Below are 115,343 nucleotides of genomic sequence, written 5' to 3' on the forward strand. Positions count from 1 at the left end.
TACCTCGCGCTTGGCAGATTCAATGGCTTCCCTCAGGAATGCATCGTGCTCTTCGGCATCGTGCAGCACCTGGATATCCGCGCCCATGTCAGCGATGTCCACACGTTGAACCGGTGGGAAGATCAATTCATTACCCATGCTGCGGAAAAGATACGTGGCCAGCAAACCCCGAGGTTGTGACTTCAAGCGGGGATTGAACATGTCCATGTCCCCAAAGACCAGGAAACTGTCCTTGGCCCGAGAAACCGCCACATTCAACATGCTCGTATTACGGTCGATGAAGCCGCCATCCGCGTGCTTCGAGTACGTCGGGGAGAACACAATGACCCGTCGCTCCGCACCTTGGAGTGCATGAACAGTGCCGATGGTCATCGATGACTCGCCGGAACCGACTGCGATACCCCTCTTCTTGCATTCGTCCGAGATGAGCCCAGCTTGGCCGGCAAAGGGGGTGACCACGCCGATGATTTTGTGTAGCGGTTCGCCATAGGCCCGCTCCAGCATCTCACGATGATCTGAGATCCATGCAGCAATCGTTTCGGCCTCTACCTTGTTTTGCCTGCTTCCCGAGTTTCCCTGCGTGCACATGCCGTCGATATGCAGATACCCCATGGCAGGGAGATCAACCTGCGATGGATATTCGTTCTCGTCGCGGCTCGGAATCAGCTTCCCGTGGTAACAAAGCTGGTTGCAGTACTCGATGATTTCGCTGAGGCAACGGCGGTGTTCATACAGAAAAAGGCCGCGTGCCAGATCGCGGTCATAGTGGTAGCGGGATGCGTTTTGGGCGATCTTCATCACACTGCCTGACGATGCCGTAATGCCAAGCTCGCGCAGACGCTCAAATTCTGTACGAGGCGATGCTGGCGACATGATTTCTGCGGAAATGAGGTTGCCGACATCAACGGGGCCTGGCATTCCCCAGATGGGTTCGATTTGCAGCGTGTCGCCAATGACCAATGCCCGTTTCGCCAAAGCGAACGAGGCTCCCGCCACTTCGGGCAAAACTTGTCCGGCCTCATCGACGATGAGCAGATCGGCGAAGTCGTAAAGGTATTCATCAATGAATCCTTCTCCGTCATGGCGTGTGCACCTTAAGTGGGTCGGGAGCATGAAGAACGTGCTGACGACGCAGGGGGTCAGCATCATGCGTCGTCGCCACCGGTCCATGACGACTTGCCGGCCTTTCTTGCGTTTCAACTCTTCAAGCTGGGTGCCCAACTTCTCAATCTCCAGCAGCCAACGTCCCTCCCAATAGTGCGTTGCCAGCAGAAACATCCGGAAACGGATGGTCGTATCGACTTTTCGGTCAGCATCCGTCAATGTCCTGATGGGGTGCTCCTCGCTTTCAAGTTCTCGGACGGAGCTTTTCCAGTGGCGATAGGCCATTTCAAAGGTGTCAATGATCCGCTGCGCCGACATGGCGCGGGCAGCACTACTACTCGCTGCTGCGGCCAACTCCGCTGCCTGGCCGTTCAGTTGATCACTGATTGAGTCCACAGAACGGATGTCGTCGTCAATGGCGATACCCATCGCTCCAAGTTCTCTCCGGGCCATGGCAACGCGTTTTTTTTCGACGGCGGGAATCCAACTGAACAGCGTCAACAAAAATGACTCGCTGGCGAGGTAATCATTCCAGCGTTTAAGAGCTTTTCGTACATCATTGACCAAGGTTTCGTCATGCGCCGCTTCGTTCTTGAGATGATCTAATGTGGCGTAAGGCTCAGTCCCCAGCGTATTACGAACATTGCACTCTTCCGCCTGATACTTGGTCCAGGTAGACGCCATTTGAGAGAGCTTGGCCGCTTCCGTGCGCAGTTCGGCGTGTAGCGACTCGACGATACTGGACACATCTGTCTTGGCCAGACTCGGAAAAGCTTGTTTGCCGGCGGTGATGAACGCCTCGCTCGCCGACGCAAAATAATCCGGGGTTTCAACGGCGTCGAAAAAACCCGGAGTCTGGTATTTGGCGGCGGCCTCGGCGAGCTTGCTGGATGAAGGGAAATACGCGCCGAAACTCTTGATGCCAGGCAACCATCTCCCGGCAAAGGGGCCTGTGCCAGCCTTAAAATCCTTGCCAAATGCGTCAAGGATGTTGGTCACAGCCTGGTTGTTCGTCGAGGCCGCGACAATGACGGGCGGCTCACCTTGCTGTAAAGCTGCTTGCGCCCACAGGGAAGCCACAGCGGATAGCAGCATCGTCGTTTTCCCAGTACCTGGTGGCCCATTGACCGCAACGATCTCGCCGGGGATGGAAATCATCAGATGGGAAAGCGCGTCACGCTGGGCCTGGGCCAGCGGGTGTTCATCGCCGGAATGGGCCTGTCGCCTGTCAAAGGTAGCCTCGGATGCAAGGCAAGGCTCATCCGGTGTGGCGTGGTCAAGCGCATAGGTGACAAACAGCGGGGCGTCTGGCGTCGTCTGGTAGATGTCGTCGTAGACAGCGATGATGTGCTTGCTGGGCGAACCCGTGATGTCCACCTTCTTCAGATACCAAGTGGCGGCCTTCGTATACTTGTCAGATGCTTGAGGCCAATCCCCGATGACTGCGCTCATGAATTGGTTGCAGTAGTCCAGGTATTCCTTCCATATCACGGCATGCGCACGGTCTTCTTCAGGATTGACCGTATAACCATGCTGGGTCAGGTTTTCATCCATCGCCGACACTTGGCCGATGGCAAATGCCCCTCTATCAACAGGATCAAGAATGTCGCGCGCAAACACAGTCTTGCCGGAGGGCAACATCTCGCCAGAGCGATTGGCTCGAACAGTGCACGATAGCGGGGTAACGATCTCAGGCAACCCGCCACCGAGACCTTTGCCATGCACGATCTGCCGCATGAACGCCCATGGTCTGATGATGAGATCGACAGTTTCGATGTGCTCGGGCTCACCTTTGAACAGGGCTGCCAATATATCCTCATCGAGGATGCCTTTTGTCAGCGACTCCGACGGCTGCGGGGTGCATTCCTTGTCGAGGTCGGCCCTTCTCCAAGCACCTTTTCCAAGTTCAGCGTCGGCTAGCGAGTGACGCCAATAGGCGGCATGTTTTTCCATTGTAGCAGTGGCACGGATTGGATTTTTGGACATCATGCTCATAAGTTTCATCGGTCATCAAGAACTCGAGTTCGATCATCACACCCTTATTGTCAACCTTGTTTGTGTCGGACATACCACTGATGAAGAATCGGCTACCCTCGGTTATGGCCAGCACTATTTATATCCCCAGAAATTTTATGCGCCGAATGGATAACAGTGATCTGTGATCTAAGCTTGCCCCGCTTGACCAAAATGAAATCATATCCTAATTATTAGCAATAACTAATATTAAGGATATCGAACCTCGAGCCATCTACCTGAAATCTGTCGCAACGACAGCATTTGATCGAGGAGTGACGCATCATGAACATCAACAAACTATCCGCACTGATCCTGGCCGCCAGCGTTCTGTCGCCACTGGCTGCACCGGCAGCCCTGGCGGCGGCCGAGCATCCGGCCGGCTTCTGGTCGTACCCGGAAATCGCCGGTTATGGCCCCGTGCATGTCTGGCCGCAGGCCATTGATCGACCGCAACCGGGCACGACCTACAAGGCCCTGTTCGACGTGACGCATACCAAGTCCATGGACAAGCTCAACGGCAGCCTGGACCACGTGGCACGCGCCGTGAACGTGTTCGCCGCGGCGAAAGTACCCGAAGATCACATGAAGTTCATCGTGATCATCCATGGTCCGGCCACGGCGATCGCGCTCGACAACAAGGCCTTCGAGGCCAAATACGGGCATCCCAACCCGAACCTGAAGGTGATCGACGACCTGCACAAGGCGGGCGTACGGCTGATGGTCTGCGGCAATGCCCTGGCGGACAACGGCTTTACCCCATCCGAGGTCAATCCCGAGATCAAGGTGGCCATGTCCGCCCTGTCGACCCTGATCATCGAGCAGGACAAGGGCTATGCACTGATGCGGATGTAAACCCGGGCCGCATCGACCTTGTCCGGACAGGCCGGGCGATCCGGCCCGAATCACGGGAATTAGGAAACGGAACCTCTGCGGTTCCGTTTTTTTCTGGCCGTACGGTTGATGAAGCGGGCCGTTTCCAGCCTGCAACCCCACCCTGCCCCCAGAAACCTGCGCAATGACAAAGGCCCCGCAGAAGCGGGGCCATGGGATCGAATTCGAAGTGGATTTACTTGGGATTGTTCAGGGCTTCGGAAGCGGTTTCCAGCTTGGCGACCTGCATCATGATGGCCTTGCCCGGAGTTTGCGGCAGCCGGGGCATCGTTTCTTTGGGGAACTTACCAGTCAGGTCGCCCAGAAAGGCCACGATGTCGTGAACCTGCTTGTCCGACAGAGATTTGCCCAACTGGCAGGCAGCCATGATCCGGACGGCGGTCGGCAGGCTGGCCACCGAGCCATTATGGAAATAGGGTGCCCGCAGCGCGACGTTGCGCAGGCTGGGCACCTTGAAATCATGTTCGTCGGCCGGATTCTTCGTGACATTGAATCGCCCCGGATCCTTGTCCAAATCATACTTGTGGACGTAGGCCACGCATTCCTGGTTGTGAGCCTGCAAGGGGAATTTCTGGAAGAAGCCGGTCCCCATCTTCGTCCCGGGGTTGTCGAACATCATGCCCGCATGGCAAGCAGCGCAACCCATGGTATGGAGGTCGTGCATGCCGGCCACGGCAGCAGTGTTCATGGCCTTCTTGTCGCCGGCCATGTAGCGGTCATAGGGGCTGTCCGGCGTAATCAGGGTCCGCTCGTAGGTGGCGATGGCCTGCACGACGTGTTCCAGGGAAATCGAGTCCTTCTGGCCGAATACCAGGCCAAATTCCTTCCGGTACCCCGGAATCTGTTCGAGCCGATCCACGATGGCCTTGGCATTGGGCATCCCCATTTCCACCGGGTTCATCAGCGGCCCCTTGGCCTGATCCTCCAGACTCTTGGCGCGGCCGTCCCAGAACTGCACGGTATTGAAGGCCGCGTTGTACACCGTGGGCGTGTGCCGCGGCACATCCACCCGGCCCATCACTCCGAAGGAAAGCGGGAGACCATCGCTGCCGTTGCCCATTACCCGATGACAGGTGTCGCAAGAAAAATCCCCGGACAAGGAGAGCCGGGGATCGAAATAGAGCTGTTTGCCCAAAGCCACCTTCTGGGGCGTCATAGGGTTGTCGGCCGGTACGGGAACCTTGGCGGGAAACGAATTCGCCAGAACGGGAAACGCCCCGCCCAGCCCGCTTGCCAACACCACCTGAAGGGCGGCTCGCGCCAGCCTTGCGCCCACGGAAAACTCGATCGGATTCATCTGCATACTCCTCCAGCCCCTGCGCCGCAGGGTTTTTCGCCATGGCAAAGCCCCGCCTTGCGACGGGCATGAAAAGCATCGATGCATCAAGGAATAGACAGCAGAGACCGGGTTGTCACGGGTATGCACATGAACATCTGCCCATATCCATGTCCCCCCGGTAACAGGCGTTTCCCACCTGTTACAGAACGGGGAAGGCTGACCGGACAAGTCGCATCAGCTCAGGGGTGGCTGACGCAGTTTCGGCCCTTGCCCTTGGCGGCGTAGAGGTAGGAATCGGCAGAGGAAATCAATGCTTCGAGCGTGGGATGCCTCTCGGTGCGCTCGACCACCCCGAAACTTGCGGTAATCGTGAGTGAGACGCCCTGATAGTTCATCGTGTGCCCGGCAATGAGTGCCCGCATGCGTTCGGCCAGCGTCACCGCCTCGCCAAGCCGGGTTTCCGGCAGCAACAGGATGAATTCCTCGCCCCCCCAACGGGCCAGCACGTCATGATCGCGAATGGATTGCTGGAGCAGGCCCGCCACCGAACGCAAAACTTCGTCACCGACGGCATGACCATAACGATCGTTAACGCGCTTGAAATGATCCAGGTCCAGCAGGATCACGCACATCGCGCAGTCGTGCCGTTGCGCAAAGTGCCAGACCGGCATGCTGATATCCGTGAATGCCCGGCGGTTGTTCACACCGGTCAGCGGATCCACCCGCGCCAGCGCCTCGGCCCGGGACTTCTCCACCATGCCCATCCGGAACTGGTAGGTCAGCGCCAGGGCCAGCAGCGTCGCATCGAGCATCAGCCCCACATCCGCTGCCCGGAACGTCCATTCGTTGAACGGGATCATCCCCCAGACAGCCAATGCCGTCAGGGCCGCACCCACCATCGCCGCGAAAGCGGCCAACAGAAAATAGCGCGCCGCCGGCACGGCTGCCCGTACGGAAACCACGCCCACGCCGAGCATGATCACGGTAAACAGGCAGACGAACACGAATGCCAGCAACAGGGCATCGCGCTGATCGTCGAACAGGATCGTGAGCACGAGGAGCGCCACAACACCGCCGATCAATCCCAGAACGGACTTGTGCAACCGGGGGAAATGAACGCGCGTATTCAGGAAACTCAAACCGAACAGCAACCCGCTCGCCGCATACGACACCATCAAGGTCGGTTGCGACCACTGCGCCCAGACCGTGTCATCCGGCCACAACCAACGAAACCCATGACCGGTGTAGGCGATGTTCATCAGAATGAACAGGCCGAGATAGACCGAGTACAGCAGGTAACGAAGCTGCCGCAGTCCGGCATACAACATTGCGTTGTAGATGAGCAGGGCAAGCAGGAAACCATACAGGAAACCGTAACTGTAGCTCTGGAATTCCGTCTGGGCGTCCGCTTCGGCGACGGTTGTCAGGAAAATCGGCACCACCATCGGATCCGGCGTGGCGATCCGCACGAAGATCTCGGTGCGCCCCGGTTCGAAGGCATGATCGAAAGCGAAGAATCGACTGTCGATGGGCCGTTCGGCGAACGGCAGGCGATCGCCCATGTGGTAGGTGCCCGTCGTACGGCCATCCCGCCGGAGATAGACATCGATCCAGTCCAGCCAGGGGATATCGATGGAAAGCCGACGCAGAAGCGCCCCGGACTCCTGATTATCCACAACGAAGTGCAGCCAGACGGCCGGCGCACCGATGCCGAAGTCCAGGACCGGACGGCGACTTTCCGTAAACGCCCCCCGCCGGTAGGCATCGATGGCCTGATCCAGGTCGATGCGCCCACCGGTTTCCTGGTAGTAGGCGATGTGCGTGCCAATGGGCATATCCGGGCGGGCGTTCGCCACATCCACCGGATCGGAACCCACCGCCGAACCCAAGGCCGCATTGCCGGACACCAGGCTGATCAGCAACGACAGGACGGCCCAAAACCTCATGAGCACGTCACGAAATTTTCGTCGCTGTGGGGGCGCGCGTGGGGCGGATACCGGTGGCGGTCCTGACGGGCACGATCGCCATGCCCGTTGATCCACCCTCGGGTGCGGTTCTCTTCATGGGCTGCATCATACCCCACCGCACCGAAATTCCGCGGCTGGCAAGTGCCGAGGGCGGCTGACGGTAGCCCGTCCCGTCGATCGAACGGGAGAAAAATCGACACCTGATAAATAGTCGACCAATGAATTATCACAAGACCCTAGCTTAATTCCCCATTCAAACATTACTATGGGGGGCGAAACCATTGGTTGCGGCCACGCGTACGGTGGCCAGTAGTCCGCGGGCACTTGAATAGCCGTGGCCGGACACGGACGGCCCATTACTTGTTTGGATGCGTTTAGGGGGTTTTATGATTTTGCAGAGGGTCTTGATTGGCGCCGTGATGATGGCTGCCCTCACGATGGGACAAGCGGTGCAGGCCGAAGACGATGCCGCCGTGACCGAAGTGGCCCAGACGCCCCCCAAGGATCTGTATGCCTCGTTCAATCTCAAATACGTGACCACGGATGAACTCGCCAAGAACCCCGGCAAATACACCATCATCGATGTCCGATCCCAGTTCTCCTACGACGTGCTGCATGTCAAGGGCGCCTACTGCGTGCCGTTCGTCCTGCCGAAGAACGAATTCGATGCGAAGGTGAAGAAAATCATCGCCGAGACCAAGAAACCCCCGGCGTTCTACTGCAACGGCCCGATGTGCGCCATGGCCCATCGTTCCTCTATTCGCATGCAGGAAGACGGCGATCCGAATACCTACGTCTTTGCCGACGGCATTCTCTCGATGGCGGAAAAGTACCCCGCCAACACGCTGCTGTACGGCGAACCGCTGAAATCGGCGAGCGAACTCATTTCCGACGAAAATTTCAAGGCCCATCTGCTCAGTGCCGACAAGGTCATTGCGCAGACGGACGCCGACCCCAAGGCGGTGATCATCGACATCCGGGATCCCTGGCAACGTGCCGGCATTTCCCTGTTCCAGATGCGCGACATCAATATTCCGCTGACCGACCCCGCCAAGCTGAAGGAAACGATTCTGCATGCGAAGCAAAGTGGACGGACGTTGTACTTCGTCGACGTGAAGGGCAAGCAGGTCCGCTGGCTGCAGTACCTCCTGCGGGCCAACAACGTGACCAACTACTGGTTCGTGAAGGGTGGCGCGCAATCCCTGATCAACGCCATGCAGCAGTAACCCGGCCATCGCGCCGAGTGAATCCGGGCTCCGGCCCGGATGCGTTTGTTTCATCATCCAGCCCCCGACAACACGCATGACCCTACCCGACGCCAATACGATTCTGGAGCGTGCGCGAACCCAATTCATGGGGCTCGCGCCCTTTCTGCGCATGAGCATCGAGGGGCAGGATCTCAGACCCGTCGCGCAGGCAATGCTCGAAGCGCTGGGGCAGGATTCGAACAACGCCAATCTGTGGATGAACCTGTCCACGGTGATGTTCGGTCTGGAACAACGGGAAATGGGGCTATCCATCCAGGATCAGGCCCTATCGCTCATTCAACGGGTGTTCCATCGGGCAGCGACGCGTCCGCCCACCCGCTTTCGCCTGCTGATGATCATGGTGGCCGGAGACATCGCCGCCAACACGCCGCTGGATTGCCTCCTCGAAACCACCGACATCGAACTGATCTACTACTACGCCGCACCCAATGCGCCGTTCGCGCAGCCCATCCCCGAACATGACGCGGTCATGGTCGCACTGGGTTATGCTCCGGAACACCAGGAGCTGCTGAACCTCCTTCAGGACAAACTGGCCCTTTGGCCGCGCCCGGTGATCAATGCCCCCCGATTCATTCCACATACCGAACGCAGCGTGGCCAGTGCCCTGCTTCAAGGGATTCCGGGCCTGCTGATGCCACCGACCCTGGCAGTGGATCGGGCGGAACTCATTGCCATCGCGCAGTCCGAGCAGGAACTGGGCCGCCGCCATCCCGACTGGGCTTACCCCATCATCGTTCGCCCGCAAGACTCCCACGCGGGACGGGATCTGGAACGCATCGCGACACCGGGCGAATTACACGATTATCTGGCCCGAGTCCCCGCGCAGCGGCTGTTCATCGCCCCATTCATCGACTATCGATGGTCCGATGGCCTGTATCGCAAATTCCGTGTGGCGCTGGTGGATGGCGAACCCTTCATCTGCCATATGGCCATCTCCGACCACTGGATGATCCATTATCTGAATGCCGGCATGTACGACAATCCCGCCAAACGTGCGGAGGAAGCAGCCTTCATGGCCGACTTCGATGCCTTCGTTGCCCGCCACCGAACGGCACTTGCCGAAATCCACGAGTGCAGCGGTCTGGACTATGTCTGCTTTGATGGCGGCGAAACCCCGGACGGCCAGTTGCTGATCTTCGAGATCGATCACGTCATGGTCGTGCATGCCATGGACCCGCTCGACCGCTTCCCGTACAAGCCGGCCCATATCCAGCGGGTGCAGGCGGCGTTCGAACAGATGATCGCCCGGCGCGCCATCGCCCACCAGACGACTGCCGGGAGTTGATGCACATGGCCCAGCCCATCCCCGCCCTCAACCCGAACAACGAACGGAATTTCTCCGGCGGCCCCGGCGCGCTGCCCGCATCGGTGCTGCAGCAGGTGCAGGAAGCGATCGTCTCGGTTCCCGAGGTCGGACTGTCGATTCTCGGTATCAGCCATCGATCGGACTGGTTCGCGGCCGTGGTCCAGGAACTGGAAACCAATATCCGCACCCTGCTCGGCCTCGGTGACGACTATCACGTCCTCTTCCTCCAGGGCGGCGCCACCCAGCAATTCTCGATGGTGCCGATGACCCTGTTGCACGGCAAGACCGTGCCCGCCGAGTATCTCCTCACGGGCTACTGGAGCGGCAAGGTGCTGACCGAGGCCCGAAAAGAAGGCCCGATCCGTACGCTCTGGAGTGGCGAGGCGGACAGCTATCGCCGTCTCCCCAGCGACGCAGAACTCGATTTCTCGCCCGACGCCCCCTATATCCATTACGTATCCAACGAAACGGTCGAAGGCATCCAGTTCCACCGCGTCCTGGGTCGGGACGATGTTCCGCGCGTCTGCGACATGTCCTCGGATTTTCTTTCCAAGCCCTGCGAAGCGGACCGGTTCTCGCTGATCTACGCCCATGCGCAGAAGAACATCGGCCCGGCCGGCGTCACCGTGGTCCTCGTGCGCGATGCCTTGCTGCAGGACGTCCGGGACGACCTGCCCGGCTTCCTGGACTATCGCAGCCACATCAAGGCACATTCCAACTACAACACGCCGCCGGTGTTCGCGATCTACGTCGTCCTGCTGGTCACCCGCTGGCTGCTGAACGATATCGGTGGTCTCGAACGGATGGACGCAATCAACCGGCGCAAGGCGCAGGCGCTGTACGAATTCCTCGATACCAGCGACGGGTTCTACCAAGGCCGCGCGGCCACGGCGGATCGCTCCCTGATGAATGTGGCCTTCAACCTTGCCACGCCCGAACTGGAACGACTGTTCTTCACCGAAGCACAGCAGGCAGGCATTTTCGGCCTCACGGGGCACCGGGCGATCGGCGGCGTGCGCGCTTCTCTCTACAACGGGCTGACGGAACAGGCCGTGGCGGGTCTCGTCGATTTCATGGCCGAATTCCGGAAACGCCACGGCAGATAATCCCGACGGCCCCGCCCCAGCGTTCTGGCCCTGATCCCCACATGCATGGCATGGCCCCACTGCGGCGGCGTATAATTCCCGGATGAATACACCCACGCCCGCTGCCAGTCACCGCCCTTTGTCCGCCGTTACGGTCGCCGGCATGATCTGGCACGAGCAACGCTTCCTGATGGTCGAGGAACGTATCGACGGCCGCGTCCGGCTCAACCAGCCCGCCGGCCATGTCGAACCGGGGGAAACCCTGATCGAGGCGGTCATCCGCGAAGTCCGAGAGGAAACCCGCCATGCCTTCCACCCGGAAGCCCTGCTCGGCATCTATCACAGCAACCCGAGCGAAGGAGCGCGGATCCTGCGTGTCGCCATCTGCGGGCACGTCGACCCCGAACCAGATTCAGGTGCCCTCGACCCCGACATCCTGGCAGCCCGGTTTTTCACGCACGACGAAATTCGTGCGCGGCGCGCCGACCTGCGCAGCCCCTTCGTCGAACGCTGCATCGACGATTTCCTGGCCGGCCAGCGCTTCCCGCTGTCCGTCCTGAACGCCTTCACCGAATGATCCTGTAGACCGAATGACGAACGCCATGCCCCCCGCCCCCGTGAAGCCGCCCCAGGAATGCCGCGTGATCGTCGGCCTGTCCGGCGGCGTCGATTCATCCGTGGCCGCCCTGCGGCTGATCGAGGCCGGCTATCAGGTCGAAGGCCTGTTCATGAAGAACTGGGAGGGCGACGACGACGAGGAATACTGCGCCGCCAAGGCCGACATGCTCGACGCGCTCTCCGTGGCCGACAAGCTCGGGATCGAATTCCATTTCGTCAATTTCGCCCAAGCGTACTGGGATCGGGTGTTTGCCCACTTCCTCTCCGAATACCAGGCCGGGCGCACGCCGAATCCCGACATCCTCTGCAACCGGGAGATCAAGTTCCGGGCCTTCCTCGATCACGCCCGGACCCTGGGGGCCGACTACATCGCCACGGGCCACTATGCCCGGGTCAGTCATGATCCGGTGCGATTGCTCAAGGGTCGCGACGCCAACAAGGATCAGAGCTACTTCCTGCACGCCCTGAATCGCGAGCAATTGGCCGCCACCCTGTTTCCGGTCGGCGAACTCGAAAAGCCGGTCGTTCGGCAACTGGCCGAACAGGCGGGATTCAAGACGGCCAAGAAGAAAGATTCGACGGGTATCTGCTTCATCGGCGAGCGACGCTTCACCGACTTCCTGAAGACCTACCTCCCCGCGCAACCCGGCGACATCGTCACGGTCGACGGCGTCGTGATCGGCGCCCACCAGGGCCTCATGTACCACACCATCGGCCAGCGTCAGGGGCTGGGCATCGGCGGGCTACGCAATCAGGGCGACGAGCCCTGGTACGTGGCCGGGAAAAATCTGACCGACAATACGCTGATCGTTGCCCAGGGACAGGATCATCCGGCCCTGTACGCCTCGGCGCTACGCGCGGAACAGGTGCACTGGATCAACCCTCTTGAGCAATTTCCAGCCAGGTTGACGGCCAAGATCCGCTACCGGCAGCCGGATCAGGCCTGTACGGTGGCGGTGGTCGACGAGGATCGGATCGAGGTGCGTTTCGATCAACCGCAACGGGCCATCACACCCGGCCAGTCCATCGTCTTCTACGACGGGGATATCTGCCTGGGCGGCGCGGTCATCGACACGGCCGTCGCTTGAGCTGTCCGCGTGTCTACTTGCCTTTGGCGGCGAATACAGGGAAAGTACCCTGTTGCCGAACGTACGAGCCACACATGACCCTGTCCCGATCCTGGACCACCATCGTCCCACCGAGCCGAACATGAACGCCATCGAAGACCAGACCATCGCCCTCGGCGGCATCCTCCAGAGTTGCCGTCTCGTCCGCGAACTTGCCTACCATGGGCGCGTGGAAAACGACGCCGCTTTCGAGGCCAGCATCCGTTCCCTGTTCCAATTCGACCCGAAGGATACCGCCGACACCTTTGGGGGCGTCGCCGCGATCGATTACGGGCTGGAGACCTTCCATAAACTGCTTTCCGCGCAGAATCGTCAGCCCGCCGATACGGAGTTGATCCGCTACGCCGTCAGCCTCATCGCCGTCACGAAGGCCTTTCTGGCGGACGAGACCATGGCCTCCCGCGTGCACCAGCGTCTATCTGCCCTCTCGCCATCCATGACCGAACACGGCATCGACGATGCGCTGATGACCGATTTGAACCATCTCTATCGGGAAACCATCAGTACGCTATCGGCCCGCATCGTCGTCAATGGCGAGAAGCGTTTCCTTGAGGAAGCTCGGGTCTCCAGCCGCATCCGTGCCCTGCTGCTGGCCGGCATTCGCGCCACCGTGCTTTGGCGACAGGTGGGCGGGAATCGCTGGTTGTTGCTGCTTCGTCGCGGACAGTATCTCAAGACCGTCCGGGCACTGCGCAACGCGCCCCCCTGAGTGCGATCCCTTGCCCGGCGCAAGCTAAGGCGTCGGTGCTCCTCTGATCCCCCATGAAAAAAGGCCCACGAAGGGCCTTTTTCACGTTCGGGGTGCCCGGAAGACTATCGATGCGGCCACAGTTGACGGCGCAACTGGTACTGCCAGATGAAGCCCGGGGTGGCCAGGGTCGCGAACATGAACAGCGTCACCACCCAGAACTCCCAGGGCTTGTGCTGGATGCCACCGATGCTGTCCTCCAGATAGAGGCCGATGCCGATGGCCACGGCATAAAGCACGAACCATTCGACGAGCTGGATCCAGAACGACTTGCGCTGTCCGGCACCCGCCACGGGAATCACGAGAAACATGCGCTGATTGAGAAACGGCAGGTTGGCCAGGACCAACATCACCAGAATATAACCCTGTACGAGGGTGTTGCTTACCATCCGTTCTTACTCCGATTGACGCGGGGGCGTCGTGGATTGAATCTGTCGCAGCCGTGGTCAGTTGCCGAAGGCGACCGCTGTCCAGCCGGCCAGAACCCGCGGGAACAAGCCGAGCAGCAACACGATCAATCCGCTGACGACGAGCATGCCCTGAACGTTCCAGTCCGGGTTGACCGGCGCGTGATCGACGGGCGCGTCGAAATAGACGTATTTCACGGCGCGCAGATAGTAGAAGGCACCGATCACCGACATGACGACGGCATACACCGCCAGCCACCACAGGCCTATCCCTACGACCGACTGAAGCACGGTAAGTTTCGCCCAGAAGCCCAGGGTGAACGGAATGCCTGCCATGGAGAACATCAGGAGCAGGAACACGAACGCCATCACCGGGCTGCGATCGTTCAGCCCCTTGAGATCATCGAGATCCTCGGCCTCATAGCCCTGGCGCGCCAGGAGCAGGATCATGCCGAACCCGCCGACGGACATCACCACGTAGGCCAGGGTGTAGAACACCGCGGCCGAATAGCCCTCGGCCGTGCCGGCCAGAATCCCCAGCAGCACGAAACCGACGTGACTGATGGTCGAGTAGGTCAGCATGCGCTTGAAGCTGGTCTGCGCGATCGCCACGATGTTACCAATGGCCAGCGAAAGCATGACCGTGATGATCAGGATCGGCTGCCAGTCCACCATGAGCGAACCCATGCCATCGACGAACAGGCGGATGACCATCGCCAGTGCCGCAATCTTCGGCGCAGTCGCCAGATAGAGCGTCACGGCAGTGGGGGCACCTTCGTACACATCCGGCAACCACATGTGGAACGGCGCGATCCCGAGTTTGAAGATGGCACCGACTGCGAGCAGGACGACGGCTGCCTTGAGCGCCAGGGACGGCTCGGTGGTCGTCAGCGCATTGGCGATATCCGTCAGCATGAGATGGCCGCCCGTCATGCCGTACAGCAGCGACATGCCGTAGAGCAGGATGCCGGAAGCCAGCGCGCCCAGGACGAAATACTTCATCGCCGCCTCGGAGGCACGACCGTCGTCGCGCTTGAAGGCCGTCATGGCATACATGGACAGGGACATCAGCTCCAGACCCAGATAGATCAGCAGCAGATGGTTGGCCGAGATCATGATCATCATGCCGAGCAGACCGAACAGCGCGAGCATGTAGTACTCGCCCTTGTCCATGCCCCGGTCGCGCAGGTAACCCCGGGACATCACGAGAACGGCAGCCACGGCCACGTAGGCGGCGAGCTTCATCAGATCCGACATCGGATCGTTGACCGCCATGCCGCCGAAGCTGAAGCGCACGTCGGGCGACATGTTGATCAGGGTGATGAAGAAGAGCGCGACGAGCGTCAGCAGCGACAGCGTGAAGCTGACCGAACTGCCCCGACGGGGCAGGAACGGGTCGATCAGCAGGATCAGGCACGCCATCCCCGCCAGGACGATCTCTGGCAGTACCGGCATCAGATTGAGGTCAGTCACATTCATGTCAGTCATCACAGCTTGGAGGTCAGCGCTTGGTGCGCAAGATGTTCAATGGTGGCGTGCATGATATCCAGAACCGGATTCGGCCAAATCCCAAGCACAATGATGAGGAAGGCCAGGATGCCCAGGATCCAGCCTTCGCGCATGTTCAGATCGCTCAGTCCCGCGACGGCGTCGCTGCGCACGTCACCGAAGATCACCCGCTTCACCATCCACAGGGTATAGGACGCACCGATGATCAGGGTCAGCGCCGCCAGGAAGGCGATCCAGAAGTTGGCCTTGAACGAGGCGAGAATCACCATGAATTCACCGACGAAGCCTGAGGTGCCCGGCAAGCCGACGTTTGCCATCGCAAACACGACGACCAGCGCGCCAAACCAGGGCATGGTATTGACCACACCGCCGTAGGTAGAAATCTCGCGTGAGTGCAGCCGGTCGTACAGCACGCCGATCGACAGGAACATCGCCGCCGAGATCAGGCCGTGAGAAATCATCTGGATCATGGCCCCTTCCAGCGCCAGGTTGACGCCCGTTCCCGCGGTATTGGCCGGGTTCGTGGCGATCATGAAGATGATGAACAGACCCAGGGTGACGAAGCCCATGTGCGAGATCGACGAGTAGGCGACCAGTTTCTTCATGTCGCTCTGGACCAGTGCCACGAAACCGATGTAGACGATGGCCACGAGGGAGATCGCGATGATGAACCAGTCGAGAAAATGTGCGGCATCCGGGGTGATCGGCAGCGAGAACCGCAGGAAGCCGTAACCGCCGATCTTCAGCATGATCGCCGCCAGGATCACGGAACCGCCGGTTGGCGCCTCGACGTGTGCGTCGGGCAGCCAGGTATGCACCGGCCACATCGGGATTTTCACGGCAAAGGCGATCAGGAAAGCCAGGAAGATCAGGATCTGCTCGGTCATGGTTAACGGCAGTTGCTGCAGGTCCAGAATGGCGAAGCTGCCGCCCTTGAAGTACATGTAGATCAGTGCGATCAGCATGAACACCGAGCCGAGGAAGGTGTACAGGAAGAACTTGATGGTCGCATAGACGCGCTTCGGACCGCCCCAGACACCGATGATGATGAACATCGGAATCAGCATGCCTTCGAAGAAGAAGTAGAAGACGATGGCGTCAAGTGCCGCGAACGTGCCGTTCATCATCCCTTCCATGATCAGGAAGGCGGCCAGGTATTGGTGGGCTTTTTCCTGGATCACTTCCCAGGCCGCTACGATTACGAGCACCGTCGTGAACGTCGTCAGCACGATCAGGGGCAGGGAAATGCCGTCAACACCGAGGTGGTAGTTGATGCCGAACTGCGGAATCCAGGGCGCCTGCTCCACGAACTGCATGGCATACGTATCGGTATGGAAGCCGGGGATCAGCAGTGCGCTGATCAGGAAAACCAGCAAGGTGCTTGCGAAGGCGAACCAGCGCGCGAATTGGGTATTTCTGGCCCCGAAGAGCATCACGATCAGACCCGCCGCGATCGGGAACCAGACGATCAGGCTCAGGATCGGCCAGGAGGATAGCCAGGAAGATAACCAGGAAGATAACCAGGAAGAAAACATGAAACCGGTGTCCATCTCGAGTTAGGTCAGCGAAGAAACACGATCCAGGTCAGTAACCCGATCAGGCCCAAAATCATCACAAAGGCATAGTGATACAGATAACCGGTCTGGATCCGGCGCCACTGTCCTGCCGTGAATCCCACGAGGGCGGCTGTACCGTTAACCAGCCAGCCATCGATCACGCGGACGTCACCGACACGCCACAAACCGCGGCCCAACAGGCGGGATCCGCCGGCAAACACGGCGTTGTTGAAATCGTCAAACCCGTAGGCACCGTCCAGAATCCGCTTCGGCAGGGCGAATATCCGGGCGAACAGGGCCGGCAGCGTGTCCGGCATGCCCAGGTACATCAGGGCGGACAAACCGACACCGGCCATGGCCAGCCAGAACACGGGGGTGGCCAAGCCATGCAGCATCATGGATACCGCACCATGGTAGTGGGCATGCAACTCCGCCAGCACGTCATGAGCGGGCTGAACGCTGATCGACGACCCGAAGAAACCGGCATACAGCAAGGGATCGATGGCAAAGAAGCCGACCAGAAGGGCGGGCACTGCCAGCAGAACCAACGGAACGGTTACGACCTTCGGCGATTCCTGAAGATGGCTGCGGGTATGGGCATCCATCCGTCCTTCGCCGAAGAACACCAGGAAGAACATCCGGAAGGTGTAGAACGCCGTCACGAACACCCCGATCAAAACCGCCCAGTAGGCGAAATTCGCGCCCGGCAGCGTGGAAGCATGCACCGCCTCGATGATGGTGTCCTTGGAGAAGAAGCCCGACGTACCCGGGAAACCGATCAGGGCGAGCGAACCGATGAGGAACGTCGCGAAGGTCACCGGCATGTACTTCCACAGCCCGCCCATCTTGCGAATATCCTGTTCGTGGTGCATCGCGATGATGACCGAGCCAGCCGCAAGGAACAGCAGGGCTTTGAAGAATGCATGCGTCATCAGGTGGAAGATGGCCGCGGAATAGGCGGATGCCCCCAGCGCCACGGTCATGTATCCGAGCTGGGACAGCGTCGAATAGGCAATCACGCGCTTGATGTCGTTCTGCACGATGCCAAGCAACCCCATGAACAACGCGGTAATGGCCCCGATCACCATGATGAAGGACAGCGCCGCTTCCGACATTTCAAACAGGGGCGAGAACCGGGCGACCATGAAGATACCCGCCGTCACCATGGTTGCCGCGTGAATCAAGGCGGAAATCGGCGTCGGGCCTTCCATGGAATCGGGCAGCCACACATGCAGCGGCACCTGAGCCGACTTGCCCATCGCACCGATGAACAGCAGCAGCGCGATCACGGTGGGCAGCGACCACTCCATCCCCGGCCAGTACTGAACCGTCACGCCCGTCAGGGTCGGCAGTCGGTCGAAGAACGTCCCGTAATCCACGGTATTGGTATACATCAGGATGGCGGCAATACCGAGCAGGAAGCCGAAATCCCCGACCCGGTTGACGATGAACGCCTTGAGGTTGGCGAAAATCGCCGTTTCCTTCTTGAACCAGAAGCCGATCAGCAGATAGGACACAAGACCCACGGCCTCCCAACCGAAGAACAGCTGCATGAAGTTGTTGGCCATCACCAGCATCAGCATGGAGAAGGTGAACAGGGAGATGTAGCTGAAGAATCGCTGATAGCCCGGATCGTCCTGCATGTAGCCGATGGTATAGATGTGCACCATCAGGCTGACGCCCGTCACCACCACCATCATGAGCACGGTGAGATGATCGATCAGGAAGCCGACGTCGAAATGGAAGCTATCGGTCGCCGCCCAGGTGTAAACGGCCTCGTCGAAGGTGGGCAGGCCGCCCCAGACGTGGGCATAGAAGCTGTACAGCGACAACGCGAAGGCGACGGCAACGCCGAGGATGGTGATGCGGTGGGCGCCGGTGCGACCGAGCTGCCGGCCAAATAGACCCGCGAGGATGGCGCCGAACAAGGGGGCGAGGACTACCCCCAGATAGACTAGCTTCATGAATTGATTACCCCTTCATCGCCGTGAGGTCTTCGACATTGATCGTTCGACGATTACGGAACAGGGTTACCAGAATCGCGAGGCCGATCGCCGCTTCGGCGGCAGCCACCGTCAGTACGAAAAACACGAATACCTGTCCATTGATGTCGCCCAGGTAATGCGCGAACGCGATGAAGTTCACGTTCACAGCCAGCAACATCAGTTCAATGGCCATCAGGAGCACCAGAACGTTCTTGCGGTTCAGGAAAATGCCGGCCACGCTGATCGAGAACAGAATGGCGCCGAAGATAAGGAATTGAGACAGGCTGATCATGCGGATTTACTCGGGTTGTCTGCAGACTCGGCTTGACTTGCCTGGGCGGCTGTCGATGGGGCCATTTTCACCATGCGAACACGATCGTCGCGACGCACGCGCACCTGCGCATCAATGTTCTGGTAGAGCACACCCTCACGCTTGCGATGCGCGAGGGAGATCGCGGCGACGATGGCCACCAGCAGAATGAACGCGGCAAGCTCGAAGGGATACACAAAGGTCGTGTACAGCTCGCTGCCCAGCGCCAGGGTGTTGGACGTTCCGGCAGGCGCGGCCGCCGGTGCCGGGAAGACGGACAGGCCAAAACTCTGCGGACCGACGATGAATCCCAGCTCGATCACCATCACAAGCGCGACGAACACGCCAACCGGCAGATTACGGACGAATCCTTCACGCAGGGGCGCCATGTTGATGTCCAGCATCATCACCACGAACAGGAACAGCACCATGACCGCACCGACATAGACGAGCAGCAGCACGATCCCCAGGAACTCCGCCTCCATGAGGACCCAGACGAGGGCCGTGGAGAAGAAGGTCAGCACCAGAAACAACGCAGCGTGCACGGGGTTCTTGACGGTCACGACACGGATCGCCGACAACACGGCCGACGAAGCGAAAACGTAGAACAGGAATTGATAAAGGGTCATGCTCTGGTCCTTAACGGTAGCGCGCGTCGACGAGCCGATCGGCGGCGATCTGCGGTTCCAGTCGGTCGCCGATTTCCAACAGGCGATCCTTGGTCATGATCTGTTCGCCCTGATGCTCGAAGTGATACTCGAACACTCGCGTCTCCACGATTGAGTCAACCGGGCAGGCCTCTTCGCAGAATCCGCAGTAGATGCACTTGAACAGATCGATATCGTAACGGGTGGTTCGACGAGTGCCGTCTTCCCGCTGTTCCGACTCGATGGTGATCGCCAGAGCCGGACACACGGCCTCGCACAGCTTGCAGGCGATGCAGCGCTCTTCGCCATTGGCGTAACGACGCAGCGCATGCAGCCCGCGGAAACGCGGCGACTGGGGCGTCTTCTCTTCGGGATACTGCACAGTGAACTTGTGGCCGAAGAAATACTTACCGGTAACCGATAACCCGAGGAAAAGCTCCCACAGGAACCAGGTCTTGAAAAAATGTTTGACTGCGGTCATGTCACGTTACCTCCAGGTCCTCCGTCAGGAAAACCAGGGCCCCACTTTGAAGTACACCAGCACACCCTCGACGAAAATCCACAAAATGGTGACCGGAATGAAGACTTTCCAGCCCAGGCGCATGATCTGGTCGTAGCGGTAGCGCGGGAAGGTCGCGCGGAACCACAGGAAGAGAAACAGCAACAGCGCGATTTTCACGAAGAACCAGAGAATGCCCGGCACGAACGACAGGACGGACTCCAGCGGCGTTCCCTGGAACGGCGACAGCCAACCGCCGAGGAACATGACGGCCGTCAGTGCGGAAATCAGGATCATGCTGGCGTATTCGGCCAACATGAACAGGGCGAAGGTGATGCCGGAATATTCCACGTGGAAACCGGCCACCAGTTCGGATTCGCCCTCGGTGATATCGAACGGCGCGCGGTTGGTTTCGGCAACACCGGACACGAAATACACCACGAACATCGGCAGCAGCGGCAACCAGTACCAGTTCAGCACACCACCCGACTGATGCTCGACGATTTCGGACAGGTTGAGCGTCTTGGCCGCCATCAGCACGCCGACCAGCGCGAAGCCCATGGCCAGTTCGTAGGCAACCTTGTGGGCCGCCGAGCGCATGCCGCCGAGGAGCGCGTACTTGGAGTTGGACGCCCAACCCGCCAGGATCACGCCATAGACGCCGGCCGCACCGATCGCCAGCACATACAGCAGGCCAGCATTGATGTTCGCCAGCACCCAGCCCTTGTCGAACGGGATCACTGCCCAGGCCACGAAGGCGGCAACCAGAATCAGAACCGGCGCGAGATAGAAGATGAACGGGTTGGCGACCTGCGGCGTGATGATTTCCTTGAACAGGAGCTTGAACACGTCCGCGAACGGCTGGAGCATGCCCTTGAAGCCGACCCGGTTCGGGCCGATCCGCACCTGCATGTAGCCGATGACCTTACGCTCGAAATACGTGAGATAGGCGACCGCGATCACCAGGGGCAACAGGATGACGAGCACCAGCAGCGTATTGACGATGAAGTACTGCCAGTCTGTGGGCAGCCAGCCCAGGATCGGGGACAGGAATTCCGTCAGCATGTTACGGCCTCCTGAACGATCTGCACTGCACCGCTCACCATCGGCAAGGTTGATTCGATCGTACCGGCATAAACCACGATCGTACCCGGCGCGACACCCTCGTCGATCTGTATCGGCAGGCACACGCTACCACCAGACTGCTGAACCGTTATCACATCCCCGTTTGCCCAACCTTCCCGCGTGGCGTCAGCCGGGTTCACCAGGCAGTGGCGCTGACGATCGGCCTGGACCGTCGCCTGCAGGGACGGAGACCGGCGAACGATACCATCAACGGCATACATGCCGACCGGCGCGATACGGACCCAGCCTTGCGCGTCCGCATTATCGGTCGAGGGTGTCACCGCACCCAGCACATCACTGTGGTTGCTCAGATTGACCTGGGCGCAGGCCGTCTGTACTTCGGCACGAATCTCGTTCGTATCCATGTAATCGAAACCGTTCAGATCCAGCAAATTGCCCAGGACACGCAACACCTTCCAGGCGGGGCGCGACTGACCGAGGCTGCGCACGACCCCGCGCTGGGATTGCCAGCGGCCTTCGCCATTGACCCAGGTACCGGCCGTTTCGACCGCCGTACCGACTGGCAGCAGGACATCGGCATAACGGCGCATGGCATCAGTCACCTGACTGGCGCAGGCGAGGACGAACTCCGAGGCGGCCAGCGCTTCGATGGCAGCCGCGCCGGCGCTGCTGTCGCATTCGGGTTCGACACCGAGCAGCAGCATGGCCGGCTTGGGGGCGGCCAGCATCTGCGCGGCATTCGCCCCGACGCCTACGGCCTGTGCACCTCCGGCGACGCGGTGCGGCACCGCACCGGCCAGCCAGGCACCCGGCGCATTCCCGCCCTGAGGAAGAATGCCCAGGGCAGCACCGGTAGATTTGGCCAACTGGGTGGCGAGATAGCGGATTGCGCCGAAGTTGGCGTCGTTGCCGGCAAGATGGCCGAGGAAAATCGCGCCTTGCTTGCCCGCATTCAGATCGGCAAGAAGTGCCGACACGAGTTTTTCCGACACCGGAGCCGACTCGACCAGATTTTCCGGAAGATTGATGCCAGCACCGCGGCAAAGCGCGATCAGGGTGTCGAGCATCCCGCCTCGGGCCGAACTGGCCCATTGCGTCGCAGCAAAGTTCAGATCCTGCGTGAAGGGATGGACCAGATGCACCTTGACGCCCCGCTTCAGGGCCGCCTGACGAACCCGATGACCGAAGAGCGGAATTTCCTCCCGGATGCTCGAGCCGATGACCACGATGGTCTTCAGCTGATTGATCTGGGCGATGTCCATGCCCAACCAGGGCATCACGGGATCACCGCCATCCGCCGAGAAGTCGATCTGGCGCAGACGGTGATCGATGTTGTTCGAACCCAAGCCTCGAATCAGTTTCTGGAACAGGTAATGCTCCTCGAGGCTGGCATTCGGCGATACGAGACCGCCGAGGGCGGCTGCACCCTGCTGCTGGACGATGGCCTGCAGGCTTTCGGCGGCATACGCCAGCGCCGTATCCCAGTCGACAGTCGCCCAGGCACCGTCCCGCTTGATCATCGGCTCGGTCAGGCGATCCTGCGTAAACAGGCCTTCGTAGGCGAAGCGATCCCGGTCGGACAACCAGGTTTCATTGATCAGATCGTTGTCCCGCGGCACGGTCCGCATGATCCGTCCATCGCGGGTATGCAGATAGAGGTTGCTGCCGAAGGCATCGTGGGTGGAGATGTGCGGCTGCTGGATCAGTTCCCAGGGGCGCGCGGTATACCGTGAGGGCTTGGCCGTCAGGGCGCCCACCGGACACAGGTCGATCATGTTGCCGGACAGCTCGGAACTCACGCTCTTGGCGATATAGGTACCGATCTCCATATGGTCGGAACGACCCACCACACCGAGCTCCTTCAGGCCGGCGATCTCCTCGCCAAACCGGACGCAGCGGGTGCAATGGATGCAACGGGTCATGTCCGTCGCGATCAGAGAACCGATGTCCTTGTCCTTCACCACGCGCTTGGTTTCGGAGTACTGGCCGACCCCTTCGCCATAGCCCATGGCCAGATCCTGCAGCTCGCACTCGCCGCCCTGATCGCAGATCGGACAGTCCAGCGGGTGGTTGATCAGCAGAAATTCCATCGTGGCGCGTTGCGCAGCAAGCGCCTTCGGGCTGCGGGTCTGCACGCGCATGCCTTCGGAAATCGGCGTGGAACAGGCCGGCAGCGGCTTTGGTGCACGCTCGACCTCGACCAGACACATCCGGCAGTTGGCGGCGATGGAAAGCTTGCGGTGATAGCAGAATCGCGGAATGGTGATGCCAGCCTGATCGGTCACTTCGATCAGCATGTCGCCCTGTCGTCCGCGCAGACTGTGGCCGTCAACCTCGATGGTGATCATGTCGTCATGGATACTCAAAGACTTAACCCTGTATCAGTTAAACGGTCGCCAAACCATCAACACTCATGCTGTGGCCATGTTCGATGTAGTACTCGAACTCATGGCGGAAGTGCTTGATGAAACTGCGCACCGGCGTCGCGGCCGCATCGCCGAGGGCGCAGATGGTCCGCCCCTCGATCTTGCTCGCCACGTCGTCCAGCCGGTTCAAGTCGGCAGGGGTTCCTTTGCCTTCGACAATGCGCGTCAGCATGCGGTACAGCCAGCCCGTGCCCTCACGGCAGGGCGTACACTGACCGCAGGATTCGGAATAGTAGAACCGCGCGATCCGACGCAGGGCCTGAACCATGCAGGCCGAATCGTCGATCACGATCAGCCCGCCGGAACCCAGGAAGGTGCCGGACTTGGCGATCGAGTCGTAGTCCATATTGGTCTTCATCATGACGTCACCCGGCACCACCGGCGTTGACGTGCCGCCGGGAATGACGGCCTTGAGACGCCGACCTTCCCGTACCCCGCCGGCCATCGCCAGCAGTTCGCTGAACGGCGTACCCATCGGGATCTCGAATACGCCCGGCTTGGCCACGTGCCCGGAAACGGAAAACAGCTTCACGCCACCGCTGTTCGGCACGCCCAAGTCGGCGAACCACTTGCCGCCATTGCGCATGATCGCCGGCACGGATGACAGCGTTTCGGTATTGTTGACGGTCGTCGGCCGGCCATACAGACCGAAGTTGGCCGGGAACGGCGGTTTGAACCGCGGCTGCCCCTTCTTGCCTTCGAGGGATTCCAGCAGGGCAGTTTCCTCACCGCAGATGTATGCGCCCGCACCGAGGGAACCATACAGATCGAAGTCGATGCCCGAGCCGAGGATGTCCGTGCCAAGGAGGCCCAGCGCATAGGCCTCCTTCAGGGCACCCTCGAAACGACGGAACACCAGGTCGGTGAACTCGCCGCGCATGTAGTTGTAACCGACAGTCGCGCCGATGGTGTACCCGGCGATCGCCATGCCTTCGACGAGGGCATGAGGGTTATTCAGCAGGATCTGGCGGTCCTTGGCGGTACCGGGCTCGGATTCGTCCGAATTGCAGACGATGTACTTCTGGCCCGGCGCATTGCGCGGCATGAATGACCACTTGAGACCGGTCGGGAAGCCCGCACCGCCCCGGCCCCGCAGGTTCGAGGCCTTCAATTCCTCGATGATCAGCGACGGATCGGTTCGCTCTTCAAGAATCTTGCGCCAAGCCGAATACCCGCCGATCTTCAGATAGCTTTCCAAAGTCCAGGGTTCATCGAACTGCATCGTGGCAAAACAGACTTGTTCCGACATCACGTCACTCCAGCTTATCGAGAATGGCGTCGACCGCTTCCGGGGTCAGCCGCTCGTAATAGACATGATCGACCTGCATCATCGGTCCGCCATCACAGGCGGCGAGACACTCCTCCTCCACCTTGAGGAAGATCCGGCCGTCCGGGGTGGACTCGCCCATCTTGATCCCGAGCTTGCGCTCGCAATGGGCCACAATGTCATCCGCCCCCATCAGCGCGCAGGAAATGTTCGTGCAGATCGACACGTGGTGGCGACCGCAGGGCTTGGTTTCCAGCATGGAATAGAACGTGGCCACCTCGTACACGGAGATGGGCGGCAGACCGAGATACTCGGCCACGGCATCCATGAGTTCGGTCGTCAGGTAGCCGTTGTTCTGATGCTGGGTTTCCCGCAGGGCCGCCAGCAAGGCCGACTGCTTCTGCTCCGCCGGGTACTTACGCAGCCAATGATCGATCTCATGGCGCGTGTGCTCCGTCAGCAGTTCGATCTTGCTCGATTTCATCAACGATCCACCTCACCAAATACAATGTCCTGGGTGCCAATGATGGCCACCACGTCCGCGAGCATGTGCCCCCGCGACATCTCGTCAAGCGCAGAGAGATGCGCGAAGCCGGGGGCGCGAATCTTCAGTCGATAGGGCTTGTTGGCCCCGTCGGACACGAGATAGATCCCGAACTCGCCCTTCGGATGCTCGACGGCGGCATAGGTCTCGCCCTCGGGCAGGCAATAACCCTCTGTGAACAGCTTGAAGTGGTGAATCAGCGATTCCATGTCGGCCTTCACTTCTTCACGACGCGGCGGTGCGATCTTGCGATCGTCGACCATCACGGGGCCGGGATTCTGGCGCAACCAGTCGATGCATTGCTTGATGATGCGGTTGGACTGGCGCATCTCCTCGACGCGGACGAGGTAACGGTCGTAGCAGTCACCCGTCACGCCGACCGGAATATCGAAATCGAGTTGATCGTAGACGGCATAGGGCTGCTTCTTGCGCAGATCCCATTCCACACCGGAACCCCGCAGCATCGGGCCAGTAAATCCTAAGGCGATGGCCCGCTCGGGGCTCACGATGCCGATATCGACGGTCCGCTGTTTCCAGATCCGGTTGTCGGTCAGCAGCGTTTCATATTCGTCCACATAGGCGGGAAAGCGCGTGACGAAATCGTCGAGGAAGTCCAGCAACGAACCCTGACGGGCTTCGTTCATGCGTTTCACGTCGCGTTCGCTGTGCCACTGGGAGGGTTCGTACTGCGGCATCGAATCGGGCAGATCGCGGGCGACGCCGCCGGGGCGATAATACGTTGCGTGCAGACGCGCACCGGAGACCGCTTCATAGCAGTCCATCAGGTCTTCGCGCTCGCGGAAGGCATAGAGGAAGACCGTCATCGCACCGATGTCGAGCGCGTGCGCGCCCAGCCAGAGCAGATGATTCAGAATGCGGGTGATCTCGTCGAACATCACGCGGATGTACTGGGCACGCTCTGGAATTTCCAGACCGACCAACTGCTCGATCGCACGCACATAGGCGTGCTCGTTGCACATCATCGACACGTAATCGAGGCGATCCATGTATCCGATCGACTGGTTGTAGGGCTTGCTCTCGGCCAGCTTCTCCGTACCGCGATGCAACAGCCCGATATGCGGATCGGCACGAACGATCGTCTCGCCGTCCATCTCCAGCACCAGGCGTAATACACCGTGTGCCGAGGGGTGCTGCGGACCGAAGTTCAGGGTGTAATTCGCAATTTCCGGCATGACTTATTTACCCTTACGACCAATGTAGCGGCTGTCGTGCCGATGCACCTTGGGCACCAACACACGCGGCTCGATGGAAACCGGCTCGTACACCACGCGATTCTTTTCCGGATCGAAACGCACCTCGACATGGCCGATCAGCGGAAAATCCTTGCGGAAGGGGTGCCCGACGAAGCCATAGTCAGTCAGCAGACGACGCAGATCCGGGTGATCATCGAACAGGATACCGAAGAGATCGAACGCCTCGCGCTCGAACCAGTTCACGGTCGGCCAGACGCGGACGACGGAAGGCACCACCGGCGCCGCATCATCGGCACAGGCAATACGCACCCGCACGCGCCAGTTGTGGGTATAGGAAAGCAGATGGGCCACGACGGCAAAGCGTGGGCGTCCGGAATTGCTGGGCTGCGCATCGTCTCCGAACTTCAATCGCGCGTTGCTCGCCGGCTCCACGCCGCGACTGTAGCCCGTGTAGGACACGCTTTCCTCGCCCGCCCACTCCTTCTGGCCATACTCGAGATAATCGATACCGCACAGATCGATGCACTGATCAAACGCAGTGGATGGCGACTGAGCCAGCGTCGTGGCCACGGCCAGCCAGTTCTGCGCGGAAACGTCGATCGTGATTTCGTCCAACGCCACGGTCAGATGATTGATCATGGCACCGAGCGTGGATTCCAGCGCCGGTTGCAATGCCGGATTGAGCCTTTGCTGCACAGTCATTACGGTCATTTCACCCCAGGTTTACCGCAGTCCGATTAACTGCGCGCGATCGTATTGGTACGGCGGATCTTGTTTTGTAACTGGATGATCCCGTAGAGCAAGGCTTCGGCGGTCGGCGGACAGCCGGGTACATAGATATCGACCGGTACGATCCGGTCGCAGCCACGGACCACGGCGTAGGAATAGTGATAGTAGCCGCCGCCATTGGCGCAGGACCCCATGGAAATCACCCAGCGCGGCTCAGCCATCTGATCGTACACCTTGCGCAAGGCAGGAGCCATCTTGTTGACCAGCGTACCCGCCACGATCATGACGTCCGACTGGCGCGGACTCGGACGAAAGACGACACCGAAGCGGTCCAGGTCGTAACGTGCGGCACCGGCATGCATCATCTCGACCGCGCAACACGCCAGACCGAACGTCATGGGCCAGAGTGATCCGGTTCGTGCCCAGTTGATCAGCTTGTCTGCCGTCGTGGTCACAAAACCTTTTTCAAATACACCTTCTATTCCCATTCCAAGGCCCCCTTCTTCCACTCGTAAATGAAGCCGACGACCAGCACACCCAGAAAGATCGCCATGGCAATCAGACCGAAATGGCCGATGTGATCCAGTGCCACCGCCCAGGGGAATAGAAACGCAATTTCAAGATCAAAGATAATAAATAGAATGGCTACCAGATAATAACGGACATCGAACTTCATCCGGGCATCTTCAAATGCCACGAAACCGCATTCGTACGCCGCGTTCTTGGCAGGATCCGGCCGCATGGGCGCAAGGATCTTACCCCCAAACAGCAACCCCAACGAAAACAGCACGGCCACACCGAAAAAAATCAGTATCGGAAGATAACCTTCAAGCATGGGGCAACCTCACCCGTTACAGAGCCAAACGTTTTGCTTTTTCGCACACAAACTGAAACCCAGCACACAGTTTAGCCTGCGGACTGGCCCAATTCGATTGTACGTACATTTATATATTTGGTGCGGATGGTGGGACTCGAACCCACACAGCTTTCGCCACTACCCCCTCAAGATAGCGTGTCTACCAATTCCACCACATCCGCTAAATTTGCGCCGGCAGGAACCGCATCGTCACGATGCCTGCCTGGCCTCGCCCAAAGTTACTTACCGGGCACATCCGCAGGTTTTGGTTGATCACCTGACTGACTACTGGCCGGCGCGCCCCCGCTGATCGTGGATGGCACGTCAGCCGGTTTGCCTTTGGATACTGGAGCAGGGTTGACCGATACAGGCGCCCCACCCGTTGCTGGTTCCGTCTTTGAAACGGGCACAGAATTTACCACGCTTATGGTGTTGTGTGAAGCGTTAATGACATACGCCAGCAACAAGCTGGTCGCGAAAAAGCCCACGACAATCCACCCGGTCATTTTCTGCAGAAAAGTCGCCGCGCCGCGTGCACCGAATACGGTGCCGGATGACCCGGAACCGAACGCTGCTCCGGCATCCGCGCCCTTTCCATGCTGAATCAGCACGAGTCCGATCAGGGACAGCCCCAACAGTACATGCACGATCAAAATCAATGTTTGCATTACGATGCTCTCAACGAGCCGGCAGCGGCTCGACAAATAACCAAAAAATCTTCCGCGGTCAGCGAGGCGCCACCAATCAACCCACCGTCAATGTCCGGCTGAGCGAAGAGGATGGCCGCGTTGCCCGGCTTGATGGATCCGCCGTACTGGATACGCACAGACTCTGCGATTGCAGGACTGTAGGCCGCAAGCTGCGCCCGAATGGAGGCATGCATCGCCTGGGCCTGCTCCGGCGATGCCGTCTGCCCGGTACCGATTGCCCAAACAGGCTCGTAGGCCACGATGACCCGCTCAAATGCCTGAATACCGACGGCCGCCACGACCGCCTCGATCTGGGCACCCACGACCGCATTCATCTTGCCCGCCTGACGCTCTTCCAGCGTCTCGCCGACGCACACCACCGGGGTCAATCCGGCCGCCAGGGCCTTCTGGGTCTTGCGACCGACCACCTCGTTGGTTTCACCGAACAGGGTACGCCGTTCGGAATGCCCCACCAGCACGTACTGACAGCCGACATCGCGAATCATTTCGGCTGAGACCTCGCCGGTATAGGCACCGGTATCGTACTCGGCACAGGACTGCGCGCCCACGCCCAGACCCGCGCCAGCCACTTGCGCGACCACCTGGGGAATGTATACGAACGGCGGGCAAACCCCGATATCGATATCCTTCAATTCCGGGCGCACCGCCTCGATATCGGCAACCAGGCGATCAGCCATTGCCCGGGTGCCATTCAGTTTCCAGTTCCCAATTACGATCGGTGTCCGCATGCCGTCTCTATTCCCGTTGACCTATGTTCTTTCAACGCTCGTGGTCAAGACCCGTCACCCAAATAGGATCGTTCCTGCCAAAAGGCCGACAAGGTTACTTGTCCGGGCCATTTAAATCAATCCTTGCCACGGGCCGACATCGTTCAGCACCTGCCGGTCAGGGCGCAGCAATCTCGCGCACAACCGCCGCCAGGTCCTCGGCATGCCGCGCCACTTCGTCGGCATGCTCCCCTTCCACCATCACGCGAATCAGCGGCTCGGTACCCGACGCACGCAACAGCACCCGCCCGGAAGCGCCCATGGCCTGCTCCACCTGACGCACCGCCGCACGCATCCGCGGGTCTTCCAAATCGACTTTCTGCTCCGTACGCACATTGACCAGCGTTTGCGGATAGATCCGCACCGCAGACGCCAACTCACGAAGACTCTTCTGTTCGTGCCGCATTGCCGCCAGCACCTGCAGCGCGGCGATAATGCCATCCCCGGTCGTGTGACGATCCAGACAAAGAATATGCCCGGACGACTCCCCGCCCAACAACCAGCCCTGCTGCTTGAGCACCTCGTGCACATATCGATCCCCGACGCGCGCACGAATGAAAGGCAGGGAAAGCCGCTCGATCGCCAACTCAAGGCCGAGATTGCTCATCTGAGTCCCCACCACGCCACCGCGATACCCCAATCGGTTCTTGCGATCCGCAGCGATGATGTACAGCAGGATATCCCCGTCGAGCACCCGCCCATCGGCATCGATCATGATGACCCGATCGCCATCCCCATCGAGCGCAATACCGAGATCGGCCCGATGCACAGCCACCGCACGCTGCAAAGCCCCCGGGTCCGTCGAACCGACCCCGTCGTTGATATTCAGTCCGTCAGGCTCCGTTCCCATGCGGATCACCTGCGCACCCAGCTCCATGAAGACACGCGGCGCAACCTGATAGGCCGCACCGTGGGCACAATCGACCACAATCTTGAGATTTGCCAGCGAGAGGCCGATATCGACCGTACTCTTGCAAAACTCGATGTATCGACCGCCTGCGTCATCAATCCGCTGCGCCTTGCCCAACGCCGCAGGTTCCGCCACCGTCATCGGCTCTCCGAGCAGTCGCTCGATTTCCGCTTCGATCGAATCGGGTAGTTTTTCACCGGTCGCGGAAAAGAACTTGACCCCGTTATCCTGAAACGGATTATGCGACGCGCTGATTACCACACCGGCCGATCCGCGCAAGGTTCTGGTGAGATAGGCGATTGCCGGTGTCGGCATGGGCCCCAGGAGACGAACGTCGACGCCCGCAGCGGAGAAACCGGCCTCCAGCGCCGACTCGAACATGTACCCCGAGATGCGGGTATCCTTACCGATCAGCACGCGGCGGCGTCCGTCCTGACCCAACACCATACCTGCCGCCCATCCCAGTTTCAGGACAAACTCGGGCGTCATCGGCCACTGGCCCACGGCACCGCGAACCCCATCCGTACCAAAAGTCTTCATTCCACCCCTCATCTGTGCTGGTCACGGGCATCCAATGCAGGCCACCCGTTCAAATCGGGGCCTATTGAACACCGCCAGCAAATTTCTGTCGACACATAAAGCCCAATACAGCGTGAATGCGCCCACAAAAAAACCGCCTTTCGGCGGCTTCTCTGGATGCCTGCCCGCCGATCGACGACGGGCCATCGGAATCACTCGGTCTGACGCATGCTGTTGTTCGCGTCCGGATTGTTCATCTGGGACACATAAGCCGCAACATCACGAATTTCGTCCGGAGTCAGGTACTTCGCCTGCGCGTTCATGACATAGGAGTAAGGGCCCAATTGCTGACCCTTCTTGTACATCTCCAGCATGGAGCTGACCGCTGAGGCCGGCATGCCAGCCAGCTTGGGTGCATTCAGCAGCTTGCCGCCTTCACCGTTTGCACCGTGACACACGGCGCAGGAAGAGAACAAGGCATGACCGAAGCCGATGTTCGCATCCGCCATGACCATGGCAGGCGCAGCCTTGGGCGCAGGGGCTGCAGCCGGGGCCGCGGCCGCACTTGAACCACCACCCAACGTGGCGATGTACGCGGCGAGATCGGCGATATCTGTCGGAGACAGACCTGCAGCCTGCGGCGCCATGGTGCTGTAGCGCGCACCGCCCAGGTTATGCTTCTGCAGGTAGGCCTTGTCGCCCTTGTGGAAGGCGGTCAGAATCGCTTCCGCATCGGCGGCACTCAGATGCGTGAGCGCCGGAAACGCCCCGCCATTGCCCTTGCCATCCGCACCATGACAGGCTGCGCAAGTCGCGAACTTTGTCTTGCCTGCAGCAGCATCACCAGCAGCCATTGATACCAACGGCTGAACCATCAAACCACCCAGCGCAACGGCCAGCAGCGTACGACGCATCATCTTCATGTTTACTCTCTCATTATAATCATTGAAATTTAACCACGTTTGCGACGGCATCACCGCAAGGAGCGCCCACAAGCAAACGCGTCAATCCAAATACCCCGCCGCGTAAAATATCAGAAAACACTAATTCTGAACAAACCAATGCGACTTATGCGGCAATAAGTAAATAGATGGTAGCTCATTTTCCCCGGAAAATACCCACACGGATCACCGGGAGCCATTCGTCCGTCCGGGTCAACCTTGCCGAGTTTCCATCATGGCGGAAAATAAGCGGCAGGCATCCCGCGTCGCGGCAACGTCATGGACTCGAACGACCCGAGCCCCCCGATCGATCGCCAATACCGCCAGGGCGACACTGCCCGCCATGCGATCCGACACCGATCGCCCCGTGATCTCGCCGATCATCCGCTTACGGGAAAGGCCAACCAACACCGGAAAGCCCAACCGATTCACTTCGGACAAACGGTCGAGAAGCCGCAGGTTTTGCTCGGTATTCTTCGCAAAACCAAAACCGGGATCGATGAGGATTTTATCCCTGGGAATTCCGGCATCGATTGCCAGATCGATTCGAGCCCGGAGCTCATCGATCACTTCCCGCACCAGATCCTCGTAATGGGCATGGTCGGCCATGGTACCCGGCTCACCACGCATGTGCATGAGGCAGACGGCCGCATCATGATCGCGGACGGCAGCGGCGGCAGCGGCCAGGGCGCCCGGCCGAGCCAGCGCCCGAACGTCGTTGATGAGCGACGCACCTGCCCGCACCGCTTCGGTCATGACCCACGGATCACTGGTATCCACGGAGAGAGGCACATCGACATGACGCACGATCGCCTCGATCACCGGCACGACGCGATCCAGCTCCTCATCCGCACCGAGGGGGACTGCACCCGGACGCGTCGACTCACCGCCGATATCGAGGATGTCTGCGCCATCGGCAACCATCCGCCGGGCCGCATCGACCACCCGGTCGACATCCAGCCGATCTGCCAAAAAAAAACGCCCCCCGTCCGAAAAGGAATCCGGGGTGACGTTCAGAATACCCATGATCAACGGGCGCGGTGCGGCCGATAGTTGCCGCATCAAGTCAGACATCGCAAGCGCTTAATGCGAGTTGGCCGCCCCGCCGCCGACCGGTCCACCTGCGGCATTGATGCCACCGCTACCGGTCTTCGACGCATCCGACTCGTCGGTCGTCGTATCGGACGCCGACTCGTCCACCCCCACCCCGCCTGTGGGCGGATTGCTGGAGGATGCCGAATCGGAACCCTGCCCCCAGTCCGCAGGTTCACGCACCGGGCGACGCGCCATCAGATCATCGATCTGGCCGAGATCGATGGTTTCGTACTTCATCAACGCTTCGGCCATGGCATGCAGGATGTCGATATTGTCGGTGAGCATCTGGTGGCAGCGCTGGTAGTTGCGATCGATGATATCGCGCATCTCCGCGTCGATGACGCTTGCCGTGGTATCCGACACGTTGCTGCCCGGCACCGACCGACCGAACATCATTTCTCCATCTTCTTCCGAATAGGCCAGCGTACCGAGTTTGTCGGACATGCCCCACTTGGTCACCATGTTCCGGGCGATTTCCGTGGCGCGCTCGATATCGTTGGACGCACCCGTGGTCACGGCTTCGGCCCCAAAGATCAGTTCCTCGGCAATCCGTCCGCCGAACAGGCTGGAAATATTGGATTCCAGCTTGCGCTTGGAATAGCTGTACCGATCCTGATCCGGCAGGAACATGGTGACGCCCAATGCGCGACCACGCGGAATGATCGATACCTTGTACACGGGATCATGCTCGGGCACCAGGCGACCAACGATGGCGTGCCCGGCCTCGTGGTAGGCCGTCAGTTTCTTCTCCGCCTCGCTCATCACCATGGACTTGCGTTCGGCGCCCATGATGATCTTGTCCTTGGCGCGCTCCAGATCCGCCATCACGACTTCAGACTTGTTGGCCCGGGCCGCAAAGAGCGCCGCCTCGTTGACGAGGTTCGCCAGATCCGCGCCGGAGAAGCCCGGCGTACCGCGCGCCAGCAGGTTCGGATTGATGTCCGGCGCCGCGGGCACCTTGCGCAGATGCACCTTGAGAATCTGCTCGCGACCGCGTACGTCCGGCAGACCCACGATCACCTGGCGATCGAAACGGCCCGGCCGCAGCAGCGCCTTGTCCAGCACGTCGGGACGGTTGGTGGCCGCGATGATGATGACGCCCTCGTTACCTTCGAAGCCGTCCATCTCGACCAGCAACTGGTTCAGCGTCTGCTCGCGTTCGTCATGACCGCCACCCATGCCGGAACCACGGTGACGACCGACTGCGTCGATCTCGTCGATGAAGATGATGCAGGGCGCCTGCTTCTTCGCCTGTTCGAACATATCGCGCACCCGGGAAGCACCCACGCCCACGAACATTTCGACGAAATCCGAGCCGGAAATCGTGAAGAACGGTACCTTGGCCTCGCCAGCCACAGCCTTGGCGAGCAGGGTCTTGCCAGTACCCGGCGGGCCAACCATCAGCACGCCGCGCGGCACACGGCCGCCCAGGCGCTGGAATTTGCCCGGATCGCGCAGGAACTCGACCAGCTCGACCACATCGGCTTTCGCCTCGTCGGCACCGGCCACGTCGCTGAACGTCACCTTGACCTGATCCTCACCCAGCAGACGGGCCTTGGACTTGCCGAAGCTCATCGCACCGCGACCGCCGCCACCCTGCATCTGGCGCATGAAGAACACCCAGATACCGATCAGCAACAGGAACGGGAACCACTGGATGAAGATGGTCATCAGCAGAGAGGGACGTTCCGGCGGCACGGCATTGATCTTGACGTTGTTGTTCAACAGATCGCCGATCATCGCGCGGTTGTCGGTTTCCGGACTGTAGGTCTCGAAACGCGCACCCGAACTGGTTTTTCCATGGATGGTCCGACCTTCGATCACCACAGAATCGATGCTACCGCCCTTCACATCGCTCAGGAACTGCGAATAGCTCATCGGCTGGGCGGACGTCGAACGGCTGTTGAAGCTGTTGAACACCGTCATCAGCACCACAGCGATCACCACCCAGACCAGGACATTCTTGGTTAAATCGTTCAACACGCCACCTCTGCTCACAATCGATGGGGATGTAATACCCCCATCAGAAAATTCTTAAAACCAACCTTATACTATGCGCTTGCCGCGCGCCACCAGGTATACCTCGCGCGAACGCGGCCGGGATGCCTTTGGCTTGCGGACCACCACGCTATCGAACAGCGTCCGCGCCTCACGAACCAGGGCATCAAACCCCTCGCCTTGGAAAACCTTGGTGACGAACGCCCCGCCCGGCTTCAGCATCCGACTGCAAAAATCCAGGGCCAGTTCAGCCAGATACATCGCTCGGGGGATGTCCACCGACTCCACACCACTCATGTTGGGCGCCATATCGGAAAGGACCAGATCCACCTCGTCCCCGCCCAACAGTTCCGTCAGACGATCCAGCACCACATCGTCACTGAAATCGCCCTGAATAACGGTTGTATGGGCGAAGTGGTCCATTGGCAAGAGGTCGAGGGCGAAAATATGACCACGCTCGCCCACCACCTGACTGGCGTACTGGGTCCAGCCACCCGGCGCTGCCCCCAGATCGACGACCCGCTGCCCCGATTTCAGGAACTGATCACGCTCGTTCAGCTCCATCAACTTGTAGACGGCACGGGAACGATATCCTTCGCGCTGCGCGCGCAAGACGAACTCATCACGAAAATGCTCAGCCAGCCAACGTTGGCTGCTGTTTGACCGGGCCATAGGCACCCCTGATCCCCAAATAATTGTTCATTATCCCCCGAATTGGCGGATCGCCCAAATCGCCAGGCGTACACGAACAATCCAATGGACCCGTTTCCCGCGCACAGGTTCATCGCAAGGATCAAATACTTGGCGCACCGAAAGCTCGGGCAGGGACGTGACGCAGTCGCAGCCAGATATGCGCGACCGGCAAGAGAAGATTTTGTGCGGGCTGCTTACCGGCTCAAACGACAAGCGCCCGAATGCTTCTTCAGTGAGACATCGCACCCGACATGGCCGGCCGCTTCTTGATCGGCACCTGCAGGGTTTCCGTTGTGCCATCGGAGAAGGTCAACGTGACCGGAACGTGATCGCCGGCCACGAGGGGCTTGTTGGGCCCGATCAGCATGATGTGGTAACCACCCGGCGCGAGCCGCGTTTCGCCGTGCGCCGGAATCGCAATCTCCTTCTGCTCGATCATGCGATGCATCCCGTCCACCTGAACGGATTTGTGCATCTGAACCGCCTTGAAACCCGGCGCGGACGCCTTGATCAGGGCATCCGGACGATCCCCGGTATTCTTCATCGTCAGAAAGACGGCACTGGCCATCGCCCCCGGCGGCTGCTCCGGAATCCAGGCGTCGGAGATCACCGGCGCGGCCAGCGCGCCGACGCTCGTCAAAAGGAGCATTGAACCGATAACCCATTGTTTCATTGAACCACCTCTTTGAAAAAACGAACGATCGCCTGCGTCATGGGCGAAATTTCATGCGGGGGCGGCAGAATCGCCACCATTTTCCCGTCGGGGGAAATCAGTCGGAAGGCCGTATCGTGATCGACTTCGTAGGTCATGCTGCCCGGCGCGTGCGGCTCGATCCGGTAGCCGGCCTTGATGGCGCGCGTCACCCGGTCGATCATGGCTCGCGTCCCGGTAATCGCATGGAAATCCGGATCGAAATAGTGCGCGTACTCGGCCAACCGCTTGGGACGATCGCGGTCGGGATCCACGGAAAGGAAGACCACCTGCCAATTCGCGCCGGGCAGATCCTTCTTCAGCGCCGGCAGCAGACCGGACAGGGTCGTCAATTCGGTCGGGCAGATATCCGGGCAAAACGTGTAGCCAATATAGAGCAAAGTCCAGTGATCGCGGAACATCGCCGGCATCCGGACAGGACCCTGCGCGGACACAAAATCCGCCCCCGGCACCCGAATCGGCGTCGCCAGCGGCCGGAAAACCAACAAATCCTGGGTATGGAACGCGGCCAGACGCGCCTCGGAAATCGGCTGCTCGGCTAAATTGGCGGCCGGGGCCGCCTTACTCCATCCAGCCGCAAGAAGCAGCAACCCAGACCCGAGGCTCGACAGAAGCCGAAGGAAATGTGAAACCCGCAACGATCACCTCCCGATGCCTCGGACACAAAAGTCCCCTTTGCATCGTTTCATTTAATCCCGATAACTCGTTAATATGCCTTCACAAGCCAGAAGCAAACAATGTGTGATTTCACACACCCGGATCGGCGCCCACCGGACCGACCCGTTTGCCGGCTGTCACCCCGCTGATCGAGACACCATGAAACTCACCACGAAACAGAAGCAATTCCTGCGCGGCGAAGCGCATCACCTGAACCCGGTCGTCCTGCTGGGGCAACACGGCCTGACCGATGCTGTGATGGCCGAGATCGACCTGGCCCTGACGACTCATGAACTGATCAAGGTGCGCGTCCCCGGCCAGGATCGCGAAGACAAGAAGGCCATCATCGAACAGATTTCGGAAACCACCGGGGCCGAACTGGTGCAAACGGTCGGCCACATCGCGGTGCTCTACAGACCGCATCCCGAGGAACCGCGCCTGGTGCTGCCGAAGGCAACAAAGAACAGCGCCGGATAAACGCACCGTTTTCTCATGATCCTGCCCTTCCTGGAATCGGGCGCTCACGCAGACCCCGAGGATTTCCCGCCCGTCACGCAAGCATTGAGTGAGCCGAACGGGTTGCTGGCCGTTGGCGGCGATCTGTCGCTTCCCAGGATGATTGCCGCCTATCGGCGCGGGATATTCCCCTGGTTCAGCGCGGATGATCCGATTCTCTGGTGGGCACCGGATCCGCGTACGGTGCTTCTGCCGAATGAGTTCCATTGCTCGCGGACCCTGCAACGATGGCGACGTCAGGACCGCTACAAGGTCACGGTGGATCAGGCATTCGAGGCTGTCGTGCGCGGTTGCGCGGCGCCCCGTTCGAATCAGGACGGCACCTGGATCGTACCGGCCATGCGCGAAGCCTTCGTCCGGCTTCACCGTGCCGGGGTCGGGCACTCCGTCGAAGTCTGGTCGGGCGATGAACTGGTGGGCGGGCTGTTTGGTGCCAAACTGGGTCGAGCGGCCTTTGGCGAATCGATGTTCAGCCGTGCACCCAATGCCTCCAAATTTGCCCTGGCGGCCATTCTGCTGGATGGCTGCTGGGGCGAAATCGACTTTCTCGACTGCCAGTTCACGACGGAGCATTTACTCTCACTGGGCGCGATCGAGTGGTCCCGCAGCTATTTTGTGCGCCAACTGGCCAAAAGCCAGCTTGACGACGCACCGACAGCACAAGGAATATTCATCTAACGCACAGAAGCGGGGCGCATAGCTCGCGTATCACTTCGCTTTCATCTCAGGGAATTGCGACCACGATGCAACATGATGTCATGGCCTCACTACTGATCCTGCTGATCATTTCCGTGATCGCGGTAGTCAGCCTTCGCCGCCTGAAACTGCCGGCGGTGCTCGGCTATCTGGCAGTCGGCGTAGTTGCCGGCCCCTTCGGACTGGGCTGGATCAGCCAGGCCGCCGACATCCATATCATCGGCGAATTCGGCGTGGTGTTCCTGCTGTTCATGCTGGGCCTGGAGTTCTCCCTGCCCCGCCTCATCGCCATGCGGCGCGCAGTGATCGGCATGGGTGGCGCCCAGGTGGTCGCGACAGCGATCATCACCGGCATCGCCGCCTGGCTGATGGGCTTCTCGCCGGCGGCGGCATTCGTGCTGGCCGGGGTGCTGACGGTGTCCTCCACGGCCATCGTGGTGAAGCAACTCGGCGAACAGATGGAGCTGAACAGCCGACATGGCAATAGTGCGATCGGCGTGCTGCTGTTCCAGGACATCGCCGTGGTGCCTTTCCTTATCATCATCCCGGTGCTGGGTTCGCATAGCGGGACGCCGACCGACTCCACCCAGCTCACCCTGAACGTGGCCTGGACGATCGCGGCCGGGGTGGCCGTGGCCGTAGCCCTCTTCTTCGGCGGACGTTGGGTGCTTCGACCGCTCTTCCGGGAAATTGCGCGCGCGCACTCGGCGGAGCTCTTCACCATTGCGGTGCTGCTGGTCGTGCTCGGTGCCGGCTGGCTTACCAATCAGGCCGGGCTTTCCTACGAACTGGGCGCCTTCCTTGCGGGGATTGCCTTGTCGGAAACGCAGTACAAACACCAGATCGAAACGGATATCCGCCCCTTCCGGGACGTCCTGCTGGGGCTGTTCTTCATCACCATCGGCATGCTGCTGAACGTCCGCAACCTGCCGGACATCTTCGTCTGGGTCATCATTCTGCTGGCCCTGCTCATCGTGGTGAAGACCGCCATCATCTTCCTGATCGGCCGCGCCATGGGCGAGGAACCCGGTGTCGCCTTGCGTACGGGGCTGGTACTTGCCCAGGGCGGGGAATTCGGTTTCGCCATGCTGGCCATCACAACCCCGGACATCATGCCGGACGATCAACGGCAGATCGTACTGGCCGTCGTCATCTTCTCCATGGTCCTGACCCCGATTCTGGTGAAGCTCAACGGCCACATCGCCAAGCATATCGTACCCAGCTACCGCCGTGAGCGGCATGAAGCCCAGATCAGCCTCACCGAGTCCACCTCCGATCTGTCGGATCACGTACTCATCTGCGGCTTCGGCCGAGTGGGCCAGAACGTGGCCCGGCTGCTGAAAAGCGAGGGCTTCGAATACACGGCCATCGAAGTCGATCCGGACATCGTTCAGCAGGCCATGGAGGCGGGCCTGCCGGTGCATTTCGGCAACTCCACTCATGGCGAGATCCTCGAATCCGCCGGGCTCAGCCGTGCCCGGGCACTGGTCATTTCACACCTCGACGATCCCATTGCACTCAAGACCATCGAAGTGGCACGCAGCCTGTCGCCGGACATCCCCATCATCGTCCGGACCCGTAGCGATGAACAGCTCGACCAGTTCTACGAGGCCGGCGCCACCGATGTCGTTGCCAGTATCTACGAGATGAGTCTCGTCTTGTCTGGCAACGTACTTCGGGCACTGAACGTCCCCGTGTCCAAAGTCATCCGGCAGATTCAGGAAATCCGCCGGGAAAACTATGCGCCACTGCGCCATACCTTCGCCGGGACCCGATCACGCGAAGCGGGCGACTTCGTCCCGCTGGCGCCGCGAACGCTGCGCAATATCACCCTGGTTCAGGGCGCGTACGCAATCGACAAACCGCTGAACGCCTGCCTGCCGGACAACCGCACCATCGTGGTGGACGCGATCAACCGTTCGGGGATTCGTGGCGAAACACCTCAAGCGGACATGATCCTGCAGGAAGGCGACACCCTCACCCTCTATGGCGCGCCCGAGGAACTCGACAGCGCCGAACATTTCCTCCTGGCGGGCAAGGAGTGAGGGAAAGCAAAAATGCTATTTTTGACAGGATCTTGCGCTATAATGAAGGGGAAAACAGGTTGAACCGACTCCGGATTCATCCGGATCGATCGACCCGCTTCCCGCAAGCAGCGAGGTGCACGCCATGATGACCCCACCCTTGAGTTACGCAAATACGCCCGTGGCCGATGGTGCGCTGACGCCGAGCAACAGCCAGAATCCGAACTACCCCTCCGCGCAAACGCGCAACGCGCCGGTCGAGCCACAGACCCCCTACCGCGTATCCAGCCCGGAACAGGTCGCCGCAACCGCACGGCAATCGGCGCCACCGTTCGTGGGCCAGTTGCCTGGACAATTGGTCGACGTTCACGCCTGAGCCTGAAACAAAAGCCCAGAAAGAAAAGCCCAGAAAGAAAAGCCCAGGAACAAGGGAGGGGATGATCGCCCACCCTGTTGACGGAACTGCGCCATCGATCGAGTTGCGGGCAAAGCAGATGCGATTCCCGGCATAATGCGCCACAATCATGCCCCGCAATTCCCAGCTGCAAATTTGTTATGGCGCCCTCCAAACCACCTCGAATCGCAATTCCGAAATCGCCGGCTGACCCGCTATTCCTACGCAGCGAATCGACGCTCGGTACCGCCTACACGCTCGCCAATCTGGCGCAAACCAGCGCGCATCCACTGCTGGTCATCGCGCCGGACAGCCGCACGGCGAACGAAATGGCCGAGGCTTTGGCCCTGTTCGACTTTACCAGCAACATATTTCCCGACTGGGAAGTATTGCCCTATGATCGGTTCTCGCCCCATCAGGATCTGATCTCCGACCGACTGGCCCGCCTCTGGCACCTGCCCCGCGAATCACGCGGCATCACGCTGATCGCCGCCCCGACCCTCCTGCAGCGCCTGCCGCCGCCTTCTTTCGTCACCGGGCACAGCTTCCTGCTCAAGGCCGGGGATCGGCTGGATCGCGAAGCCTACCGTCAACAGCTGATCGACGCGGGGTATCTGGCCGTCTCCCAGGTCGCCCAACCCGGCGAGTTCGCCCTGCGCGGTGGCCTGATCGACGTGTTCCCGACCGGCATGACCCAGCCCGTGCGGATCGATTTGTTCGACGACGAGATCGAAACCCTGCGGCTATTCGATCCGGAGACCCAGCGCTCGACCGACCCGGTACCCGAGATCACCCTGCTCCCTGCCCGGGAATACCCCCTGAACGAAACCGGTATCGCCACCTTCCGACGCAATTGGCGTAACCGCTTCGAGGGCGACCCGACCCGGAGCCCGGTATACAAGCAGATCAGCGACGGCCTGGTACCGGCCGGGATCGAAACCTACCTGCCGCTGTTTTTCGACGACACCGTGACCCTCTTCGACTATCTGCCCAAGCAAGCGGCCCTGTTCGTACTGCCGGGCGTCGATCGGGCCATCGAACGCTTCACCACCGAGACCATCGAACGTTATACCCAGCGGGCCGGCGACGTCAGCCACCCCATCCTCAAGCCCGACGAGCTTTATCAGACCGCCGACCAGTACGAAGCGCGCCTCAAGCAGTGGCCGCGGCTGCTCACGTTCCCCGTCGATCATCCCGGTTACCCGCAGGCGATCCGCCTGCCGCATCAGTCCCTGCCGGAACTCGCCAATCCCATGCGCGGGCAGGAAAGCCTGGCCGGACTCCAGGCGTTCAGCCAGACCTTCCCGGGCAGGATCCTGCTGACCGCCGAGAGTCCGGGGCGTCGCGAAGCCTTCGGCGAACAGCTGATCAAGGCCGGCATCCGCGCGCCGGTGTTCGAGCGTCTGACCGACTGGCTGTCGGGCGGCGACCGCTTCGGCCTGCTGGTCACGCCCATCGAACGGGGGGCCATCCTGGCGTTGCCCGATACTGACGCGCCGCTGGCCCTGATCACCGAAACGGACCTGTTCGCCGAACGGGTCGCACAGCGCCGGCGCAGCAGCGTGCGCACCCGCGATGCCGACGCCCTGATCAACAACCTGAACGAGCTGGCGGAAGGCGCACCCGTCGTCCACGAAGAACATGGCGTCGGCCGATTCGGTGGGTTGACGACACTGGCAATGAACGGACTGGAGCAGGAATTCCTGATCCTCGTCTTCGCCGGCGACGACCGCCTCTACGTACCTGTCTCGTCCCTGCACCTGATCTCCCGCTACACCGGCGGGAGCGAGGAAACCGCGCCGCTGCACAAGCTGGGTAGCGGGCAGTGGGAAAAAGCCAAGCGCCGCGCTGCGGAACAGGTTCGCGATGTCGCCGCCGAGCTGCTCGACGTGCATGCGCGCCGGGCGGCGAAGAAAGGTCATGCCCTGCCGACGCCGGCCGAGGAGTATGCCGAATTCGCCAACGCCTTCCCCTTCGAGACCACCGCGGATCAACAGCTCGCCATCGACAGCGTCCTGGCGGACATGGCGCGCGCCCAACCGATGGATCGGGTGGTCTGCGGCGACGTCGGCTTCGGCAAGACGGAAGTCGCCATGCGGGCCGCGTTCATCGCAGTGCAGAACGGGCGTCAGGTCGCCGTGCTCGTGCCGACCACCCTCCTGGCCGAACAGCATCTGCGCAACTTCCGCGACCGGTTTGCGGGCTGGCCTCTGCGCATCGAAGGCCTCTCCCGCCTGCATACGGGCAAGAAGGCCGAGCAGACGCTGACCGACATCGCCGAGGGCAAGGTCGACATCGTCATCGGCACACACAAACTGCTGCGGGACAAGATCGAATTCCACAACCTGGGGCTCGTCATCATCGACGAGGAACAGCGTTTCGGGGTGCGCGACAAGGAGCAGCTCAAGCGGCTGCGTGCCGAGGTCGACCTGCTCACCCTCACCGCCACGCCGATTCCCCGCACGCTGAACATGGCCCTGAGCGGCATCCGCGATCTGTCGATCATCGCCACGCCCCCCCGCGAGCGACTGGCCGTGAAAACCCTGACCCTGCAATGGGACGACGCCCAGATTCGCGAAGCCGTGCAGCGGGAGCTCAAGCGCGGCGGGCAGGTCTATTTCCTGCACAACGAGGTCAAGACCATCGACCGCATGGCCAAGCAACTGGCCGAGCTCATCCCCGAAGTGCGCATCGCCGTCGCCCACGGACAGATGCCCGAACGCGGCCTGGAACAGATCATGGCGGACTTCTACCATCAGCGGTACAACCTGCTGCTCTCGACCACCATCATCGAATCCGGTATCGACATCCATACCGCCAACACCATCATCATCAACCGGGCCGACAAGTTCGGTCTCGCCCAACTGCATCAGCTGCGGGGTCGGGTCGGCCGCTCGCACCATCGCGCCTATGCCTACCTGATCACGCCCGAGCCCGCACAGATGACGGCCGATGCCGTGAAGCGCCTGGATGCCCTGACGGCGCTGGAAGAACTGGGCGTCGGTTTCACCCTGGCCACGCACGATCTGGAGATTCGCGGCGCGGGCGAACTGCTGGGCGAGGGTCAGTCGGGCCAGATGCACGAGGTGGGATACGGCCTGTACATGGATCTGCTCGATCGCGCGGTGCGCGCGCTCAAGTCCGGCAAGGAACCCAACCTGCTGGCGCCGCTGGAACACGTCAATGGCGAGGTCGATCTCGGCCTGCCGGCGCTGATTCCCGCGGATTACGTGCCGGACGTCCACAACCGGCTGATTCTGTACAAGCGTCTGGCCAACTGCACGGAACAGAACGAGATCGATCAGATCAAGGTCGAACTGATCGACCGCTTCGGCCTGTTGCCCGACCCGACACAAACCCTCATCGAAACCCATCGCCTGCGCCTGCGCGCCCGCGATCTCGGCATGCGCAAGCTGGAACTCGCCAGTGGCGGGGGTCGCATCGTCTTCACCGAACACGCGGCGATCGACCCGGTTAAACTCGTGAAGCTCGTGCAGAGCGACCCGCAGAAATTCCGTCTCACGGCGGACACGCTGAAATGGACCGAAACGATGGATGATCTCGCCGCCCGAACCCGCTTCATCGAACGATTGCTCGGGAGCATCGCCCCATGACCGACCGCACAAAGACACCTGCCGAACCTGAATCGGAACCACCGCGCCCGGCGCCGGTATGGAAGCGGGTCGCCGCCCTCTTCTACGACAGCCTGTTCGTCTTTGCCCTGCTGATGCTGGCGACCCTCATCGCCCTGCCCCTGAATCACGGCGAGGCCTTTCCGCAATCGGGCGGGCTGGCCTGGTTGTACCGCGGCTATCTGCTGTTGTGGGTCGGCGCGTATTTCACGCTGTTCTGGTGCATCGGCGGCCAGACGCCGGGCATGAAGGTCTGGCATATTCGCGTCCGGTTCGACGGGCGCGACTGCCTGGGGCGCGCCACGCTACGGTTCCTGGGCGGCCTGCTCTCGATCCTCCTGGCCGGCCTGCCGTTCTGGCTGAGTCAGATCGATCCCGAGCGACGCAGTGTGATCGACCGACGCCTCGGCAGTCGCGTCATTCGCACGCCCTAACTCATCCCACATCGGATACCCGCGCTCCCTCAATTCAACCGGGGAATCGTCCTCAATCCGCACATAATCGTTCCAGCTGCCCTGCGCGTTGCACCCGACGACGCACCCCATCGGCCAGGATCGACAAGGATGGATCCGCATCGGAAGCGACCAGGGTGAAGCGGTCCCTCGCCCGCGTCAGGGCGGTGTAGATCAACTCGCGCGTCAGAATCGGGTTCGGCGCCGCCGGCAGCACGAAGACGGCATGGCCGAACTCAGATCCCTGTGCCTTGTGCACGGTCAAGGCAAACGCGGTTTCGCAGGAAGGCAACCGGTGTGGATTCAACCAGCGAATCGGCGCCGTGGGATCGTCACCGGGGAATGCCACCCGCAGGACCGGCTCGCGGCCCGCATCGTCACGATAGGGCAGCGTCAGGCCGATATCCCCGTTGGCGAGCCGCAATCCGGGCTCGTTCCGGGTCACGAGAATCGGGCGACCGGCATACCAGGCACCCTCGCGCAGACCGAACCCCGGCAATAATCCGGCGCGGTACAGGGCCTGCTCGACCAAAAGGTTGACGCCCTCGACGCCCTGCCGTCCCTGGCGCAATGCACACAGAATCTGCGTCTCCTGGTGCGCGGCGAAGATCGCACGAGCCCAGTCATCCTGCGCCGCCCCAACCATCGACGGCGGTGATTGCACCCGCTTCAGCCAGGTCGATAGCGCCTCGACCGCCAGACGAGTCAGGCCGTGCGCCTGACGGTCATCCGGCAACAGTCCGATCGCCTCGCCCGGCGATGATGCCGCTTGAAGCACCCGACGGGTGGCCGAGGCATCGCCGGCATTGATGGCCCGCGCCAGGGTACCGATGGGACTATCCGGGCCGAAGCGATGGCTGTAGCGCAGCGTCGCGATGGCCTGATCGAGAGAGGCGCCCGGCTCGGCAGCAGCCGGCAGCGATACGCCAACGGTTTGCCGAATCCATTCGACCGTTTCCGCATCATAGGGCATCTTCGCATCGGCGTGGGCACAAAGCGCGCCCAATACGGAACCGGGTTCGACCGACGCCAGCTGATCCCGATCCCCAAGCAGCACCAGCGACGTGTCGGGTGCCAGGGCTGCGAGGGTTCGGGCCATCAGTTCCTGACCGATCATGGACGCCTCGTCGATCACCACGATGTCGGCCGGCAAATAGTTGCCCGCATGATGCACCGGGCGCGGCTGATTCGGTCGAACGCCAATCAGCCGATGCAGGGTTTCGACGGTCTGCGGCAACGTGTCTGCCAGGCGGGGATATGTCTCCGCAAATCGGGGCAGGAGGGTGACGATCTGCGCCTGGATGGACTGTTTCAGACGGGCCGCCGCCTTGCCGGTGGGCGCAGAGAGACGAATCCGCAGCGGCGGTTGCCCGGCGCGGAATGCCAGAATCTGGCGCATCAGAAGCAGCTTGACCACGGTGGTTGTCTTGCCGGTTCCCGGTCCGCCGGTAATGATCGAAAACGGTCGACGAATCGACAGCGCGCAGGCGATTTTCTGCCAATCCGGCTCGGCAGGGTCAACCGACATGGGATCGAACAAGCGATCCAGCACCTCGCGGACATGCCGTACATCCAGGCGAGCCGACTCGGCGGACACCCGTCGACGCACCTGTTCGGCGATGGCCTGCTCCTGCACCCAGTATCGCCGCAGGTACAGGAGACCACCATCCAGCACGAACGGAGGCGCATCGGGCAATATCGACACGCCAGCTGATTCCGGATCACCGATGGTCGGTGGCTGCGGATCTTCAGCCAACGCGACGACGCTACGCGCATCGGCAAGGACGGCCACCCAATCCGCCAAGCGCCAACCCCGCATCAACTGGGCCGGTCGAACAGGCGGAATACCGTCCTCGGGCAGCACGCCCGATTGCGGCGGCATTTTCAGGACGGTATCGGGATCGTCCAGACAGGCGGCCAGATCGAGGCAGACGTGCCCCTGACCGGCCTGATGACTGGTCAGCACGGCGGCGAGGATCACTCGGGCGTCCGTCTCCGGGCACAGCGCCTCAAGCCATCGGCCGACCGCACGATCGACGCGGCGCATCCAACCGGCATCGACCCATTGATCCATCAATATCGCGATCGGCGGCAGCATCGCGTCGCCTGCCCTGTCGTCACCCGCCGCACCCAGTCCCTCCTGGCTCGAGCCCTGAGGCGGGATAAAATCCAGGGACAGCTGCTCGGGACTCATGTCGCCTCCATGGCCAATACGGCCAGCGGATCCGCCCCCGGTGGGACTTCGGATTCACCACCGAGACAGCGATCGATGGCTTCGATCACGGCAACGTCCGGACAATGGGAATAAACGCCACGCCCGGGCGCCGCAACCCCGCGGACGAACAGGTAAAATGCGCCACCCATGTGCCGCGCGTAATCGTAATCGGGCACCCGATCCTGCAGATGCCGGTGAAGCGCTGTCAAATACAGGGCCATCTGCAAATCATAGCGCGCGGCCAACATCGCTTCGGTCAAGCGTTCCTGGGCATAGGCGCCATCCGTCTCACCCAGCCAGTTCGATTTGTAGTCCAGCACGTAATACCGTCCATCGGCCTCGAAAACGAGGTCCATGAACCCCTTCAGCTGACCGGCCACCCACTGGTCGGACAACGGCGGTCTCGGCAAACCGGGATGGAAATGCGCCTGCAAAATGGCATCCAGCGCCGCGACACGCAAGGCGTCCACGGGCAGCCAGAACTCGAGTTCGATCTGGTACCGCCGTAGATCGCGCAGAGGCAGTGGCCCCGAGGCCGAGGGCAACGGCACGGACAGCGACTGCGCAATCAGCTCGGTCAACGGTTCACGCACCTCCGGCGGCGTCGTTTCCAGCCCCTCATCCGCATGGAATAACGTTGCGCAGGTCGCCCGACTGTCGAACCGGCCAAAGCCCTCTGCCCCGGCCACTTCGAACAGACGGTGCATCAACGTACCAAACTCGGGGCCCTTGGGCAGACGACTCAAGATCACGGTTGTCGGATGGGCGGGGCCAGGCGCCGTCGAATCGACCGCCACGGAGTGCGACGACCGGACGGTCGTTTCCTCCATGGATTCATCGACCAGGCTATCCAGACGATTGGCCTGTTCCGGCGTTTCGGGCACGGGCAATGCGGCATGCAGACTGTGCGACAAGCTACTGAAACTCGTGATCTGCCACGGACGAAAGTGCCGGGAACGCGGCGTCAAGGCCGTACCCAAGGGCGAAAGCGGCGCCTCGTAGCGGTCATTCGTTGCGACGGGGGCCGAGACAATCCGAATGTCCGAGCAAGCCGCCCAGTGCGTCAGCGCCTCGTCGAGGGTACGGGGCGGTACCGGACCCGGCGCACCCTCGCCCTGCCGCTCGGTCAGCGCGTCACCAGACGATGCCGATAATCCGAGGAGATAACCCAGCGCCGTTTCCGTCTCGGTGCCTGCCGCCTTCTTGTTGAAGGTCACCGGACCCAGCCCGACCACGCAGGCGGACTCTGCCCGCGTCAGCCCAACATAGATCAGGCGCAACCCCTCGGTCAGCTCATCATGCCGCTGTTCCGCCAGTGCCTGCGGATCCGCGCCCAGGCTCAGCACACGCGCCGACCCCACGTGACGAACCTGGGCCACATCGTCCCGCGACCGTTCGCTGGGCCGGATCAGGCAGAGGTACGGCAGATAGACCAGGGGATACTGCAACCCCTTTGCGGAATGGATCGTCGTGATCTGTACCAGATTCTCGTCCTGCTCGAGCCGCAACTCCTGTTCGGTTTCGTTGGCATCCAGAGCCTGGTGGAATCGCTGCAACAAGGCGTCGATACCGGCAAGCTGCGCCTGTTCACTCTGTGCCCAGTCCGCCAGATGCAGCAGATTCATCAACCGCCGCTCACCGGACACGGTGACCATCGGCCGGGTCAACAACCGTGCCGGAATGTCGTAATCGTGCAGCAGTCGGTAAACGGCGGCCAGGACACCCTGTCGTAGCCACAATGCCCGGTAGGTGAGGAAACGCTCGACCGCCGCATCCAGCGGATCCTCACCGGCCTCCGTCGATCTCAGGGCATCCAATTCCGCCAACGAACGGCAGAACGATCCCGTCGCCAGAGCGCTGCGGATATGGCCCAGGTGGCGCGGATCAGCCATGGCACGGAGCCAGAGCAGGAAATCCGCGGCCTCGGTCGATGCAAACAGGCGATGCCGATCCGACAGGTATACACTGCGCACGCCCCGTTGGCTCAACGCCTGCTGGATCGCCGCCGCCTGCTTGCCGTTGGACACCAGTACCGCGATATCCCGGGGCTGCAACGCCGTCCCGCCCTCCTCGACACCGGAATCGGACGGATAGAACACCGCCTGCCCCCCGGCACCCGCCTGAACACGCCGACAAATGTCGGTGGCGCATCGCGCAGCCATCTCATCGATGAACACAGACACGCCGCAGGGTTCACCCGACAGTGTCCAACCAGTCAGAGGGGGAACATCCTGGCCGTCGATCCGAAGCGTCCGCGCTCGGCCTTTCGCCGCAACAGGAATGAAAGGGAGCGCATTGCCCCCCCCGTCACGGTAGCCGAATGCGCCCCCGGGGCGCGACTCTGCCAGGGAAAAAACCTGATTGACCGCATTGACCAATCCCGGCGTCGACCGGAAGTTGTGTCCCAATGTGTAATGGCGGCCGGTGGTTGCTGTTCTGGCCTTCAGGTAACTCTGGATATCCGCCCCCCGGAATCGGTAAATGGACTGCTTGGGGTCCCCGATCAGGATGACGGTGCCCGAAGGCACCTCGTCCGTGATTCCGTAAATACGATCGAATATCCGGAACTGTAGGGGATCGGTATCCTGGAACTCATCAATCAGCGCAACGGGAAACTGCCGACACAGCGACTGGGCCAGCACATGTCCAGTGGCACCTTCCAACGCGCGATCCAGATTGACCAGCAAATCGTCAAATCCCATCTGTCCCTGCGTCTGCAGCATTACGCCGACCCGATGCCGGACCCACAAAGCGGCATGCGCAAACAGTGCCAGACGCATTTCCTCATCGAGTTCACCGGTTTGCCGCACTGCCCCATGCCAGGCGGCCACCGCCGACCAGATCGGATGATCCGGCAGCGCGAACCCCTTGTTCAGGCTCGGTCCGGCCAGGAATGCCCGGATCCGGGGATCGAGAGCTTCTCCGGTAGCGGCCCAGGACGCAATGCGTTCAAGCGCCATCGCCAGATCCTGCTCGGTCTTCAACACGCCATGGCTGCGCTTGTTGATGCCCAGGTGCAGTGTGGTCACCAACTCAGACAACGCCGCCGCATCGGCCTGCCAAATCTGACGGGCTGCGGATTCGAGACGCGTGAGCAAGGATTTATGGGCGGTACCGCAGGCAAGAATGGCAGACAGATCGGCATCGCCATCGCTCACAGCGCGGTCGGCCAGCCAGATCGGCGTGTCGTCGCGCACGAGCAGGGATCGCAGACGCCGCAGAAGCGTCTCGGGATCATCCAGCAGACGAGCGGCCAGACGCCGTTGCGCCTCGGGCAATCCATACACGTGAATGCGCCAATAATCCTGCACGCAGGTTTCCAGCACCGGAGTCATATCGGTCAAGAGCGTCTGCGCGTACAGACTCCGGCTGTGAAAAGCATGCTCGATCAGCATCCGCTGGCACCAGCCATGAATGGTGAAGATCGCTGCTTCATCCATCCAGTCCGCCGCTTTTGCCAACCGCGCGGCGGCAATTCGACGGTCCTGCCCGTTGGGATAATCCCCTCGAAGCGTCAGAAGCAGCGGATCGACATCGGCAGGAATGGATGAATCCGGAGCGGCAAAGAGCTGTGCCGCCACATGCAGACGCGCGCGAATGCGTTCTCTGAGTTCGTCGGCCGCGGCCTGCGTAAAGGTTGCGACCAAAATCTGCGGAGGCATCAGCGGTTCAGGTTCTGCGTCGGAACAGCGGTCATGACCAAGGATTAAGCGGAGATAGAGCACCGCAATGGTATAGGTCTTACCGGTACCGGCACTCGCCTCGATCAGGCGGCAATTCGAGAGCGGAAAGTCGAGAGCACCCAATTCCTGGCTGCCCTCGACCGGGGGAATCTGATGAGCAGACACGCGTCGAGCACCTGTGACCTGGAACCATAAAGCTCGATCATACCCAAAATGACGTATTGGAAACGACGGGATTCCATCCGGCGTTTCCAATGCCCACGAAAAAGGCCCCCGAAGGGGCCTTGACTCTATTGTTGGCGATGACCTGACTCAGGTCAGCCGAACCTTAGAACTTGTGCTGGATACCCAGAGAGACGGAGGACGTCTTCAGGCCGCTGGAAGAAGCGGTACCAACCGGGAAGCTGTAGTCGTGACCACCGCCCATGATGGTGTAAGTGCCATTGGTATCGTTGCTGGTCTGACCGTAGACAGCGTAAACGCTGGTCTGCTTGCTCAGCTTGTAGTCGTAACCAACGGCCCACAGGTCACCACCGGTGTTGGTGGTGCCGCTGAAGCTGTCAGCCTTGTAGTACTGGGCCTTGATGGTGTTTGCACCGAAGCTGTATGCCGCGCCAACGCCATAGGTCTTCAGATCCTTGCCGGAAGTGAAGCCAACGTTCTTGGCATCCATGTACAGACCCATGATCTTGAAGCCGGCGATCTTGTAGTTCGCGCCCAGACGGTAGGCGTCGGTGCTGCGAGAAACACCAGCAGCATTCGGACCACCATGACGACGGGTTTCATACGCTGCATCCAGACCGAAGCCGGCGATGCTGTAAGAAGCGTTCATGCTCCAAGCGTTGGAGTTGTTGTAGTACGGAGCAGTCTTGGCTGACGGCGGGTTGGTGTAGTAGCTGTCGTTTGCAGCCCAGCTGTTGATGTAGGCAACCATGGCCTTGAAGCCGGCCAGATCAGGCGTGGCATAGGCCAAAACCTGGGACGGACGCAGATCGAAGCCGGTGGTGCCGATGATGTTACGAGAGTCAGCAACGGTGTCGCCGAACAGATCGTACTTACGACCCATCATCTTCATCGGGGTGTCGTGACGACCGGTGATGACGGTACCGAAAGCGCCGGTAGCACCGATGAAGGTGTTACGCTGACCGCCCAGGCCACCTGCAGAAGCGCCGGTAGAAGCGTTCTGACCCGCGTCGATGCCGGTTTCGTACTGATAAATGATGGACAGGCTGTCGTTGATCTTCTCTTTGCCCTTGATACCGATGCGGGAAGAGTTGGATGAGAAACCGCCAGTGGTAGCAGCGTGGTTGTCACCGCCAACGAAATCGTAGGATACGTGGAACTTGCCGTACAGGGTGGTGTCGGCCATAGCGGCGGCCGGAGCAACCAGGGCTGCGGCGACTGCGAATGCGATGATATTCTTTTTCATCCGATCGATCTCCAATGAGTTTTGAGATTACAAGATTCCCCAGCAATCTGGGTACCCCGGCAATAGTAGCCGGATGTCGGATTGACACAAGCCGCAACGAACTTTTTTACAACAAGCCGACTATTTTTTGTTGCTGCATTGCAACACGCAGAACGCTCGCGCCCCATTAGCGCGCACCAGAATCACGCTCTATCCCCATTCGGCAGCAATTGTCACCCGGCCCGCGCATGGGCGGCTTCACAGATACTCGAGTTCGAAATCCACCATTTCCAGGTAACCGCGCTCCAGCTCGAGATCCATGGCCGTCAAGGGATGCGCTTCCAGCCAACCCTCCGGAAACCGGATACTGAGCGACTGCTTTTTCGCCTGCAGCTTCAAATTCGGCACATGGGAGCGCAGCGATCGATCCCGATGAAGCAGCACCGCGAGGCGAAGAACCACTGCCAAGCGGACCACCTGCCCGCGTAGGCTTTCCTCGACCATTTCGAAACGCTGCGGCTTCATTTTGCGCCGATGGACATGCACCAGACTGGCGATAATGGTTTGCGCGGCGCGGGTCAATCCCGGCATATCGGCGTAATTCAGTATGTACGCGCCATGATGGTGATAACCGGAATGACTGACGGCCAGACCGATTTCGTGAAGACGCGCGGCGATTTCCAACCAGACCGAGTAGCGCGGTGCCTCGATTGCATCCGGGGCACTGCGCAGATCCCAGGCATCCGCCACCTGACCGAACAGCATCCGCGCGGAACGCGCCACGCGATCGGCATGGGCCATGTCAATGGTGAACAGGTGCTGCAGGCGCTGCACGGTGGCGGCCCGGATGTCGTCATGATCGCTACGGTCCAGCCAGTCGTAGACCAGGCCTTCTCTCAGCGCACCGTCGCTGATATGCATCCGCTCGATTTCCAGCGCGGAGAACACGGCCTGCATGGCAATCAATCCGCCCACGAATACCGGCTTGCGATCCTCCGACAGCCCGGCCAGATCCAGCTTATCGAGTGACCCTGCCTTGAGCACCGCCGCATGAATCTGAGCCAACCCCTCGGCGGTAATGCTGCCGTCCCCCCAACCGTTGGCCTCCGCGACGGCGGCTAGAGATCGGGCCGTTCCGGAGCTGCCCACGGCACGCGCCCAGCCCACATCGAGATACGCCCCCTTATAGGGACTCAGTTCGAGCTCGGCCCGCGTCTTCGCTCGGGCGAGTCGCGAAGCGGAGAACACACCATCGGAAAAGAACTCCCGCATCAAGGCGACACAACCGATCGGAGCGCTTTCCATCTTATCCGGGGTCGTTCCACGGCCCAGAATGAGCTCGGTCGATCCGCCACCGATATCCACGACCAACCGAACACCATCGATCGGAATGTCGCTCTGCGCAACCCCCAGATACACGAGTCGGGCCTCTTCCCTGCCCGCAATGATCTCAATGGGGTGTCCGATCGCCTTTTCGCCCCGTCTTATGAATTCAGCCCCATTTTTTGCCGCGCGCAACGTATTCGTTCCCACGATACGTACGCTGCCCCGGGGCATGCCGGCCAATCGCTGTCCGAAGCGAGTCAGGCTGGCCAGGCCTCGTTCAATGGCTTCCTCAGAAAGATATCCGTCCTCTTGCAAGCCGCCGGCCAGACGGACCATGTCCTTCATCCGATCCACGACCTGCACTTGTCCAGCATGAATCCGGGCCACCAGCATGTGAAAACTGTTGGACCCGAGGTCAACGGCGGCTACCAGCGTTTCGTCTTGCATGTTTTGTATCCGAGGATCTGTATGACCCACGCATTATCGCCATCGTTGCGCATCGAAACAATTTCAATGCACGCGGCGCCACTACTTGATCGAAGCATTCATGAGTCTGTCATGCCGAAAGCGCACTATAAAATCGATCTAATAACACCCACCTGCCAGCCGATCCCTTTGCATGGCGCATAGGGGGGATATGTGATGCGCGACAAAACCTTACTCCCCGCTCATTCTGCCGAGACTCGGTTCATCCCGCACAGTGCGCCCCCTCGCCAGATGGCGGACGCTGCCACGCGCATAGACCAACTGATCGCCCGTCGACGCATTGCGATTGCCTTTCAACCCTTCATCGACGTCATGAGCCACGTAATCCATGGCTACGAGGCCCTTGGCCGACCGCCTGTGGACGCCGGTTTCTCCGACATCTCCGAGCTGCTCTCGATCGCCTCGGCAACCGATCGACGCCTCCAACTCGAGTGCCATCTCGTCGCGCGCGCCATCGATCGGTTCATGACATTGGATTTACCCGGTCGACTGTTTGTCAATCTGTCCCCGGAGTGCCTGGGTCACCCCGATTTTTCGGTCGACAATCTACTCGCCTGTCTCCAGACGCAGGGCCTGGCCTACACCCGGCTGGTCGTCGAATTGACCGAACAGCATTACAGCAACTTCCCCCACGTGCTACAAGCCAACCTCGACCGGCTGCGCAAGCTGGGCATATCCCTAGCATTGGATGATTTTGCAGCCGGCTACAACGGCATGCTTCATTGGATGGATCAGCAGCCCGAAATCGTCAAGATCGATCGCAAGATGCTCAGCGACATCGACAAGTTGCCCAAGAAATATCGATTCGTTCGTTCCGTCGTCCATCTTGCCAAGGAGTCCGGGGCCCATGTCATCGCGGAGGGCATCGAGACCCCCTCGGAAGCCGGCGTCTTGACGGAACTCGGTGTCGACTTCCTGCAAGGCTACCTGTTCGGCAAGCCGGCAACGGAACCCTTGCGGAACATCGAACCCGAAATCCTCGGTCATCTTGTCAGCTATCGACAGGCACAACGGACGCAACAGGGCCTGATCCGCACGCTGATCCAGCCTGCACGCAGCGTTCAGCACACGACCCGCCTGGATACGGTCATGGACCTATTTCTCTCGAGCCCGGAACTCCGCGCCCTGCCTGTACTCGATGGGGAGTCCCCCGTCGGTATTGCCTGGCGGCATGATCTGATGAACCTCTACGCCAGCCCCTACGGACGACCACTGAACGAACGTCGGTCGATCAGTCGCCTGATGGATCGACGGCCCGTCATCGTCGATGAATCTGAATCGCTCACGGTATTGAGCCGACGACTCAGTGAGCGCGATCATCGAAGCTTTCACGACGTCTTCATCATTACCCGCGGTCGCGCCTATGCCGGCATCGGTCAACTGATCGACCTGCTTCGTCTGTACACGACCCAGCAGGTGCGTCAGGCACAACACCTCAACCCCCTCAGCGGCCTCCCCGGTAACGTCCCCTTGAACGAGACGCTCGAATCCTGGCTAGCCGAACGACAACCCTTCGCTCTGGTGTATGTCGATCTCGATCATTTCAAGGCCATCAACGACCATTACGGGTATCAGCGGGGCGATCAGGTGCTCCTGATGCTGAGCCAGATACTCAAGGACCATACCCATCCAGCGCGTGACTTTCTCGGCCATATCGGCGGTGACGACTTCGTCATCCTCTATCGCACCACGGACTGGCGCGCATACTGCGACGAAATCATCCGTCAGTTCGACGCCCGGATCCCCGCATTCTACGATCCCGAGGATCAGCAACGCGGCTCGATCGGCACAGCCGACCGCGATGGAAACCCCAGGCAGTACCCGATCTGCAGCGTGACGCTGGCTGCACTGAATCTCGGGGATGATCAGGTCCCCAACAGTCACTTGCTGACAGAGCAAATCAGTGCCATCAAATCCCGGGCCAAGCAACGTCAGGGCAGCAATCTGCTCGTCGAAACTTTGCATGACTGCCGCCGACCGGTCACACGAATCTGATCGGATATTGCGATCTGCCGCATCAGGGCCCATACAACAAAAAAACCCGCCACAAGAGCGGGTTTTATACTTGTCGCACCGGGGTTCTGCCTCGGCGCGTACGGATTTACGCGGGTTACTTGACCTGCTGCTTCAGGCTGCCTGACGCATAACGCTTGTGCATCTCGTCGAGGTTGATCGCGGTGATCTTGGAGGCCATGCCGGCGGAGCCGAATGCTTCGTAACGTGCCTGGCAGATGCCCTTCATGGCCTTGGTGGCTTCCTTGAAGAACTTGCGCGGGTCGAAGTTGGCCGGGTTGTCGTGCAGGTGCTTACGAATGGCACCGGTGCTCGCCATACGCAGGTCGGTATCGATGTTGACCTTGCGCACGCCGTGCTTGATGCCTTCAACGATTTCCTCAACCGGTACGCCATAGGTCTGACCCATGTCGCCGCCGTAGTTGTTGATGATTTCCAGCCAGTCTTCCGGTACGGAAGATGAACCGTGCATCACGAGGTGCGTGTTCGGAATCCGGGCATGGATTTCCTTGACGCGGTCGATGCGCAGCACCTTGCCGGTCGGCTTCTGAGTGAACTTGTAGGCGCCGTGGCTGGTACCGATGGCGATGGCCAGGGCATCAACGTCCGTCTTCTTGACGAAGTCGGCAGCCTCTTCCGGATCGGTCAGCAGCATGGAGTGGTCGAGTTCCTCGTCGGAACCGTGACCGTCTTCCTCACCCATCTTGCCGGTTTCGAGCGAGCCCAGGCAGCCCAGTTCGCCTTCAACGGAAACACCGCCGGAGTGCGCCATTTCGACGACCTTGCGGGTCACGTCGACGTTGTACTCGTAGGTGGACGGGGTCTTCATGTCGGACATCAGGGAACCGTCCATCATGACCGAGCTGAAGCCGGACTGGATGGCACGCAGGCAGACGCCCGGATCCGCACCGTGATCCTGGTGCATGACCACCGGGATGTGCGGATACATTTCTACCGCCGCCATGACGAGGTGACGCAGGAACGGCTCGCCCGCGTAGGAACGAGCGCCCGCGGAACCCTGCAGGATGACCGGGCTATCGCACGCGTCAGCGGCCTGCATGATCGCGTGGATCTGCTCCATGTTGTTGACGTTGAATGCGGGCATGCCATAGCTGTTTTCAGCCGCATGATCCAACAATTGACGCAAGGAAATAAGTGCCATCTAGCCTCTCCAGTTAGGTAAAAAACAAAACGAAATCAGATAAATAATCTCAGAGCACCGTGTTGCCGGCAAATCGCCTTGCGATCACGGCAATCAATCTGCGTTGATGATATCCCCGACGCGCACGATCTTCATCGCGTTGGTGCCGCCCATCTCGCCCATCAGGTCGCCCTTCGTGATGATTACGAGATCACCCTCATCCAGACGCTCCATCTGGATCAACGCCTCGATGACCAGTCGATTCACCTCGGCATGATCCGTGGACGAATACGGGAAATGCACTGCCTGAACCCCACGGTACAGCGCCACGCGGCGTGCTGCAACTTCGCTGCGCGTGAAGGCATAAATGGGAATATCGGTATTGACGCGGGACATCCACAACGGGGTTGCGCCCGACTCGGTCAAGGCGACAATGGCGCCCACCGAGAGGTGATTCGCCGTATAGATTGCCGAATAGGCAATCGCCTGATCGATCCGCTCAAAGGGGATATCCAGCGGCGGTTGGCCCCGCTTCGCTTCGATCTGGTATTCGGCCCGATGACAGATGCGCGCCATGGTTTCGACGACGCGAACCGGGTGCTTGCCCGCGGCCGTTTCGGCCGAGAGCATCACCGCATCCGTGCCATCCAGAACCGCGTTGGCCACGTCGAACACCTCGGCCCGGGTCGGGATCGGATTGGTGATCATCGTTTCCATCATCTGGGTCGCTGTGATCACCGGACGGTTCATGTCCCGCGCCATGCGAATGAAAGCCTTCTGCACCGCAGGCAACTCGGCGTCGCCGATTTCCACACCGAGATCGCCACGCGCGATCATGATGGCATCGGAGGCCTGGATGATGTCCCGAATGCTGTCGATCGCTTCTGCGCGCTCGATCTTCGCCACGATGTGGGCCGTGCAACCCGCTTCCTGCAGCAATCGGCGAGCTTCATGGATGTCCTCACCGGTGCGCGGGAAGGAGACGGCGATGTAATCGACACCGATCTGGGCTGCCGTCTTGATATCGTCGCGATCTTTTTCGGTGATCGCGGGTGCCGACAAGCCGCCGCCCTGACGGTTGATCCCCTTGTTGTTGGACAACTCGCCGCCAACGACCACTTTCGTCTGAATCTTGTTGCCGACGACGCTTTCGACCTGCAGCACGATCCGGCCATCGTCCAACAAGAGAATGTCACCCGGCTTCGAATCAGTGACCAATGCCTTGTAGGTGATACCGACGGCCTGCTCATCCCCGGCATCCCGATCCATATCGGCATCCAGCGTAAACATTGCACCATCGGCGAGTTCGACCTTGCCGGTCTTGAATCGATCGATACGAATCTTTGGCCCCTGGAGGTCCCCCAGGATCGATACGAATCGCCCGTGCTTGCGTGCCGCTTCGCGGACCATGTCGGCACGGTTCTGATGATCGGCAGCCTTGCCGTGCGAGAAGTTCAAGCGAACGACGTCCACACCGGCACGCACCAGTTCTTCGATGACTTGCGGATTGTCGCTTGCAGGCCCCAATGTCGCCACAATCTTGGTGCGACGCGTTGAAGACAAATAACCCGGCGTATTCGAGGGGTGCATGGGTATTCCTTAAGCTTTGGCGCGTTGTTCGAGGATGGCTACGGCAGGCAGGGTCTTACCCTCGAGATACTCGAGGAATGCACCGCCAGCGGTAGAGATATAGCTTACTTTATCGTAAATATCGTACTTCTGAATGGCCGCGATCGTATCGCCACCACCCGCCAGCGTAAACGCACTCGTATTGGCGATCGCATCGGCGATCGTCTTGGTGCCTGCGCCGAATTGATCGTACTCGAACACGCCCACGGGACCGTTCCACACGACCGTACCCGCCTTCATGATGATTTCGGCCAGCTCGTTGGCGGACTTGGGACCGATATCGAAGATCATGTCGTCATCGGCCACGCCGTCCACGGCCTTGAGAACGGCCGGGGTGTTTTCCTTGCCGGGCAGGAACGGGAGTTCGGTACCCACGACCACGTCGACGGCGACGGGAATCGTCGCACCGCGCGCACTCATTTTCTCCATGAGCGAAGTTGCGGTCGGTACGAGATCGTCCTCGCACAGGGATTTACCCACATTGTGACCCGCCGCCTTGATGAAGGTATTGGCAATACCACCGCCGACAACCAGCTGATCGACCTTCTCGGAAAGCGCCTCGAGGACGGTCAACTTGGTGGAGACTTTTGAGCCGCCGACGATGGCGACCATCGGACGCGCCGGATTGGCCAGCGCCTTGTCCAGGGCTTCGAGTTCTTCGGCGAGGAGAATGCCCGCACAGGCAACCGGTGCAAATTTGGCGATGCCGTGCGTGGACCCTTCAGCACGGTGGGCCGTACCGAAAGCGTCCATGACGAACACATCGCACAGCGCGGCATATTTCTTCGCAGTTTCGTCGACGTTCTTCTTTTCACCCACATTGAAGCGAACGTTTTCCAGCAGGACGACTTCACCCGGGGCCACGTCGAATCCACCATCGACCCAGTCCTTGATCAGTCGGACCTTCTGGCCCAGCTTGGCACTCATGTCGGCTGCTACGGGTGCCAGGGAGTTCTCTTCGGAATAGACGCCTTCTTCCGGACGCCCCAGATGCGAGGTCACCATGACTTTTGCGCCGGCCTTCACACAATGCTGAATCGTGGCCAGGGAGGCGGCGATACGCGCATCGGAAGTCACCTTGCCGTCTTTGACAGGCACGTTCAGATCTGCACGGATGAAGACATGCTTGCCCGCAAGATCCAGATCGGTCATACGAAGAAAATTAGCCATGGAATGAGCTCCTGAACAGTTTTGAAGTGGTTTGGTTTGCGGGGTCGCAAACCAAACGACTTACTGGAACGGAATAGGGCCGCGCTGTCAGGTAGGCGCGGCCTTTGGGGATCGGTCACGGAGCATTCCGGGACCGCCGTCTCCGGATTAACCGATGACTTTGACCATCCGCATCAGGTTGCTGGTATAACCGTATTCGTTGTCATACCAGGAAACGATCTTGACGAAGGTGGGATCCAGCTGGATACCGGCCTTGGAGTCGAATACCGAGGGCTGGCCAACACCACGGAAATCGGTGGATACCACAGATTCGTCGGTGTAACCCAGAACGCCCTTGAGCGCGCCTTCGGAAGCGGACTTCATCGCCGCGCAGATGTCGGCGTAGGTGGTTTCCTTGTTCAGCTCGACGGTCAGGTCGACAACGGACACATCGGACGTCGGCACACGGAAGGCCATGCCGGTCAGCTTGCCGTTCAGTTCCGGCAGAACCACGCCCACCGCCTTGGCCGCACCTGTTGAGGACGGGATGATGTTTTCCAGAATACCGCGACCGCCGCGCCAGTCTTTGGCCGAAGGGCCGTCGACGGTCTTCTGGGTTGCCGTGGCAGCGTGAACGGTCGTCATCAGACCACGCTTGATACCGAAGTTGTCGTTCAGCACCTTGGCGACCGGCGCCAGGCAGTTGGTGGTGCAGGACGCGGCGGAAACGATGGTCTGGCCCGCGTAGGTGTCATGGTTGACGCCATACACGAACATCGGCGTGTCGTCCTTGGACGGCGCGCTCTGAATGACCTTCTTGGCACCGGCCTGGATGTGTGCCTGGCAGGTGTCCTTGGTCAGGAAGAAACCGGTTGACTCGATCACGATGTCCGCGCCCGCTTCGTCCCACTTCAGGTTGGCCGGGTCACGCTCGGCCGTCAGGCGAATGCGCTTGCCGTTGACAACGAGGAAGTTGCCGTCGACGGATACGTCACCGTCGAAGCGACCGTGCACGGAATCATACTTCAGCATGTATGCCAGATAGTCGGCATCCAGCAAGTCGTTGATGGCAACCACTTCGATTTCCGGGAAGTCTTTTGCGGCCGCACGAAACACCATCCGACCAATCCGGCCGAACCCATTGATACCTACTTTGATTGTCATTGGATACCCCTGTTACTCACACTTGAATTATTCAGGATCGGTGCACCATGGCGCCCGATCCTTTTTTTATTTTGGCTTTCGCCGCTCGCTACGCGCCTGACTTAGAGCAGGCTCTGCGCGGTCGCGACGACGTTGTCGACGGTGAAGCCGAACATCTTGAACAACTCGCCTGCCGGTGCAGACTCGCCGAACGTGTCGATCCCGACGACCTTGCCGTCGAAGCCCACGTACTTGCCCCAGAAACCAGTCACGCCCGCCTCAACGGCGACGCGCGCACGGACAGACTTCGGCAGAACGGACTCGCGGTAGGCTTCGTCCTGGGCATCGAACACCTCGGTGCACGGCATGGAGACGACGCGAACCTTCTTGCCGGCCAGTTTCTCGGCGGCCGCAGTGGCCAAAGAGACTTCGGAACCGGTCGCGATCAGGATCAGATCCGGTGTACCGTCGCAATCGCGCAGGATATAACCACCGCGGGCGATGTTGGCGATCTGCTCGGGTGTGCGCGGCTGGTGCGCCAGGTTCTGACGGGAGAAGATCAGGGTGCTGGGCGCATCGCGACGCAGGGCTGCCGCCTTCCAGGCCACGGCCGATTCGACCGCGTCACAGGGACGCCAGGTGTTCATGCGCGGAATCATGCGCAGGGTGGCAATCTGCTCGACCGGCTGGTGGGTCGGGCCGTCTTCACCCAGACCGATGGAATCGTGGGTATAGACGAAGATCGAACCGATCTTCATCAGCGCCGCCATGCGAATCGCGTTACGGGCGTATTCTGAGAACATCAGGAAGGTCGCGGCGAACGGCATGAAACCGCCATGCAGCACCATACCGTTCATGATCGCGGACATGCCGAACTCACGCACGCCGTAATGGATGTAGTTGGCGTCGCTCTCGGTCGCGGTCACGGCGCGGCAGCCTTTCCAGGTCGTCAGGTTGGACGGCGCCAGGTCGGCGGAACCGCCCACCAGTTCCGGCAGCATGCCGGCCAGTGCGGTGATGCTGTTCTGGGAAGCCTTGCGGGAAGCGATGGTTTCGCCCTTCGCGGCCACGTCCTGGATGAAGGCATCCATCTTGGCGGTGAAATCGGCAGGCAGTTCGCCAGCCAGACGACGCTTCAGTTCGGCTGCTTCGGCCGGGTAATCCTTCGCGTAGGCTGCCATGGCGGCATTCCACTCGGCTTCCTGCTGGGCGCCCTTCTCGGTCGCATCCCAGCCGGCATAGACTTCAGCCGGAATGACGAAGGGCTCGTGGTGCCAGCCCAGGTTTTCGCGGGTCGCCTTGACTTCGGCCTCGCCCAGTGCGGCACCGTGGCAGTCGTGCGTACCACAGAGGTTCGGCGCACCGAAACCGATCACGGTCTTGGTGCAGATCAGGGTCGGCTTGTCGTTGACCGAGCGGGCTTCACGGATAGCCGCATCGATGGCTTCTGCATCATGACCGTCGACGTCGCGTACGACATGCCAGCCGTAGGCTTCGAAACGCTTGGGCGTATCGTCGGTGAACCAGCCTTCGACGTGACCGTCGATGGAGATACCGTTGTCGTCGTAGAACGCGATCAGCTTGCCCAGACCCAGCGTGCCCGCCAGCGAGCAGGCCTCATGGGAGATCCCCTCCATCATGCAGCCATCGCCCAGGAAGCAGTAGGTGTAATGATCGACGATGTTGTGCCCCGGCTTGTTGAACTGGCCGGCCAGCATCTTTTCCGCCAGCGCGAAACCGACGGCATTGGTAATGCCCTGACCCAGCGGGCCCGTGGTGGTTTCCACGCCCGGGGTGTAGCCGTACTCCGGATGTCCCGGGGTCTTGGAGTGCAGCTGACGGAAGTTCTTGAGCTCATCCATCGGCAGTTCGTAGCCGGAGAGGTGCAGCAGAGAATAGATCAGCATCGAGCCATGACCGTTGGACAGGACGAACCGGTCCCGATCGGGCCATTGCGGGTTCTTGGGGTTGTGCTTGAGGTAACCGTTCCACAGAACCTCTGCGATGTCCGCCATACCCATCGGCGCGCCGGGATGTCCGGAATTTGCCTTTTGCACGGCGTCCATGCTCAGGGCACGGATCGCATTGGCCAGTTCTCTACGCGTAGACATAAGTCTCTCCACAGTGAAGTTTCAAAGGTAAATAAAATCGGCAGAACCGGCCCTGCCCTCTGATCACGGGCAAGACCAAAACGGCTCTTTCTGTATTCAAAACTTTTTCCATTGTCACCGCAAACGGCCCGAATGGCAACCAAGCCCGATGCCCACATTTCATGAGGAATTGCGCCTGCGGCCATTTCCCATAAGCAGACAGGGCCTCACGGCCGCCACTTGATCGAGCACCCAATCGACGGCCATTGCTCGGCTGGCCCGACCCCAGTTTCCGCGACGATTTTCATGGCTTCGAACAGCTCTCTCGGCGCCTCGGGAAGTGACTGACGACCGGAGGCATCCAGTCGTCCCCGGTATTGCAGCCGCAGGTCTGCGTTGTAGCCGAAGAAGTCCGGCGTACACACGGCACCATAAGCCTTGGCAACCATTTGAGTCTCATCGATCAGATAGGGAAAGTCGAACCCGTATTCCCGAGCCACTCGGCGCATGTGTTCGGGCCGATCCTCCGGGTAGTCGGTTGGATCGTTCGACATGATCGCAACGCTATTCACCCCCAGATCTTTCAGATCGCGCGTATCCCGCACGATGCGATCCAGCACGGCCTGAACATAGGGGCAATGATTGCAGATGAACATCACGAGCAACCCCCGGGGGCCGCGCAAATCCGATAGCTGCCACATCCGGCCGCTTTCGGCATCCGGGAGGATAAAATCGGGGGCCGGATGATTAAATTCGCCTATAGGGGTTGCAATACTTACCATTGGACAAGCTCCGGATTTTAATTTTTAGTGGCGCAGCAGGACACGGGCGCGCAGGTAGCGCAGGGCGAAGCATCTCTCGCCGACCATCTCGCTCAATCACACAGGAAGAAATTACAGAAATAGCGTAGACGCCGCCAAGCTTTACTGTCGCAGCCGGCACACCGCGGCATACCAAGGACAGATCGAGATCAACGGACGTCAAATCGAGAATAGAACCAAAATAAAACCAAGGAAACCACCATGCGGATCATGTTTTTCAACCGCCACACCGGCGCATCGCGCCGAGCCGGGGCAACACTCAAGATCGCCGCACTGCTGTCCGGCCTGTTCTTCTCCCTACTCGCCTCCGGCGCAGAAGCCGCGCTCAAGTTTGCCATCCCGCCCTTCCTGCCGCAGGCCGAGGAGGAGCATGTTTTCGCGCCTCTGGTAGAACACCTGAGCAAGCAAATCGGCACCCCCATGGAAATCGTGACCTTCCCCAACTTCCTCGCTTTCTGGCAGGCCACGCGGACCGGCTCCCCCTTCGATATCGCCCTCGACTCCGCCCCCGTCAGCGACTTCCGGGTTCAAAGACAACACTGGCACATCATCGCCAAACTCAATGGCACCGTGACCCAATCCCTGGTGACCGGCCCCAAGGAAGTCATCCTCGATCCGGCCGAGCTCATCAACAAGAAAATAGCCGTCCAGCCCACGCCATCCGTCAGCGCTCTGACCCTCTATCAACTGTTCCCCAATCCCGTTCAGCAACCCATACTGGTCTTCAAGGACTCCAACCGGGAAGCCGCCGAAGCTGCGCTCTCAGGTGAAGTCGCCGCAGCGATCATCCCAACCCCGATTGCCGCGGGCTACCCGTCGCTCAATCTGGTCACCACGACCAAACCGATCCCATTCCTCGCCGTGAGCGTGAGTCCGGACGTCCCGGCATCGGTCGTCAGCGCGCTACGAAAGGCGCTTATCGATCTGGACACGACACCGCAAGGGAAAGAACTGCTCAAACAATCCCAGCTTCGTGCCTTCGAAACGGCCAACGACCGCGAATATGCCGGCGACAGCAAGCTGCTCGAGGGCACCTTCGGCTATTGATCGACACACAGGCCGGGTGATGTTCGCCAAAAAACATCTCCGGGCCTGCTAGACTTCGCGAATCGCGACCCGGCATAACGGGCGCCCTTCAACTGCCCAAGGACCACAGAATCATGAGCGCGCACAGCGATCACACCCATCTCTTTACCTCCGAATCCGTCGCCGAAGGCCACCCCGACAAAATCGCAGACCAGATCAGCGACGCCGTTCTGGATGCCATCCTGAGAAAGGACCCCAAGGCACGCGTTGCCTGCGAGACGCTGGTCAAGACCGGGTTTGTCGTCCTGGCAGGCGAGGTGACGACATCGGCCTGGGTCGATGTGGATGAGCTGGTGCGGCGCGTCATCGTCGATATCGGTTACGACAGCTCCGACCTCGGGTTCGACGGCCGAACCTGCGGCGTGCTGAATGCGATCGGCAAGCAGTCGTCGGACATCGCCCAGGGCGTGGACCGCCTGGTAGCCGAAGAACAAGGGGCCGGGGACCAGGGCCTGATGTTCGGTTACGCCACCAACGAAACGGACGTGCTGATGCCCGCGCCGATCACTTACGCACATCGCCTGGTTCAACGTCAGGCGGAAGTGCGCAAGAGTGGCGAGCTGTCCTGGCTGCGCCCGGACGCCAAATCCCAGGTCACCTTCCGCTATCGAAACGGCAAACCCGTCGGCATCGATGCGGTCGTCCTGTCGACGCAGCACGCACCGGGTGTCGATCAATCGATGCTCCACGAAGCCGTGATGGAAACCATCATCAAACCGACCTTGCCCGCCGAATGGCTGGACGAACAGACCAAGTACCATATCAACCCAACGGGTATCTTCGTCATCGGCGGCCCGGTCGGCGACTGTGGTCTGACCGGACGCAAGATCATCGTCGATACCTACGGCGGCATGGCACGCCATGGCGGGGGTGCCTTCTCCGGCAAGGATCCGTCGAAGGTCGACCGCTCGGCCGCCTACGCCGGTCGGTATGTCGCCAAGAACATCGTGGCTGCCGGGCTGGCCGATCGCTGCGAAATCCAGGTTTCCTACGCCATCGGCGTGGCCGAGCCCACCTCGATCAGCATCGATACTTTCGGCACCGGAAAGATCCCCGATCACCGGATCCGCGATCTGGTCCGCACGCATTTCGACCTGCGCCCCTACGGCATCGTCAAGATGCTCGACCTGATCCGGCCGATCTACCAGAAAACGGCAGCCTACGGTCATTTCGGCCGCGAAGACGCCGACTTCACCTGGGAGCGCACCGACAAGGCCGACGCCCTGCGGGCGGACGCCGGTCTCTAACCCGGTTCGCAATCGACATCCGCAGCACAGCCGAACCCAAACCCGCGAACACGACGAGTTTTCGGCTATAATCGCAGCCGCTGTGCACCCCAAGGAGCGCTGCAACCCGGTCCCGACGACCGGATCAGGCTTGGGGCGCAAGACTCATGAATTCAACGGCGCTCTCAAATCCTGCCCGCCCGGCGGGCTATTGACACCGATTCCACTGAGGACATGAGCATGCAAAATCCGCAACCCAACACCCTGAACGATTACCGCGTCGCCGACATCAGCCTGGCCGACTACGGCCGCCGCGAAATCCGCATCGCCGAGCGCGAAATGCCGGCCCTGATGGCGATCCGCGCCAAATACCGCGCCAGCCAGCCCCTGAAGGGCGCCCGTATCGTCGGCTCGCTGCACATGACCATCCAGACGGCCGTACTGATCGAGACCCTCGTGGATCTCGGCGCCAGCGTGCGCTGGTCCTCCTGCAACATTTTTTCCACTCAGGACCATGCGGCCGCCGCCATTGCCGCCGCCGGCATTCCCGTCTTCGCCTGGAAGGGTGAGACGGAGGAAGAGTACTGGTGGTGCCTCGAGCAGACGATCCAGGGTCCCGATGGCTGGAAGCCGAACATGCTGCTGGACGACGGCGGCGACCTCACCGGCGTCATGCACGATAAATTCCCGCACCTGCTCGATGACGTCCATGGCGTTTCCGAGGAGACCACCACCGGCGTGCATCGCCTGATCGACATGTTGAAGGCCGGCACGCTCAAGGTACCCGCCATCAACGTCAACGACTCGGTCACCAAGAGCAAGAACGACAACAAGTACGGTTGCCGCCACTCGTTGAACGATGCCATCAAGCGCGCTACGGATCACCTGCTGTCCGGCAAGCAGGCCCTGGTCATCGGTTATGGCGACGTGGGCAAGGGTTCCTCGGCCTCCCTGCGTCAGGAAGGCATGATCGTCAAGGTCGCCGAAATCGATCCGATCTGCGCCATGCAGGCCTGCATGGACGGCTACGAGGTGGTTTCGCCCTACCTCAATGGCCAAAATACCGGTAGCGACGACTGCGTGGATCGTGCCCTGCTCGGCAAGATCGACCTGATCGTCACCACCACGGGCAACGTCAATGTCTGCGATGCGCCCATGCTCAAGGCGCTCAAGAAAGGGGCCGTCGTCAGCAACATCGGTCACTTCGACAACGAAATCGATACCGCCTTCATGCGCGCCCACTGGGCCTGGGAGGAAGTGAAGCCCCAGGTGCACAAGGTCTATCGCGACACACCGGCCGGCCAGTCGCCGAACCTGGATAGCGACGATTACCTGATCCTGCTGTCCGAAGGGCGTCTCGTGAACCTGGGCAACGCCACCGGACACCCCAGCCGGATCATGGACGGCTCCTTCGCCAACCAGGTCCTGGCCCAGATCCATCTGTTCACCGCGGGCTTCGCCCATCTGCCGATGGAACAGCGCGCCGACCGGATCGGCGTCGAAATCCTGCCCAAGGCACTGGACGAGGAAGTGGCCCGATACATGGTGCAGGGTTTTGGCGGCGTCCTGACCCAGATGACGCCGAAACAGGCCCAGTATCTCGGCGTGCCGGTCGAAGGCCCGTACAAGGCCGACAGCTACCGCTACTGAGCGGGCAGGAAATCGTCATGCACATCCCCATTTCCTGTGAGTTCTTCCCCCCCAAGTCCGACGAGGGGGCCGCCAAACTGCGCGCGATTCACCTGCGCCTGGCCGAGACGCTCAAGCCGGAATACTTTTCGGTCACCTACGGTGCCGGAGGCTCCACCCAGGAGCGCACCTTCACAACGGTCCGCGAGATACAGATGGCGTCCAGCGTTCCGGCCGCCCCGCATCTTTCCTGCATCGGTTCGACCCGGGCGGGTATTGCGGACATCCTCGATCAGTACCGCGCACTGGACATCCGCCGCATCGTCGCCCTCCGTGGCGACCTGCCCTCCGGCATGCGCGACCCGGGGGATTTCCGCTACGCCAACGAACTCGTGGCCTTCATCCGCGAACATGCGGGCGACTGGTTTCACATCGAGGTGGCCGCCTATCCGGAGTTTCATCCGCAGGCGCCCAACGCCACGGCAGACCTGGAACACTTCAAGCGCAAGGTCGATGCCGGTGCGAACGGAGCAATCACGCAGTACTTCTACTCGATCGAGGCCTACAGCCGCTTCGTGGATGACTGTGAACGCCTGCAGATCGACATCCCGATCGTCCCCGGCCTGATGCCCATCAGCAACTACACCCAGCTTGCCCGGTTCTCGGATGCCTGCGGCGCCGACCTGCCCCGCTGGCTGCGCAAGCGGCTGGAAGCCTTCGGCGACGACATGGACAGCCTGCGGGCCTTCGGCCACGACGTCGTCGTCGAACTCACCGCAGACCTCATCTCCGCCGGCGCACCCGGCCTGCATTTCTACACCATGAATCAGGCCGACTCGATCATCGCGCTCTGCCGCGATGCCGGCGCCCAGCCAAGCCACAACGGCTGAACGCCCGCCACACGGGGCAGTTCAGCCTCATACGCTTCCCGGATCACGGTATCAGCGTCCATTCGGGAAGCCGCCCCCCCTCGACTTGATGCGTCAGGCTAACAGTCCGCCGACCCATGCAACGATCATGGCGGTCCGCGACCTTCAGTGATAATGTCATTGACCGACCCGATACTGCAGCAGGAATCGAATTAACGACATAACAGGAGTTCAGCGTCATGGGTTCATTTGCCATCGTCATTCTCGTTCTCGCGGTCGTCCTGATTTTCGCGGGCGTCAAACAGGTTCCCCAAGGCCGCATGTACACCGTGGAGCGCTTCGGCCGCTACACCCGAACCCTCGAGCCTGGCTTGAACCTGATCGTTCCGATCATCGACCGGGTCGGCCACCGCATCAATGTCATGGAACAGGTGCTCGACGTCGCCTCGCAGGAAATCATCACCCGCGACAATGCCATGATCAAGGTGGACGGCGTCGTGTTTTTCCAGGTACTCGACCCGGCACGTGCCGCCTATGAAGTGCATCAGCTTGACTATGCCATCCTCAACCTCGTGATTACCAACATCCGCAGCGTGATGGGCTCCATGGATCTCGACGAGATCCTCTCGCGACGGGATGACATCAACGCCAAGTTGCTCGTCGTCGTTGACGAGGCCACCTCGCCCTGGGGCACCAAGATCACCCGCATCGAAATCAAGGACATCAACCCGCCGCAGGATCTGGTCAACGCCATGGCCCGACAAATGAAGGCTGAACGGGAAAAACGTGCGGCGATTCTCGAAGCGGAAGGTATGCGGCAGTCGGCCATTCTGAAAGCCGAAGGTGAGAAGCAGTCCCAGATCCTCAAGGCCGAAGGGGAGCGGGAAGCTGCCTTCCGCGAGGCGGAGGCCCGCGAACGCCTGGCCGAGGCCGAAGCCTATGCGACCAAATCCGTCAGCGAGGCGATCGCCACCGGCAACGTGCAGGCCATCAACTATTTCGTCGCCCAGAAATACATCGAGGCATTCGCCCAGATCGCCACGGCGGAAAACCAGCGCGTCATCATGCTACCCATGGAGACCAGCCATATCCTTGGCTCACTCGGCGGGATTGCCGAACTGGCCAAGGAAGCGTTCAAGCCCGGCAGCAAGATCTAAGTACCTGGGTTTCGCCACGCCGCATCGTGCCCAGCACCGATAAACGACGCGGCCCAAATCTGCAGGGACAATGGAAAACATCATGGTTCAATTCGATTTCTGGGGCTGGCTTATTCTTGCCGTCGCGCTGATCGCGATCGAAGTGCTGGCACCCTCCAGCTTCTTCCTGTGGATGGGCATCGCCGCCGCCCTCGTCGGCGGCATCCTGTTCCTGATCCCTGGACTGGACTGGCCTTACCAGATTGCGCTTTTCGCCCTCCTGTCCGTCGTCACCGTCTTCATCGGTCGACGGGTTTTCCGCCCGCAGCGACAGGAGACGGATCACCCGACCCTGAACCAGCGCGGCGCCCAGTACATCGGCCGGCACTTCACACTGGAAGAACCGATCGTCAACGGCGTCGGCTGGCTCCGGGTCGGCGATTCCCGCTGGCGCGCGCTGGGGACGGACATGCCCGCCGGAACCGTGGTCCAGGTGGTATCCGTGGATAGCACCAATCTCGTGGTCGAAGCCGCTCAGGCCGCGACAGCCCGGGGCAAAACGGTCTAGAATTCCGCCAAGACGACCATCAGGTGCGTGGCCGAGACGGCTTCACGCGCCATGAACCCTGTTTTGCCGAGATGTTCATGACCACCAACCAAGACTGGATCGACCGCGATCTATCCGTGCTCTGGCACCCCTGCACCCAGATGAAGGATCACGAAACCCTGCCGCCCATCCCGGTCGCGCGCGGGTCGGGTTCGTGGCTCTACGATTTCGAGGGGAAACGCTATCTGGATGCAATCGGCTCCTGGTGGCTGAACCTGTTCGGCCATGCCAACCCGTTCATCAACGAGCGGATCAAGAACCAGCTCGACCAACTCGAACACGTGATCCTGGCCGGATTCAGCCACCAGCCGGTCATCGAACTCTCGGAGCGTCTGGTCGCCCTGACGCCGCCCGGACTCGATCGGGTGTTTTTCGCGGACAACGGCTCCTCGGGCATCGAAGTCGCCCTGAAAATGAGCTTCCATTACTGGCGCAATGCGAACAGACCGGAAAAGAACCGCTTCATCGCCCTGGAAAACAGCTACCACGGCGAAACCCTCGGCGCGCTCGGCGTCGGCAATATCAGCGTCTTCACGGAAACCTACGCGCCCCTCATTCGCCCCGCGACCATCGCCCCGTCGCCGGATTGTCAGAAAGCCGGCCCCGGGGAAACCTGTGCCGACGTAACTGCCCGAGCGCTCTCGGCCATGCGCGCCATCCTGGAACGCGAAGCCGACCAGACCTGCGCCGTCATCGTCGAACCCCTGGTGCAGTGCGCCGCAGGGATGCGCATGCACGAACCCGCCTATCTCAGTGGCCTGCGCGCCCTCTGCGACGAATTCGACGTCCACCTGATCGCCGACGAGATCGCCGTCGGCTTCGGCAGGACGGGCACGATGTTCGCCTGCGAACAGGCCGGCATCACGCCGGACATCCTCTGCCTGTCCAAGGGCATCACGGCGGGCTATCTCCCCCTGGCCGCCATGCTCACCACCGAATCGATCTATCAGGCCTTTTATGCTGACCGGGCATCGCGACGCGCCTTCCTGCATTCGCACAGCTATACCGGCAACCCGCTGGCCTGCGCTGCGGCGCTGGCCACGCTGGATCTGTTCGAACGCGACCGGGTCATCGAACGGAACCGGCAACGCGGTGCGATGATCGACGCGTTGAGCACACCGCTGGCCGCGCACCCGAACGTCGCCAACCTCCGGCGGACCGGGATGATAATCGCCATGGACCTGGTCGACGATCAGGGACAGGCCTTTGCCCGCACCGAGCGACGCGGCCTGTTGGCCTACCGGCATGCCCTTGAACACGAGGTGCTGCTGCGTCCGCTCGGCGATACGCTCTACTGGATACCGCCCTATACCCTCAGCGACGAGGAATGGCGGATGCTGGCAGACGTCACGCTGGGCGCGGTCGAGGCGGCAGCTCGAGGATGAATCCGGCAAACGTCCCGACGCGCGGTCCTTCCGTCGCCTTCAACACCCGCGAAGCAGACCGATGAGAACGCCCCGAATCCACCTGGACACCCTCCTCAGCCCCGGCGCGGAAATCGCCCTGCCACCAGACCGGCTCAACTATCTGAAAAACGTACTCCGCCTGCGTGATGGTCAGGCCGTAATCGTTTTCGACGGTCGGGATAACCAGGCGACGGCCCGACTACAGCTCGGCCGTCGCGAGGGCGTGCTGCTCCTGGACGAGGTGGTCCGGCACAGCGTCGAATCCCCGCTGCAGACCCATCTGCTGCAGGCCATGGCCAAGGGCGAGAAGATGGACTGGATCATCCAGAAGGCCGTCGAGCTGGGTGTGCACCGGATCACGCCCGTGATGACGGAGCGCAGCGTGGTCGAACTCAAGTCAGAACGCGCCGACCGGCGCCATGGCCGGTTCGTCGACATCGCCATCAGTGCCTGCGAACAGTCGGGGCGCAACACCCTGCCGCAGATCGATCCGATCACCTCGCTCGAAACGGCACTGAACGACGTGACGGCAAGCTGCCGCTGGATACTGCATCCGGTCGTCGAGGATGCCTCACACGCGAAGCCCACTCAACCGCCCGCCAGCGCGGCCGTCCTGATCGGCCCGGAAGGCGGTTTCACGGACGACGAGATCCGGCAGGCGCTGCAACGCTCGTTCGAGGCCGTACAACTCGGCCCCCGGATCCTGCGCACCGAGACGGCCGGACTCGCCGCACTCACAGCCCTGCAATTGCGCTGGGGAGACTATTCCCTGCCTCACACAGACGAACCGCACACCTGAGCAATCGCCTGGCCATTTGCCCGTCCGAGTTTCGGGCAGGTTCTATACTTAATGGCTGCACTAAGCCAAAATAGCGGTTTATTTTCATTTTCGTATTGCCATGAACTTACATGAATATCAGGCCAAAGCGCTTTTGGCTCGGTTCTCCGTTCCCGTTTCGCCCGGCCTGGTCGTCGCCCAAAGCATCGAAGCCGCCCCGGAACGTCTGCCCGCCAGCCAGGACGGGCGCTGGGTCGTCAAGGCCCAGATCCATAGCGGCGCGCGCGGCAAGGCTGGCGGCATCGCCCTGGCCGACACCCCGGAAGGTGTGCAGGCCGAAGCGGCCAAGCTGCTTGGCCGGACCCTGGTCACCGCCCAGACGGGCGGCGCTGGCCTCCCCGTGCATCAGGTCCTGATCGAGCCGGCCGTCGCGATCGCCCGTGAACTGTATCTCGCCATGACCATCGACCGTCAGAGCCAGCGGGTGGTGGTCATCGCCTCCGCTCAGGGCGGGATGGACATCGAGGAAGTATCCGAAAAGGATCCGAACGCCATCCTGCGGCTTCAGATCAACCCGACAGTGGGGTTGATGGCCTATCAGGCGCGCCAGCTGGCCTTCGCGCTTGGACTGACCAATTCGGCGTTCAAGCAGTTCCCGGCATTGCTGCGCGGTCTCTACGATGCCTTCATCGCCGAGGATGCCGACCTCATCGAGATCAACCCGCTGGCCGTGACTCAGGAGCACCAGCTGCTGGCCGTGGACGCCAAGGTCACCATCGACAGCAACGCCGCCTACCGGCAGAAAGCCCTGTTCGACCAGCGCGACCTGACCCAGGAAGACCCGACCGAGGTGGCGGCCCGTTCGAGCGGCCTGAACTACATTTCCCTCACCGGCGAGATCGCCTGCATGGTGAACGGTGCGGGACTCGCCATGGCGACGATGGATCTGATCCAGTCTGCCGGCGGCCAACCGGCCAACTTTCTGGACGTCGGCGGCGGCACCTCGACCGAAAAGGTCGCTGCGGCCTTCAAGCTGATTCTCGCCAACCCCCGGGTTCGCGCCATCCTGGTGAACATTTTCGGCGGCATCGTGCGTTGCGATCTGATCGCCACGGGCATCATCACCGCCGCGAAGGAAGTCGGCCTGACGATCCCCACCGTCGTCCGCCTCGAAGGAACCAATGCCGCCGAAGGGCGTCAGATGCTCGCCGAATCGGGCCTGAGCCTGATTGCCGAAAACGATCTCGCCTCGGCCGCCGCCCGCGTGGTCGCCCTGTCGAACGGAGCCGCATCATGAGTATTCTCATCAACAGCCAGACCCGCGTGATCTGCCAGGGATTCACCGGCAAGCAGGGCACCTTCCACTCCGAGCAGGCCATCGCCTATGGCACGAAGATGGTCGGCGGCGTCACCCCCAACAAGGGCGGCCAGCAGCATCTCGATCTGCCCGTCTTCGACACGGTGCACGATGCCGTCCGCGATACCGGCGCCAATGCCAGCATGATCTACGTGCCGGCGCCCTTCGCTGCCGACGCCATCCTGGAAGCGGCCGATGCAGGCATCGAAGTCATCGCCTGCATCACCGAAGGCATCCCGGTCCTCGACATGCTGAACGTCAAGGCCGTGCTGGCCAGCGACTACCCCGACGTCCAGCTGATCGGCCCGAACTGCCCCGGACTCATCACGCCGGGCGAATGCAAGATCGGCATCATGCCGGGATCGATCCACCTGCCCGGCCGCATCGGCATCGTGTCGCGTTCCGGCACGCTGACCTATGAAGCCGTGGCACAGACGACCGCGGTCGGCCTGGGTCAGAGCACCTGTGTCGGTATCGGCGGCGATCCGATTCATGGCATGGACTTCATCGACTGCCTGAGTCTCTTTGCCGACGACCCGCAGACGGAAGCCGTGATCATGGTCGGCGAAATCGGCGGCAGCGCCGAGGAAGAGGCCGCGCATTTCATTGCCGAGCAGTTCAACAAACCCGTGGTCGCCTACATCGCCGGTGCAACCGCACCGACGGGCAAACGCATGGGCCATGCCGGTGCCGTGATCGCCGGCGGCCGCGGCAGCGCCGAGGACAAATTCCGCGCCCTGGAACAGGCGGGCGTTCGGATCGTTCGCGACCCCACGCAGATGGGCAGGGCAATGGCCGAACTCCTGGGACATCCGGCCCCATGAGCGGACTGCCGTCCGACGCCAGCGCATTGCGCATTGCGCTGGCACAGATCACCACGCGCGTCGGCGACTGCGTCGCCAATGCCGACCGGGTGATCGAGATGATGGCCCGTGCCCGCCGGGAGCTGGGCGCTCGCGTCGTCGTATTCCCCGAACTCACCCTGACCGGCTACCCGCCGGAAGATCTATTGCTGCGGGAAGATTTCCTCGCGCAATGCGAAACCCAACTGGCGCGCATCGCCGAAGCCGCCGGCGACATGGCCGTCGTCATCGGTGCACCGCTGCGCGTACCCGACGATGCGCCGCCGGGGCTGGCCATCACCAATGCGGCGGTGGTCATCGAACAGGGGCGCATCGTCGCCCGGTACGACAAGCGCGCACTGCCGAACTACGGCGTGTTCGACGAGAAGCGCTACTTCCGCAAGGGACGCAGTGCCTGCGTGGTGCCCATCGACGGCGTACCGCTCGGCATCACCATCTGCGAAGACATCTGGGAGCAGCGCGCCGTGCGGGAAGCTGCCGAGGCCGGCGCCCGGGTCATCCTCACCCTGAACGCCTCGCCCTATCATCGCCACAAGACCATCGATCGCGAGCGGGTAGTGGCCGAACGCATCGACGACACCGGGTGCCCGGTCGTGTACGTCAATCTGGTCGGCGGCCAGGACGAACTGGTCTTCGATGGCCGCTCGTTCGTCGCGACGGCGGACAAGACCATCGTCAGCAAACTGCCGGCCTTCGCCGAAGGCCTTGGCTGGGTCGACGTCGCCGCTTCCGGCGCCATCGTGGCGCACGGCGCCTCGCACACCTGGCCCGAAGGCGAGCAGGAAGTCTACTCGGCACTGACCACGGGCATTCGCGACTATGTCCGCCAAAACGGTTTTCATGGCGTGGTGCTGGGTCTGTCCGGCGGGATCGATTCGGCACTGGTGCTGACCCTGGCCGTCGATGCGCTGGGCGCGGACAACGTGCTCGCTGTCCGGATGCCGTCGCGCTATACCTCCCAGATGAGTCTCGACGATGCGGCCGAGCAGTGCCAGAACCTCGGCGTTCGCTGCGAAACCCTGCCGATCGAGTCCGTCTTCGAGTCGCTCCAGTCGAGCCTGTCCGGGCTGTTCGCCGGCCTCGAAGAGGACGCGACCGAGGAAAATCTGCAGGCACGCACCCGGGGCGTGCTGCTGATGGCCCTGTCGAACAAATTCGGCCGCATGCTGCTGACCACGGGCAACAAGTCCGAACTCGCCGTCGGCTACGCCACCCTGTATGGCGACATGGCCGGCGGCTTCGCGCCGATCAAGGACGTGCCGAAGACCCTCGTCTATGCGCTGGCACGCTGGCGCAACCAGTCTCTGGTCGCCGGACGTTTGCCCATTCCCTTGCGCGTAATCGAACGGGAACCCTCCGCCGAACTGCGCGCGAATCAGAAGGATTCCGACTCCCTGCCACCCTACGACCTGCTGGACCGGATCATCCGGGCCTTCGTCGAGGAGGACCAGTCCGTCGACGACATGGTGACCGCAGGGATGGATCAGGCCATTGTCCGTCGCGTCGTCCGGCTGATCCTGCTGAACGAATACAAGCGCCGCCAGGCACCGCCGGGCATCCGGATCAGTCGTCGCGCCTTCGGTCGCGACCGGCGCTACCCGATCACCTCCGGATTCCGTCCGGAATGACATCTGCCGCAGGCCAATGACTTGCCTGCACGCACACCGAGCCCAACGGTCTAAAGTTAATGTGTACGCTGCCGATACATATGGATCGACACAGCATCAGTCCTGATACACGCACACCCTTATTGCACCACAGGAAGCCTGCGAACACACCATGCGACCCTAAGTAGAAACTGCACGATCAAGCATGCACAAAAAGAAAAATAGAGCTGCACATGCCGCATGGCGCCGCACGGGCGCATTCATTCTTCTGACTGCCGTCATCGCCGCCGCCCCGGCACAGGCTAATGACGAGTCCCCCGCACTGACGCAAGCCAGAACTCAAGCTGTCCAGGATGCCCGGAACGGCCACCTCGTGCGCGGGATCGCGACGCTGGAATCGCTCCATCGGACCCATCCCGACGATGCATTCGTGACTGCGGACCTGATCGTCCTGATGCGCCTTGCCGGGCAAAACGCCCAGCTTGCCAAGCTCACCGAACATACGGACCCCCGTACCATCCCAAACTATGCCGTTATCGACTGGGCACGCGCCCTTCGCGACAGCAAGGAATTCACTCGGGCACGCGGCATTCTCGCCCCCCGTTTGTCCGATCTGGGTCCCAAGGGGGACATACTGTATGCCATGATCACCGTTGAATCCGGCCCGAAACACCCGGCCGTTATCGCCTTACCCAAGACGAGTACGCCGGGGTTAAGTCCGACCGATCTGGCGGACATGGCCTATGTACAACGCAAGGCAGGCGATCCCATTGAGGCATTGAAACTGGCCTATCTGGCCCTGAGTCGTGCCAACCAAAACCCGCATGCCTTCCGGGAACTGGTTTTTGCGCTATCGGACAGTGGCGCGGCGAATCTGGCCTGGGAAAAGGCGCAGGAGCGTCCGTCGCTCTTCAACAATGACGCACTGAACCGACTGCGTGCCGACGTCGCGACCGTGGAAATCCGAAATGCCGTCCATGAACGGCGACGTCTTGACGATGACTTCGACTATGCCCAGCGGGATATCCCCCTCAAGCGCGCGCTGAGCACCCTCAAGAAGAACCAGCAGCGCTTCGCAGAGGACAAACCGCAAGCGCTGCGCACCCAGTACGATCGGGTCTATGTCCTGCGCACACTGGAAATGATGCAGGCCGCCATCGACACATACGAATCATTGCCCCAAAAACCCGCGACGGCCACCAAAGCGAAGCGGATCGCCATCCCCAGCTACGTTCGGCGAGCGGCGGCCGATGCTTATCTATATCGACATCACCCGCGAGAAGCCGCTGCGCTCTACCGGGAACTGATCGCGGAAAACCCCAAGGCCGATGTCAACCTATTCATCGCGCTGTACTACGCCTATCTGGATAGCGAGCAATACGATCGGGCCGAGAAGATTCTGGCCACCATTCATCGAGTGACGCCGACCTGGCGTACCCGTCAGAAAACCCCGGGCCGCGTTGAAAACTGGGAGCGTCTCGATGTGGATCAACTCTGGGCGATGGATGCCGCCTACCGGAATCACGAGGACATTGCCTATGCGCGGATCAACATCCTGGTGGATCACGCCCCCCGCAACTCGGGGCTGTTGAACGCCAAAGCGACCATCGAACGCTGGCGCGGCTGGCCGGAGCAATCCCTGAAAACGACAAAACTGGCCCAGGCCTACGCCCCGAAAACCAAAGATACGCGGCTCAACCTAGCCGACAATGCCCGAGATCTCGAACATTTCAAAACCTGGGGCGAACAGATCCGGGCCCTCAATCAAGACTTCCCGACGGACACCAGCATTCAGCGGAGCATGGCACAATGGCGCGACCGAAGCCGCCCCTCCATCAGCTCCGAATACACCACGGGGCGCAGCAGAGGCAACAGCACCCTGGGCAATCCGGTGGTCGGCAACCGCGATCAGGAATGGCAAAGCCGACTCAACAGCCCTTGGCTGGCGAACGGCTGGCGCGCGTATATCGACCAACACTACCTGTGGTCCAGCTTCACCGATAGCAGCGAGCGATACAATCGCTACGGCGTCGGTGCGGAATGGCGTGGCAACCGGAAACATGCCTGGGTCAGCATCAACAATGACCAACTCACCGGCCGACACGTCGGGGTTGAGGCCGGCTGGAGCCAGTGGCTGGACGACCACTGGCAATACGGGATCAGTGGCAACACCTATTCCCTGAGCACCCCTTTGCGCGCCAAACAGGCCGGCCTCTCCGGAAAATCACTGAATGCGAAACTCAACTGGCGTCAGGACGAAACGCGCGAAGCCTATGCCGGGCTGAGCGTACTGTCCATCTCAGACGGCAACAAACGCACGGATCTCGCTGCCGGGTTCTCCCAGCGCCTGTTTGCCAGCCCGCACCATATCACCACCGGCGGCGTGGACGCCTTTGCGGAGCACAATAGCCGGCCGGGCGGCAGCTATTTCAACCCCGCCAACAGCGAAAGCCTGTCGGTTCGGTTGGCGCACAAATGGACCACCTGGCGAGACTACGATCGCTCATTCACACAATATGCAAAAATTTCAACCGGCTATGGATGGCAAGCCGGTTACGGCGGCGCCCCCATGACCGATATTTTTTACGAACACATCTGGAAACTGAACCGCACCTGGGATCTGCACTATGGTGTCGGCTGGGGAAGCAACGTCTATGATGGCGGGCGCGAACAGCGACTCTATGGTGTTCTCGGATTTGGAGGCGTGTTTTGATGGAACGACGGCACTTTCTCAAATCCCTGGTGGCGACCCTCACCGTCACCGCCACACCAGGGGGGTGGGCGGGAACCCCGAAGACGGGTGCTGCGGGCACGCCGGCACCACTGACGACCGTTCAAATCCCACCGGGGCAATTCGTCACCTTGTGCATGCACGACGTACGGGACGATGTCGCGCCCGGTGTCGATAACGATCCCTACGCCATGAACACCCGGCGCTTAGCGGCACTATTCGACTGGATGAAGGTACACGACTGGCACCCCGTATCCCTTCAACGGATCGTGGACGCGCACGCCGGCAAGACTGACTTGCCGAAGAATGCCGTCCTGCTTTCCTGGGATGATGGACTGGCCAGCATCTATTCACGGGTGTTCCCGCTCCTGAAGGCATTTCAGTACCCGGGGCTGTTCGCTCTGGAAACCGACTGGCTGACCCGCGTTCACCGAGGCTTATCGGTCGACTATCAGGGTGAGGGATTCGCCGCCTCGGTCACGGACACCCAAAAGGCCACCGACGCCCTCAAAATCGATGAGGCACAAGCCCGAGCGTCGAATAATCTCAAAGCCCCCAACCGAGTGTTGTACAACGGCTCCGAGCGCGGCGCCAAAGGGTTTATTTCCTGGGCTCAGGCTCGGGAAATGCAAGCCTCTGGCCTGGTGGAGTTCGCCACGCATACGCACGATTTGCACCATGGTATTTTGGCCAACCCCCAGGGAAACGTCGAACCCGCAGCGATTACCCGGCAGTACCTTGCGCCACTCAAACGCTATGAAACCGACCGTGAGTTTCATACTCGGATTCTGACCGATCTGCGCCAGAGCGCGGCCATCATTCAACGGGAAATCGGCGTACGCCCCCGCGCCATCGTCTGGCCCTACGGCGCGATGAATGCCGAGGTCGAAGCCATCGCCCGCGAAGCCGGCCTGCCCATTTCCTTCGGCCTGGGTGACCGACGTCTGGATAGCCGAACCCAAGCGCTGTCGTCTTTTGGCCGTCTTCTGGTGATGGATGACCCGACCCCCGTATCCATTGAGGCGCAGGTTTCCCAGTCCATCACCCCGGTGCCGGGGATCGAACGGGCGGTACAGGTCGACATGGACTACATCTACGATCCCGATCCAGTCCGAACGAACAGCAATCTGGGCAAACTGCTCGACCGAATCAAGGCACTCAAGGTACGCACAGTCTATCTACAGGCCTTTGCCGACCCCGACGGCTCGGGCAACCCCAAGGCGCTGTATTTCCCCAACCGGGTGCTCCCCATGCGGGCCGACCTGTTCAACCGCGTGACGTGGCAACTCCGTACCCGGGCCGGCGTACGGGTATTTGCCTGGTTGCCGCTTCTGGCCTATCAATTGCCGGATACGGCGCAACAGGATCGACTATCCGTCAAAATTCAGGACGCCGAAGGCAAAATCGTACCCGCTCGACGCGACTACCATCGATTGAGCCCCTTTTTGCCGGAAACGCTCGCCCTCGTTGGCGATATCTATGCCGACCTGGGCAAAAGCATGACCGGCATCTCGGGGCTGTTGATTCACGATGACGCCTATCTCGCGGAAGACGAGGACGCTACCGCCCTGAGCCCGGAAGCCCGTTGGCCGGGCACCGATCGCCCCGTGGGTCAAACGCCGCTCACGGCACGCCAGAAAACGGAAGCGCTGATCGCCTTCGGCGAAGCGGTGGCCGAACGCATGCGCTATTACACCAATGCAAGCAACCCGTTTATCGTCGCACGGAATCTGTACGCCCGTGTCGTGCTCGACCCCGAGGCGGAAAGTCGCTTCGCGCAAGCCTTGGATCCCTTCCTAGCCGCCTACGATGGGGTCGCCTTGATGGCGATGCCCTACCTGGACGGCACTACGGAACCCCCGGAGCGGTGGTTGCGGCAACTGGCGGAAACCGTTGCGCGCACGCCGACGGGCCTACAGAAAGTCGTCTTCGAGCTCCAAACCAAAAACTGGACGACCGGCGCCTGGATTCCCGGCGCGACGCTCAAAAACTGGATGCAGGAACTCACCCGGATGGGCGCGGTGAACCTTGCCTATTACCCGGATGACTTTCTGACCGACCACCCTCCTTTCACGCCCACCTTCGAAGGAATCAGCCTGACTGAGTTCCCGTACTACCGGTTGAAGCACTAATGGGTTCCTTTTTCATTCAGATGGATTTGATCTTTTCATTGAGCGCAATGACAATGAGAGACATCTTTTTCGGATACGCCTTCTACTACCCGCTGATCATGGCGTGGATGTGGATGATCGGCGGTCTGTGGTACTTCCTGCGCTGGGAAAACCGCTACGACCTCGGCCCGGACTACCCGCCGCCGGTCAGCAAGCAACCCCCGGCCAGCATTCTGATTCCCTGCTTCAATGAGGAGCAGAACGTTCGGGATACCATGGCCTATGCCCTGGCGACGGACTATCCGGACTTCGAGGTCATCGCCATCAACGACGGCTCCAAGGACCGTACGGCGGAAATACTCGACGAACTCGCGGAAATCCACCCGCGCCTGCGGGTGATCCACCTCACCACCAACCAGGGCAAGGCCATGGCCCTGCGTGCCGGAGCGATCGCCGCGCGCAACGAATTCCTGATCTGCATCGACGGCGACGCACTGCTCCACCCTGAAGCCGTGGCATGGATGATGGTGCACCTGGCCTCGGGCAACCGGGTGGGCGCCGTCACGGGCAATCCGCGCATCCTGAACCGCTCCACCCTGCTCGGCAAGCTTCAGGTGGGCGAATTCTCGTCCATCATCGGCCTGATGAAACGCGCCCAGCGCGTCTACGGCCGACTGTTCACCGTCTCCGGCGTCATCGCGGGCTACCGACGCACGGCCCTGCACCGAATCGGTTACTGGTCCGAAGTGATGATTACCGAGGACATCGACATTTCCTGGCGACTGCAGATGGATCATTGGGACATCCGCTACGAACCCGACGCCCTCTGCTACATCTACATGCCGGAAACCTTCACGGGACTCTGGAAACAGCGCCTGCGCTGGGCCCAGGGCGGTGTGGAGGTGCTCATGCACCATGGACGCGACCTGCTGATCTGGCGCCGTCGGCGGTTCTGGCCGGTCGCCATGGAATACCTGGCCTCGGTGGCCTGGGCCTACATCATGCTCACCATCATCATCCTGTACGTGATCGGTCGTTTCGTCCCATTGCCCCCCGCATGGCACATCGATACCCTGCTGCCTCAATGGAACGGCGTCATTCTGGGGGTCACCGCCCTGACCCAGTTCGCCATCAGCCTGATGATCGATCGTCGATACGAACCAAAGAAGCGTTTCTTCAGAAACTATTTCTGGATCATCTGGTATCCCCTGGCTTTCTGGTTGCTGACCCTCTTCACCACCATCGTGGCCGTCCCCAAGACACTGCTCAAGAAGCGCGGCCTGCGTGCGCGCTGGGTCAGTCCGGATCGTGGAATCCGTGCCGATGGGTCTAACGAACCATGAGCCACCCTGTGCCGCGCCCGCGCATCCCGGAAATCATCCATCGTCCCGATCTCGTGACCGCATCCCGAAAAGGGGTCATGGCCTTGATTGCCACTATCGGCTGGATGATCTGGCTCTATCTAATTTCTCCGTTGTCCGCCCTGTTCGCCTGGTGGTTCGGCTACGATCGAATGAATCTCTTCGTGCTTTCGGATCCGGCTCATACCATCCGAACACTCATGCTCTACGCCATGGTCATTGCCGCTGGCGGCGCACTCTTCATTTTATGGGCGGTCTATAACTGGCTGCGTTTTCGCCGAGTGGATCGGCGGCGGGTCCCCGAAACCGCAACGGAGGCGGATATCGCGTCCGCCTTCGCCATCCCGACTCAGTCCGTTCTCGACGCCAGGGGCGGCAAGGTACTGGCCTTCAATTTCGATGATCACGGTCAGATCATGGACATCGAGACGACCCGGGCGCTCTCAGAGAAAACACCGGCTGGAACACCCGCTTCCAAGCCGCTCGACAACGCCGCCAGCGAGACCATCCCCCATGCCTGCAAGTGATCCCCAAAATGGGATAGGCGCCCCGGAAGCATTGGAAACAGGCCCCTGATTTCCAATGTGAAACCTCTGTCTCATAAAATTCATGACAGTTTCATTTGACTTGGCTTTGCCAACGGCTCTAATCTTGACAGGGCTACAGTAGCATTGGCTAATTAATCACGTTGTACATGCCAGTGCGCCCTAGCCATCCGACCTATCCGCGGGGTGATTCGCGACGCCCCGAACTCATTGACCGTCGTATCGAATAAGGCACCGCCCCGCCCCGGGTGCGGTGCGCATCGCACGACTCAATGTTCATGCGTCTGTACAAAGGAGGGACTCTTACCATGGCACAGACTCACCGCTTTTTTTCGTTCAAATCCCCCCACCTCGCCGCATTGACCCTGATACTGAGCCTCGTGCTCTGCCTCCCCGGCATTCCCGATGCGGAAGCGTTCTACGTCGACGCCGGGAAAATCTACGACGATCAGGGTCAGGCGATCCAGTTGCATGGCGTGAACTGGTTCGGCTTCGAAACGGCCAACCATGTGCCCCATGGATTATGGGCGCGCAACATCAACGACATGATCACGCAGATGAAGTCGCTGGGGATCAATGCCGTCCGTATCCCCTTGGCCCCCAATGCCATTCACGGCGTTGCGGTGAACAGCGTCGACTACAGCCTGAACCCGGAACTGGTCGGCATGAACAGCCTGCAGGTGCTGGACTATCTGGTCAAAGCCCTCGATCAGGCCGGCATGTATATCCTCCTGGATCACCATCGACCGGATGACAATGCGATCTCGGAACTCTGGTACACCGGCACCTATACCGAGCAGCAATGGCTGGATGACCTCCAATTCCTCGCGAATCGCTACAAGAATGTCCCCCATCTTCTGGGCATCGACCTGAAGAACGAACCGCACGGTGCCGCGACCTGGGGTTCCGGCAATACGGCCACCGACTGGAATCTGGCCGCCGAACGGGCATCCAGCGTTGTTCTTGCTGCCGACCCCAATGCCGTCGTGTTTGTCGAAGGCATCGGCAATCAGTCCGCCTGCTCCCCGCCCTACAATGCCTGGTGGGGTGGCAATCTCGCGCCCATTCAATGCACCCCCCTGAATATTCCGCAGAACAAGCTGGTGCTGGCGCCGCACTTCTACGGGCCCGATGTCTACCTTCAGCCCTATTTCACCGATCCCAGCTTCCCGACCAACATGCCGGCCATCTGGAACGCCCAGTTCGGTTTTGCCAAGGACCTCGGCTATACCGTCGTCCCGACGGAATTTGGCAGCCATTACGGCCATGGTGGTCTCGCCATCGAAAAGACCTGGTTCGATGCCGTCATCGCCTGGATGATCCAGAAGAACATTCGCGACTCATTCTTCTGGGCATGGAACCCGAATAGCGGAGACACGGGCGGCCTCCTCGAAGATGACTGGAAAACGGTCTGGCCCGACAAGCTGGCGAAGCTGCAGGAGCTTTGGGGCACATCCTCCCCGACACCGACCCCGACACCGACCCCAACACCGACCCCAACACCGACCCCAACACCTACGCCTACACCAACGGGCGTGCTGACGAGCGGGGAATACACGGCGGATAGTGTGGTCGACAGCGACTGGGGTGCGGGTTACTGCATCACCTACACCATCACCAATATCAGTCAGCGAACCGCGCCCTGGGCAATCTCCTTTCCCTTCCAGGACACGCTGACGCAATCCTGGAGTGCCGTGCTGACCCAGAACGGCACCTCGATCGACGCCGTCGGCGACACCTGGAACAGTTCGCTGCAACCGGGGCAGCAAACCTCCTTCGGCTACTGTGCAGCACGTCAATCGACGACTTCACCGACCCCGACCCCGACCCCGACCCCGACCCCGACACCCACGCCCACGCCCACGCCCACGCCGACACCATCGAGCGCAACACTCAATCCGGTGCTGACCACAAGCAGCGACTGGGGTGCCGGCTATTGCATGCAGGTCGACGTCACCAATACCACGGATCAATCCATCGTGTGGAACACCAGCTTTCCGCTGGACGGAACGATCTACAACTCCTGGAACGCCGTAATCACGGCATCCGGTGGCGGACAGGCTACCGCCAATGGCGTGGACTGGAATGCCTCGTTGGCACCGGGTGCCACGGCAGACTTCGGCTTCTGCGCCAACCGTTGATCCCTCGGGCGGGCATCCATCAGCCGCCCAGCCGCAGACAATCCCCTCCCGGGTGATTGTCTGCTTTTCTCCCCTGTGCCGCAGGCACGGACCATCTCCCCGCGGTCAAATCAATCCCGACTTGGCATTTTCTCACTCCGGCAAGAAACGCAGGCAGGCCATCCGATATACCTGCCGATTTACGGCCTGATTATCTGAGTACGACCCACAACCACCCCAATAACACATGAATTTAAGCTCGCCCAGTATCGAAATTTCCCGGGTCTGTAAATTCATGACAATTTTGTCAGCCCCTCGAAGATCCGATTGTCACACCCGCCAGACAGGCTTTTTGACTGCCTCGAACAGCATCTGAGTCGTCAGGCACGGACCTCGTGCCACCCTATTCATAAAAAATAGCAAGAACCGTAAAAACAAATATATAAACACGGATTCAGGGGTAGAAATTGCATGAAACCCCGAGAATTTCGGCCTTGGACGCAGCCCCGACCAATCGACATGGCCCGTAATTTGCTTTTAAGCATTTACTGGTTTTTTCACATTAAATATTGAAACGGGATGTTCCATTAATGCTGAATCTATTTTCTCGCTGGGGAAAAAAGACCCCGAATCCGGCCGCACTGAAACGCGTCGACCCCCTGGAAGATGTACAACGGCTCTATAATGAACTAAACCTCGACCCGTCAGGCTATCACCGCTTCGACACTACGCCGCTTCCCGAGACGAGTCTCGCGCCCAAACCGGAAAAGACCGAAATCGAAGCCGTGCAGACCGAGCCGGAAACCACAACGGCCGCACTGACGACGCCTGAACCAGAAACCCCGGAAATCGCACCGGCGCCCGTGACGCCCCCCCTTGAAACGCCAGCCAGCGCCGCTGTCAACCCAGCCAAGCCAATTCCGGACACCAAACCCAAGAGTTTTTCCCTCCTATCCCACTTCGCGCGAAATACCCTGCGTACCGCCAGCATCGACGCGCCGGTCGTGGGATTTGCCTCCTTTTCCGGGGGTGTCGGCAAAAGCACCCTGAGTGCGGCACTGGCAACGAGTCTCCTATCCCGCGATCAACGCTGTCTCGTCCTCGGACAAACCCTGTTCTCACCCTTGCCCTACTATCTCGGCTGGAAGACCCAGGAGCAGGACGAATCTGAAAACACGGTCGTCCATATCAACCAGCCCATCGAAGCAATCGGTCAATCGCTGAACCTGTTCATCAGCGAAACCGGCAGCCGCCATCTGGTGGCAGAGGCGCGGAATACGGTACCCAAGGCTGATCTGATTCTGTACGACCTCGAGGCCTCCCCCCACATCATCGATGCCTTCGCATCCATCGATCTGTTGATCGTACCGCTTCGACCCGACATCAATGCCCTGATCATCATCAACCGGATCGAGCAGGCACTATCCCAGATGGAAGCCACCCCCAGACTGGGCGTCTTCTACGTCCTCAACCAGTTCGATGAAGGGAAGAGCCTGCACCGGGAAATCCGGCAGACCCTCAAAACGCGGCTGGGTGACCGGCTGCTGGATGTCGTGATTCCCTGGGACGATTCGGTTCAGGAGGCCCTGGCCAACGGCCGGTCGCCGCAAGCCCATCAACCGGACAGCCCCTTTGCGCGTGCTGCCGATTCGTTGTCTCGCTGGTTGGAACAAACAGCATCCCTTCCCGCCCGAGCCTGATGCCCTCACCGAGGCGATTGAAATGAAAAGAAACACCCGATTCATGGGCCTGGACGATCTCGTCCTGGTCGTCATCTTTGTGTTTGGCGCCATCATGCTGTTGCCCATGATCGTCGTCCCCTTCGATTGGCAGGATCAGGCCTGGCTCGGCTTCGGATTCGTGCTGCTGGCCGTCCTGGTGAACCGCCTGTTCAAGCCACACTGGATTACCTATTTCCTGATGGCGCTCTCACTATTCGCCACTGCACGCTATGCCTGGTGGCGAACCACGGAAACCCTGGGATTCAACTCGCCGGATTATCACTGGTACGATCTGACGATCTCCCTCATCCTGTATGCAGCCGAAGTTTATGCCTGGATCGTGCTTGTTCTGGGCTTCCTGCAAACCGCCGCGCCGCTCAAACGCAAACCGCTGAGTCTGCCGCCGAAGATCGATCAATGGCCGTCGGTCGACGTCTACATCCCGACCTACAACGAACCGATCGAAGTCGTACGCCCCACCGTACTGGCCGCCATGCAGATGGACTGGCCGCACGACAAGCTCAACGTCTGTCTGCTGGACGACGGCGGACGTGAGGAATTCCGCCAGTTTGCCGAGGAAGTGGGCGTCACCTACATCATTCGCGACGAACACAAGCATGCCAAGGCGGGCAACCTGAATCACGCCATGACGAAGACCCATGGCGAATACATCGCCATTTTCGACTGCGACCACGTCCCCACGCGCTCATTCCTGCAAATGTCGATGGGCTGGTTCCTCAAGGATGAGCATCTGGCCCTGGTACAAACGCCGCACCACTTCTACTCGCCCGATCCATTCGAGCGGAATCTGAAGGTCTTCAAGGAAGTCCCCAACGAAGGCGAACTCTTCTACGGGATCGTTCAAGATGGCAACGATCTCTGGGATGCCACCTTCTTCTGCGGCTCCTGCGCGGTCATTCGCCGCGAAGCACTGGACCAGATTGGCGGGATCGCCATAGAAACCGTCACGGAAGATGCCCATACATCGCTGAAGCTCCAACGACTCGGCTGGCGTTCGGCCTACATTAACCTTCCGCAGGCCGCTGGCCTGGCCACGGAAAGTTTTTCCGGCCATGTCGGTCAACGCGTGCGCTGGGCACGGGGCATGGCGCAGATCATGCGCGTGGACAACCCGCTGCTCGGTCGCGGCCTGCAATTCATGCAGCGCCTCTGCTACCTGAACGCAATGCTGCACTTCTTTTTCGCGCTGCCCCGGCTGATCTTCCTGACCGCACCGCTGTTGTTCCTGTACTTCGGCATCTACGTGATCAATGCCTATGCATTGACCATTGCCGCTTACGCGCTGCCTCACCTCGCCCTGGCCATGATTGCGAACTCGCGGGTACAGGGAAAGCATCGCAACTCGTTCTGGAACGAGGTCTACGAAACCGCGCTGGCGCCCTACATCCTGCTACCCACATTGTTGGCCGTCATCAATCCCAAGCTCGGCAAGTTCAACGTCACCGCGAAGGGGGGACTGGTTCAGAAGGACTACTTCGACAGGAAGATCGCTCGACCCTTCGTGATCCTCTTCCTCCTGAACGTGGGTGGCTTGATCGCCGCAGCCATCCGCTGGTGGGGACACCCCAATGTCGACATTCCCACCCTGGTCATGACCACCGCGTGGACGGTCTACAACCTCGCCATGATCCTGGTCGTGCTCGGCGTGAACTGGGAGACCAAGCAGGTGCGCAAGAACGTCCGGATACCGATTTCCTTGCCTGCCCGGGTTATCCGCGAAGATCAATCGATCGTCATGGCCAAAACCGTCGACATATCCGAAGGCGGTGGCCGCGTGATCACAGCCGAACCGATCCCGGAAGGCGAAAACCTGATCCTGGCCTTCCTGTACGACGGCGAGGAGTACGCCTTGCCCATCAGAAAACTACCATCGCAAGGGGACGTCATGCGGTTTCAGTTCAGAGAAATGAATCATCTGCAGTTCGGCTATCTGGTTCGCGTGATTTATGGACGCGCGGACGCCTGGCTCGGTTGGGGCGAGGGTCGTCGCGTCGATCGGCCCTGGCGCAGCCTGGTTCAGATCAGCTTCCTGGCACTGGTTGGCTTGACCCGCCTGGTACGCGGTGCCTTCGGGAAGGAGGGCGGCCACGGCGAGGCCGCCGAAACCACCCCAGTACCGAAAAACCCTGCGCCGGAACCGAAACTCGAGGATACGACTGATACAGCCACAGTCTTACCACCCATGGCCGGCCGCGTAACTTCAGTCATACTCGCCGGGATCTGCGCCCTCACGCTCTGGGCTCAGATGCCGCAACCGGCCCTGGCGGCAAATGAAGTGCCAGACCAGCCGACGACCACATCGACCAAGGGACAGTTCAACGAACACTGGGCCGTAGGGACGAGCGGTGCGGTGTCCGGACTGAAGCTTCATGGTGTCGATGAAATTCAATCCCTGGATCTGTCCATCCCACCGGATCGTGTGGTATCGGCCGCCCAGATGACGTTGACCTATACGATCTCGCCCGGTCTGCTGCCGCGAATCAGCCAGATCAACGTCCTATTCAACGATCATGTCGTCCGTTCGTTCCCCATCGAGGCTGGCGATGACAAGGGCCTGCCCCATCAGGTGAGCTTCCCGATCGATGCGAACCTGTTCACCGAGTACAACCACGTCGGCTTCCAGTTGATCGGTCACTATACCGATCAGTGCGAGGACCCGATGAACTCCACCCTGTGGGCGACCATATCCCCCAAGACGGAGATCGCGATTTCGGGTCTGCGCCTGCCGATCCAAAAAGATCTCCGTTTCCTGCCCGCACCGTTTTTCTACAAGTCCGCCGAACACAGGCTGAACCTGCCGTTCGTATTCGCGAGCGATACCGATACGAGCTCCGCCCAGGCAGCTGGCATCGTGGCCTCCTGGTTCGGCACCCTGGCGAGCTACCGAGGCAGTAATTTCCCCGTTAACATCCGCCGGATCCCCGAACAGGGGAACGCCGTAGTCTTCGCACTCAAAGGGCAACCTTTACTGCCCAACGAGCCGAAAATCGAGGGCGCAACGGTTGCCGTGACGGCTAACCCGAACGACCCTTACGGTACGGTGCTGTGGGTGCTTGGCAGCAGTGACGAGGAGTTGATTCAAGCCGCCCAGAACCTGGTGCTTGGCGCGAACCTGCTCAATGGCGAGATCGCCCATGTCGGTCACGTGAACCTGCCGCCGATTCCCGCTCCGGACAGCGCGCCGCGCTGGGTGCCGAGTACCGGTCCGGTCCGTCTGGATGCGCTGTCCGACTGGACGCCCATGAGCGTCAAGGGAACGGGGACCCTGCCCTTCACCTTCTATCTCCCACCCTCGCTCTTTTACTGGAACCGCGACGGCGTGCCTCTGAATCTGCACTATGGCTACAACTCGATTCCCCTGGCCCAGAATTCCAGCCTGAACCTGGAAGTGAACGGTCAGTTCATCCGCTCCTATCCCCTGAAGGAAGGCGACAAAGCCAAGCAGGAGCAACATGTATCCCTGACGTTCCCGCAAACCACGCTGTCGCCCTACGCCAACCTGATGAAAGGCACGTTCTACTTCGTACCGATCAAAGGGAAATGCACAGAAACGAATGTAAAAAATGCCGCAGGGTCGATTTATCCCGACTCCACCATCGACATCAGCGACATTCCGCATTACGCCCGGTTGCCCGAACTGTCCATATGGATCAATGGCGGTTATCCCTTCACCCGATTTGGCGATCTCTCCCGCACCGCGGTCGTGTTGCCACAGAAACCCGACATCGACCTGTTGCAGACTTATCTGAACGTGATGGGCCTGTTCGGCCAGTTCACGGGCATGCCCGGCTTCCGTGTCAAAGTCGTGAATTTTGGCGACGAGTCTTCCGTGGCCGATCGCGACCTGCTGACGATGAGCACCCCCGCCGAACTGTCCGCACAAAGTTGGCAGACGCAGCTTCCCGTTTCCTTCGAGAACCAGCACCTGACCATCAACGACGCCCTGGGCTGGTTCAGCGACGTCCGCTGGCATCTGCCCTGGTGGCACGTTGAAGATGCCCGCTTCGGCAAGGCCGCGCTGGGCAAGATCGTCAACAATGGCGTCGTCCCGCGGGCCCTGATACAGGAAACCATCTCGCCGTTCCACCCGGAACGCATTCTGCTGAGCCTGAGTGCAGGCACGGACTCCGGATGGCAGGGACTTCAGGAAACACTGGATACCCCCGCCCTGCGGACCAATGTCTTCGGCGGCCTGTCGATCGTGCATGGCGACAAAGTGAGCTCCTTCGTACTGGATCGCCCGCATTACTACGCCGGCACGCTCTCCTGGTGGGACTGGATGCGCTTTCACCTCAGCCAGCACCCCTGGATGATCTGGCTGGGTGTCGTCGTTTTGGCCCTGATTCTCTCCGGGCTGGTTGGCGTCCTGCTCCAGCATCGTGCCCGCAAGCGATTAGCCACGTCGTGACGGAGCGCCTCGCCTCATGCGCCACCATCCGTTTCGGATTCTGCTGCTCATTTCCGCCCTGTCGGCCATGCTGACAGGCTGCGGCAAATCGGCCCAGCAGACGTGGACCGATCGCTTCACGCACCTCTGGCAGGCGTATCAGGTCACGTTCATTTCCCCGGAAGGACGAATCGTCGATGCGAGTCAACCGGATCAACGCAGTACTTCCGAAGGGCAGGCCTACGCCCTTTTCTTCGCCCTGGTGGCCAATGATCCGACCCGTTTCGCACAGATACTGAACTGGACCCGGCTCAACCTGGGCGCCGGGGATATGAACACGCATCTGCCCGTCTGGCTCTGGGGCCACCGGGCCGATGGATCCTGGGGCGTCATCGACGGCAATACCGCGTCCGATGCGGACCTGTGGCTGGCCTACATCCTGTTGCAGGCCGGGCGACTCTGGCACCAGTCCGCCTACACCGAGACGGGACGCCGGATGGTCAGCCTGATTGCCCAACGGGAAGTGGTCGACGTCGCCGGCACGGGGCCGGTGCTGCTCCCGGGGACGCGGGGCTTCGGTCCCGATGACCAGGGCTGCGTCACCGTCAACCCGAGTTACACCCCCCTGCCGGTCGCGACCTACATGGCGCACGAATTCGGCCCACCCTGGCAATCGATCGCAAAGCGGCTGCCCCAACTCATCCGTGCCACAACTGAACGGGGATTCGCCGCCGACTGGGCTCAGGCCTGCCCGGACAAACCCCTGACGGTGCCCGCGCCGGGGCACCCGCCGACGGGCAGCTACGACGCCATCCGCGTCTACCTGTGGGCGGGACTCGCCGCCCCCGGCACGCCGGGACAGAAACCGCTGATCGACAGCGTATGGGGCATGGCCAGCTATCTTGCCGGCCATGAGGCACCGCCTGAGCGCGTCAACCTGTCAACCGGCGACGCGGAAAACACCGGCCCCATCGGATTTTCCGCCGCGCTCCTGCCCTATCTCGAAGCCCAGCACATGAAGCAGCGTTTCCGGCAGCAGGCGGAACGGGTGACGGCAGGACAGCAACCCTCGGGCCTGATGGGCACCCCACCCACCTACTACGACCAGAATCTCGCGTTGTTCGCCCTGGGGCATCTGGCCGGTTTATACACATTCGATGAACATGGAACTCTTGAGGTGCATTGGCAATGAAAAATCATATTTGGTCACCGATACTGCTGGCCGGCGTATTAGGGATGAGCATGCCGACTATCGCGTACACGGCCGATCAGGGCGCCGCCATTGATCTGTTGCTGCATCGTGCCGACTACTGGAAAAGCAACGGCCGCATGGACCTGGCTGTTCAGAACTGGCAACTCGTGCTGCAATCGAACCCGAACCAGCCGGAGGCACTCGCCGGGCTGGCACGGGAAGCCGCCACCCAGGGCCACACCCAAGAAGCGGACACCTATCTGCAACGCTTGAAGCAGGTTACGCCGGCCAACCCCGCTATCGCCGACATCGAGGGACTGCTGGCGCTCGGTCCCAACTCCGGCCCTCGACTGGCCAAGGCCGCACAGCTTGCTGCCGACAAGCGCTACCCCGAGGCCCTGGCGGCCTACAACGACGTATTCAACGGGCCACCCCCGCCCAAATGGGCCCAAACCTACTTTCAGGTCATGGTTCAGACGCCGGGTGGACAGAACCGGGCCGTGAAGGAACTGACCACGCTTGCCCAGGATCATCCCGACGAACCAGCCTACCGATTGATGCTGGGGAAGGTACTTACCTACGATACGGCCACACGAGGCCGCGGCATCGACCTGCTCGCGGACATGAGCCGAAAATCCACCGGCACGACCGCCAGCGCCGCACGCGACGACTGGCACCAGGCGCTGGTATGGATGGGCGACGATCCCGCCGCGATCCCCTATCTCCGTTCGTATCTCGCCAAGTACCGGGATCGCTCTCTGAGCGATCGCCTGCACAAGCTCGAGAGCCAGAATGCGGCACGGAAGGTTCAGCAGGCTCGTGGACAGGCCCTGGGCAATGCCTACCGAACCATGAATCAGGGACAACTGGATCTCGCCCGGACTCGCTTCGCGAAGATCCTCGAAAAGGAACCGAACAACGTCAAGGCCCTGGAAGGTCTGGGCGATGTCGCGTTCAAGGACAAGCAATATGACGACGCGGCACGGTACTACGCCCAGGCTCGCACGTTCTCGAAATCCCGGGAGGAGACCCGTCGACTCGATACGGCGACCCAGAAAGCCTATTTCTGGTCCTGGATGCAGTCCGGCAACCAGAATGTTGAAGCAGGGCAACTGCCCACCGCTGCCAATGCCTACCGCCAGGCGCTGAGCATCAGTCCCGGGGACACGCTGGCCACCCAGGCGCTGGCGAACGTCTATCTGAAAATGGGCCAGACCCGTCAGGCGACGGACCTCTATGCCGCACTCACCCGAAAAAACCCGAACAACGCGGATGCCTGGCTCGGCTACCTGCAAACGCTCAATCAGGAGAACCGTCCACGGGAAGTCATCGCCCTGACCCATAAAATGCCGGCAAGCGTCTCCGTCAAACTGGAGCGCAATCCGGATTACGTCACCGCTCTGGCGAATGCGGAAGCCAGCCACGGAGACACCCGAAAGGCGCTGAGCCTGATCCAGCGCGCCATGGCCTCGGCCAAGCCCGCCCAGAGAACGGATCTGGCGATCCAGGAAGGCTGGCTGCTGTACAAGACGAAAGACGATGCCGCGCTCTACGCCCTGATCATGGACCTGCTGAGCCAGCCGGATGCCTTGTCACCGTCTCAAGCCAACGAAGTACGCAGCCTGTACCTCACGGCCGCGCAGCGGGAAGCCCAGACGGCACTGAAGAACGGCGATCCGTCCGCTGCCGACGCCATCGTGGCGGGTCTGGGCACGCAATACCCGGATGACCCCGGTGTTGCCCGCGTTCAGGCCAACCTGCTGGTGCAACAACGCAAGTTCGACGAGGCCGAATCCATCTATCGCCAGATCGGGCCAGGCGACACGCCGGGTGACGTGCAGTCGGCGGTTGGCGCCGCACTCGCCAACGGCGACGAAAAACAGGCCAAGCGTTGGCTCCAGGCCGGCCGCACCAGCCATCCCGACAATGTGCCGCTCAAGGAAATGCAGGCCAAGCTCGATCTGCAGAACGGCGACGATCGTTCGGCCAAGGCCGCCCTGCGTAGCGCACTGGCCAGCCTGCCGCGCGCCGCCAGGTATGCGCGTCCCTCTACCGGCTCGTCCGTGGCCTATGCCCAATATCCGTTTGCCGCCGGAATGCCGAGTGCGCCAGGATCGTCGGAACAGGAAGATGCGGGCACGGCGGCTTATCCGTTCAGCGCTGGCGCCCGTCATTCCGCGGGCACTCCGACCGAAACGGCAACGCCCGAGCAGACGGGTATCGCGACTGCGGACGTATCACGTACACGGGCACGTCTTCAGGAGCAACTGGACGGCATCGATGCGCACATGAGTTCGGAAGTCGGCGGCAACATCTATGGCCGTTCCCGCAGCGGTACCTCGGGCCTCGACCAGTTCGCCCTGGCGGGCTCGCAGGTCGAGGGCAGCGTCGCTCTGGGCTACAACACGCGCATGACCGCTCGCCTGACGCCGATCCGCATCGATGCGGGCAGCCTGAGCGCGGACTCGGCCAAACTGTACGGAACGGGCCCGGTCTATGGTGGAAAAGCCGGCGGCGCATCGGCCGAATCCGGCGTCGGCCTGACCGTCGGCGTCAACAGCGCCAACTACGGCGTCATGCTGGGCACCTCGCCCCAGGGGTTCACCGTCAGCAGTCTGATCGGCCAGCTCAATCTGCACCCGCAGGGCAGCCCCGTCGGCCTGAGCCTGTTCCGGGAAAGCGTGACCGACAGCGTACTGTCCTTTGCCGGCGCGAAGGACCCGCAGACGGGTCAGACCTGGGGCGGCGTATTCCGCAACGGCCTGGGCCTGAACTTCGGTGTGGCCGATCAGGATTCAAGCGTCTTCGGCAGTCTGAAACTGGCGTATCTCAAGGGCACGAACGTCAAGAGCAATACCCAGGTGGAAGGCAACTTCGGAGCGGACTGGTCGGTATTCGACCGCGAAAGCAATCGCATCAAAATCGGATTCGATGCCCTCTCCATGTTCTATGCCCACGATTCGAGCCACTTCACCTATGGGCAGGGCGGCTACTTCAGCCCCAGCTACTACTTCCGCCCGGCGGTCACCATGAAATGGACCGGGTCGGCCGGAGACCGTCTTGGCTACAACGTCGAAGGGTTCATGGGCTGGCAGACCTTCCATCGCGACAGCAGCGCCTACTTCCCCGAGGATAGCGCCTTGCAGACGGCAGCCGGAAATCCCTACTTCCCGGCCAGCACCGTCAGTGGCGTGGGATACGGCCTGAAGCTCAATCTCGGCTATGCGGTCACACGGAACTTGACCATGGGCGGATTCCTGGCGACCGACAACAGTCAGGATTACAGCAACGTCTCGGCGGGCCTCCAAATCAAGTACTGGTTCTCTCCGCAGATCATCCACTCTGAAAAACCCTTGCTTCAACGCAATTGGCTCATGGGGGTGGATTCGGGTGATACCAGTCCGGGCGGCGAATAAAACGTCCGACGACCCGCGACACCTGCCGTCGCGGTAAAAAAAGACGGGCCGCAGTCGGATAGACCGCGGCCCGTTTCACACCCGGACAGATTCAAATGCGCTCAGGCTTCCGGAGGAACGTATCCCTCAGGCTGCGTGACTTCCCCACCGAAGAGGAACTTCTCCATCTCGGTCTCCAGGAATTGTCGCGCTTTCGGATCGATGGGCGACAGCCGATATTCGTTGATCAGCATGGTCTGGTGACTCCGCCAGGCCAGCCAGGCAGATTCCGAGATCTGCTCGAAGATCCGCTGGCCGAGGGCCCCCGGATAGGGCGGCTTCGCCAGGCCTTTGGCTTCGCACTGCAGACGGGCACAAAATACAACGCGATCACTCATGATCATTCTCCACGATTAGAAAAGGGGAAGGCCCCAGCCTGCGCCGCCTATGCGGTGCCCGACTGGCCCTCGCTCGGTTTACCCGCGCGATCCGGCTCGCGCGGCATATGGGGACAGACCACCTCGAGCGCCTCGGTCATCAACAGGCGCTGGATGGGCTTGGGCAGGCCGAGCTGGATCATGTCCTGGCGGTACTCGACCAGATCGAGCCAACAGGTTTCTTCGGGGGGTAGCGCCTGGACGTCCTCCGCATCCAGCCGCAAACGCAAGACGGTCGCCGACAGGATAAAGTGCGTGAAGCGGTGCTGAAAATCCAGGGTCGGGCACTCATCTGCCAACGCCGGACCTTCCGCCGCCCATGACGGCAGACTCTCCGGCTCGGGCAGACACCAGAGGCCGCCCCAGATGCCGGTCGGTGGCCGGCGAACCAGCAGAACGCGACGCGCCGAATCCTGAATCAGGTAGAACGTACCCGCCCGGGTCGGTACCGTCACGCGTCGTCGTCGGGCCGGCAACGCATCCACACGATCCGTCTGGCGAGCCACGCAGTCCTCGGCGACCGGACAGCGGCCGCACTCCGGCTGAGTACGTGTGCAACAGGTTGCCCCGAGATCCATGATCGCCTGCGTATAGTCGGCAAACCGGGCGTCCGGTGTGTATTCCTTGGCCACCTGATACAAGGCCTGCACAGTCGCGGATTGCTCGATGGGCGTATCGATACCCGCATGGCGGGCAATCACGCGTTTGACATTGCCGTCCAGGATGGTGGCCGGTTCGTCGAAAGCCTGCGCCATGATGGCGGCGGCGGTAGATGAGCCGACCCCAGGCAACGCCAGCCAGTGCGCCAGAGTTTCCGGAATCCCCTGCTGCGCCATGACCCGGGCAGCCGCATGCAGGTTGCGCGCACGGGCGTAGTAGCCCAACCCGGACCACAGTGCCAGCACTTCGTCGATCGATGCGGCAGCCAGATCCTCCAGCCGGGGGAATCGTTCCATGAACCGATTGAAGTAATCGATGACCGTGGCCACCTGGGTCTGCTGGAGCATCACCTCCGAAACCCAGACCCGGTAGGGGGTTCGGGGGTGCTGCCAGGGCAAATCATGACGCCCGTGCACATCGAACCAGGTCAGCAGGCGCGCCGAGAATGGCGCCAGACTTACGGTATCACTCAAGATCGAATCACTCCGCGCGCCTCAACCACCTGCACAGGGTGAGCCGGTCACAGCCCCAATCCCTTCAGGAGGTTCTGAACGGGCGCAGCCCCGTTCCCCAGACGCTTCTCGAGCTCCTGATTGAGCTTTTCCTGAACCTTTTGCTTGGCCTGCCCTTCAAGCAGCCCTTGCAGATCGATACCGAACTTCGGTTGCGCGAAGGTTCCGGTGATCTTGATCGGAATTTCGAGCTTGCGCAGCCTGTCCAGCGCCTTGCCCCCCTGGCCGGTCGCCGTGTTCACCACGATCGCCGTCAACAGATAATCCAGGGATTCCCGGGCCAGATCGGCCGTCCCCTTGCCCGAGACGCGCAGCAAGGGAGATGCCCCCTGCAGATCATTGTTGCGCAACACACCGTTGTTGATCACGCCTGTACCGGTGATCGAGGAAAAATCGGTCGCCTGTTCCTTCGGCACAGGTTCCGTCGCACCCTGCAGGCGCGCCTGTGCGGCGCGGAGCATATACCCGAGATCGAACCCCTTGATCTGACCGTTCTTGAGTGCAAAGCGGATATTTCCGTCCAGACTCGAGCGGATCTTGCCCAATCGATCGCCCTGGGCGCGCAGATCCATGCCCAGATCCCCCTGCCCCGAAAGACGGGATTCACCCATGGCGGCCGTCAGCGCGGGTTGCAAATCGATATGCTGGGTATCGAGCTTGGCCTGCCACCCCGGCACATTGCTTCGGACGTCCAATCCCGCCTGGGACTTGACTGCCCCGCCGAAGGCGTTGAAATCGAGCCGGCTCAGATTGACTTGCCCACCAGCCGCAGTTAGTGCCAGAACGAGATTCTTCAGCACATACTTCTGATAGGTCAGCTGGGCGAGCTGTACCCCGATATCCGCATTCAGGCGACGAAGGGCATCGATGGGCAGCGGAATCGGCGTATCCGGCGGCAGGCTTGCCGAAACGTTCCGGGCGGTGCTGCCCTCGGCACCTGCAGACTTCGCGGGCGCCGAGGGCGCCGCATTGCCCGGCGGCAAATACGGATTCAGATCGAAAGCACCGCCCTGGAGTCGAACGAACAGTCGCTGGGACTTTAGATCGGAGAGCCCCACCGTACCGGTAAACGACTGGCCATCGAGACCGAGCTTCATGTCCGACAACATTGCCTTCTCGGGAGTCACCTCGATCCGGCCCTGCATATCGAATTCGGTCAGGGCCTTGTCGGACTGCATCAGAGGTACCCGATACTTCATGATCTCCGCCAGCTGACGCGGATTGAAACGGGCGATACTCAGCGGACCACTGACATGCATCGCCGATGCCTTGCCCGCCGCCGGCGCGAGGCCCGTCGCCTTGAGGGAGGTCGTCACCACCACCGGATCGCTGGAAATTCGCCAATCGTTCAGATCCGCGGTTCCCTGCGTCAGGTTGACGTCCAGACCGCCGGTGGCCTTCCAGTTCAGTTCGCCCGTATGTGTGCCGATGCCCTTGAGGCTGCCGCTCAGATTGAGCGCCTTGCTCTGGTAAATGCCCTTCTGCCAATCGGCCTGGAGGTTTCCGTCGGCAGTCATCTCGGCATGGGTCAGTCCCTGAACGCGATCGGCCTTCACGGTCAGGCTGAAACCGGGTAGCGCCACCGTGTGCTTGTCCAGCGAAACAGCCAACTTGTCTGCCGAGAACGACAGATCGGTCTGTTCGGGCAGCGGCGATGGCGCCACCCCGGCACCTCGCTTCGCGGACACATTGAGCTTCAACTGACTGAGGGCCAACGTCTGCGCCGTCATGTCCGCCTGGACGGTTCCGCCCAGCCGCATCTGACCGGAAAGATCCGGCTGTCCCGGTTGCTGAATCGCATAATCGAAATGCGTATCGAACTGGATCGGCTGATTCGGTGCGATCGCCCCGGTATCGAGAAAGGCATGATCGATTCGCGCCGACTGGCCGTTCATCTCATCGCGCCAGATCACGGTGGCATCCTGGACGGACACACCGCCGATTGCCAGGGCCAACGCCCGCGATTTCTGCGGAGTGGGTGCGGCCGCTGGCATCGGCTTGGACGCTGCGGTCGCCTGCTCATGCGACACAAGATCGGCCCAATTCGTCCGCCCCGCCTTGTCGCGCGTGAGATTGATGGTGGCCCCATTCAGCACCAGGCGTCCGATCTCGAACTGTCCGTGGAGCAGCGGCAGGACGGCCGCCTTGGCTTCGATATTCTGTGCCGACAGCATGGTCTTGTCGGTGAACCCGATGGCATTGCCAAGTGTCACATCCTTGATCTTCACGCCCAGCCAGGGGAAGAACGTGAGAGAAATCGGCCCATTGAACTGAACGGTGCGCCCGGTCTCCTTCTGTATGACCCGGGCGATCTGATCCTTGTAATCGTTGGGGTTGACCGTCGCGACGAATGCCACGGCAGCAATCACGGCAACCAGCACCAATGCAACCGAAAGCAGGACGATACGTTTGATCCATTTCATAACAGCAGGCTCCACAAGGGAATTTTCGACTTCGGGCCATCGGACCGTTCGGCGCGCCATGCCCGTAGACGACGGCGGCAACGGACAAATAGCCATTCTCGGGGTCGTGGACGACGCTACCCGAGGTTTTTCCAATGGTTGCTTTGAATGACTGCGACTTTAGCAGACAATAGACACCCTGTATCCAAGTGGACCCCGGAATCGCGCGGGTCCGAACCCGAGCAAGCCGATTGAACACCATGAGCGTGACCGTAAAATTTTTTGCCGGACTGCGAGAGCAGATCGGCCTTGAGGAAATCAGGACGCCGACCGTCCCCGCCACCGTCCAGGAGGCCTGGCAGCAGGTTACCGACCGGCCTCGACCGGCGAATGTCCTGGCCGCCGTGAACCACGAATACGTCGCCTTCGATCATGCCCTGGCCGACGGCGACGAAGTCGCCTTCTTTCCGCCGGTAACCGGAGGCTGAGGTCCCCAGCTCATGAATCCCGACATCCAGAAAATGCTTCGTCAACGCCAGCGCTTCCTCCGCGCCTGGCCGCCCATCGCCCTGCTGCTGACCGGCCTGACCCTCGGCTTCTATGTCTGGGCGTTTCTCAAGCAACCCATTCTCGTGAACCCGCTGCACGTCATCCGGCTGATTCAGGAAAATCATCTCGATACGGCAACGCAGGGCCTGCTCTCGATCATGGCGCCCATCCTGTTCCTGACCATCGGCGCACTCATTCTGTTGCTGCTCGTATTCGTCACGGCCGGTCTGGTGAACGAAGGCCGTTTGATCCGTCTGCTGGAGAAGCAATAGGATTCATCGAATCTTTTGCGTTAAACATTCTTTTTTGTGATGATCCTGTCAAACAAGATATTTAAAAAGGTGGAGTCGTCTTAATCCGGTTCAGGCTATCGTTCAAGGAGCAACATCATGGCACTGGTCAAGAAGTCACTTAAAACCCGCCCTGTTTGCAAGGTCACCTTTTCACTCCACCCGCCGGTCAGCACGGAAGCCAAGACCGTAGCGCTCGTCGGCGATTTCAACGACTGGTCCAAGGAAAGCCTCTATTTGAAGAGCAAGTCCGACGGATCGTTCAGCGTCACCGTCGATCTGCCCACCGATCAAACCTTCCAGTTCCGCTACCTCATCGACGGCAATCGCTGGGAAAATGACGACCAGGCCGACGCATATCTGCCGACGCCTTTCGGCAACGATACCAATAGCGTCGTCAGAACCTGACGTTCAACCCTCACACACCACCATACTGCAGGGATCGCACATGATCGCGCTTGAGCGACTGAATCAGCAATTTGCCGATGGAAAGCACATCGCGTTCGTCAAGATCGGCGAACTCATTCTGGCCAAGATCGATACCTCCGTTGCCCGTGCCATGGTGGCCGTTCAGGGCGCGCAGGTCGTTGAATGGCAACCGGCCCACGAAGATCTGCCTGTGGTCTGGCGCGCGAATGACCCCCTGTATGAAACGGGAAAATCCATTCGGGGCGGCGTCCCCATCTGCTGGCCCTGGTTCGGGGATCACCCGACGCTCACCCTGGCCCATGGTTTCGTCCGGACACGCGATTGGCAACTGATGCACGTACACACGGCACCGGACCATACCGTCAGCCTGCACTGGCGCATCACGGATTCGCCGGACACCCTGGCCCTCTGGCCGCACACGTTCGAACTGGATGCCATCATGCACATTGGTTCGGATCTGCGTATCCAGCTCGTCACGCACAACACGGGGCCTGAACCCTTCAGCATTACGCAGGGGCTGCACACCTACCTGAAGGTGGGGGATGCACGCAGCATCGTGATCCGGGGGCTTGAGGCGACCTATTATCTCGACAAGCTCAAAGGCTATGCCCGCGATTATCAGGACGACATGATCACCATTCATGGCGCGGTGGACCGCATCTACTTCGGCACCAACCACGCCGTCGAAATCGAGGATGGGGAACTGGATCGCCTGATTCAGATCGACAAGGAAGGAAGCTACTCGACCGTGGTCTGGAACCCGGACGACCGGGTTCCCTCCGGCATGCGCCCGGAAGAATCGAAGGACATGGTGTGCGTGGAGGCTGTCAATGCCGCCGATGACACCGTCTCCGTGGCCCCGGACGAGAGCCGGATTTTGGGTACGCGGATCTCGACCCGACGCCTGACCTGAATCGCGACGGCAGCGAGCCTGCCGGCACTTAGCCGATCATCAGCCGCTGCAGTTGCATGACGGCCCGATCCAGCTGCTGTGCGACCAACGGCGGCAACTCGGTGAACTGAGCGCCAAAGATCCATTCCCCTTCCGAAACGATACGCTGGTTGCGGATCACGAGATCCACCGTCGTATCCACAAAGCCCTCAATGACGATCTTCACCTGAGGCAGCACCACACCCTCGTCAAGCCCCACCGCCTGATCCGGCCGAATCGCGATCGAGCAGCCACCGGCGGACAGATCATTGACCCGCCCCACCCAAACGGTACTCGTGGTCGGCTGGACGAATTCAATCCGCGTCGGCACGTCTGGCGGTATGCCGACCCGGAATACGTTTCGACGCTGCAGGCGGTCGATACTTTCGGGATAGGGTATTTCGAAATACCGATCGCCGTCCTCCGTTTTTTCCGTGAGCCGGAACACATAGAACCAGGACACCAGTTGATCGATGACCGCCTGGACCTTGATGCGATCGCAATTGCGGAGATGACGTAGCGGGATCACCCCGGGTTGATCGACAAGGAACACCCGCCGATCGGGATCGTTGCCGACCATGGCGACAGCCGACTTGAAGTTTTCCTGTCCCTCAGGGATCAGCCAAAAATATCCCCGGACCTCGAAATGCCGGGCGAAAATCTTGTCGATCACACGCGGGCTTCGGGTCGAAATGATGACGTCTGACTCACTCACGGCGTGCAATCTTCCCAGGCTACGAGATTAAAGGACCTAGCATAACGAGTGTGTGCGGACACGGGCAAGCTGAAGCGCGCCGTGGCGATCCAATTACGCCGTGGATTCGTCGGGGAATGATTCTCGGGTGCTCACCCTGTGGTGCCCTCAGCAGCCCTCGCCGGGTACGGTCATCCTAGGGAGGAAGTCCAGCGGGGCAGTTTCTGCACGACGCGTTGCAATCGCAACGTCGCGAACACCGGCAGGCCGTGCCGAAACGGCGGCAGATCCTCGCCCTGAATCAACGGCAGCATGTATCGTCTGGCCGCCTCCGTAATCCCGTAACCATCGGCACGGATGAAGGTTCGCGGTACCGGCAGCTCGATATCCGCCACCGCGTCGAGCGGCACGCCTTCGAGCGTCCACAGATAGGGCTCATCCGACGTACGTCGGATGGCGACCATCACGTCCGTTTTACCCTGTAGCGCATAAGTAACGGCCTCGGACCCACAGGCGTAGGCCTGATCCACATCCACGCGCGAAGCCAGATGACGGGCGGAACGCTGGAAGTAATCCGACACGGCCCAGTGCGTCTTGAACCCCAGCCGCCGACTAAGCCCCGCCAGCTGCGGTGCCAACCCGCCCAGCTGCTCGTGTCCGAAAATCACGCTCTGCTGGGCCTGGGCGCAAAACTCGCCGTTGCCGCACAACAACCCCTCGGCCACCACCACGATGCACCAGCCATGACATTGCACGCGAGCTCGAAGCGCCTCGGCAAATCCGGCCTCGTTGAAGGGGATCTCGGCGAACAGCAGCAGCAAGGGCGACTCCTCGACGTCGAATGCAAGGCCAGCCGCTGCCGCGAGCCAGCCGGCATGTCGCCCCATCACCTCCAGGATGAAGACCTTTGTGGATGTACCCGCCATAGCGGACAAGTCGCGGGACACCTCGCGGATGCTGGTCGCGATGTATTTTGCGGCCGAACCGAAACCGGGGCTGGTGTCCGTTTGCGGCAGGTCGTTGTCGATGGTTTTCGGAATGCCGATCACGGTGAGGTCCAATCCCTGGTCGCGGGCGAAATGGGCGATCTTGGCGGCCGTCAGCATGGAACCGCCGCCGCCGTTATAGATGAACGTGCCGATATCATGCGCGCGGAGCACCTCGATCAGACGGGCATATTGCTCCGGATGCGATTCCGGGGTACCGAGATCGGCCCGGCAGGAACCGAATGCGCCGCCCGGGGTATGCCGCAGAGCGGCCAGTTCGGCGGGGTCCTCGAGCGACAGGTCGTACAGTTCCTCACGGAGGACGCCGAGAATGCCGTCCCGGGCCGCGAAGACCTTGCCGAAATGCATGGGATGCCGGGCGGCCGTTTCGACGACCCCGCAGGCACTGGCGTTGATGACGGCCGTGACGCCCCCGGACTGGGCATAGAGGATATTGTGCTGCATGCGGGCTCGGACTGGCGATTGTGGGTTGGGGGACATCCCGCTATTATGCACGACTGATTTGAAGAAAATATTGCCCACATTTTTAAGGAGTTCGGCATGCAGATTGGCACCAGCCTCACCCACTTTCTGATCGAAAGCCAGCGCGCGCACAAGGCCGCATCCGGCGATTTCACCCTGCTGATGAACGACATCGTCAGTGCCTGCAAAGTGATCTCCAGCTATGTCAACAAGGGCAACCTGATCGGCATTCTCGGTTCCGCCGAGTCCGAGAACATTCAGGGCGAAACCCAGAAGAAGCTGGACGTCATTTCCAACGATGTCTTCACCAACACCCTCATGCAGGGCGGTCAGGTTGCCGGTCTGGCTTCCGAAGAAATGGATGACGTCTATCATCTGCCGGCCACCGCTCAGCGCGGCAAGTACCTCTGCGTGTATGATCCGCTCGACGGCTCCTCCAACATCGACGTCAACGTCACCGTCGGCACCATCTTCTCCGTGCTGCACGCACCCGAAGGCGTTGCCAACCCGGCCGAAGCCGAGTTCCTGCAGCCGGGCACCGAGCAGGTCGCCGCCGGCTACTGCATCTACGGCCCGTCCACCATCATGGTCCTGACCACCGGTGACGGCGTAAACGGCTTCACCCTGGACAAGGACATCGGTGAGTTCATGCTGACTCATCCGAACATCACCATTCCGGAAGACACCAGCGAATTCGCCATCAACATGTCGAACCAGCGTTTCTGGGACGCTCCGGTCAAGCGCTACATCGACGAGTGCCTGATCGGCAAGGAAGGCCCGCGCGGTCGTGACTTCAACATGCGCTGGGTTGCCTCCATGGTGGCCGAAGTCCACCGCATCCTGACCCGCGGCGGCATCTTCATGTACCCGATCGACAGCAAGCACCGCGAGCGTGGCGGCAAGCTGCGTCTGATGTACGAAGCGAACCCGATGTCCATGATCGTCGAGCAGGCCGGTGGCCTGTCCATCACTGGACCGGATCGCATCATGTCCCTGGCGCCGCAGAAGCTGCACCAGCGCGTGCCGGTCATCCTCGGCTCCAAAAACGAAGTTCAGCGCGTCTGGGACTACCACAAGGCCTAAGACCGACTGCCGGTGCCCGCCCGCTTCGGCGGGCGAACAGACAAGCGAAAGCCCCGGATTCCGGGGCTTTTTTTCGTCAGCGAAAAACCGGGCTTACCCGACCTGCGGTTTCACCCGGAACCACAGGGCGTACATTGCCGGCAGGAACAGGATCGTCAGGAAGGTTCCGCCGAAGATGCCGCCGATCAAGGTAAACGCCAGCGGCCCCCAGAAGGTGCTCTCGGTCAAAGGAATGAAGGCCAGCATCGCCGCCAGCGCCGTCAGCACGACTGGGCGAGCGCGGCGGATGGTCGCCTCGATCACTGCCGTCCGCCGATCCAGACCCTGGCGCTCGTTTTCGTGGATCTGCCCGACCAGGATCAGGGTATTGCGCATCAGGATTCCGGCCAGCCCGATCAGCCCCAGCAGGGCCACGAAGCCGAAAGGCTGATCGAACAACGAAAGCGCGATCACCGCACCGATCAGCCCCAGCGGTGCGGTGAGCAGCACCATGAACATGCCGGGGAAGGAACGCATGATCAGCATGATGAGCGTCAGCATCAGCATGACCATCACGGGCATGACCTTGGCAATGGACGCCTGGGCTTTGGCGGACTCCTCCACCGAGCCGCCGATCTGGATCTGGTAATCCAGTGGCAGGTGCGCGCGCAGATCGGCCAGCTTGCCCCAGATTGCCTGGGTGACGTCCGGCGGCTGCGCCCCGGTTACCTCGCTGTCGACATTGATATAAGGCTCCCGATTGCGGCGCTCAAGCACCGGATATTCGTAATGCACTGCAATCGCCCCCAACTGCCCGAGCGGTACCGTCCGACCATTGTCCATCCGGATCGGCAGGGTCGTCAGTTGCGATAGCTGACGCGCCTCGGCAGGCAGGCCACGTGCCATCAGCGCGACGGTGCGGATGTTTTCGCGCAGTTCGGTCACCTTGGTTCCCGACAACAGTAACCGGGTCTGTTCGGCGATACCCTGCGGCGTCAGCCCCAGAGCCGCCAGCCGCGCCTGATCGAGCGTCAGGAACAGCACGGGCACCTGCTCGCCCCAGGCCAGATGCGGATCGATGGTATGGGGGTTCTCCGCCATGATGGCGCGCACCTGGTCGCCGATCCGACGCAGTTCGGCGATATCCGGCCCCATCACCCGGAACTGCACCGGCCAGATGACCGGCGGGCCGTATAGCAGCGGATGCGGCCGGACGCGCGCCTCGGAGAAATCGCCTTCGTCGATCTTTTTCTGCAGCATCGCCTGAAGACGATCCCGGCCAGCCGCATCGTGCGCCACGGCGATGATCTTGGCGAAGGCGGGATCGGGCAGTTCGGGGTTCAGCGCGAGGAAGAAGCGCGGGGCGCCCTGCCCGATATAGGTCGACAGCGAGGCCAGTTCCGGCGCGCCCTTGAGCGCCTTCGCCACTTCGTGGGCCACGCGCTCCGTGGTCTGGAACGATGCGCCCTCGGGCAGATTGATGTCGATCAACAGCTCGGGCCGGTCGGAACTGGGGAAAAACTGCTTGGCTACACCCTTGCCCATCACGAACACAGCCCCGACGAACAACAACAGCGTGGCCATCGCCACCCAACCCCGGCGGTCGACGCAGAACGTGACCACGCGGCGCAACCCGCGATAGACCGGAGACTGGTACATACCCGCCCCACCTTCGGGATGCGGCACGACCGCCGGCAACAACTTCACGCCGAGGTAGGGCGTAAACACGACCGCCACCCACCAGGACGCCAGCAGGGAAATCGCCAGAATCCAGAAGATGTTCCCGGCGTACTCCCCGACATTCGACTGAGCGAAACCGATCGGCACGAACCCGACGACCGTGATCAGCGTGCCGACCAGCATCGGGGCCGCCGTGATCCGCCAGGCGGCGGCCGCCGCATCGGTTCGACTGTATCCCTCCTCAAGCTTCACCAGCATCATCTCGATGGCAATGATCGCGTCGTCGACCAGCAAGCCCAGCGACAGGATCAGCGCACCCAGCGTGATGCGATCGAGGTTCTTGCCCGTCATGAGCATCACGGCGAAGGTGATGCTCAGCGTCAGCGGCACGGCCAGCGCAACCACGAGTCCGGCCCGCAGCCCCAGGGAAAGAAAGCCCACCAGCATCACCACGCCCAAGGCGATGAAGAACTTGAGCTGGAAGGTGTTCACGGCCAGACGAATCGCATTGGCCTGATCGGTCACCTTGTGCAACTGGATACCCACGGGCAGGCGCTGCCGTTCGGCCGACTCGAACCGGCTGAGCCGCTCGCCCAGTGCCAGGCCGTTGACGTTCTTGCCCATGATCACGCCGACCATGATGGCGGGCGTGTCGTTATCCTCGATCAGGAAACTCGGCGGGTCGGCGTAACCCCGGTGGACGCGGGCGATGTCGCCCAGGCGGATCACCCGACCGTTCACGGCGATCGGCGTGTTTTCGATCCGGGCGGTCAGGCCCGGCTGGTCCGGGCGGTAGCCGGCGTCGATCCGCAGGTACAGACGCGGACCGGCCGTCTCGATCAACCCCGCCGGCGCGACCGCATTCTGCGCGGCCAGCGCCTGTTGGACGAGGGTCATCGGGATCCCCAGCGTCTGCAACTTGTGGGGATCGACGTCGACATACACCCGCTCCGGCTGCTCGCCCAGGATATGCGCCTTGGCCACCCCGGGCACCTGCAACGCATCCGAGCGAAGGCGCTCCGCTTCACGGGCCAGATCCCGCGGCGGGAGGCCGGGCGCGGTCAGCGCATACAGGGTGAAATAGACGTCGGAAAAATCGTCGTTGAAATAAGGTCCCTGCACCCCCTTCGGCAGATCGGGCGCCACGTCGCCCAGATGCTTGCGCACCTGGTAATAGACGGCCTGCACCTGATCGGGCGGCGTGTCCTCCCGAAACGAGACGCGCATGTAGACGTTGCCCGGCCGGGAAACCGTCTCGACCTTGTCGAAATACGGCACGTCCTGCAGAGCCTTTTCGAGCGGGTCGGCGACCTGATCCTGCATTTCCCGGGCCGTGGCGCCCGACCATTGGGCCGAGACCAGCATCACCTTGAGGGTGAAGGCCGGATCCTCCGCGCGACCGAGGGAAACGAAGGCATAGACCCCCGCCAGGGCGACCAGAATGATGAAATACAGGGTGACGGCCCGCTCGCGCACCGCCAGCGCCGACAGGTTGAACCCCGAACGGAAACCGCCGGAGGAACTCACGCGCCGAGCCCCGGCTGGACCCGGACCGCCTCGCCATCATGCAGCCGGTTGATGCCGACCGCCACGACCGGGGTGCCCACCGGCAACGGCGTGTCGATGACCGCCCGATCGGCTTCGAGCTGGATCACGGTGACCGGGGTCCGATGCACCTTGCCATCGCGCACCACGAACACCACGCCCTGCTGCCCCTCACCCTGAATGGCCGCGATCGGCACGGTTTTCCGGACCGACTGCGCCGGGAAATGCAGTGTCACCGTCTGCCCCAGGCGCACGTTGGCCTGGTCGGCCAGCTGATAGCGAACCGCCCAGGTTCGCGTCTTGGGGTCGGCCGCGCCCTCGGTCGAGAAATAGGTCGCCGTCAGCGTGTCGGTACGACCATAAGGCAGGGCTTCCGCCGTTTTCGGCAATGCATCCAGTCGTTGTGCCGGAACGTCCACCAGAACCTGACGCGGCCCACTCGCCGCCAGGGTCAACACCGGCTGGCCGCTCGACACCATATCGCCGCGATCGGCCCGAATGGCCGTGACCACCCCGTCGAAGGGCGCCTTGAGCGTGGCATAACCCAGGGAAAGGCGCGCCTGATCCAGCTGGGCGCGGGCCGCATGCTCCCCTGCCTGGGCCGCCTTGAGCATGCTGCTCGCCTGATCGAAATCCTGCTGACTCGCCAGCTTGCGGGCCAACAGGGACTTGAGGCGATCATAGTTCTGCTGGGCAAATCGGACCTGCGCCGAAATCTGCTGCCATTGTGCCTCGCTGGCGTTGACGCGGGCTGTCAATTCGTCCGGATCGAGTCGCGCCAGCACCGTGCCGGCCGACACGGCCTGCCCCCGGTCGACCAATCGCGCCGCAATGCGACCACTGACCTGAAAGCCCAGGGCGCTCTGGATCTGTGCGACCACGGTGCCCGTGAGATCCGGCTGGGCAAGGGTTCCCGCCTGGATCGGGGCCGTACGGACGATCAGGGGCGGCAGATCGCTCCCCGTCTGAGCCGCCCGATCCTGGCACCCCGACACACCGATGGCCAGCAACGCCAGCAATACTCGCCGCCATGGGGCACTGGGGATTACGCCTCGGACAGCCCGAGGGTAAATCGGTCTCGAATCGTTCATCCGCACTCCTCTGCGCCGACAGAGCAGAATCGGGGCACATCCGCCGGGGCTAACTGCGCTCAGGCGCAGTGCTGCCGGCCGAAAAATGTCCCGCCGCCTGCCATACTGATATTTTTGACATCGAGACAATCATCCATGACGACGATCGTCTGGTTCCGACAGGATCTTCGCCTCTCGGATCATCCCGCATTCTCGGCCGCGCTGGACCGTCTGGCGGAAAATGCCTCTCGCATCATACCCGTTTACATTCTCGATGAGGGATCGCCCCGACTCGGCGGTGCTGCCCGCTGGTGGCTGCATCACAGTCTGGCGGGCCTGCAGGCGGATCTTGCGCGCCGCGGCAGCCGGTTGATCCTGCGCCACGGCGACGCCGAAACCGAAATCGCCAGCCTGTTGCAGGAAACAGGCGCCACGGCCGTGTACTGGAACCGGCGGTACGACCCCGAGGGCATCCGGCAGGATCAGGCGATCAAGAGCCGACTCAAAGAGCGCGGCATCGACGCCCAATCCTTTGTCGGCAATTATCTGCACGAACCCTGGCAGGTGCTGAATCGCCAGGGCGAACCCTTCCGGGTATTCACTCCCTACTGGAAGGCGCTGGTCGCGGCAGGTATCGATGACGCCCCGCTACCCGACCTGCCCGACACCCTGCCTCCGGTTCCCGAGAACCTAGCCAGCGCAGCCTTGTCCGCATTGCCCCTGCTGCCCGCCATCCCCTGGGATCGCGCCTTCCCCGAATACTGGCAACCCGGAGAACAGGGCGCCTGGGCGCGCTTCGACGCATTCCTGCCCCGGATCGAATCCTATGCCGACGGGCGCAACGCCCTCGATGGCACGGGCGTCTCCCGTCTGTCGCCACATCTGCGTTTCGGCGAGATCACGCCCCGGCAGATTTCGGCAGCCCTATTCAGCCGGTATCCTCATCCGCTGGAAGTACCCGGTGTCGAGCATTTCCTGCGGGAACTCGGCTGGCGCGAATTCGGCAACTATCTGCTCTTTCACGAACCCCAGACCGTATCGGAACCCCTGAATCCCCGATTTGCCGACTTTCCCTGGCGCGACGCGCCTGACGACCTGCGCGCCTGGCAACGCGGCGAGACGGGCATACCGGTCGTGGATGCCGCCATGCGCGCCCTATGGACCACCGGCTGGATGCACAACCGCGCGCGGATGATCGTCGCCTCCTTCCTGACCAAGAACCTGCTGCTCGACTGGCGCCTGGGCGCCGACTGGTTCATGGACACGCTGGTGGATGCCGATCCGGGCAGCAACACCGCAGGCTGGCAGTGGACTGCAGGCTCGGGGGCCGATGCGGCGCCCTACTTCCGGATCTTCAACCCGATCCTGCAGGCGGAAAAATTCGATCCGGACGGCAGATTCATCCGCCAATGGCTGCCCGAGCTCGCCCGGGCGGACACCAAGACCCTGTTCGCCCCTTGGCAGGCAAGCAGCAATGCCCTGGGTCGGGCGGGCATCCGCCTGGGCGAAACCTATCCCGAACCCATCGTCGATCTGGCCGGCAGCCGCACGCGTGCGCTCGACGCCTTCGCCCGGATCAAGTCGGCGGCGGCCCACTGAAGCCCGCGACGGGTACACTGTTCGCCGAATCAAAACGCTTGAGCCGGAAATTATGTCGATATATAGTGAGAAACATATTGGTGATTTCGTGGTGCCGCTGGCCCTGCGGCTTGGCGAGCAGGAAATCTCGCACCGGCGCCTGAAGCTGTTGGAAGCGGTCCAGGCGGAAGGCTCGATCAGTGCGGCGGCCAAGGCGATCGGCATGACCTACAAGGCGGCCTGGGACGCGGTGGACGCCATCAACAACCTCGCCGGCCGGCCGATCGTGGTCGTCCAGCACGGCGGGGCCGGCGGTGGCGGCGCGGCACTGTCCCCCGCGGGCGTGCAGCTGGTCGATTCGTTCAAGCGGCTCGGCCACCTGCAGAGCCAGTTGATGGCCCTGTTCGATCAGCACGACATCAGCGGCGATCTCAACGTGATCCGGAGCCTCTTCATGAAAACGAGCGCACGCAACACCCTGTCCGGCACGATCACGTCGATCCAGCGCGGCGCCGTCAACACCGAAGTGGTGCTCGGCATTCAGGGCGGCGACGCGCTGGTGGCCATCATCACCAACGGCAGCGCGGACAGCATGAACCTCGCCGTCGGCCAGTCCGCCTACGCGTTGATCAAGTCGAGTTTCGTGCTGGTGACCACGGAGAAGGTGAAGACCTCAGCCCGCAACCAGCTGTGCGGCACGATCGAACGCGTCACCGAAGGTGCCGTGAACAGCGAGGTGGTCATCGCGCTGGCCGGGGGCAACACCCTGACCGCGATCATCACCGAGGGCGGCGCCGAATCGCTGGGACTGAAAGTCGGCGCGCCGGCCTGTGCGCTGATCAAGGCCAGCCTGATCATCCTGGGCGTGGACAGCTAAAAACCCGCCGAAACCGAGTACCTATGGCTCGGTTTTTTACGGCCAAGCGATATATACCAGACTTACCATCGAATCGAATTGAACCGACCGAACCGAACCCACAAGAGGACCCCGACCATGAACAAGTCATTCGCCACCGTGCTCTGCACGATCTTTCTGTTCACTGCGAGCCTGAGTGCGGCACGCGCCGACACCATCACGGTCGCCGTGGCCGCCAACTTCACCAAGGCCGCCGAGGAAATCGGCGCGGCCTGGCACAAGGAAACCGGCAACACGGTGCGGTTCTCGTTCGGGCCGACCGGCGGCCTGTTCGCCCAGATCAACAACGGCGCGCCCTTCGATGCCTTCCTGGCGGCCGACACCCGGCGCCCCGCCCTGCTGGTCAAGGTCGGCAAGGCCACGGACGACTTCGTCTATGCCCAGGGCACGATCGCCCTGTACAGCAGAACCCTGCCGGTCGCTGCCGATCATGATCGCGTGCTCAAATCCGGCGATTTTGCCCATCTGGCCATCGCCAATCCGAAGAGTGCGCCCTACGGCGCGGCCGCGGTCGCCGTCATGCAGAAGCTGGGCGTCTATCCGACCTTGAAGCAACAAGGCAAGATCGTGGATGGCGAAAGCATTGCCGCCACCTTCCAGTTCGTGATGACCGGCAATGCGCAACTCGGCTTCGTCGCGCTGTCGCAGCTGGCCGACCCGGCCAGTCCCGCCAAGGGCATCGGTCAGTACTGGGTGCCGCCGCAGAGTGACTATCCGCCAATCGAGCAGGCTGCCGTGCTGATCAAGGACAGCCCACATGCCGATGCGGCCAGGAATTTCCTGACCTTCCTGCGCTCGCCCGCCGCGACCAAGATCATCCAGCATTACGGGTACGCACTGCCGACGCCGGGCAAGCCGGGCTGAGTCCGGACACGGATACGTAGATTGTCGTACCCTGTCGCCTTCAATCGAATCGAACGAGGCTAACGACCGCCGATGTCGCTCCTGGATTCCGCCGTGGACACCGCACCGATCCTCCTGACCCTGGAGGTCGCGGCGATCAGCACGGCCATTCTGCTGCTCATCGGCACACCCATTGCCTGGTGGCTGGCCAACATGCGCTCCAATGCCCGGATATTCTTCGAGGCGCTGGTGTCCCTGCCGCTGGTCCTGCCGCCCACCGTGCTCGGCTTCTACCTCATCATCGCCCTCAATCCGAATGGCGAGATCACCCAGTTCCTACGCCTGTTCGGCTTCACGGGGCAGCTCACCTTCAACAAGACGGGCCTCGTGATCGGCTCGGTGATCTATTCCCTGCCGTTCACCGTCCAGCCGATCATGGCCGCCTTCGAAGCACTGCCGACCCAAGTCGTCGATGCCGCGCGGACGATGCGTGCCTCGTTCCTCGACCGGTTCTTCACGGTGATCGTGCCCCTGGCGCGGCAGGGATTCCTCGTCGGGGCGGTGCTCACCTTCGCCCATACGGTCGGGGAGTTCGGCGTCGTCCTGATGGTCGGCGGCAACATCGAAGGACAGACGCGCACGGTATCGATCGCGATCTTCGATCATGTCGAATCCTTCGAGTACGCCGCGGCCCATCAGCTCTCCCTGCTGATGCTGCTGTTCTCGGTACTGGTGCTGATGTTCGTCTACGCCCTCAACCGCAAACTGCAACCGGGGCGGGACTGAACCATGTTCCAGGGACACCTGCAACTCAGCCTGCCGCATTTCACCCTCGACTCGACGCCGTTCGCCTTCGATAGCAGCGGCGTCACGGTGCTTTTCGGCCGATCCGGTTCGGGCAAGTCGACATTCCTGCGCGCTCTGGCGGGACTGGATCGGCGTACCCAGGGATCGCTGCGCTTCGGGGACGAAGTCTGGCAGGCCGGCCGAAAGGCCCTGCCCGTGGAGCGACGCGATATCGGATTCGTCTTCCAGAGCGCGGCCCTCTTGCCGCACAGGAACGTACGCGGGAATCTCGACTATGCCGCCCGGCGGGTACCGAAGGATCGGCAGCACGGACCGGCCTTTGCGGAAATCGTCGAGCGGGTGGGGATCGCGGATCTGCTGGACCGGCCGACCGAGTTTCTTTCCGGCGGAGAACGCCAGCGCGTGGCGATCGCCCGAGCGCTGCTGATGCGCCCCCGACTGTTGATGATGGACGAGCCCCTCTCCGCCCTGGACTGGCAGGCGAAGAACGACCTGCTCGGCCTGATCGCAAACGTGATCGCCGAATACCGGATCCCGACGCTCTACATCACTCATGCTCCTGTCGAGGTCGAACGACTCGCGGATCGGGTCGTGTTCATGGCCGACGGTCGCATCGCCTCCATCGAAACCCTCGCTGAGGCGACCCACCGGGTCGACTCCCCCCTGTTCACGGAGGAGGGGCCGGTCTCGGTGCTGCACGGCACGCTCGGCCCGCGCGAAGTGGATGGACTGGCACCGTTCCGCGCCCGTGAGAAAGACGCCTTCACCTTCTGGATCGGCGCCCCCGACAGCGCCCGGGCAATGGTCGCCGCCACGCCCGTGGACACCCGCCTGCGGGTTCTGGCCCGCGACGTCGCGATCGCCTGCCAGCGTCAGGAAGGCATCAGCATGCTCAATCAGCTTCCCTGCCGGATCACGGCCATCAGCCACGAAGGTGATGGCGCTCAACCGGGGCGGTCGGTCGTCTTCCTGGCGCTTGCCGACGGCCAGTCCCTGCTGGCGGAACTGAGTCACCGTTCGGTGGAGAATCTCAGTCTGAAGGTCGACCAAACGGTGT

88 protein-coding genes, 1 tRNA gene and 1 riboswitch (2 of these 90 only partly in view) are annotated in these 115,343 nt (G+C 61.2%); of the genes, 44 read left to right on the forward strand and 45 right to left on the reverse strand.

Features of this window, described 5'->3' with window-relative positions; all coding sequences use genetic code 11:
* On the reverse strand, positions 1-3,093 hold the 5' portion of the coding sequence (locus tag A9404_RS06930; protein WP_197490293.1) for an AAA domain-containing protein. It extends 429 nt beyond the left edge of the window; only the first 3,093 of its 3,522 coding nucleotides appear in the window; it begins with the start codon at positions 3,091-3,093; its stop codon lies beyond the left edge, outside the window.
* 309 nt (positions 3,094-3,402) lie between these two features.
* Between A9404_RS06930 and A9404_RS06935 the strand changes: the two genes are divergently transcribed.
* A complete protein-coding gene (locus A9404_RS06935) occupies positions 3,403-3,972 on the forward strand; it encodes a DsrE family protein (protein ID WP_066099539.1) in 570 nt (189 codons plus the stop codon).
* A gap of 214 nt (positions 3,973-4,186) precedes the next feature.
* On the opposite strand, the gene A9404_RS06940 is transcribed toward A9404_RS06935, so the two are convergent.
* A complete protein-coding gene (locus A9404_RS06940; protein WP_082923021.1) occupies positions 4,187-5,308 on the reverse strand; it encodes a cytochrome-c peroxidase in 1,122 nt (373 codons plus the stop codon).
* A gap of 221 nt (positions 5,309-5,529) precedes the next feature.
* Positions 5,530-7,236 (reverse strand): sensor domain-containing diguanylate cyclase, encoded by a 1,707-nt coding sequence (locus A9404_RS06945; RefSeq protein ID WP_066099541.1) that lies wholly within the window; start codon positions 7,234-7,236, stop codon positions 5,530-5,532.
* A 440-nt stretch (positions 7,237-7,676) separates the two neighbouring features.
* Between A9404_RS06945 and A9404_RS06950 the strand changes: the two genes are divergently transcribed.
* The 6 genes from A9404_RS06950 (at position 7,677) to hflD (ending at position 13,370) form a co-directional block, all read left to right on the forward strand.
* Entirely contained in the window at positions 7,677-8,483 is an 807-nt protein-coding gene (locus tag A9404_RS06950) for a rhodanese-like domain-containing protein (RefSeq protein ID WP_231880980.1), read from the forward strand.
* Positions 8,484-8,559: 76 nt separating this feature from the next.
* Positions 8,560-9,810, forward strand: coding sequence for an ATP-grasp domain-containing protein (locus A9404_RS06955; RefSeq protein WP_066099544.1), 1,251 nt, complete (start codon positions 8,560-8,562; stop codon positions 9,808-9,810).
* 5 nt (positions 9,811-9,815) lie between these two features.
* A complete protein-coding gene (locus A9404_RS06960) occupies positions 9,816-10,937 on the forward strand; it encodes a phosphoserine transaminase (RefSeq protein ID WP_066102963.1) in 1,122 nt (373 codons plus the stop codon).
* An 82-nt stretch (positions 10,938-11,019) separates the two neighbouring features.
* Positions 11,020-11,493: an NUDIX hydrolase gene (locus A9404_RS06965; protein WP_066099546.1), complete on the forward strand. Its 474-nt coding sequence runs from the start codon at positions 11,020-11,022 to the stop codon at positions 11,491-11,493.
* A 25-nt stretch (positions 11,494-11,518) separates the two neighbouring features.
* Positions 11,519-12,622: a tRNA 2-thiouridine(34) synthase MnmA gene (gene mnmA, locus A9404_RS06970; protein ID WP_156521271.1), complete on the forward strand. Its 1,104-nt coding sequence runs from the start codon at positions 11,519-11,521 to the stop codon at positions 12,620-12,622.
* 121 nt (positions 12,623-12,743) lie between these two features.
* The gene (gene hflD, locus A9404_RS06975; RefSeq protein ID WP_066099549.1) at positions 12,744-13,370 is read left to right on the forward strand and encodes a high frequency lysogenization protein HflD; all 627 of its coding nucleotides are present in this window, start codon (positions 12,744-12,746) and stop codon (positions 13,368-13,370) included.
* Positions 13,371-13,474: 104 nt separating this feature from the next.
* On the opposite strand, the gene A9404_RS06980 is transcribed toward hflD, so the two are convergent.
* From A9404_RS06980 to A9404_RS07100, 25 genes are all read right to left on the reverse strand, one after another.
* A complete protein-coding gene (locus A9404_RS06980) occupies positions 13,475-13,798 on the reverse strand; it encodes a DUF2818 family protein (RefSeq protein WP_066099551.1) in 324 nt (107 codons plus the stop codon).
* 57 nt (positions 13,799-13,855) lie between these two features.
* On the reverse strand, positions 13,856-15,295 hold the full coding sequence (gene nuoN / locus A9404_RS06985) for an NADH-quinone oxidoreductase subunit NuoN (RefSeq protein WP_066099554.1): 1,440 nt from the start codon (positions 15,293-15,295) through the stop codon (positions 13,856-13,858).
* A gap of 8 nt (positions 15,296-15,303) precedes the next feature.
* The gene (locus A9404_RS06990; protein WP_066102966.1) at positions 15,304-16,860 is read right to left on the reverse strand and encodes an NADH-quinone oxidoreductase subunit M; all 1,557 of its coding nucleotides are present in this window, start codon (positions 16,858-16,860) and stop codon (positions 15,304-15,306) included.
* Positions 16,861-16,886: 26 nt separating this feature from the next.
* Positions 16,887-18,845: an NADH-quinone oxidoreductase subunit L gene (gene nuoL, locus A9404_RS06995; protein WP_066099557.1), complete on the reverse strand. Its 1,959-nt coding sequence runs from the start codon at positions 18,843-18,845 to the stop codon at positions 16,887-16,889.
* 7 nt (positions 18,846-18,852) lie between these two features.
* Positions 18,853-19,158 carry an NADH-quinone oxidoreductase subunit NuoK gene (gene nuoK / locus A9404_RS07000; RefSeq protein ID WP_066099559.1) on the reverse strand — a complete coding sequence of 102 codons (306 nt, stop codon included), beginning with the start codon at positions 19,156-19,158 and terminating at the stop codon, positions 18,853-18,855.
* A complete protein-coding gene (locus A9404_RS07005) occupies positions 19,155-19,805 on the reverse strand; it encodes an NADH-quinone oxidoreductase subunit J (RefSeq protein ID WP_066099561.1) in 651 nt (216 codons plus the stop codon). Before A9404_RS07005 ends, nuoK begins: the two co-directional genes overlap by 4 nt.
* A 10-nt stretch (positions 19,806-19,815) precedes the next feature.
* Positions 19,816-20,304: an NADH-quinone oxidoreductase subunit NuoI gene (gene nuoI / locus A9404_RS07010; protein WP_066099563.1), complete on the reverse strand. Its 489-nt coding sequence runs from the start codon at positions 20,302-20,304 to the stop codon at positions 19,816-19,818.
* A gap of 24 nt (positions 20,305-20,328) precedes the next feature.
* Positions 20,329-21,387: an NADH-quinone oxidoreductase subunit NuoH gene (gene nuoH, locus A9404_RS07015; RefSeq protein WP_066099564.1), complete on the reverse strand. Its 1,059-nt coding sequence runs from the start codon at positions 21,385-21,387 to the stop codon at positions 20,329-20,331.
* On the reverse strand, positions 21,381-23,756 hold the full coding sequence (gene nuoG / locus A9404_RS07020) for an NADH-quinone oxidoreductase subunit NuoG (protein ID WP_066099566.1): 2,376 nt from the start codon (positions 23,754-23,756) through the stop codon (positions 21,381-21,383). The genes nuoH and nuoG overlap by 7 nt, the downstream gene beginning before the upstream one ends.
* A gap of 37 nt (positions 23,757-23,793) precedes the next feature.
* Positions 23,794-25,083 (reverse strand): NADH-quinone oxidoreductase subunit NuoF, encoded by a 1,290-nt coding sequence (nuoF, locus tag A9404_RS07025; RefSeq protein ID WP_066099569.1) that lies wholly within the window; start codon positions 25,081-25,083, stop codon positions 23,794-23,796.
* Between the two features lie 4 nt (positions 25,084-25,087).
* Positions 25,088-25,585 carry an NADH-quinone oxidoreductase subunit NuoE family protein gene (locus A9404_RS07030; RefSeq protein ID WP_066099570.1) on the reverse strand — a complete coding sequence of 166 codons (498 nt, stop codon included), beginning with the start codon at positions 25,583-25,585 and terminating at the stop codon, positions 25,088-25,090.
* Positions 25,585-26,838, reverse strand: coding sequence for an NADH-quinone oxidoreductase subunit D (locus A9404_RS07035; RefSeq protein ID WP_066099572.1), 1,254 nt, complete (start codon positions 26,836-26,838; stop codon positions 25,585-25,587). Before A9404_RS07035 ends, A9404_RS07030 begins: the two co-directional genes overlap by 1 nt.
* Positions 26,839-26,841: 3 nt before the next feature.
* Positions 26,842-27,561 (reverse strand): NADH-quinone oxidoreductase subunit C, encoded by a 720-nt coding sequence (locus A9404_RS07040; RefSeq protein ID WP_066099574.1) that lies wholly within the window; start codon positions 27,559-27,561, stop codon positions 26,842-26,844.
* 35 nt (positions 27,562-27,596) lie between these two features.
* Positions 27,597-28,076 (reverse strand): NuoB/complex I 20 kDa subunit family protein, encoded by a 480-nt coding sequence (locus tag A9404_RS07045; protein WP_066099575.1) that lies wholly within the window; start codon positions 28,074-28,076, stop codon positions 27,597-27,599.
* Positions 28,067-28,423, reverse strand: a complete 357-nt coding sequence (locus A9404_RS07050) for an NADH-quinone oxidoreductase subunit A (protein ID WP_066099577.1) — start codon at positions 28,421-28,423, stop codon at positions 28,067-28,069. Before A9404_RS07050 ends, A9404_RS07045 begins: the two co-directional genes overlap by 10 nt.
* Positions 28,424-28,541: 118 nt before the next feature.
* Positions 28,542-28,626, reverse strand: a tRNA-Leu gene (locus tag A9404_RS07055).
* Between the two features lie 57 nt (positions 28,627-28,683).
* Positions 28,684-29,112, reverse strand: coding sequence for a preprotein translocase subunit SecG (gene secG, locus A9404_RS07060; protein WP_066099579.1), 429 nt, complete (start codon positions 29,110-29,112; stop codon positions 28,684-28,686).
* Positions 29,112-29,882: a triose-phosphate isomerase gene (gene tpiA, locus A9404_RS07065; RefSeq protein ID WP_066099581.1), complete on the reverse strand. Its 771-nt coding sequence runs from the start codon at positions 29,880-29,882 to the stop codon at positions 29,112-29,114. The genes secG and tpiA overlap by 1 nt, the downstream gene beginning before the upstream one ends.
* A 157-nt stretch (positions 29,883-30,039) precedes the next feature.
* The gene (glmM, locus tag A9404_RS07070; RefSeq protein WP_066099583.1) at positions 30,040-31,371 is read right to left on the reverse strand and encodes a phosphoglucosamine mutase; all 1,332 of its coding nucleotides are present in this window, start codon (positions 31,369-31,371) and stop codon (positions 30,040-30,042) included.
* Between the two features lie 191 nt (positions 31,372-31,562).
* Entirely contained in the window at positions 31,563-32,273 is a 711-nt protein-coding gene (locus A9404_RS07075; protein ID WP_066099585.1) for a c-type cytochrome, read from the reverse strand.
* A gap of 231 nt (positions 32,274-32,504) precedes the next feature.
* Positions 32,505-33,365 (reverse strand): dihydropteroate synthase, encoded by an 861-nt coding sequence (gene folP, locus A9404_RS07080; protein ID WP_197490296.1) that lies wholly within the window; start codon positions 33,363-33,365, stop codon positions 32,505-32,507.
* Between the two features lie 9 nt (positions 33,366-33,374).
* The gene (gene ftsH, locus A9404_RS07085) at positions 33,375-35,366 is read right to left on the reverse strand and encodes an ATP-dependent zinc metalloprotease FtsH (protein WP_082922807.1); all 1,992 of its coding nucleotides are present in this window, start codon (positions 35,364-35,366) and stop codon (positions 33,375-33,377) included.
* A 66-nt stretch (positions 35,367-35,432) separates the two neighbouring features.
* Positions 35,433-36,056 (reverse strand): 23S rRNA (uridine(2552)-2'-O)-methyltransferase RlmE, encoded by a 624-nt coding sequence (rlmE, locus tag A9404_RS07090; RefSeq protein ID WP_066099589.1) that lies wholly within the window; start codon positions 36,054-36,056, stop codon positions 35,433-35,435.
* Between the two features lie 250 nt (positions 36,057-36,306).
* Positions 36,307-36,726 (reverse strand): copper chaperone PCu(A)C, encoded by a 420-nt coding sequence (locus tag A9404_RS07095; protein ID WP_197490297.1) that lies wholly within the window; start codon positions 36,724-36,726, stop codon positions 36,307-36,309.
* A gap of 20 nt (positions 36,727-36,746) precedes the next feature.
* The gene (locus tag A9404_RS07100; protein ID WP_156521273.1) at positions 36,747-37,427 is read right to left on the reverse strand and encodes an SCO family protein; all 681 of its coding nucleotides are present in this window, start codon (positions 37,425-37,427) and stop codon (positions 36,747-36,749) included.
* 178 nt (positions 37,428-37,605) lie between these two features.
* Here A9404_RS07100 and yhbY point away from each other — a divergent pair, with 178 nt between their 5' ends.
* The 6 genes from yhbY to A9404_RS07130 all read left to right on the forward strand — a co-directional run bounded on the left by yhbY (position 37,606) and on the right by A9404_RS07130 (position 45,142).
* Positions 37,606-37,923: a ribosome assembly RNA-binding protein YhbY gene (gene yhbY, locus A9404_RS07105; protein ID WP_066099594.1), complete on the forward strand. Its 318-nt coding sequence runs from the start codon at positions 37,606-37,608 to the stop codon at positions 37,921-37,923.
* Positions 37,924-37,938: 15 nt separating this feature from the next.
* Positions 37,939-38,640 carry a leucyl/phenylalanyl-tRNA--protein transferase gene (gene aat / locus A9404_RS07110; RefSeq protein ID WP_066099595.1) on the forward strand — a complete coding sequence of 234 codons (702 nt, stop codon included), beginning with the start codon at positions 37,939-37,941 and terminating at the stop codon, positions 38,638-38,640.
* Between the two features lie 65 nt (positions 38,641-38,705).
* On the forward strand, positions 38,706-40,703 hold the full coding sequence (locus A9404_RS07115) for a monovalent cation:proton antiporter family protein (RefSeq protein WP_066099597.1): 1,998 nt from the start codon (positions 38,706-38,708) through the stop codon (positions 40,701-40,703).
* A gap of 124 nt (positions 40,704-40,827) precedes the next feature.
* Entirely contained in the window at positions 40,828-41,058 is a 231-nt protein-coding gene (locus A9404_RS07120) for a hypothetical protein (RefSeq protein ID WP_066099599.1), read from the forward strand.
* A gap of 179 nt (positions 41,059-41,237) precedes the next feature.
* Complete coding sequence (gene mfd / locus A9404_RS07125) at positions 41,238-44,690, forward strand: transcription-repair coupling factor (protein WP_066099601.1); 3,453 nt, start codon at positions 41,238-41,240, stop codon at positions 44,688-44,690.
* Positions 44,687-45,142 (forward strand): RDD family protein, encoded by a 456-nt coding sequence (locus A9404_RS07130; RefSeq protein WP_066099602.1) that lies wholly within the window; start codon positions 44,687-44,689, stop codon positions 45,140-45,142. The genes mfd and A9404_RS07130 overlap by 4 nt, the downstream gene beginning before the upstream one ends.
* A 52-nt stretch (positions 45,143-45,194) precedes the next feature.
* Here the strand turns inward: A9404_RS07130 and recD are convergent, their stop codons facing one another.
* The 4 genes from recD to ppx all read right to left on the reverse strand — a co-directional run bounded on the left by recD (position 45,195) and on the right by ppx (position 54,239).
* Positions 45,195-47,354, reverse strand: coding sequence for an exodeoxyribonuclease V subunit alpha (gene recD, locus A9404_RS07135; protein ID WP_197490298.1), 2,160 nt, complete (start codon positions 47,352-47,354; stop codon positions 45,195-45,197).
* A complete protein-coding gene (recB, locus tag A9404_RS07140) occupies positions 47,351-51,223 on the reverse strand; it encodes an exodeoxyribonuclease V subunit beta (protein WP_197490299.1) in 3,873 nt (1,290 codons plus the stop codon). Before recB ends, recD begins: the two co-directional genes overlap by 4 nt.
* Before the next feature lie 163 nt (positions 51,224-51,386).
* Positions 51,387-52,487, reverse strand: coding sequence for a porin (locus A9404_RS07145; RefSeq protein WP_156521274.1), 1,101 nt, complete (start codon positions 52,485-52,487; stop codon positions 51,387-51,389).
* A 237-nt stretch (positions 52,488-52,724) separates the two neighbouring features.
* Positions 52,725-54,239: an exopolyphosphatase gene (ppx, locus tag A9404_RS07150; protein WP_066099605.1), complete on the reverse strand. Its 1,515-nt coding sequence runs from the start codon at positions 54,237-54,239 to the stop codon at positions 52,725-52,727.
* A 195-nt stretch (positions 54,240-54,434) separates the two neighbouring features.
* Between ppx and A9404_RS07155 the strand changes: the two genes are divergently transcribed.
* Positions 54,435-56,273, forward strand: coding sequence for a GGDEF domain-containing protein (locus tag A9404_RS07155; RefSeq protein ID WP_066099607.1), 1,839 nt, complete (start codon positions 54,435-54,437; stop codon positions 56,271-56,273).
* Between the two features lie 115 nt (positions 56,274-56,388).
* Here A9404_RS07155 and fba read toward each other — a convergent pair whose 3' ends face one another.
* From fba to A9404_RS07185, 6 genes are all read right to left on the reverse strand, one after another.
* A complete protein-coding gene (gene fba, locus A9404_RS07160) occupies positions 56,389-57,453 on the reverse strand; it encodes a class II fructose-bisphosphate aldolase (protein ID WP_066099610.1) in 1,065 nt (354 codons plus the stop codon).
* A gap of 93 nt (positions 57,454-57,546) precedes the next feature.
* Positions 57,547-59,022 (reverse strand): pyruvate kinase, encoded by a 1,476-nt coding sequence (pyk, locus tag A9404_RS07165; protein WP_066099611.1) that lies wholly within the window; start codon positions 59,020-59,022, stop codon positions 57,547-57,549.
* A gap of 9 nt (positions 59,023-59,031) precedes the next feature.
* Entirely contained in the window at positions 59,032-60,231 is a 1,200-nt protein-coding gene (locus A9404_RS07170; RefSeq protein ID WP_066099613.1) for a phosphoglycerate kinase, read from the reverse strand.
* A 147-nt stretch (positions 60,232-60,378) separates the two neighbouring features.
* On the reverse strand, positions 60,379-61,374 hold the full coding sequence (gap, locus tag A9404_RS07175; protein WP_066099614.1) for a type I glyceraldehyde-3-phosphate dehydrogenase: 996 nt from the start codon (positions 61,372-61,374) through the stop codon (positions 60,379-60,381).
* Between the two features lie 101 nt (positions 61,375-61,475).
* Positions 61,476-63,464 (reverse strand): transketolase, encoded by a 1,989-nt coding sequence (tkt, locus tag A9404_RS07180; protein ID WP_066099616.1) that lies wholly within the window; start codon positions 63,462-63,464, stop codon positions 61,476-61,478.
* Positions 63,465-63,670: 206 nt separating this feature from the next.
* The gene (locus A9404_RS07185) at positions 63,671-64,225 is read right to left on the reverse strand and encodes a thioredoxin family protein (RefSeq protein WP_066099618.1); all 555 of its coding nucleotides are present in this window, start codon (positions 64,223-64,225) and stop codon (positions 63,671-63,673) included.
* Between the two features lie 240 nt (positions 64,226-64,465).
* Between A9404_RS07185 and A9404_RS07190 the strand changes: the two genes are divergently transcribed.
* The 20 genes from A9404_RS07190 (at position 64,466) to A9404_RS07285 (ending at position 96,433) form a co-directional block, all read left to right on the forward strand.
* Positions 64,466-65,311: a phosphate/phosphite/phosphonate ABC transporter substrate-binding protein gene (locus A9404_RS07190; protein WP_066099620.1), complete on the forward strand. Its 846-nt coding sequence runs from the start codon at positions 64,466-64,468 to the stop codon at positions 65,309-65,311.
* A 113-nt stretch (positions 65,312-65,424) separates the two neighbouring features.
* Complete coding sequence (gene metK / locus A9404_RS07195; protein ID WP_066099622.1) at positions 65,425-66,597, forward strand: methionine adenosyltransferase; 1,173 nt, start codon at positions 65,425-65,427, stop codon at positions 66,595-66,597.
* Between the two features lie 85 nt (positions 66,598-66,682).
* Positions 66,683-66,768, forward strand: a riboswitch (S-adenosyl-L-homocysteine riboswitch).
* 42 nt (positions 66,769-66,810) lie between these two features.
* Complete coding sequence (gene ahcY / locus A9404_RS07200) at positions 66,811-68,226, forward strand: adenosylhomocysteinase (RefSeq protein ID WP_197490300.1); 1,416 nt, start codon at positions 66,811-66,813, stop codon at positions 68,224-68,226.
* A gap of 17 nt (positions 68,227-68,243) precedes the next feature.
* Positions 68,244-69,095 carry a methylenetetrahydrofolate reductase [NAD(P)H] gene (gene metF, locus A9404_RS07205; protein WP_066099624.1) on the forward strand — a complete coding sequence of 284 codons (852 nt, stop codon included), beginning with the start codon at positions 68,244-68,246 and terminating at the stop codon, positions 69,093-69,095.
* A 218-nt stretch (positions 69,096-69,313) separates the two neighbouring features.
* The gene (locus A9404_RS07210; protein WP_066099626.1) at positions 69,314-70,231 is read left to right on the forward strand and encodes an SPFH domain-containing protein; all 918 of its coding nucleotides are present in this window, start codon (positions 69,314-69,316) and stop codon (positions 70,229-70,231) included.
* A gap of 82 nt (positions 70,232-70,313) precedes the next feature.
* Positions 70,314-70,778, forward strand: a complete 465-nt coding sequence (locus A9404_RS07215) for an NfeD family protein (RefSeq protein ID WP_231880875.1) — start codon at positions 70,314-70,316, stop codon at positions 70,776-70,778.
* A 71-nt stretch (positions 70,779-70,849) separates the two neighbouring features.
* Positions 70,850-72,202: an adenosylmethionine--8-amino-7-oxononanoate transaminase gene (gene bioA, locus A9404_RS07220; protein ID WP_407645333.1), complete on the forward strand. Its 1,353-nt coding sequence runs from the start codon at positions 70,850-70,852 to the stop codon at positions 72,200-72,202.
* Positions 72,203-72,263: 61 nt separating this feature from the next.
* Positions 72,264-73,022 (forward strand): 16S rRNA (uracil(1498)-N(3))-methyltransferase, encoded by a 759-nt coding sequence (locus A9404_RS07225; protein WP_066099630.1) that lies wholly within the window; start codon positions 72,264-72,266, stop codon positions 73,020-73,022.
* 100 nt (positions 73,023-73,122) lie between these two features.
* On the forward strand, positions 73,123-74,298 hold the full coding sequence (gene sucC / locus A9404_RS07230) for an ADP-forming succinate--CoA ligase subunit beta (RefSeq protein WP_066099632.1): 1,176 nt from the start codon (positions 73,123-73,125) through the stop codon (positions 74,296-74,298).
* On the forward strand, positions 74,295-75,182 hold the full coding sequence (gene sucD / locus A9404_RS07235) for a succinate--CoA ligase subunit alpha (RefSeq protein ID WP_066099634.1): 888 nt from the start codon (positions 74,295-74,297) through the stop codon (positions 75,180-75,182). The genes sucC and sucD overlap by 4 nt, the downstream gene beginning before the upstream one ends.
* Positions 75,179-76,849 carry an NAD+ synthase gene (locus tag A9404_RS07240; protein WP_066099636.1) on the forward strand — a complete coding sequence of 557 codons (1,671 nt, stop codon included), beginning with the start codon at positions 75,179-75,181 and terminating at the stop codon, positions 76,847-76,849. Before sucD ends, A9404_RS07240 begins: the two co-directional genes overlap by 4 nt.
* Before the next feature lie 184 nt (positions 76,850-77,033).
* Positions 77,034-79,541, forward strand: coding sequence for a poly-beta-1,6 N-acetyl-D-glucosamine export porin PgaA (gene pgaA / locus A9404_RS07245; RefSeq protein WP_082922809.1), 2,508 nt, complete (start codon positions 77,034-77,036; stop codon positions 79,539-79,541).
* Positions 79,541-81,691 carry a poly-beta-1,6-N-acetyl-D-glucosamine N-deacetylase PgaB gene (gene pgaB / locus A9404_RS07250; protein ID WP_082922810.1) on the forward strand — a complete coding sequence of 717 codons (2,151 nt, stop codon included), beginning with the start codon at positions 79,541-79,543 and terminating at the stop codon, positions 81,689-81,691. The genes pgaA and pgaB overlap by 1 nt, the downstream gene beginning before the upstream one ends.
* 47 nt (positions 81,692-81,738) lie before the next feature.
* Positions 81,739-83,013: a poly-beta-1,6-N-acetyl-D-glucosamine synthase gene (pgaC, locus tag A9404_RS07255; RefSeq protein ID WP_066102987.1), complete on the forward strand. Its 1,275-nt coding sequence runs from the start codon at positions 81,739-81,741 to the stop codon at positions 83,011-83,013.
* Positions 83,010-83,558 carry a poly-beta-1,6-N-acetyl-D-glucosamine biosynthesis protein PgaD gene (gene pgaD / locus A9404_RS07260; protein ID WP_082922811.1) on the forward strand — a complete coding sequence of 183 codons (549 nt, stop codon included), beginning with the start codon at positions 83,010-83,012 and terminating at the stop codon, positions 83,556-83,558. Before pgaC ends, pgaD begins: the two co-directional genes overlap by 4 nt.
* Positions 83,559-83,884: 326 nt before the next feature.
* Complete coding sequence (locus A9404_RS07265) at positions 83,885-85,717, forward strand: glycoside hydrolase family 5 protein (protein WP_066099640.1); 1,833 nt, start codon at positions 83,885-83,887, stop codon at positions 85,715-85,717.
* 569 nt (positions 85,718-86,286) lie between these two features.
* Positions 86,287-87,396: a nucleotide-binding protein gene (locus A9404_RS07270; RefSeq protein WP_066099642.1), complete on the forward strand. Its 1,110-nt coding sequence runs from the start codon at positions 86,287-86,289 to the stop codon at positions 87,394-87,396.
* A gap of 22 nt (positions 87,397-87,418) precedes the next feature.
* On the forward strand, positions 87,419-91,846 hold the full coding sequence (bcsA, locus tag A9404_RS07275) for a UDP-forming cellulose synthase catalytic subunit (protein ID WP_082922812.1): 4,428 nt from the start codon (positions 87,419-87,421) through the stop codon (positions 91,844-91,846).
* 16 nt (positions 91,847-91,862) lie between these two features.
* Positions 91,863-93,017 carry a cellulose synthase complex periplasmic endoglucanase BcsZ gene (gene bcsZ, locus A9404_RS07280; RefSeq protein WP_066099647.1) on the forward strand — a complete coding sequence of 385 codons (1,155 nt, stop codon included), beginning with the start codon at positions 91,863-91,865 and terminating at the stop codon, positions 93,015-93,017.
* Complete coding sequence (locus A9404_RS07285) at positions 93,014-96,433, forward strand: cellulose synthase subunit BcsC-related outer membrane protein (protein ID WP_066099649.1); 3,420 nt, start codon at positions 93,014-93,016, stop codon at positions 96,431-96,433. The genes bcsZ and A9404_RS07285 overlap by 4 nt, the downstream gene beginning before the upstream one ends.
* Before the next feature lie 101 nt (positions 96,434-96,534).
* Here A9404_RS07285 and A9404_RS07290 read toward each other — a convergent pair whose 3' ends face one another.
* The 3 genes from A9404_RS07290 to A9404_RS07300 all read right to left on the reverse strand — a co-directional run bounded on the left by A9404_RS07290 (position 96,535) and on the right by A9404_RS07300 (position 100,444).
* On the reverse strand, positions 96,535-96,810 hold the full coding sequence (locus A9404_RS07290; RefSeq protein WP_066102990.1) for an oxidative damage protection protein: 276 nt from the start codon (positions 96,808-96,810) through the stop codon (positions 96,535-96,537).
* 47 nt (positions 96,811-96,857) lie between these two features.
* Positions 96,858-97,964, reverse strand: a complete 1,107-nt coding sequence (gene mutY / locus A9404_RS07295) for an A/G-specific adenine glycosylase (protein WP_156521368.1) — start codon at positions 97,962-97,964, stop codon at positions 96,858-96,860.
* Positions 97,965-98,029: 65 nt separating this feature from the next.
* Positions 98,030-100,444: an AsmA family protein gene (locus A9404_RS07300; protein ID WP_066099652.1), complete on the reverse strand. Its 2,415-nt coding sequence runs from the start codon at positions 100,442-100,444 to the stop codon at positions 98,030-98,032.
* A 239-nt stretch (positions 100,445-100,683) separates the two neighbouring features.
* Between A9404_RS07300 and moaD the strand changes: the two genes are divergently transcribed.
* The 4 genes from moaD (at position 100,684) to A9404_RS07320 (ending at position 102,604) form a co-directional block, all read left to right on the forward strand.
* On the forward strand, positions 100,684-100,911 hold the full coding sequence (gene moaD / locus A9404_RS07305; RefSeq protein WP_066099654.1) for a molybdopterin converting factor subunit 1: 228 nt from the start codon (positions 100,684-100,686) through the stop codon (positions 100,909-100,911).
* A gap of 12 nt (positions 100,912-100,923) precedes the next feature.
* Positions 100,924-101,244 carry a hypothetical protein gene (locus tag A9404_RS07310; protein ID WP_066099655.1) on the forward strand — a complete coding sequence of 107 codons (321 nt, stop codon included), beginning with the start codon at positions 100,924-100,926 and terminating at the stop codon, positions 101,242-101,244.
* A gap of 117 nt (positions 101,245-101,361) precedes the next feature.
* Positions 101,362-101,670, forward strand: coding sequence for an isoamylase early set domain-containing protein (locus A9404_RS07315; RefSeq protein WP_066099657.1), 309 nt, complete (start codon positions 101,362-101,364; stop codon positions 101,668-101,670).
* 40 nt (positions 101,671-101,710) lie between these two features.
* Positions 101,711-102,604, forward strand: coding sequence for a D-hexose-6-phosphate mutarotase (locus tag A9404_RS07320; protein WP_066099659.1), 894 nt, complete (start codon positions 101,711-101,713; stop codon positions 102,602-102,604).
* Between the two features lie 28 nt (positions 102,605-102,632).
* Here A9404_RS07320 and A9404_RS07325 read toward each other — a convergent pair whose 3' ends face one another.
* Both A9404_RS07325 and A9404_RS07330 read right to left on the reverse strand, forming a co-directional pair.
* Positions 102,633-103,337 carry a flagellar brake protein gene (locus tag A9404_RS07325; RefSeq protein WP_156521275.1) on the reverse strand — a complete coding sequence of 235 codons (705 nt, stop codon included), beginning with the start codon at positions 103,335-103,337 and terminating at the stop codon, positions 102,633-102,635.
* A gap of 170 nt (positions 103,338-103,507) precedes the next feature.
* The gene (locus A9404_RS07330; protein ID WP_066099664.1) at positions 103,508-104,767 is read right to left on the reverse strand and encodes a 6-phosphofructokinase; all 1,260 of its coding nucleotides are present in this window, start codon (positions 104,765-104,767) and stop codon (positions 103,508-103,510) included.
* 96 nt (positions 104,768-104,863) lie between these two features.
* On the opposite strand from A9404_RS07330, the gene A9404_RS07335 reads away from it, so the two are divergent.
* Positions 104,864-105,868: a class 1 fructose-bisphosphatase gene (locus A9404_RS07335; protein WP_066099665.1), complete on the forward strand. Its 1,005-nt coding sequence runs from the start codon at positions 104,864-104,866 to the stop codon at positions 105,866-105,868.
* Between the two features lie 93 nt (positions 105,869-105,961).
* On the opposite strand, the gene A9404_RS07340 is transcribed toward A9404_RS07335, so the two are convergent.
* Positions 105,962-109,054 (reverse strand): efflux RND transporter permease subunit, encoded by a 3,093-nt coding sequence (locus tag A9404_RS07340; RefSeq protein WP_066099667.1) that lies wholly within the window; start codon positions 109,052-109,054, stop codon positions 105,962-105,964.
* Positions 109,051-110,163: an efflux RND transporter periplasmic adaptor subunit gene (locus tag A9404_RS07345; protein ID WP_082922816.1), complete on the reverse strand. Its 1,113-nt coding sequence runs from the start codon at positions 110,161-110,163 to the stop codon at positions 109,051-109,053. The genes A9404_RS07340 and A9404_RS07345 overlap by 4 nt, the downstream gene beginning before the upstream one ends.
* Positions 110,164-110,298: 135 nt before the next feature.
* Here A9404_RS07345 and A9404_RS07350 point away from each other — a divergent pair, with 135 nt between their 5' ends.
* The 5 genes from A9404_RS07350 to modC all read left to right on the forward strand — a co-directional run.
* Positions 110,299-111,741, forward strand: coding sequence for a cryptochrome/photolyase family protein (locus tag A9404_RS07350; protein WP_066099668.1), 1,443 nt, complete (start codon positions 110,299-110,301; stop codon positions 111,739-111,741).
* 52 nt (positions 111,742-111,793) lie between these two features.
* Positions 111,794-112,597: a TOBE domain-containing protein gene (locus A9404_RS07355; RefSeq protein ID WP_066099670.1), complete on the forward strand. Its 804-nt coding sequence runs from the start codon at positions 111,794-111,796 to the stop codon at positions 112,595-112,597.
* 117 nt (positions 112,598-112,714) lie between these two features.
* Positions 112,715-113,500 (forward strand): molybdate ABC transporter substrate-binding protein, encoded by a 786-nt coding sequence (gene modA, locus A9404_RS07360; RefSeq protein ID WP_066099672.1) that lies wholly within the window; start codon positions 112,715-112,717, stop codon positions 113,498-113,500.
* Positions 113,501-113,572: 72 nt separating this feature from the next.
* Entirely contained in the window at positions 113,573-114,265 is a 693-nt protein-coding gene (gene modB / locus A9404_RS07365) for a molybdate ABC transporter permease subunit (RefSeq protein ID WP_066099674.1), read from the forward strand.
* Between the two features lie 3 nt (positions 114,266-114,268).
* On the forward strand, positions 114,269-115,343 hold the 5' portion of the coding sequence (modC, locus tag A9404_RS07370; protein WP_066099675.1) for a molybdenum ABC transporter ATP-binding protein. The gene runs 38 nt beyond the window's last position; only the first 1,075 of its 1,113 coding nucleotides appear in the window; the start codon lies at positions 114,269-114,271; the stop codon falls past the right edge of the window.

It is taken from the genome of Halothiobacillus diazotrophicus, from assembly GCF_001663815.1.
GTDB classification, from domain to species: domain Bacteria; phylum Pseudomonadota; class Gammaproteobacteria; order Halothiobacillales; family Halothiobacillaceae; genus Halothiobacillus; species Halothiobacillus diazotrophicus.

Bases quoted from the DNA above. Each gene is read 5' to 3' on its own strand.
- A9404_RS07285 (WP_066099649.1), top strand. From the start codon at position 93,014: ATGAAAAATCATATTTGGTCACCGATACTGCTGGCCGGCGTATTAGGG.
- A9404_RS07190 (WP_066099620.1), top strand. From the start codon at position 64,466: ATGCGGATCATGTTTTTCAACCGCCACACCGGCGCATCGCGCCGAGCC.
- A9404_RS07290 (WP_066102990.1), bottom strand. From the start codon at position 96,810: ATGAGTGATCGCGTTGTATTTTGTGCCCGTCTGCAGTGCGAAGCCAAA.
- ppx (WP_066099605.1), bottom strand. From the start codon at position 54,239: ATGCAAGACGAAACGCTGGTAGCCGCCGTTGACCTCGGGTCCAACAGT.
- A9404_RS07050 (WP_066099577.1), bottom strand. From the start codon at position 28,423: ATGCTTGAAGGTTATCTTCCGATACTGATTTTTTTCGGTGTGGCCGTG.
- sucC (WP_066099632.1), top strand. From the start codon at position 73,123: ATGAACTTACATGAATATCAGGCCAAAGCGCTTTTGGCTCGGTTCTCC.
- bioA (WP_407645333.1), top strand. From the start codon at position 70,850: ATGTTCATGACCACCAACCAAGACTGGATCGACCGCGATCTATCCGTG.
- A9404_RS07115 (WP_066099597.1), top strand. From the start codon at position 38,706: ATGCAACATGATGTCATGGCCTCACTACTGATCCTGCTGATCATTTCC.
- A9404_RS07035 (WP_066099572.1), bottom strand. From the start codon at position 26,838: ATGCCGGAAATTGCGAATTACACCCTGAACTTCGGTCCGCAGCACCCC.
- nuoF (WP_066099569.1), bottom strand. From the start codon at position 25,083: ATGTCGGAACAAGTCTGTTTTGCCACGATGCAGTTCGATGAACCCTGG.
- A9404_RS07215 (WP_231880875.1), top strand. From the start codon at position 70,314: ATGGTTCAATTCGATTTCTGGGGCTGGCTTATTCTTGCCGTCGCGCTG.
- A9404_RS07335 (WP_066099665.1), top strand. From the start codon at position 104,864: ATGCAGATTGGCACCAGCCTCACCCACTTTCTGATCGAAAGCCAGCGC.
- A9404_RS07310 (WP_066099655.1), top strand. From the start codon at position 100,924: ATGAATCCCGACATCCAGAAAATGCTTCGTCAACGCCAGCGCTTCCTC.
- A9404_RS06980 (WP_066099551.1), bottom strand. From the start codon at position 13,798: ATGGTAAGCAACACCCTCGTACAGGGTTATATTCTGGTGATGTTGGTC.
- A9404_RS07185 (WP_066099618.1), bottom strand. From the start codon at position 64,225: ATGGTAAGTATTGCAACCCCTATAGGCGAATTTAATCATCCGGCCCCC.
- bcsA (WP_082922812.1), top strand. From the start codon at position 87,419: ATGAAAAGAAACACCCGATTCATGGGCCTGGACGATCTCGTCCTGGTC.
- tpiA (WP_066099581.1), bottom strand. From the start codon at position 29,882: ATGCGGACACCGATCGTAATTGGGAACTGGAAACTGAATGGCACCCGG.
- pgaB (WP_082922810.1), top strand. From the start codon at position 79,541: ATGGAACGACGGCACTTTCTCAAATCCCTGGTGGCGACCCTCACCGTC.
- A9404_RS07345 (WP_082922816.1), bottom strand. From the start codon at position 110,163: ATGAACGATTCGAGACCGATTTACCCTCGGGCTGTCCGAGGCGTAATC.
- aat (WP_066099595.1), top strand. From the start codon at position 37,939: ATGATCCTGCCCTTCCTGGAATCGGGCGCTCACGCAGACCCCGAGGAT.
- A9404_RS07320 (WP_066099659.1), top strand. From the start codon at position 101,711: ATGATCGCGCTTGAGCGACTGAATCAGCAATTTGCCGATGGAAAGCAC.
- mfd (WP_066099601.1), top strand. From the start codon at position 41,238: ATGGCGCCCTCCAAACCACCTCGAATCGCAATTCCGAAATCGCCGGCT.
- nuoG (WP_066099566.1), bottom strand. From the start codon at position 23,756: ATGATCACCATCGAGGTTGACGGCCACAGTCTGCGCGGACGACAGGGC.
- fba (WP_066099610.1), bottom strand. From the start codon at position 57,453: ATGGCACTTATTTCCTTGCGTCAATTGTTGGATCATGCGGCTGAAAAC.
- A9404_RS07130 (WP_066099602.1), top strand. From the start codon at position 44,687: ATGACCGACCGCACAAAGACACCTGCCGAACCTGAATCGGAACCACCG.
- metK (WP_066099622.1), top strand. From the start codon at position 65,425: ATGAGCGCGCACAGCGATCACACCCATCTCTTTACCTCCGAATCCGTC.
- moaD (WP_066099654.1), top strand. From the start codon at position 100,684: ATGAGCGTGACCGTAAAATTTTTTGCCGGACTGCGAGAGCAGATCGGC.
- A9404_RS07075 (WP_066099585.1), bottom strand. From the start codon at position 32,273: ATGAAGATGATGCGTCGTACGCTGCTGGCCGTTGCGCTGGGTGGTTTG.
- A9404_RS06965 (WP_066099546.1), top strand. From the start codon at position 11,020: ATGAATACACCCACGCCCGCTGCCAGTCACCGCCCTTTGTCCGCCGTT.
- nuoK (WP_066099559.1), bottom strand. From the start codon at position 19,158: ATGATCAGCCTGTCTCAATTCCTTATCTTCGGCGCCATTCTGTTCTCG.
- tkt (WP_066099616.1), bottom strand. From the start codon at position 63,464: ATGTCTACGCGTAGAGAACTGGCCAATGCGATCCGTGCCCTGAGCATG.
- hflD (WP_066099549.1), top strand. From the start codon at position 12,744: ATGAACGCCATCGAAGACCAGACCATCGCCCTCGGCGGCATCCTCCAG.
- modB (WP_066099674.1), top strand. From the start codon at position 113,573: ATGTCGCTCCTGGATTCCGCCGTGGACACCGCACCGATCCTCCTGACC.
- metF (WP_066099624.1), top strand. From the start codon at position 68,244: ATGCACATCCCCATTTCCTGTGAGTTCTTCCCCCCCAAGTCCGACGAG.
- nuoH (WP_066099564.1), bottom strand. From the start codon at position 21,387: ATGCTGACGGAATTCCTGTCCCCGATCCTGGGCTGGCTGCCCACAGAC.
- A9404_RS07270 (WP_066099642.1), top strand. From the start codon at position 86,287: ATGCTGAATCTATTTTCTCGCTGGGGAAAAAAGACCCCGAATCCGGCC.
- A9404_RS07145 (WP_156521274.1), bottom strand. From the start codon at position 52,487: ATGAAAAAGAATATCATCGCATTCGCAGTCGCCGCAGCCCTGGTTGCT.
- mnmA (WP_156521271.1), top strand. From the start codon at position 11,519: ATGCCCCCCGCCCCCGTGAAGCCGCCCCAGGAATGCCGCGTGATCGTC.
- A9404_RS07170 (WP_066099613.1), bottom strand. From the start codon at position 60,231: ATGGCTAATTTTCTTCGTATGACCGATCTGGATCTTGCGGGCAAGCAT.
- A9404_RS07315 (WP_066099657.1), top strand. From the start codon at position 101,362: ATGGCACTGGTCAAGAAGTCACTTAAAACCCGCCCTGTTTGCAAGGTC.
- nuoI (WP_066099563.1), bottom strand. From the start codon at position 20,304: ATGACCGCAGTCAAACATTTTTTCAAGACCTGGTTCCTGTGGGAGCTT.
- pgaC (WP_066102987.1), top strand. From the start codon at position 81,739: ATGACAATGAGAGACATCTTTTTCGGATACGCCTTCTACTACCCGCTG.
- secG (WP_066099579.1), bottom strand. From the start codon at position 29,112: ATGCAAACATTGATTTTGATCGTGCATGTACTGTTGGGGCTGTCCCTG.
- A9404_RS07210 (WP_066099626.1), top strand. From the start codon at position 69,314: ATGGGTTCATTTGCCATCGTCATTCTCGTTCTCGCGGTCGTCCTGATT.
- A9404_RS07030 (WP_066099570.1), bottom strand. From the start codon at position 25,585: ATGAAATCGAGCAAGATCGAACTGCTGACGGAGCACACGCGCCATGAG.
- A9404_RS07300 (WP_066099652.1), bottom strand. From the start codon at position 100,444: ATGAAATGGATCAAACGTATCGTCCTGCTTTCGGTTGCATTGGTGCTG.
- A9404_RS06940 (WP_082923021.1), bottom strand. From the start codon at position 5,308: ATGAATCCGATCGAGTTTTCCGTGGGCGCAAGGCTGGCGCGAGCCGCC.
- modA (WP_066099672.1), top strand. From the start codon at position 112,715: ATGAACAAGTCATTCGCCACCGTGCTCTGCACGATCTTTCTGTTCACT.
- A9404_RS07095 (WP_197490297.1), bottom strand. From the start codon at position 36,726: ATGCTCCTTTTGACGAGCGTCGGCGCGCTGGCCGCGCCGGTGATCTCC.
- A9404_RS07350 (WP_066099668.1), top strand. From the start codon at position 110,299: ATGACGACGATCGTCTGGTTCCGACAGGATCTTCGCCTCTCGGATCAT.
- A9404_RS06960 (WP_066102963.1), top strand. From the start codon at position 9,816: ATGGCCCAGCCCATCCCCGCCCTCAACCCGAACAACGAACGGAATTTC.
- A9404_RS07330 (WP_066099664.1), bottom strand. From the start codon at position 104,767: ATGCAGCACAATATCCTCTATGCCCAGTCCGGGGGCGTCACGGCCGTC.
- A9404_RS06990 (WP_066102966.1), bottom strand. From the start codon at position 16,860: ATGTTTTCTTCCTGGTTATCTTCCTGGTTATCTTCCTGGCTATCCTCC.
- pgaA (WP_082922809.1), top strand. From the start codon at position 77,034: ATGCACAAAAAGAAAAATAGAGCTGCACATGCCGCATGGCGCCGCACG.
- A9404_RS06955 (WP_066099544.1), top strand. From the start codon at position 8,560: ATGACCCTACCCGACGCCAATACGATTCTGGAGCGTGCGCGAACCCAA.
- recD (WP_197490298.1), bottom strand. From the start codon at position 47,354: ATGAGTCCCGAGCAGCTGTCCCTGGATTTTATCCCGCCTCAGGGCTCG.
- A9404_RS06935 (WP_066099539.1), top strand. From the start codon at position 3,403: ATGAACATCAACAAACTATCCGCACTGATCCTGGCCGCCAGCGTTCTG.
- A9404_RS07240 (WP_066099636.1), top strand. From the start codon at position 75,179: ATGAGCGGACTGCCGTCCGACGCCAGCGCATTGCGCATTGCGCTGGCA.
- folP (WP_197490296.1), bottom strand. From the start codon at position 33,365: ATGTCTGACTTGATGCGGCAACTATCGGCCGCACCGCGCCCGTTGATC.
- bcsZ (WP_066099647.1), top strand. From the start codon at position 91,863: ATGCGCCACCATCCGTTTCGGATTCTGCTGCTCATTTCCGCCCTGTCG.
- pgaD (WP_082922811.1), top strand. From the start codon at position 83,010: ATGAGCCACCCTGTGCCGCGCCCGCGCATCCCGGAAATCATCCATCGT.
- A9404_RS07040 (WP_066099574.1), bottom strand. From the start codon at position 27,561: ATGACTGTGCAGCAAAGGCTCAATCCGGCATTGCAACCGGCGCTGGAA.
- A9404_RS07120 (WP_066099599.1), top strand. From the start codon at position 40,828: ATGATGACCCCACCCTTGAGTTACGCAAATACGCCCGTGGCCGATGGT.
- nuoN (WP_066099554.1), bottom strand. From the start codon at position 15,295: ATGAATGTGACTGACCTCAATCTGATGCCGGTACTGCCAGAGATCGTC.
- A9404_RS06945 (WP_066099541.1), bottom strand. From the start codon at position 7,236: ATGAGGTTTTGGGCCGTCCTGTCGTTGCTGATCAGCCTGGTGTCCGGC.
- A9404_RS07265 (WP_066099640.1), top strand. From the start codon at position 83,885: ATGGCACAGACTCACCGCTTTTTTTCGTTCAAATCCCCCCACCTCGCC.
- yhbY (WP_066099594.1), top strand. From the start codon at position 37,606: ATGAAACTCACCACGAAACAGAAGCAATTCCTGCGCGGCGAAGCGCAT.
- pyk (WP_066099611.1), bottom strand. From the start codon at position 59,022: ATGCACCCCTCGAATACGCCGGGTTATTTGTCTTCAACGCGTCGCACC.
- A9404_RS06950 (WP_231880980.1), top strand. From the start codon at position 7,677: ATGATGGCTGCCCTCACGATGGGACAAGCGGTGCAGGCCGAAGACGAT.
- A9404_RS07155 (WP_066099607.1), top strand. From the start codon at position 54,435: ATGCGCGACAAAACCTTACTCCCCGCTCATTCTGCCGAGACTCGGTTC.
- A9404_RS07005 (WP_066099561.1), bottom strand. From the start codon at position 19,805: ATGACCCTTTATCAATTCCTGTTCTACGTTTTCGCTTCGTCGGCCGTG.
- sucD (WP_066099634.1), top strand. From the start codon at position 74,295: ATGAGTATTCTCATCAACAGCCAGACCCGCGTGATCTGCCAGGGATTC.
- A9404_RS07355 (WP_066099670.1), top strand. From the start codon at position 111,794: ATGTCGATATATAGTGAGAAACATATTGGTGATTTCGTGGTGCCGCTG.
- A9404_RS07225 (WP_066099630.1), top strand. From the start codon at position 72,264: ATGAGAACGCCCCGAATCCACCTGGACACCCTCCTCAGCCCCGGCGCG.
- ahcY (WP_197490300.1), top strand. From the start codon at position 66,811: ATGAGCATGCAAAATCCGCAACCCAACACCCTGAACGATTACCGCGTC.
- gap (WP_066099614.1), bottom strand. From the start codon at position 61,374: ATGACAATCAAAGTAGGTATCAATGGGTTCGGCCGGATTGGTCGGATG.
- rlmE (WP_066099589.1), bottom strand. From the start codon at position 36,056: ATGGCCCGGTCAAACAGCAGCCAACGTTGGCTGGCTGAGCATTTTCGT.
- glmM (WP_066099583.1), bottom strand. From the start codon at position 31,371: ATGAAGACTTTTGGTACGGATGGGGTTCGCGGTGCCGTGGGCCAGTGG.
- nuoL (WP_066099557.1), bottom strand. From the start codon at position 18,845: ATGAAGCTAGTCTATCTGGGGGTAGTCCTCGCCCCCTTGTTCGGCGCC.
- A9404_RS07045 (WP_066099575.1), bottom strand. From the start codon at position 28,076: ATGGGAATAGAAGGTGTATTTGAAAAAGGTTTTGTGACCACGACGGCA.